The organism is Staphylococcus sp. HGB0015 (assembly GCF_000411275.1).
Lineage (GTDB): Bacteria > Bacillota > Bacilli > Staphylococcales > Staphylococcaceae > Staphylococcus > Staphylococcus schleiferi.
In genome coordinates, this window is sequence record NZ_KE150418.1 from 464,869 (window position 1) to 580,211 (window position 115,343).

The following is a 115,343-nucleotide window of genomic DNA, read 5'->3' on the forward strand; positions in this document are numbered from 1 at the left end:
CAATGCCACTTTTCAATAGTGAAATTGCTTAAATAGATTGCGTACCGAGTCGAGACTCCCGAGGCATAGAGCCGAAACCGAAAATCCATTTTGGCTTCTTATGAGCTACAATAAAAGCCAAAATTAGTTGAGGTAAGGCGCCTGGGAAAGCGAGACTCGAAGAAGCAATCGGAAGTTTGCGACTTAATTATTATAGACACATAACCACCATATAAAGTGTACAGCCCTTCTTTTTTATACATAGACCATATATAGCATTGGTTGAGATATATTCAAAGGTCTTCGGTAGTATCGAGTTGCTACTCAAAGTGAAGTGTCTGTCATTAACATGTGTAAGGTGGAAAGTCGGAATATCAAGAAGGAGACTCAATCAAAAGGCAAATAAAATAAGGGACCCCAGATGTGAGATGAAGCACATCTGGGGTATAAAGGTTTTAAGATTTTAAGATGATTTTTAATTATCTAGAGTTGTAAAAATGATACTAGATGTTTCGAGACTATTGATATATACGAAAGGGAGTGTATCGATATACCAACAATCCGCGCTACTATAGAATCAAGTTGTAATTATTTGGAGGTGTTACGCTTATAGGGGTATGGCGTAACGACCATCGTGTATCACTATGCTAAGGGCTATTTGACATAATGATACATGTGCTCTTAGTGACATTATCATATTGTCGGTAGAATCACATGTACTAGAGGGATGACATGCGATTTTGTTATGACAATTCACTAGGAGTTCATACCTGTTGTTTAATCTTACTTTAGCTATGGAGGATAAACATTTCTGTTGTAACAATCCGCCATCTGTTAATGGCCTAAAATTGTTCAACTTGGCTTTTACTTGTTAAGGGAATATTAATTCTTGCCTACTGTTGTCCTTTAAGGAATGACTGATATGTGTATGATTTTGACCCTTTGCTGAAGTGACCTATACGATAGAAAAATAAATCATGTCGAATTTGTAAGTCATGTTTAAAAATGGCTTCAAATTGAATTGTGTGCACACAATCATTGTCATTACGACGACAAATTTAGATTTCTATAGCAATCGAGATAACTACCAACATAAAATATGAAAGTATGAATATCTCAATTGTCATGTTCAAAAGATGCACGTGACTTCATTAATTTATTCAAAACGTTCATACGGTCATCACAGAGTACGCATGAGACCATGCCTTTGAGACCAGATGAATCATTGTAAAAAAATGATAAGTGGACATTCACTTGTTATTCACGTATATCAATTTGAACACTTTTAAGATAGCATATAATTTTAGCTTTGTAAATCAAAAAGTTAGGCAAACCTAAAAATATTTATGAATGATGCTATTTTATAGGGTTTATTAGTATTTTAGAGAAATAAAATAGTGCCATTTTTAGCAATAAATTTATATGAAATTCGAAGCGTATTATTGTGAGAAAGTAATCTATTAATATAAGAAGTAAAATATTTAAAAGCCTGATCGTGACGTGTAATGACTGATAGAGTGTTCTTTTGAAAAAGTCTTTGATCATTACATTTAACGGTGAGGTTTATTTTTTCTGTCGTATAAAATATTTTGTCATAAGATAAACTCAATCGATAAGATAAATCAAAAATAAAAGAGTTAAACATGATTGAGTAGATGTATTTGCCTGGCAAGTAAAGGGGAAAATGCGGTATTTACGCCACTTATAACCTTCATCATCTTATATTTTGTTTCATTCTTATATATATAAATAATTGGAAAATATATAAGAAATGACTGTTAATAATTATTTAAGAATTATTAATACCTAGTTTATGTCAATCAACAATCACGTTATTTACAATGATACATGTAATATCAATTTAGAAAGAAGGAATTATTTATGAATATAAAAATGGCTTTAGTTTCAGGTGCATTAGCGACAACATTTTTATTAGGTGCTTGTGGCAATGACAACATGGACAAAAAAGAAGACAACAAAGCTGAGACATCTATGCAAGATAAAAATGTAGATAACTCAAAAGTAATGAAATCAGGTACTTTTAAAGGTGAAAACAACGAAACAGTTAAAGGTAAAGCTGAAATCAAAGACGGTAAGTTAATGTTAACAGACTACGAATCATCAAAAGGTCCAGACTTACACGTTTACTTAACTAAAGGTAACGACATCAAAAAAGGTGAAAAATTAGACGAAGTTAAGTATGACGAGTCTACACAAACTTTTGACCTTAAAGGTGTTAAAGCAGAAGACTACGATACAGTGACTATCTACTGTGACAAAGCACACGTTATCTTCGGTTCTGCAAAACTTAAATAATCATCAAGACAAACATCAAGTAATCAACAAGAAACAACATCAATAAGAAAGGAGTGAAGATATGTCGATAGCTTATAAAGTCTTAATTCTCCTTATTCGTTTAGGCTCAGGTTTTTATATACTGATGCAAGGCTTTGAAAAGTTAACAGGTGGATTTGCAATTGACGGGCTTGTGTCAGTCATTCGTGACAACCAAGATTCCCCCCAATGGTTTAAGACATTTTTCGAGTTCGGTGTTGCAAATCATTTAGAACTTTTCAAGTGGATGGTACAACTTGGTGAGATTGCCATTGGTTTAGGTCTCATTTTAGGTGTGTTATCTTACACTGCGAGTTTCTTTGGCGTGTTCATTATGTTAAATTATATTTTAGCTGATATGATTTTTACTTACCCAGTGCAACTTTTATTCTTTGTCATTTTATTAATGAATAAAGAAACATTAGCGGCAATTAGTTTAAATCATTTCATCAAACGTAAAAATATAAGGAATGATGAAAATGGCGCACATACTCATAGTTGATGACGAGCAAGACATCAGAGAAATCTGTAAAACTTATTTCGAATATGAAGGCTATCACGTTTCAACCGCATCTAATGGCGTAGAAGCAATGGAATTGTTGGATACCCATGTGGATGTCATGGTAATTGATATCATGATGCCCGAGATGAATGGTTACGAAGTTGTACGTGAAATGAAGAATAAAGGACTCGACATCCCATATATTTATCTAACTGCTAAAACGAGCGAACATGACACCATCTTCGGTTTAATGTTGGGGGCTGATGACTATGTCAAAAAACCATTCAGTCCACGTGAATTAGTCATACGTGTTAAAAATCTTCTGCACCGTGTCAACGTCACAAGTCCTTCCACACAAGACACGATTCGCTGTGGAAAACTCGTATTAAATAATTTAACTAAAACCGTAGAATTAGAGGGAGAACTTATCCCATTCCGCATCAAAGAGTTCGAATTGTTATGGCATTTTGCAAATAATGAATCAGTCGCATTGTCCAAGACAGATTTGTTAGAACAAGTTTGGGGTTATGAGTATTATGAAGATATGAACACGCTTAATGTTCATGTCCATCGTATTCGCGAAAAACTAGAAAAATATGGCTATGACGACTATATTATCGCAACGGTATGGGGTCTAGGCTATAAGTTTCAGAGGCAGATTTAAATGACGATACGTAAACAATTAATCTATTCGTTTATCGTTACGATTATTACAACGACATTTTTATTTTATACATTATACAAACTGATGTGGTTTGACGGACCACTTACAATTCTTTTGACATTGTGTTCATTCCTTTCCGGTATGATGACACTAATTATCGGTATCTTTTTTACAGTTCCCATGATAAAAAAGATTGAAAAGTTGAATGAAAAAACACAGAAAATCGCAAAAGGCCAATTTGAAACGGAGAAACTCAAAATTAATGCCCCTAAAGAAATAAAAGAATTGAGTGAATCCTTTGATCAAATGGTCGATAAAATTCAAGAGCAAATGAATTTAATTAAAGAAGAGCAAGAAGAAAAAATGAATATGGTGCAAAATCTCGCACACGACTTAAAAACGCCCTTAGCGAGTATTAAATCCTATTCAGAGGGATTACGAGATGGCATTATTCATAGTGAATCAGATACACAAAAGGCCTACAGTATCTTAATTAATCAGTCAGATCGACTATCAAGAATGTTCGATGATATCACAGACGTCATCACCGTTAACTACCAAGAAAATGAACTGACGCAAATTCACATTGATCAACTATTAATCCCTATTTTTGAAGTCTACTCACAACGATTACAACATGAACAAAGAGAACTAGACATAAAAATAGCAGAAAATATCAAACCTTTCACACAAGATCAGCGCGCAATAGAACGCATCATCATGAATTTCATCGACAACGCGCTTAAATTTTCAGAACACGGTTCGCCCTTAGCCGTAGAGGTCTTTGAAGTAGATGATGAAATCGCAATTTCGATTTCTGACTCAGGTATTGGTATTCCAGAATCAGATATTAAAAATATATTTGAAAGAACTTTCAGAGTCGAAAGTTCAAGACACAAAGATACAGGTGGTTCCGGACTTGGCTTGTACATCGCTCAAACATTGGCGCATCAAATCGGTGGTCATATAGAAGTTGAGAGTACGTATGGTCAAGGAACGACAATCACTTTACGCTTCCCTCCACAAGATAGATTATAATTTCTCAATAACAATATTTCTCTAACCTTCCATAAATTTATAAATAGATAAAACGCTAGGATCCTCCACAAGTCCTAGCGTTTTTTATGATGTTCAACACTTTAAGCACTTTCCCCAATCAAAAAGAAAAGATGAAACGTGATATAAACGTGCAGCCTTACAAAGAATTTAGGCATTTACTTCAAATTTCCAATCCAATCTAACGCAATATTTTGTTCACATAATGTTTGAAAAGAAATGACAAATTCGTAAATCTGTCAGTTATCATTTGAAAAACACTATATATGGTGTTTATGATTATTTATAGATACTATATATAGAAAAGAGTGATATTTTGACACAACTGGAAAAAGAACTTACTGGTTTAATGACAAAAGATCCTACAATAGTAAATGAAAATGCAAACAAGGATAGTGAAACGTTTTCAACAATGCGTGATTTGACTGCAGGGGTAGTCTCAAAATCGTACGCTTTAGATTATTTACTGCCAAAACACGTGGCAGAGGCACATCGAAAAGGGGAAATACACTTTCATGATTTAGATTATCACCCATTTCAGCCGTTAACAAATTGTTGTTTAATCGATGCTAAAGGGATGTTGGCGCAAGGCTTTCAAATTGGCAATGCTCAAGTCACATCTCCTAAATCGATACAAACAGCAGCGGCACAACTCGTTCAAATTATTGCGAATGTATCGAGCAGCCAATACGGGGGTTGCACAATTGATCGAGTAGATGAATTATTAAGTACATATGCGAAATATAACGAACAAAAACATCGTGATATTGCGCAACAATTTGTAGACGAAGCGCATATTGAAACTTATGTCGATCAACGTGTGACACAAGATATTAGTGATGCGATTGAAAGTCTAGAATATGAAATCAATACATTATATACATCTAACGGACAGACCCCTTTTGTGACTTTAGGCTTTGGCCTTGGTACGGACGAACTCAGTCGCAAAGTCCAAACAGCAATTTTAAAAACACGGATTAAAGGGTTAGGTAAAGATCTAATCACAGCCATCTTCCCAAAACTCGTCTTTTCAATAAAAAAAGGAACGAATTTGGCACCATCAGATCCAAACTATGATATTAAGCAACTAGCTTTAAAATGCTCTATGAAACGCATGTATCCAGATATTTTAAATTACGATAAAACGGTAGAGTTGCTTGGTGATTTTAAAGCACCTATGGGTTGTCGCTCATTTTTACCGGCTTGGCAAAATGAAAATGGTGAATATGAAAATAGTGGCCGCTGTAATTTAGGTGTCGTCACTTTAAATGTGCCACGTATTGCGATTGAATCAGAAGGCGATATTGAACGTTTTTGGATTTTATTTGATGAACGGATGCAAGTGCTACATGATGCATTGGCTTATCGTATTGAACGTGTGAAAGAAGCCGTGCCAAATAATGCGCCAATTTTATACAAACGCGGTGCTTTTAAATATCGTCTTGATGAAAACGATTCAGTGGATGCTTTGTTTAATAAGCAACGTGCGACTGTCTCTATGGGATACATTGGACTTTATGAAGCAGCAACAGTGTTCTTTGGACCTAACTGGGAAACTAACGCAAATGCGAAAGCTTTTACACTTGAAATTTTAAAACGGATGCAAGCATATCAATATAGTTGGACTGAAATGCATGACATTTGGTTTAGTATTTATAGCACACCAAGTGAGTCTTTGACAGATCGCTTTTGCCGTTTAGACTACGAGGCGTTTGGTTCGATTCCTGATATTACAGATAAAGGTTATTATCAAAACTCATTTCATTATGATGTGCGGAAAGACGTGACACCGTTCGAAAAATTAGATTTTGAAAAAGATTATCCGCATTTTGCAAGCGGTGGCTATATTCATTATTGTGAATATCCTAAATTAGACCATAATGTGAAAGCGCTTGAAGCGGTGTGGGATTATTCATATGATCGCGTGAGCTATTTAGGTACAAATATCCCAATCGATCGTTGTTATGACTGTGGTTTCGAGGGAGACTTTGAAACAACTGAAAAAGGTTATAGTTGCCCACATTGCGGAAACCATAACCCTGAAACGGTTGATGTTGTTAAACGGACATGCGGTTATTTAGGTAACCCTGTACAACGACCAATGATTGAAGGGCGTCATAAAGAAATGTGCGCGCGCGTGAAACATATGAAAGCGAATCCCTCATGATTGCACAAAAAATAAAAAAAGGTGCAGGTTATATTGCTAAAATCGAATACCAAAGCTTCGTCGATGGAGAAGGTGTACGTTGTAGTGTCTATGTTTCAGGTTGCCCGTTTTTATGCGAAGGTTGTTACAATGTGGCAGCCCAAAATTTTCGATATGGTGAACGGGCAACGGAAACATTGATATCGGAAGTGTTAGATGCGTGTGCGCCGGAATATATTTCAGGATTAAGCATTTTAGGGGGCGAACCTTTTTGTAATTTAGATATCGTTATCCCATTAGTACGTGCTTTTCGAAAACGCTACGGTAGCCGGAAATCAATTTGGGTTTGGACAGGCTTTTTATTTGAGTACTTATGGTTTGCACATGATGAACGGACTGCGTTATTAAAACAGATTGATGTCATTGTAGACGGGATGTTCATTCAAAAATTATATCAACCTAATTTGCCCTATAAAGGGTCATTAAATCAACGTGTCATTGACGTCCATCAATTTATTAAAACCGAGATGATTAGTCAGTCGATTTACATCGAATAAACGGACTGCGTGTTGATACTCACAAATGTGATTTTTTCAAATTTTTGCAATTTGTAAGAAAATTCGGATTTGTATATTGACATCGTTAAGGATGTTAGATAGACTTGTTGTATCATTAAAAGCCAATAAAACACCCGCACGGTTATTGTATTGGCCGTTCTATTTGCGCGATACATCTTGCATTTTAACAATTGAATCATACTTATCAAGATTGGTGGAGGGACAGGCCCTTTGAAACCAGGCAACCTATTCAGTTAGGTGCTAATTCCTGCAGGTGATTTAACCTGAGAGATAAGTCTTCTAGTAAAAGTCTATCTTTATCAGGTAGGCTTTTATTTTTTTATTAATAGGGGGAATGTCAAATGACAAGTGATTTTAAATTTGAAACGTTGCAATTGCACTCAGGACAAGAAGTCGATGAAAGTAGCCATTCACGTGCTTTACCGATCTATCAAACAACATCTTTTACTTTTGATGATACGGCACATGCGGCGAATTTATTCGGCTTAGATGAACTTGGGAATATTTATACACGCCTGATGAATCCTACGACGAACGTACTTGAAACACGTGTGGCTGAACTTGAAGGGGGTGTCGCTGGTGTAGCGGTTGCTTCAGGTATGGCAGCTATCACATATGCGATTCAAGCTGTTGCACAGAAAGGCGATCATATCGTAGCCAGTTCTACATTATATGGTGGGACACATACACTTTTCACACATACGTTACCTAAATATGGGATTGATGTCACAATAGTAGATACGAAAGATGTCAGCAATATAGAAAATGCGCTTCAAGAGAATACGAAGGCATTATTTGTAGAAACGATTGGGAATCCAGAAGGTAATGTCGAGGATTTCGATGCACTTGCAGCAATTACAAAAGCGCAAGGTATACCACTTATTGTTGATAATACATTTGCGACACCTTATCTTTTACGTCCGATTGAATATGGCGCGAATATTGTTGTTCACTCTGCGACCAAATTTATTGGTGGGCACGGAACATCGATGGGTGGTGTCATTGTTGATGCAGGTAACTTTAACTGGGATAATGGCAAGTTTCCAGGATTAAGTGAACCCGATCCATCTTATCACGGTTTAGTGTTCAGTGAAAAATTTGGAGAAGCCGCACTTGCTTTTAAAATTCGTACAACAATTTTAAGAGATACAGGGGCAGCGATTTCACCATTCAATGCATTTTTACTAACGCAAGGCTTAGAGACACTTTCATTACGATTAGAACGACATGTCGAAAATGCTGAAAAAGTTGCACAATGTCTTGAAAAGCATGATAAAGTCGCATGGGTTAAATATGCGGGTTTACCGACGAGTGAATATTACGCGTTAAAAGAGAAGTATTTACCAAAAGGTGCAAGTTCCATCTTTACCTTTGGTGTCAAAGGCGGATACGAAGCAGGTAAAAAGTTTATTGAAGGCTTAGAATTATTTTCTTTATTAGCGAATGTAGGAGATGCAAAGTCACTTGTCATTCACCCTGCATCAACGACACATCAACAATTGACAGAAGCAGAGCAAAAAGCAGCAGGTATTGCCCCTGAGACGATTCGTCTTTCGATAGGCCTTGAGCATATTGATGATATTATTGCAGATTTGGAAAAAGGCTTTGCCAAAATTTAATTTTTAAGCGTCACACAAAATGAAAATAAAGGGAAATTCATGATCCGGTAGATTGACATGAACGCTTTTAAAGCGTAAGCCACCATGTGAAGGAAGTGATTATTCTACCGGTCATTGTTTTACCTTTCACTTATTAAAAAGTACCCCATGAATATACATCATCGTCTTATCAAGAGAGATGGAGGGACTGGCCCGATGAAATCTCGGCAACAGGATGCATTCACTGTGCCAATTCCAGTAGCGCAATTGCTAGAAGATAAGTCAACTACAGCTATGCCTTATCTTCCTATTTTTTAGGAGGTAATGTTCATGACACGAAAACAAATTCATTTTAACGGATTCGTCCAAAACTCTCCCTCTCCCCATGCTTCAGGTTTATGGAAACATCCAAAAGATAAAGGAGCGACACACCACAATTTAAAATATTGGACGGATATTGCTCAAACTTTAGAACGTGGTTTATTTGATGGTATCTTTATTGCTGATGTTTTGGGCACTTATAGTGTTTACAACCAATCCCATGACGCCGCAGTGAAACATGCAGTTCAACTCCCCGCACACGATCCTATTCCGCTCGTTTCCGCCATTGCAGCAGTAACTGAGCATATTGGTATTGCACCTACTGTCTCAACTACTTATGCACAGCCATATAAGTTGGCACGTCAATTATCTACACTCGATCATCTAACAAATGGTCGATTAGGTTGGAATGTTGTGACGTCTTATTTAGAAAGTGAAGCAGTAAACTTAGGTTTAAAAGAGCGCTTACCTAAAGCGTTACGTTACAACCGTGCAGACGAATTTTTGCAAGTGAGCTATCAGCTGTGGGAAGACAGTTGGGAGGATGATGCAGTGGTTAAAGCGCGAGAGACAGATACGTATGCGGATCCTTCTAAAGTTCATGCGATTCACCATAAAGGTACATTTTTCGATATACCCGGACCGCATCTTGTAGAGCCTTCCCCTCAAAGAACACCTGTTTTATTTCAAGCAGGTGCTTCCGAAAAAGGTAAAACATTTGCTGCAAAGCATGCTGAGGCTGTGTTTACAAAACATACCTCTATTGAATCGTTGCGAACATATGTCACAGACATTCGGACAAGGGCACAACAATTTGGCCGTAATGGAGAAGATATACTTGTTTTTCCAATGGTTTTGCCTATTATCGGTAAAACTGAAGCAGAGGCTTATGAAAAATATGAAGCGCTTCAAAATGAAGTCAGCTATGAAGGTTCAGTCGCGTTGTTAAGCGGACATACAGGTATTGATTTTTCTCAATATGATCCAGATGAATATATCGAAAATATCGAGACCGAAGCGATGCAAGGCAATCTCAATTTATATACAAAAGATCCACATCGAAAATGGACATTGCGAGAAGCGGTGAAAAATCACGGGCTAGGTAATGGGACGGCTAAATTCATCGGCACACCCTCACAAATTGCTGATCAATTGGAATTATGGGCGAATGAAGGTGGTGCGGACGGTTTTAATATTGCACAAGCTTATTCTCCAGGTACATTTGAAGAATTTGTGGACTTAATCATTCCTGAATTACAAAAAAGAGGCATATATCGTACAGAATATGAAGGTAAAACTTTACGTGAAAATATGTTTGGCAAAGGCCATACGAAAGTGAAACCAACACATCCAGCACGAAATAAAAAAGCCAATTTAGTAGAGATATAGGGGGATGATTATGAATGACGTTAAAGTGTATACATGGATAGGCTTTATTGTTTTTATGGCGCTTATGATTACGGTAGGTTTTGTCAGTTCTAGAAAGATGAACACTATTTCAGATTTTGCGACTGGCTTCGGAAGGATTGGCCCCCGTACGCTAGGGTTGTCTTTTGCGGCAACGTATTTAAGTGCTGCAACCTTTCTAGGTTATCCAGGATGGTCGTATGCGTGGGGACTCAATAATTTATGGTTGTTTTTAGCGATGTTTATCGGTGGCCCTACAGGTGTTTTAATGGTCGCTAAAAGAGTCAGATCATTAAACACAAAGCAGCAATCCCTCTCACTACCAGATTGGTTGGGCGATTTTTATGACAGTCCTATTTTACGCGTTGGTACGGCTTTGATTTTATTATTTAATATTTTCTATATCGCAAGTCAGCTTGTAGCAGGTGCTTTGATTTTCAAACATTTACTCGGTATGAGTTACTTTTCAAGTTTGATTGTGATCACAGTCATTGTTGTCCTTTATGTTTACGTAGGTGGTGCACTTGCAGATATTTATACCGATGCCCTACAAGTCATCATTATGGCAGTCGCTGGACTCGCCATTTTTATCTCTGGCATTGTGCTGTTTTGGAAAGGGAGCATTCATGAGACGTTTTCAGGAATTGCGCAAAACTTAGATCATCAAAATCATCACTTAGTCCAAGTTTTTAATCCTGAATCCATTCACTTTCATTCTTTTACAATGATTATCGGTGCGATTATTATTCAATGGGCTTTTGCGTCAGCGCCGCACTTATTTAATAAAATTTTAGGTCTAAAAAGTGAAAAAGATTTAGGACGCATGGTACGTACTTATATCATTGTGATGGCTTTATGTTTGCTTGTTCTTTTTGGCGGCATTTATAGTCGCGTAGCATTAGGTGGGCAAGTCGCCAGTTCAGACTTAGCCTTACTACAATATATAGAATGGGCGTTTCCTGCTGCCATAGTTGCTTTATTCGGTGTCGTTATACTGGCAGCAGCTATGTCAACGACAGATGGCTTATTTGTGTCCATTTCTACAGTGTTTGCGAATGATTTATTTTTAAAACTGATTGTCAAACAGAAGTGGGTAAATATTGAAGGAGAGAAAGCCAATCGAATTGCTTTTCGTATTAGTCGTGTTTCTGTACCGATTGTGGGGCTTTTATCATTTTTGTTAGTTTTGAAACCACCGCTCTATATGAGTGACCTCATGTGGATTGGGATTTCCGGTATTGCAGCCGGTACAATGGGTCCTATTTTACATGCGGTATATGCGAAACGAAAAGCACCTGCCCGCGCAGCAGAACTTTCGATGGTTGTAGGTTTAGTGTCCTATCTTATCGTTTATTTTGGCGGTTTGATTCCAAGTACAATGTCTGCCGGTGCTGTTGCTACTGTTTTGGGCATACTGACGATTACTGTCACTTCCTCTATCATGCATTATCGAGCGCGCCAAATCTCTGTAGATAAGGGGGAAGCATAATGTTTGTAAATGAAATGTTATCCATTTGGCTTTATGGTTTTATAGGAACATTTGTAGGACTACTTCTCGCATTAAAATGGGGTTACTCAAATCATGATGAAAAGGAGAATGATAATGCCAATCATTAAAATAGATCTCATCAAAGGAAAAGACGAAGCTTATATTAAGGAAGTTTTAGATATCTCATATGAAGTGATGCTAGAAGCCTTTCATGCCCCAGTGGGTGATCGCTATCAAATTGTGACGCAACATGAAGCGTATGAGATGCAAATTTTAGATACAGGCTTAGGCGTAGAACGGACGACAGATGTGTTAGTTTTTACGCTTATCACGCGTCCAAGAACGGAAGAACAAAAAACGATTTTTTATCGCAAGTTGGTAGAATCATTACATCAAAAATTAGGTATTCGAAAAGAAGATGTACTCATCAGCCTTGTAGAAAATACAGATGCGAATTGGAGCTTTTTCAATGGGGAGGCGCAATTCTTGAATGGAGATTTATAATATGAAAACAAAAATATCACCTGAAATTTCTCTGCTCTCTTTAGCTGTATTGATTGAAAAAAGAGCGGAGTGGGAAGCATATGAACCGGTCAATACTGCAGCTTATATGATTAAGCAAGAAAAATTAGCAGCTTACAACCAAGCGATCGCTAAATGTCAAAAAACACATCCAGACAACACATAGTGATAAACGGTAAAATCTGATGATGAGAAAAAGATTTTGCCGTTCTTTTTTTGTGCTTATCACTGCCAGAAGGCGTTCTAATATCAAACAGCGCAATTGTTAAGCAACTCATTAAGTGTATCGAGAAATGTTCGTTATAATGGTGAAAAAAGACGAAAGATGTGTTCAAAATGAAAAAGATAATGATAGTGAATACGAGTTATGATCAATTTGACGGCTTTGATTTACCAACAGGTTTATGGTTGAGCGAGCTGGTGCATTTTTATGATGTATTCCATAATAATCCGAATTATCAATTGGATATATACAATATCAATGGAGGCGAAACGCCACTAGATCCTGTGAGTATGAATAAAGTGACGTTAGATCGTTTGACTAAAAAATATTATGAAGATGAAAGTTTTATGCAGAAATTACATCATTCGCCATCCATCGATGAAGCTGATGTTACACAGTATGATGCGATTTATTTTACCGGTGGCCATGGTGTCATGTATGACTTCCGAGGACATGATACGATTGCTCATGCGGTAAACGACATTTACGATCGTGGGGGTATTATTTCTTCAGTTTGTCACGGTGCGAGTGCTTTACTTGAAGTTAAGCGTCCGAACAATCATTTTCTTATCGAAGGGCAACAGTTGACAGGTTTCTCAAATCGAGAAGAAGGTTTAGCACGCCGTAAAAAACAAGTACCATATCAGTTAGAAACTGCATTAAAAGAAAAAGGCGCACTTTATCAAAAAAGCTTAATCCCATTAAAAAGTTTTGTCGTTGAAGCGGAACAATTAATTACAGGACAAAATCCAGCTTCAGCACGAGCTGTAGGGGAAGCGGTCAAACTTAGACTTGATGCAAAATGAAAGCAAGATAGAGAGAATCAGACATAAAGTGTAAGGTGAATAGAGTAGAGACGGTACAGGAGATCAAAATGATTTCTGTTCCATCTCTTTTTTATGATTTTGTCAAAAAGCAATGTCATCCTATACAGTAATGATCAAAGTGAAGCATTTCGGCGCATGAAAAGTAACAGATTTTGCAATTTGTCATTTTTAGAAAATAATGATTTTAAAAATGCATATTGCGCTTATGAAATGTTTAGCGTATAATTTTAAATCGAAATCATTACTATTTTTAGGAGGAGACCACATCATGAAAAAAAGTTTCAAGTTATTAGCGACAGTGGTATTGTCGGGTTCTGTGTTAGCGGCTTGTGGTCAAGGTGACGATAAAGCATCATCAAACGACCAATTAAAAGTAACAACAACGGTTTTCCCATTGCAATCGTTTGTTAAGCAAATTGGTGGTAAACATGTTCAAGTAGATTCTATTTATCCGAAAGGGACGGATTTACATAGCTTTGAACCATCACAAAAAGATATTATAGATGCAAGTAAATCGGATCTATTTATTTATACGGGCGATGATTTAGATCCAGTATCTAAAAAAATAGCTGGGGCAATTAAAAAAGATGATCACAAACTTTCATTAGAGGATCATTTAGATAGAGCAACTTTATTAACGGATCAACATGAACACGGGGAACATGATGAGCATGAGCATGGTGATCACGATGAACATGGTGAAGAAGGACACGACCATGAACATGGTGAAGAACATCATCATCATGGTGGCTATGACCCACACGTATGGTTAGATCCACAATTAGATAAAAAATTCGTATCTGCAATTCGTGATGATTTAGTAAAACGCGACCCAGATCATAAAGACGAATATAAGAAAAATGCGGATAAATTATTAAAAGATTTAGATGGCATTGATCAAGATATGAAAGACATTACAAAAGACCGTCAAGGTAATGCGGTATTCATTTCACATGAATCTTTAGGTTATTTAGCGGATCGTTACGGTTTTGTACAAAAAGGGGTTGAAGGTTTAAATGCTGAAGACCCATCACAAAAAGAATTAACTGAAATCGTTGATGAAATTAATGATACAGGTGCGAAATACATTCTTTATGAAGAAAATATTTCACATAAAGTGACAGATACAATTCGCAAAGAAACAAATGCGAAAACGTTGAAATTCAACAACATGGAATCTGTGACAGATGATCAATCGAAAGATGCGACATATCAATCATTAATGAAAGAAAACGTGAAAAACCTTGAAAAAGCGTTGAATGAAAAAATTAAAGTTAAAGATGATAAAGCAGCAAATAAACATACAAAAGCAATCCAAGATGGTTACTTCAAAGACAGCCAAGTGAAAGACCGTGAACTTTCTGATTATGAAGGTAACTGGCAATCTGTTTATCCTTTATTAAAAGATGGTACTTTAGATGAAGTCTTCAAACATAAAGCTGAAGATAAAGGCGATAAATCTGCGAAAGAATACAAATCATATTATGAAAAAGGTTACAAAACAGATATAGAAAAAATTAAAATCTCAGGTGATCAAATCACTTTCACTAAAAACGGTAAGTCAATGACTGGCACATACCGTTATGATGGTAAAGACATTTTAGATTACAAAGGTGGTAACCGTGGCGTACGTTATACTTTCAAACTTGAAGGTGAAGCGTCTAAAGATTTACCAAAATATGTACAATTTAGTGACCACAATATTGCACCTAAAAAATCTGAACACTTCCATATTTTCATGGGCAATGATCGTGACAAAGTCTTAAAAGAGCTAGATAACTGGCCAACATATTACCCAGCTAAATTGTCAAAAGAAGAAGTAAAAGATGAAATGTTAGAACACTAAAATAGTCATACAAACATACAACGCCTATCAGAGCGCACATTTAAATTGTGCCCTCCTGATAGGCGTTTTTTCGTGATATAAAAAAGTGGAAACACAATTGATTTGAAAAATTGTGTTTCCACGCGATTTGCATTTATAAATTAAATGCGATTCGGTTTAATTTTGTTAACGTTTTACGCTTGTACTTTGTTAACTGAAGCATCGTAAATTGAATCGATTGTTTGGCCTAATAAGCGGTCAAATTCTTCGTCAGATTGGCTTACACGTAAATCGTTAATTAATGCACGAGAGAAGCTCGCAATTAAGCCGTTATTTGTTTTTAAGAATTCATTTGCTTTTTCAAGGCTGTAGCCTCCTGATAAAGCAACCACACGAACAACGTTAGGGTGGTTAATCAATGATTCATATTGGTTCGCACGTGTTGGAATTGTTAATTTTAACATCACGTAATCATCTGAAGCTAAAGCATCTAAATGTTTTTGAATTAATTCTGTTAAGTAAGCTTCGATTTCAGCTTTGTTTTCTGCATCGATGTTCACTTCAGGTTCGATAATAGGTACAAGACCTTTATTGATAATTTGTTGTGCAACTTCAAATTGTTGCTTAATTACTGCGTCGATACCTTCTTTGTTGAATTCTAAGATATTTGAACGCATTTTTGTACCAAAGATTTTATGGTCGTTTGCACGATCTAATAATTGATCAAGTTCAGGCATAGGTTTCATTAATTGAACACCATTTTCAACATCTGCTAAACCTTTGTCAATTTTAAGGAATGGTACAATTCCTTTATCAGCAAGGTAGTCACCTGTATGTTTACCTTTAACTTCACGGTCCATTGTTTGTTCAAATAAGATTGCACCAATGACTTTATCTGAAGTAAATGATGGTGATGTTACGATACGTGTACGCATCTCGTGAACCAATTTAAACATTTCGTCATCATTGTTATATTGGTCTTCGCCAACACCATAACCGCGCAATGCTTTAGGGGTACTACCACCGCTTTGGTCTAGTGCTGCAATGAAACCTTTACCATTTTTCATTTTTTCTAGTTGTTCTTGATTCATACTTCCTTTCACTCCTCGTAACGTGATAATTACACCCTTAGTATGACGAATTTATTAAATAGTTTCAAATAAAAAGATAGCGGTTATTATTTAAAAACCGCTTAAAGTTAGCAGTAATTCAGTAATATTAAGGATTTTTGAGGTTTTGATTTTTAGGTTGACCTAAAAATTAAACTACATCAGTAGTGTGCTAAATGAACACGAAATGTATAAAATGACATCTTAAGCCTGTAAAGTTGTTGCTTGTCATAATAAAACGTTTAAAAGAAATGTATTACAAAAGTGATGTACCTCTATTGATAAATTTAATTGAATGATTATTTTATGAACTTTAAGTAGAAGGAAAAGTGAAATACATTAGAATCTCAGGTTGGAAGTGCGATTAATTTGTGGTATAATAATTATACTTAAAAGTGAAAGAGGTGATATGAATGAGTAAATTGGTAAAAGGTTTAATGTCAACTGCTGCAGTAGCTGTTCTTTTATCTGCTGTTGGTAGCTCATCTGATGCACACGCACTTACTCAAAAAGAATATCAACACTTAGCATCACAATACGCAAACTATTCAAACAATTAATGCGTTCAATACCGATTCGTTTTTGAGTTTTCCCAGTTGTAATCATGGGAGGCACTTTCGCTGAATACATGTTGATGTATTTAGTGGGAGTGCTTTTTATTTTAGCTTCTATATAAAGGGAATTTATAGGCCAAAAGTCATACTGCTAATCATTATTAGTAACAGTATGACTTTTCTTTTAAAAGGCGGTCATTGACATTAAAATTCTTAAGCAAGTACCTCATCAAATGATATTTAATGGGTGAGTATTTTCAATTTTATAATCTGATTATGCACTCGCTATTTTCCAATATGTCCTTGCTTCACTTACGTTCCACAAATCATCAATAGAAAATATACGCTATAATGACAAATGCCTAATAAACAATGGCTCAGCAGCAGGACAGATCATTGTATATCCATCCAAATTTTGAAGTTGGGCGTCAGCATTTGAAACTTTAAAGCTAAGAACCTTGCCTACAAGTTCATGATATTCCGAAACGAAATAGGCACTGAAACCCGGTGGATGAATACCAGTAAAATCATGAGGTGTATAAAGAATCAAAATTGTACCTTTAATTTGTCGCACTGCACGTTCAGTTTGAGGTATATGAAAGGGGCGCTTGAGCGTGTGAGGTGAATGATTTTTAGAATAAACACTTAAGTGAATATAATTAAAATCGCCTGTGAGTTTAGTCATTGAGAAAAGCTGCGTGTTGATTAGCCTTTCCTTGATATGTTGAAAAATATCAACATGTTCCACTTGTTTAACTACGAAGTCATGCTGGGGTCTAAATTGAACAACAGCGCCATACGGCACTTTCTCTTGACCATTTAATCCGTGATGTTCTCCATATTGATTCATATGAACGGGTTGCCCATCAATAATTACAAAATCACCATCAGTATGGTTCAATGTACCAAATCCATAATCACCGTAACGTAATAACTCAGCGATTGTCACTTCGCTTTCATGATGTCCCTCTAATAAGGTTTTAATCGTGCCCACTTGATGTATGTAGTGACGATATTCTTTCATTTAAATCAACCCCTTTGAAGTTGGCGTCCAAAACGCTAAAGATGTAATCATTTTGATCGAATGTGCTTAGTGGTATTCATCTATCATCAAAAACAGCAAAGCAAAATGAAAATAAAATAGAGTTATAAATAAACATTGTTGCTTGCTATATAAAATTATAGAGTGGCTCTGTTAAAAAAGCAATATAATTATGTAAAAATATTTATCTTAATTCATCTTGTTCATATGGATTATATATAAAGTTTGAGTCTATATGTAAAAATATGATATGAATATGTCTTTTTTAATATGAGTGAAAGAAATGAAGGTGTCTTATTTTTAAGTATAATAATGAAGGATGATACGTATAAATAAAGTCATATTATAAAAAAGGAGCGCTAGGACGATTTTCTATTAAAAATCATCTTAGCGCTATTTATTTTGAAATATATCCTGGCTTCTTAAGTGAATGCGTGTACGTGTATATGAAGCAACTGTTAAATCATTAAAGCGTCAGTATTTATTGAACCCATTTCATTTCTAATTGATGGATTAAGTGCGTCAACATATCATTATTCGGTGTTGGAATACCTAGTTCGCGACCATATTGACTGATTTGTCCATTAAGATAATCAACTTCAGTATAGCGACGATTATATAAGTCTTGATGCATTGAAGGATAATGGAGACCTTGTGTTTCTTTTGGATAAGAGTCTTCAATTTTTTGTAAAAGCAATTGTGGGTCTAATTCAACGCCTCGACCATGAGCCACAGCAACGATTTCATCAATAATGGGTTGAATCATTTCACGTGAATGAACATAACTGCCAAATTCATAAATGGTTTTGTTAAGGATAGTGCACAGTGGATTTACAACACTGTTGACAGTCGCTTTACTCCAAATGGATTTAAACACATTATCACTGATTGTAGCGTTAAGTTGTGCATCATTGAAAATTTGATGAATCACTTCTGTACGGTGATCAGCTTGGCCATCTGCACGTTGAAACTCAATACTCCCTGTGCCTTCTAACAGTAATTTTCCAGGACCACGCATGCCAGCAGTCCACATGGTCACGGCAAGGAATATTTGAGTTTGTGGCACAATTTTAGAAAATCGTTCATCATGTCCAAGACCATTCATCATAGTAAGTAAAGCAGTATCAGAGTGAAGGGCATTTCGATCGTATAACGTTTGAAGCATTTCTTCTGATTTCATAGATTTCGTTAAGATAATGACTAAGTCATATGCCTCATTTACATTTTGAGGTAATAGGGCAGGAATTTGAATCGTATAGGTATCTGTTTCTGTTTCGATTTCAAGGCCGTGTTCATTTATTTGATTCACATGTTCTTCCCATGTATCAATCAGTGTCACATCATATCCAGCCTTCTTAATTTGGCTCCCAATACGACCTCCCATTGCACCTGCACCCGCGATAGCGATTTTATTCATAATGACTCCCCCCCTTGTAAGCGTTTAATTTATAAATAAGTGTAAAATTCAAAAGAAACGATGTCAATTATCTTTCTATAAAAGTTACTTAAAAATTTAATAGTAAACTTCTTATTTCATGCAAGGATAAATTAATGTGCTAATAATACAAGATTGAATAAAGTAGACGATATTTACCTTTAATTGTCATAAATAAAATGCTTTTCCAAATATTAAAGTCTTTAGTTCAGTTTTTGGGATAAAACGATAATTTCTAGGATATTAAGCGCTTTCAGTTGATGCTATAGTGAATTTAAAGTGAACACAAGAGGTGAAGGGCATGAACTTTTTTGATATTAAAAAGATTCCTAACAAAGGCATACCGTTATCTATGCAACGAAAATTATGGTTACGTAACTTTTTACAAGCCTTTTTCGTCGTATTTCTCGCATATATGGCCATGTACTTAATTCGAAACAACTTTAAAGCAGCTCAACCTTTATTAAAAGAAGAAATCGGGTTGTCTACATTAGAATTAGGTTATATTGGATTAGCATTTAGTATTACTTATGGCCTAGGGAAAACACTATTAGGTTACTTTGTTGATGGACGTAACACGAAAAAAATTATTTCATTTTTATTAATCCTTTCTGCGATAACTGTATTAATTATGGGCTTCGTGTTAAGTTATTTTGGTTCAGTTTTAGGTTTATTTATTGTACTTTGGGGACTAAACGGTATTTTTCAATCCGTCGGTGGACCTGCAAGTTACTCAACGATTTCTAGATGGGCACCGCGAACTAAACGAGGGCGTTATCTCGGTTTTTGGAATACGTCACATAATATCGGTGGTGCAATAGCAGGGGCGCTTGCACTATGGGGCGCAAATATGTTTTTCCATGGTAGCGTTGTGGGGATGTTTATTTTCCCAGCTGTTATAGCGTTAATTATTGGTGTTGTCACATTATTTATCGGTAAAGATGATCCAGAAGAATTAGGATGGAATCGTGCAGAAGAAATTTGGGAAGAACCTGTAGATCAAGAAAATATTGACGCACAAAGTATGACAAAATGGGAAATTTTCAAAAAGTATATCTTGAAAAATCCGGTTATCTGGATTTTATGTGTATCTAATGTGTTTGTGTATATTGTGCGTATCGGTATTGATAACTGGGCACCACTTTATGTTTCTGAACAATTACATTTCGGAAAAGAAGACGCAGTTAACACGATATTCTATTTTGAAATGGGTGCGCTTGTCGCAAGTTTATTATGGGGATACATCTCTGACTTGTTAAAAGGTCGTCGTGCTATCGTCGCAATTGGCTGTATGTTCTTAATTACGTTCGTGGTCTTATTCTATACGAATGCAACAAGTGTAACGATGGTTAACGTGTCACTCTTTGCATTAGGCGCATTGATTTTCGGTCCACAGTTGTTAATCGGTGTATCGTTAACAGGATTTGTTCCTAAAAATGCGATTAGTGTAGCAAATGGAATGACGGGATCCTTTGCATATTTATTTGGCGATTCTATGGCTAAAGTAGGTTTAGCTGCCATTGCTGACCCGGAAAGAAACGGTTTAAATGTCTTTGGCTATACGTTAAGTGGATGGACAGACGTATTTATCGTATTCTACGCTGCATTATTTATCGGTATTATACTCCTTGGTATTGTCGCATATTTTGAAGAAAAGAAAATTAGAAGCTTACATTTATAAATGAGATTAATAGAGGCAACTCGATCCCAGTAAAAGCTGAATTTGGCTTTCTACACTTCGAGTTGCCTTTTCTTTTTTTATGAACGAATACTTTTACTGTTGTTTCGCATATTCGCTCGGTGTCATATTTAAGTACTTTTTAAAGTGATAACTGAATGTTTTATACTCTGAAAAACCAACTTTGTCTGCAATTTCATAATGTTTATTTTGACTTTGTAATAGTGAAAGTGATTGATAAATTCGATATCGATTTAAATAATCAAGAATTGTAATACCCACATGTTCTTTAAATGTACGCATCAAATAAGATTCGCTTACAGGTAAGGGAGCGATTAGGTCAGAAACGTGACATTTTTGATGAAAACGCTGTTGTATTTGTTGAATCATCACATTGACATAATAATCACCATATTCAACTTTCATCAATGGTTGAAAAACTTCTAATTGTGCAGCAGGGTGTACAGGTTGGAATGCTGTTGCCCATTGCGCTAATAATTGAGTTAATTGTGAAGTGTCGATAGGCTTTAATAAATAATCTAAGACATGGTGTTGAATGCCAGCTTTCATATATTCAAAATCATCATAACTCGATAAAATAATCTTCTTGCAATCATAATCTTTAATCGCATCTAACAATTTTACACCGTCCATGCGTGGCATCCGAATGTCGGTAATCACTAATTCGGGTTGATATTCACGAATCAGTGATAACCCTTCGATGCCATCTTTCGCTAGTAACACATGTGAAAAATGATATTCATTCCACGGAATGGCTTGTTTCAGCCCTTCTCTTATGATTCGTTCATCGTCACAAATCACGACTTTATACATGAGATGACGCCTCCCTTGGTAGTTGATAAGCGATGAGGGTGCCTTGATAAGGTGTTGAAAAAATACGTAATCGCGCTTGTTCTCCGTAACGAATACGTGCTTTATGATTTAAATGATTTAAGCCTAAATGTTCAGTATCAAACACGCTTTCATTCAGTGAATGTCTTACTTCCTTGCATTTTTCTTTAGACATTCCTTGTCCATTATCAGAAACAAAGACACGGAGTGCGTGCTTGCTTTCAGTGATGCGAATACGTATCAAAAGTTTATCATCCGTACGGCCGTGTTTGATGGCATTTTCAACTAAAGGCTGAATCATCATTTTACCGATTTGTGCAGTATATAAATCACTTTGAATTTCGTATTCTAAGTGAATCATATGATCAAAACGCACATTCTGAATTGCGACGTATTGTTGAATATAATCAAGTTCATCTTTGATTTGGACGTGATTAGATTTAACGCGTAACGTATAGCGGAGCATTTGGGATAATTGCTGCACCACTTGTTGTGCGAGTTGAGGGGATAGGGTAATCAAATATTGAATTGTTTGCATCGTATTGAATAGAAAATGCGGTTGGAACTGGCGCTCTATTTCTTTTAATTGAATTTCACGTAAACGTTGTTCCGTATTTTCGATAGAGTGTATCAATTTTTCATTTGATTCGAACAAATCATAAATATAGGTATTGATTTCCTCGAGCTCACTCGGCTGTGCTAAAGGTTGGTAGCGACCGAGATGACGATTTTTCGCATAGTAAATCCGTTGAATAATTGCTTCAATATCTTGGGTTTGCCTTTTCGCCATGTTATGTGCATTAAACAGTCCGAATAAGATAAACAAAATTAGCACAAGTCCCATAATAATGAGCAGTATGATCCCATCCTCTAAGGTGTCATGGATATTTTTAAATTGAATCAATCGATCGCCGTTTTGATTGATTTTGACTGCATCCGATATAAAACCAAATTGAGGAGGTTGCCATTTATCATCGAGACGAAAGTGTTCAGAATTTGTAAATAAAATGTTGTCAAAACGATCCACGATGACTGTAGATTGGCCAGAATCTTTTAAAATTTCATCGATACGTGGCGTTTGTGCCAAGTATATTTGGATAGATGCAGGACCATTTTTAAATGTAACGTTATATGTGTTAAGCAGATAAAGTGTATTGAGTCGTTGATCTTCATAATTGTTTGTCGTTACCTGCTGATGATGTTGTGTCACAACAAAATAAAGTGTTCCGGGTTGTTCATGAATCATTTTAAATAACATCCGGTTCAATGCCGTCAAATCTTGCGAATCAGTCGTGTTGAGCTCTTTAAATGTTGTCTTCAATTTTGAAATATCTAATTCTGTCTGTTGAGAAGCTTGAACAATAGCGTGCTGTGTTTGATTAACGTGCTGTTGTACCGTACGATGCTCCACCCAAATATAAAGCGTATAGAAACTAATTATGCCAATGAGCATCACTAAAAAGACGGGCATGACCGTTGAGAGAAAGAAAGAGCGACGTAATTGTTGACGGTAAGGTTTGTAAGTTTTCATTTTAAACGCTCCAAAAAAGCTTGATGTGTGTCATGGGGCAATTCGGATTCAGAAATAGCAGGGATATCTTTAAGTTTTAATGTGCCTGTTTCCGAAACTTCTGCCACGTCTTTGCGAATCGGTTTGACACCAAATTCTTGCGCTAAACGGGTTTGAACTGCACGACCCGTTAAATATTTGACGAGTGCTTCTCTTTTTGGATTTGGGTGCGCATTATGAACGAGTGCGATGCCATCTATATTAATTACAGTCCCCTCAGTAGGATAGACTAATTTTAAGGGATAACCTTTTTTCATCCATCTACGTGCATCCAGTTCATAGCTTAAGCCTGCATCATAACGCCCCGTCGCAACCTGTTCTACGACTTGAGAAGACTTTTCCAATTGCACGGCATGGTGCTGAAACTGCTTAATTATTTGCGTATTATGATGTAAGTGATATAAAGTACGCATATGTTGGTAACCTGTCGTAGTCGTGTAAGGGTTAGAATAAGCAACACGTTCATTTAGTGCAGGTCGCAATAAATCTTCATAACCTCTGACCGGAATCGACCCTATTAAATCTTTATTGACAACAATCACCGTAGGCATCAACATAAAAGGTGTAACTAAATGATTTTTGGATTGAAAATCATGGAATTTGTCTACATCAAACACTTGGTAGGGGACAAAATCATCTGAATGATCAATGGTTTCACTTAATACGCCACCCACAAACACATCCCCTCGTGCTTCTAATGGCGTTCGATGAATATCTGAAAGTAACACTTGTGTTGAACCTTCAATAAGATTTACTTTCACATCATACTGCTGTTCAAAATCTTTCAAAAGTGGCCGAATTAAATCCTGTGGGTAGGGTGAATAAACAGTGAGTGCATCTTGAAATCGTGAAGGGTCTTGTTGACAACCAAAAAGCAAAAGTAACGCAAAGCAACATATCCATTTTTTCATCATGAGACGTTCTTCCTTATATATGTATTAAAACTATTTTAACGATTTTTAATAAGATTGTAGAGCGTTATGTTAAATACGTATAATTAAATAACCATATGATTTGATTGTTTTAAAGGATAATGTTGTAATTAAAATAATTGATTTTAATTTGACTTTATAGAAAAGAGGTGCAAAATATGTCTGAAAAACAAACAGGTTCTATTACAGGTCGTGTCACTGATAGTACAAAAAGCACAATTAAAGGCACAGTAAAGGATGAAACTAAAAAATAGAGGAATTCGATTTAATGAATAAGGTAGCTTTTTAGCTAGGGCTAAGTGCTATCTTATTTTACTTTATTTGAGATGTAAATAGTTATTGTTGTATGTATCTCTTTAAAAAAGTGATAAGAAAAACTATTGGATTTACTTCTATTTTCTCATTGGGACAAAGAATACTTGAATTGTATACCAATCAAAATGTGAGTGATGTTATAATTAAAAGTAGCACATAGAGACGCACACTAATTATTGTGTTTTTTAAAATCTGCATATTTGTTTTATAACGGTGCGAGTAGGGAATGAGCAATAAAGCTCAATTGATTAACGATGCGATAATCAACTGCTATAAGTATATCGTAAAGCTAAACAGTAGAGTAAAAGGGAGAAAAGGACAGTCAATAGCAACTTAAATGATGCATGATATGCGCCATGTTAATCGTGTTATATGCATACTACTCATTATTATTAGAGTCCAATTCAACTTAAAACAATCGGATGTATCAGATTGCTTCCTGTTCATGACTTTAAGGAATAAATAGATAATGCATATTTTAATAAAACTTAAATTAATTGAAAATTCAAAAAATAAAAACTAGTGCTAAAGATATTATTTTGAAGATTAGGGGTGTACTAAATGAAAAAAGTTTTTATGATTGTCCATGAATTGGATGTTAATAAAGGCGGTATGACGACTGCCATGTTAACAAGGAGTAAAGTTTTCTATGACAACAAAATTGCTGGTAACATTGTTACATTTGATTACAAATTTGACTATCCAGAAATTATTCAAGCATTAAAAAAATCCAGGAAGATGGATGAGAGAACTGAAATGTTGAATCCTTTTGACTTCTATAAAGCTAAAGCAGATCAATCAAAAAACAAAAGAAATCCAACGTTATATAAGGCTATAGACCAGTTATTAAAAGGAACAGTTGAGATAAAAGAAAGTCAATCTGTTTCTAGATATTTCAATCAAAAAACTGGCGAATACGTGTCTTATAAAAAATCTTTTGAGAATACAAGCTTCTTAGATATTTTTGAAAACAATAAAAGGATTAAAAGAATTTATTATCGTGAAGAAAAGATTCAAAAAATTGATGTGTTTAATCACGAAAATAAATTAATAGCTGAGCAATTTTTTGATAGTAAGTGCTATCTCTATTTATATAGACAAATCAATGCCAAAAATGGTAGCGTCGGTCAAACATATTTGATCAATGAGAAAAAGCAATTTAAAAATAATGTAGGATTTTGTACATATTTTTTAGATGAATTAGTTAAAGATGATAAGAAGAATATTATGATTTGTGATGGGCCAGGTAGTTTTCCAAAAATGCTAGCGACTCGTCATAAAGCTGCAAAGAAATTTGCTGTAATTCATATTAATCATCACAAGAATTTTGATAATAGTGGTGCAGTTAAGGAAAAAGAAGATTATATATTGAAAAATGCACAAAAAATTGCTGGTGTTATTTGTCTCACTGAAGCGCAAAATAGAGATATTATCAAGGAATACCAAATTGATAACGTTTCTGTCATTAGTAATTTTATTAACATCACAGACCAAATCCCTGAAACTACACATCGAAAAGTGGTTGGACATATTTCCAGACTAGTACCACAAAAAGGTTTACCATACTTAATAGAAGTAGCAAAAGAAGTTGTGGAAAAGGATAATGAAATAGAATTTCACATCTATGGTGATGGAGAAGAGAAAAATAAATTAGAACGTTTAATAAGAGAAAATGAGCTTGAGAAAAATGTTAAATTATTAGGCTATACCGATAATGCAACTGATAAAATTAAAGACTTTGGTTGTGTCGTATCTACATCTCAATTTGAAGGGCAAGGTCTTAGCATTATTGAAGCGATGTTACTAGAAAAACCTGTGATTGCATTTGATATTAAATATGGACCTTCAGACTTTATCAGACACGAAGAAAATGGTTACTTAATCGAAAATCAAAATATATCTGGTATGGCTGATAAGATTTTAAAAGTTATCAATGATGAAGCTTTAGCTAAGCAGTACGGAAAAGAAAGTAGAAAAACAATTATCGAATTATATCATTCTGAAAAATTAATGGAAAAATGGGATAGACTTTTTAATGGGAAAGTCTTAGCGTAGAAAGGAAGTTTATTATGACTGTAAAAAAAGCGATTATTCCAGCGGCGGGGTTAGGTACACGTTTTTTACCTGCGACTAAAGCAATGCCGAAAGAAATGTTACCGATATTAGATAAGCCAACAATTCAATATATTGTTGAAGAAGCGGTACGTGCTGGCATTGAAGATATTATTATCGTGACAGGGAAACATAAACGTGCGATTGAAGATCATTTTGATCACCAAGTGGAATTGGAAAATAACTTAGCTGAAAAAGGTAAAGATGCGTTATTGGAAAAAGTGCGTCATTCTACAAATTTAGCGAACATGTTTTATGTACGCCAAAAAGAGCAAAAAGGTTTAGGTCATGCAATTTGGACAGCCAAACAATTTATTGGAAACGAACCTTTTGCCGTATTATTAGGTGACGATATTGTTGAATCTGACACACCTGCGATTCAGCAATTGATTGAAGAGTATGACCGCACGGGTAAATCTGTCATTGGTGTTCAAGAAGTACCGGAACAAGAAACGCACCGCTATGGGATTGTTGATCCAAAATCAAAAGACAATCGCTTATATGAAGTGACAAAATTTGTGGAAAAACCAGCGCCAGGTACAGCACCATCAAATTTAGCGATTATGGGAAGATATGTGCTAACACCAGACATTTTTGATTATCTTGAAAATCAAGAAAAAGGTGCAGGTGGAGAGATTCAATTAACAGATGCGATTGAGCGTTTGAATCAATCTGAACAAGTTTTTGCCTATGATTTTGAAGGGGAACGTTTTGATGTCGGTGAAAAAATTGGCTTTGTCAAAACGACGATTCAGTACGCTTTGAAAGATGAGGAAATGTCAGAAGAAATTCGTCAGTTTATCCAAACTTTGAAGTAGAACATCTCTATTACAACGTAAATGATACAATAAATGAGAGAACGTGAACGACGTTATCGACTTGATACCGTTGTTTGTGTTCTCTTTTTATTTTTTCAATTGTTACAATTTAGCCATTTATCGCTTTATTTATATATTAAACTGCTCATTTAAATATGCTAAAATATTCACATGAAAATTTAGAAAAGAGGAAGAAAAAGAATGCTTCTTTTTGCGATAGAAATATTGATTATGATACTCGCAATTGTTTTGGGTCTACGAACAGCAGGCGCATTGGGTTGTGGGATTTTTGCACTTTTTGCCCAATTAATTATGATTTTTGGGTTTGGTTTACCTCCTGGTTCTGCCCCTGTTACGGCTGTGCTGATTATTTTATCTATTGGAATTGCAGGCGGTACACTTCAAGCAACAGGTGGGATTGATTATTTAGTTCAACTTGCTTCAAAAATGATTGAACGTTTTCCAAAATCAATTATCTTTATCGCACCGATGATTGTTTTTGTATTTGTGTTTGGTATTGGGACAACTAATATTGCGTTATCTTTAGAACCAATTATCGCTAAAACCGCATTGAAAGCGCGTATCCAGCCTAAAAAGGCACTTACCGCTTCCGTACTAACAGCAAATATTGCTTTATTATGTAGTCCAGCGGCTTCAGCAACTGCCTATATGATTTCAGAGTTTGCAGGTCTAGGGATTACAATGGGGCAATACCTCTCCATCGTTTTACCTACGGCGTTAATCAGTATGTTGATTCTCAGCTGTTTTAATACATTTGTAGGTCGAACAAAAATAAGTGAAGCGCAAGCGCAAACGATGTTACAACAAATGATTATTGAAGATAAACAAGAGGTTAAGACTTTTGATAAACGCGTTAAATGGGGTGTTTTTACATTTATATTAGCAGTCATCTGTATTTTAACTTTCGGTATTTTTCCGAAAATCGGACCTACATTCCATGTAGACGGTAAAACGGTTCATTTACAAATGACCGATCTTGTCCAACTATTTATGTATACGAGTGCAATGATTAATCTTCTTTTAGTGAAAGTTCAGCCGAATCAGATTTTAACCACACATATTGCACAAGCAGCCATTGGTGCAATTTTTGCGGTGTTAGGGCCAGGTTGGCTAGGGGCTACCATTTTTAGTGCACATGCTAATCGAGAAATGATGGAAAATGGTATCGGAAGCCTCGTTTCACAAGCACCTTGGCTCATGATTATACTTGTCGCTTTAGTGGCGATGATTGTGATTTCTCAATCTGCGACCGCATCTATTGTCGTGCCAATCGTGTTGAGTCTCGGCATACCACCGACTTTCTTTATTGCAATTGCACAGACATTAAACGTGAACTTCGTTATTCCTGCACAACCAACGATTTTATTTGCTGTCGATGTTGACGAAACACGGACAACGAAAGTAACGAGTTTCTTAATTCCTGGTTTCTTTTTAATTACGACGACGGTCATTGTCGGTCTGACAATCCGATCATTATTAGGAATGTAAAAATAGGCTGGTTTAGTTTTTTCGAATCATAGCCATCAACTTATAGATGAAGTAAGGCAGAATACGTAGATTTTACGTGTTCAGGTCTTACTTCTTTTTTGGGAAGCATAATCACTGATTGTGGCATCATAGCGCAATGTAATGGATGAGAGAATTATGATATTTTTAATAATGCTTCTGTCTATAAATCGAAAAAGGGGATTCAATTTGAAAGCGCAGTTAACGAAAGTTCAAAAATTATCATTTGGAATAGGTGCCGTCGGTAAAGATGCTGTATTTAATTTAGTCAGTATTTACTTTATGTTTTATGTGACGGATATTATCAAACTATCCCCCGTTTTTGTGGGGTTTCTTTTTTTTATTGCAAGAATATGGGATGCCGTCAATGATCCGTTTATGGGGATGATGGTCGATCGAACACAGCATCGTTTTGGCAAGTTTAAAATATGGCTAGGGATAGGGACAGTGACAAATGCACTAATCACACTCTTGTTATTTACGAACTTTGAATTTCCTCAACCCATGATGTATGTTTATGTGTCAGTGATGTATGTATTATGGGGAATGACTTATACGATGATGGATATTCCTTATTGGGCGTGGCTGCCGAATTTGACACAAGATTCAAGAGAACGTGAGACAATGTCTGTGATTCCACGCTTTTTTGCGAGTTTAGCTGCTTTTATTGTTGGAACATGGGGGTTGTATTTGATTGACCGTTTGAGTCACATTTTAGGTCATGGAGATCTTTCAGTTGGTATGTTTATTGTGGCGCTTTTATGTAGTGTGCTTTTTGTAGTGACAATTGGAGTGACGCTCATAGGTGTTCCAGAAAATCAGTCAGTTAAAGTTCAGCCTATCCCTCGATTACGTCTTAAAGAAATCAAACAAATGCTTTTTCGTCATCATGCTTTATTAGCTATGATGGGATTACTCTTGTCTTTTAATTTAGGCATGCAGTTGCTTAATGGCACACTTATTTATTATTTCAAGTATGTCATCAATATTGAACAATATTTTGCATATTTTAACAGTATGCTATTTGTCGAAATGCTTGCGCTATTATTTTTGCCTTTTTGGATACGACATGTAGGACGTCAAAATGCGTTTAATAGCGCGATGTTATTCATCATTAGTGGTCTTGCTTTGATGTTATATTCTGGTTTTGTAGCACCGCATCAATTGGGATGGGTTTTATTTGGAGGAATGGTTCTTAGAATCGGTACGGGATTCATGCTAGGTATGGTGACAATTATGCTTGCGGATGTAATTGATGATGGGGAAATGCAATTTGGACGACGCCACGACAGTTTAAATACTGCGATGTATACTTTCATGACTAAAGCGGCACATGCGTTATCGGGTCTCATGATTGGTGCTGGCATGTCGCTATTTCATTTTATTCCAAATCAGCATCAGCGCATTGAAACGCAAATGGGGATACGTGTGTTGGGATTGATTTTGCCAATACTATGCATTGTAATCAGTACTTTTTTATATCATCAGATGTACCCTTTAAAAGAGAGTAGTAAGATTAAAAGAGGGCGGACATCCTCATAAATGTGATAGAACAACTTTAAGCAATGCTGTATTCATTCTTATTTTATACAGTTCCTATCCTCAAAGATAACAAGGATTGCGCAGCGCAAGATAACAGCGCATACGCAATCCCGGTCTCTACCATCCTTTTAATGATTTAAAAGCTTTTTTGTAACCTAAAATAAATCATATCTCAGGCATGTCGTTTTATTGAGAATATATTTGATCATCAATATATTTAGACTTTTTTAGCAAGCTCTGTAATGTATTTAAAGAATGCATCATGTTCAACATGATTGATCACTTGAATGAGACGTCCATTTTGATCGTCTAAATAAGTTCGACCTTGGCTAGGTCCTTTTGTATAAACGGAAGCTTTTACTTCCTCTTTTTTGACCAGTGAAGGTTGACCCACATAAGCTGTCGTCAAGACATCCCATAAAAAATAAGTCGAATTCGTTTGAAAATGTGTTAAAGGTGGCACAGCTGCATAGCTGACGCCTAGGAAGTCAACACCCGGATAGTGGCGTTCGTCTGCCCACATTTGACGGATATTAAGCGTTAATGGCACTTGGTTTGTACTTTCAAGTGCGACCATATCGATTGGAATCGTGCTATCAAAAACAGTTTTTACTGCTTCTGGATCCCAAAATGCATTCCATTCTGCCGTTCCATCATGTTCAGGTTCTTCCACATTACCGCGTTCTAAAAATGTACCGCCCATCCAAACGAGACGTTCAATTTTTTCAGTAATATGAGGAGCGACTTGTAATGCTTTCGCTAAATCCGTTAAAGGTCCTGTAAATAATAACGTCACGGATGTCTCAGAAGTTTCAAGACGATCGATGATATCTTGATATGCAGGAACCGTTCTTAACTGTGATTGTACAGGGACCCGTTCATTTAAGATAGGCAAGGCATCCATGAAAAAGGCATGCATACGCCAGTCTTTTGGAAATGGATTTTTACCTCGTTCTTCTGAAGCGGCGACATCTAGAGGATAACGAGAAAAACGATTAATAATTTTACGAGAAGCGCTCTCTGCAGGCTCAACATAGCTATCTGCGCCAATCGCACTGACTCCAATTAACTGAATATCCTCCATCTGTAAAAGTAAAAACAGTGAAATGAGGTCATCTACACCGCCATCATGGTTAAAGTAAACGTGCTTCATAAATTTCTCCTTATATTGAAGTTGTTGTATAAATACGACTTATACTATGTTCAATGTACAACGCGTGCCGTGGAATGACAAGTGATGGGATACTTTTTGTGTTGGAAGTCAGAAGAGATAGTGGGAGACTGACATAAAAAAGAGCCCAAAAAAGTAGCAAGATGTTACTTCGGGCTCGTTTGCATGTTATAGCGAGTTAAAAAATGTGAGATGTTTAAAGCGAAATCATTTAAAACGTAGTGCCACTTTGGCGTTCATCCGTTAGGTAGATCCATTGAACGATGTCTTGGAAAATGAGGTCATTATAGCTAGATTCATTAAAAATTTCATGTTGTAAGTCTGAATAAATACGTATTGCTTTATGTTGTGAAGCAATTTCGTCATAAAATTGTAATGAATCTTTTGGATTAACGATAGGGTCTGCTTGACCGTGTAAAACCAAAACATCATCTACAAATGCATCTGGGTTTTCTTTCAGTTCGAGAATACCATCTACAATGGCATAAGTAAGGCCCATCGAGATTTCATTTGGAACGAGTGCATCGTGGATATAATCTCTAACCACATTGAGGTCAGAGCAAATGCCTTCTGATAAAACGTTAGTAAAATACGTGTCTGGTGGTGTTTGTCTGTCGCCGTATGCTTCTGCAAAGAAACGATTGTTATCTCTAGTGACACCGCCAGAAGTTATCATACCATTCACGCGTCCAGGGTAGCGTGTACCATAAAAGGCAACGTTGTAACCACCCATGCTGTGACCGATTAAGTATATTTTATTACCGAAGTTGTCTTTAACATATTGAACAACTGCATCTAAGTCTTCTATAATTTGATCTTTATGATCATAGTGTGTTTTTTTACCTTCAGAGCGTCCATGTCCACGTTGATCATAACGAATAACATTGATAGAATTTGAAACTAAAAAGTCAGTAATTTTATCATAACGGTCTAAATGTTCAGCTAAGCCGTGAACAATAATGACATTAATTTGTTCATCAAGCGTTTCATCATCTGGTAGTTCAAAATCAAAAAGTCTTTCTGCGCGTGTGATTTTAGCATAAAGCTTTGTCCCATCTTTAGACGGAATATAATCAATATAGCTCATTATAAAACCTCCTTTGATGATTTCTTTTAGTTTATCCCAAATGAATTGAAAATGGAAAAATTTTCGCCATGTTTTGTTTGATTTAATTTATTCATTGCTCAGTTAAATGCTTAAAACTAATAATTGCGTTATAATGATGACATTCAAAAATAGATAAGGGGGAGCCACCATTGCAACTCATATTTGATCCGAATGTCAACATGATATACAGAATTGTATCAGGTATTTTTTTTCTGATAAATGTTGTTTTAGCATTGTTTATTATCTTTTTGGAACGGGATCGGCGTGAAGCAACAGCGACATGGGCTTGGCTGTTGTTACTATTTATTATGCCGATATTCGGTTTCTTGCTGTATTTGTTTTTCGGTCGAGCGGTAAGATTGAAAAGCTCGCGTCATGAACAAGGAAAAGAAATCGAGGATGCGCGAACGCGTGTCAAAAATCAAAAGCAACAATTCATTGATCGCACCTTTAAAACAGAAAATCCTGTTGTAGAAAAGCAATCTGATTTAGTGGAAATGATGTTGACACGTGAAGTGAGTTTTTTGAGTGAAAATAACCATGTGAAGACATTTACTGATGGACATGCACTTTTTGAAAAGATGAAGCAAGATTTAAAAGCAGCCAAAACCTATATACACATGGAATTCTATATTTTGAATCTAGATGGTCTTGGTAAGTCTGTTCTTGAAATATTAAAAGATAAAGCGAAGGAAGGGCTTGAAGTTAAACTTCTCTATGATGCGGTAGGTTCAAAACAGTTAAGAAAATCAAAATTAAAAGATTTAACTGAAGCGGGTGTAGAGGTTGAAGCGTTTTTCCACGCGAAAATTATTCCTTTCGTTAACTTTCGTGTCAATAATCGGAATCACCGCAAAAACGTAGTCATCGATGGCGATATCGGTTATGTGGGGGGCTTTAATGTAGGGGATGAATATTTAGGTTTAGATGAAAAGATGGGTTACTGGCGTGATACGCATCTACGCATACAAGGTGATGGTGTGGACGCGTTACAACTTGGTTTCATTCACGATTGGAACTCACAAATTGCTGATGAATATCAACTTGATTATAGTGAACGTTATTTCCCAGAAAATGCGCGTAAAGATGGCCAAGTTGCTATGCAATTAGGTCTGAGTGGACCGAACAGAGATTGGCCACAACTCGAATTTGCGTATTTAAAAATGATTATGAATGCGAAATCAACTATTTATATGCAGTCGCCTTACTTTGTCCCTGATGTGGGCTTCGTCAATGCTTTGAGAATTGCTGCAAAATCAGGTGTCGATATTCATCTAATGATTCCGAATAAACCAGACCAACCTTTCGTTCATTGGGCGACATTGACAACGGTCGCATTGTTAATGTATGAAGGTGTCAATGTCTATACGTACGAAAATGGTTTTATTCATTCCAAAATGATGGTTATCGATGGAGAAGTGGCGTCAGTCGGCTCTGCTAATATGGATGCGCGAAGCTTTAAATTGAACTTTGAAGTGAACGCGTTGATTTACAATCAAGATATTGCTGAATCATTGATTTCTGCATTTAAAGAAGATTTAAAAGTCTCTAAACAATTAACACCTGAACGGTATGAAAACCGGTCAAATTGGGTTAAATTTAAACAATCGATTGCTAAATTAGTCTCACCGATTTTATAATTTGAGCTTTGTTTATAAACCAATCGGTGTAACGAAATGCATACTAGAAACAGCAATTTTTCTAAGATGAATTGTCATATTACATTTTTAGTGTTACGATAAATTTGCAAAACTTAAATATGAACTTGCTAGGGGTGCTTTAATGAGCTGAAAGAGGTGCAAGCCTCAACCCTTTGAACCTGATCTAGATTATACTAGCGTAGGGAAGCAAACGAAATGATTTAAAAGATAAAGTGGTTTTTTGAAACGCTGTCTATTTTGGTTTAGTCTTTCATAATGAAACGAGCCATCTCAGGACGCCTGCCACTTCATAATATATTCGTTTCTTTAATGCGCACTCAGCTTTTCTAGAGTGCGCATTTTCTTTGGTTTTCAGTTGAATTAAAGGCCTCGAGCATGAATTAGGAGGCAAAGGGAATGAAACAAGAACAAATTGAATTGAAGAAAAATTTTCCGGCAAGTCAGCGTATTTACAAGGAAGGTGTCGACCCTGATATCCACGTCCCCTTCCGTAAAATTCAGTTATCTGACACAATCATGGACACGGAAGTACTTCATAATGATCCAATCGTGGTGTATGATACAGCAGGCCCTTACCATGACGATCATTACGAAGTCGATGTTACGAAAGGAATTCCTGCATTGCGTGACAACTGGATTGAAGCGCGTCATGATGTTGAACATTATCAAGGACGTCGTGTGCAATCGATTGATAATGGTTTTAAGTCAGCGTCGCATCAAAATTTAGTGACACATCCTTTTCAATATCAACCTAGAAGAGCCAAAGCAGGCCATCAAGTTACCCAAATGCATTATGCTAAAAAAGGGATAATTACGAAAGAGATGAAATTTGTTGCTTGTCGTGAAAATGTCAGTCCAGAATTTGTAAGAGATGAAATTGCTAAAGGGCGGGCGATTATCCCAAATAATGTTAATCATCCAGAGTCTGAACCGATGATTATTGGTAAAAATTTCCAAGTTAAAATTAATGCCAACATAGGGAACTCTGCAGTATCTTCTTCTATTGAAGCAGAAATTGAAAAGCTCGTGTGGGCAACACATTGGGGTGCAGATACGATTATGGATTTATCGACAGGTAAAAATATTCATGCAACACGTGAATATTTGATTCGTAACTCTCCGGTGCCGGTTGGAACAGTGCCGATTTATCAAGCGTTAGAAAAGGTAAATGGCATTGCAGAAGATTTAACGTGGGAAGTGTATCGAGATACTTTAATTGAGCAAGCTGAACAAGGTGTAGACTACTTTACGATTCACGCAGGTGTATTATTACGTTATATCCCATTAACTGTAAATCGTTTAACGGGAATCGTTTCTCGTGGAGGCTCAATTATGGCACAATGGTGTCTCGCACATCATGAAGAAAGCTTTTTATATACACATTTTGATGAGATTTGTCAGATTTTAAACCAATACGATATCGCTGTTTCTTTAGGGGATGGCTTAAGACCAGGCTCTATTTATGATGCGAACGATGAAAGTCAAATCGCGGAATTAAAGACGCTAGGTGAATTGACTGAAATCGCTTGGGCACACGATGTCCAAGTGATGATTGAAGGACCGGGACATATCCCGATGCATAAAATTAGAGAGAACCAAGAGCTCGCTGATTTTTACTGTAAAGAAGCACCGTTTTATACTTTAGGACCTCTTACCACTGATATTGCGCTTGCATATGATCATATCACTTCTGCAATTGGGGCAGCACAAATTGCGAGTCATGGAACAGCCATGTTATGTTACGTGACGCCAAAAGAACATTTGGGATTGCCTAATAAAGAAGATGTACGTGAAGGTGTAGTGACGTATAAAATTGCAGCACATGCCGCAGACCTCGCAAAAGGCTTGCCGGGCGCTACAGAACGTGACGATGCAATCAGTAAAGCGCGATTCGAATTCCGATGGATTGACCAATTCAATTTGTCTTTAGATCCTGAACGTGCGAGAGCCTATCATGATGAAACATTGCCAGCAGAATCAGCTAAAGTCGCACACTTCTGTAGTATGTGTGGGCCAAAATTCTGTTCAATGCGTATTTCACACAATATTCGAGACGCACATAAGGATCAATTAGAGGGCATGCAAGAAAAAGCAAAAGAATTTAAAGCACAAGGTAGCCGGATTTATCATTAAACATGAATGACATGTGGCACGTATGATGAAATAATAAAATGGACTGAGCCATCTATCTGATGTCTATGTCCTATTATAAGCAATAGAGGTCGATGATTGGGTGACGATTGAGTTAAATGTCATGTGCCATCATCGTTGCCTCTATTGCTATTTTTGTGCGTAACATCAGTATTTATTAAGACGTTATATTTTAAGCCGAAAATAACCCTCTAATAAATATAATCATTAAAAGTTTATTTGATAATAATGGGAAAAACTTTTAATTTTGTTTAGTTCGTTGTATTATTTTATTATTATAAAATAAGAATTGAAGTGATGAAGATATGGAAAGAACGAAAGGTATTAAAGCTGCTCTTCCTTATTTTGTGGTGATTCTGCTTTTACATATTATAGGTGTTGTTTTTCTAATGATTGGCGGAGCGAGTCATCCGCTCATCATTGGAATGGGCGTGGTCGCTTATACATTAGGATTGAGACATGCATTTGATGCGGATCATATTGCTGCAATCGATAATACGGTACGTAAACTTTTAGAACAACAGCGTAATTCTATGGGGGTAGGTTTTTATTTTTCACTCGGACATTCAACTGTGGTCTTTTTAATGGCAGTTATGTTAGGGTTAGCCGTTCATTGGGCGCAAAGCCATTTAGCAGGTTTTCAATCAACAGGTGGATTAATCGGTACATTGGTTTCTGGATTTTTCTTATTATTAATTGGGCTTTTAAACTTAGTTATACTGATTCAGTTAATACAATTATCCCGAAAATTGAAATATGAAGAAATTGGTGAAAGCCAAATCAATGAATTGATTGAATCAAGAGGCTTAATCATGCGCTTTGTAGGACCACTTTTTCAATTCATTAATCAAAGTTGGCATGTTTTTCCTTTAGGATTCTTATTTGGTTTAGGATTCGACACAGCAAGTGAAGTCTCCTTACTGGCGTTATCAGCGGGGGCGTCACAACATACAGTGCCATTTTTAGGTATCATTGCTTTGCCGATCTTATTTGCATCAGGCATGAGTTTACTCGATACACTAGATGGTGTATTCATGACAAATGCCTATCATTGGGCATTTGAGCGTCCTGCTAGAAAGCTGTTTTACAATATGACGATGACCGCTATTTCAGTCATTGCTGCAATTGTTATAGGTGGTATTGAAATTATTCAGCTTATTGGCGAAAAACAACATTGGGACCATGGCTTTTTAGGGTGGTTGACACAATTAGATTTTGGATGGTTAGGCTATATTTTAGTCATCGTGCTCATACTGTCATGGCTTATTGCACTACTCGTCTGGAAAGTGGGCCATTTTGAGGAAAAATGGGGAGCATAACGATCATAAAAAAGAGGGAGCAAGCTGTCGTCTCAAAGATTAAGACGACAGCTTGCTCCCTTTTTAGTGTTCAAAAGTAAAATGGAATATGAAAAGCTTAACGGCATCGTTCATAGTCTTGAACGCATGAAAACTTATTTTCTTAATGAAGCTTCAATCGTTGTATTACGTCCTGCACGTGCACCAATAATCATAACAGCGATGGCAGTTAACAGTAGAATCAATAATGAGAATACCCAGTGGCCTGTCACATCATGTAAGATTCCGAAAAATAGCGGTCCAATACATGCAAAGAGATAGCCGACTGCTTGAGACATCCCTGCTAGTTTATCTGCTGTAAGGCCACTTTCAGTTCTTAAACTAAAGAACGTATTGACAAGTCCAAATGCGATACCTAACGCTATCCCAATAATAATGAGCGATATAAGGGCAAGATGAGGTGAAAATATTAAGATTAAGATTCCTATTGTAAATAGTGCCCCTGTAAATGCAGTCGGAATCACTTGTGAACGAAGTTTTGTGGCATATAAAGGTGTCACGAAAGTCAACGGAATGATTGCCAGTTGTAAAATAGATAAATAGAGCCCAGCATAAGTCACTGGAATGTCATAGGATAATAAGAATTCTGGTAACCAGTTGATTAAAGAATAGAAAATTAAGGATTGCCCTCCCATTAGTAATGTAATCTGCCATGCAAGAGGGGATTTCCAAACGTTAACGGCATCTGTTGTATCCACGGTCACTTGTTGTTCATGATTACGAAGTTGGAAAGTCCAAACGATAAGAGCAATTAAAGTCACGACACCGATGAGACCTAATGCAATATTATAGTTAAATGATTTAAGTAAAGGTGCTGCGCCATATGATGAAAGTGCACCAAAAATATTCATGACAACGGTATAATACGCGGTCATAATACCGATACGCATTGGGAATTTTGATTTGATTATACCGGGCGCTAAGACATTACCAAATGCAATGCCGACACCGATTAAAATAGTACCGATATATAATAAGCTGACATTGGTCACACTGCGTATAACAACGCCTATTAAAATTAATGCAATGGCAAAGAACAATGAACGTTCCATACCGAAGCGGTGACTGACTTTAGCGACAAGAGATGAAATAATCGCAAATGCGAGTAATGGAATGATAGAAATGAAACTGACTTCTGTATTTGTTAAATTTAATGTATCTTTAATGGTTGGTAAGACTACACCTACTGAGGTGATAGGGGCACGTAAATTTGCTGCAATCAGCATGATGCCAATAAAAAGCAACCAATTGATTCGATTCGATTGTTGTTCCATCGTGTAAACGCCTGCCTTTTTTGATATAATTAACGAAACGTTCTATATAAAGAACACAACATATCGTACATAATGTTCAATATATTGTAAATAGAAGGGGCTTAAAAAATGGAGAATATTAATTCTGTTGTTGCTGAGAACCTCCAGCACTATAGACAAATCCACCGTTTGAGTTTAGATAAAGTAGCTCAAATGACGGGGATAAGTAAAACGATGATTAGCCAAATTGAAAAAGGAACAGGGAATCCAAGTATCAATACTTTGTGGAAGCTTGCGAATGGATTGCATATTCCTTTGACGTCTTTAATCAGTCAAGATAATAAACATATTCAGATTATTGATAAAGCAGATATTAAACCGATTTACAATGAGGATCACTCTGTCGTGGTTTATCCTTATTTTCCATATGATCACGCACATGCATTTGAAATGTTTTGTATGCGAATCGAAGCGGGAGGCGTTTTAGAGTCTGAGGCGCATCAAGACGGCGCGAAAGAATTTATCATCGTCAATGAAGGTACGCTAACACTAACTGTAGGTGCGACACATTATGAAATTCAGGCTGCACAAGCGATTAGTTTTAATGCGAATACTAATCATGTTTATGAGAATAAAACAGACGCACAATTAAGAGTTACGGCGACAATACAATATTAATAGAGGGCGGTTAGCCTATCTGGCAGTGTCCGGGTAGACTGACCTGGCAAAGATAAGTTGGATGCAAAGCTTGATATGAGCACATGTACAACATAGATATCTGCAGCTAACCATTTGATGTAAAATCTTTTCTTTGATCAAAATGAGACTAAGATCTTGTCTTATCATTTTGTGACGATAGCTTACAATAATTTACAAAAGCATCATAAAGCAGTGTAATAAGTTGAATATTGAAGAAATAGACTGTTAAACTTGATGAGTATGAAAGTTTTAACAATATAGGAATCAAAGGTGAAGATATGGAACAATGGGTTGTTGATGTGATGGGCCATTATGGCTACATAGGAATCTTTTTATTAATATTTGTGGAGTATATTATCCATCCTTTCCCATCAGAGGTTGTTTTAACTTTTGCTGGTTTTATGACGACAAAGTCAAGTTTAAGTTTTGGAGTGGTATGTGCGGTAGCTGTCGTCGCGGCGACAGCGGGTTCGGTTGTCTTATATTATCTTGGAATATGGATTGGTGAAGAAAGATTATACCGCTGGATTGATCGATACGGTAAATATGTAAGGATTAAACGCAAAGATTTAGATAAAACCATCCATTGGTTTGATCGATATGGACGTTGGGCCATCTTCTTTGGACGATTCGTCCCGATTTTAAGAACTTTGATTTCAATCCCTGCTGGTATTACACGTATGAATTTACCGATTTTTATTATTTTCACAGCACTTGGGACAGGTGTGTGGAATATATTTCTGATCTTTTTAGGATCAGCACTAGGTGATCATATGGAACAAGTGCTACAGTATGTCGGTTTTTATTCGAAGGCACTTATTGCAATTCTTGTTATCCTGGCCCTTATTGTGATTTATCGTTGGTGGAGACGTGCCAAAAGAGAAAATGGATAGTATATATCGCGTAGACATATGATGGTGGCTGTTTCTATAAGTGGAAGTTTAGTTCTTGTTGCCAATATTGAAAAGTGACAGCTCTTGTTGTACTTTTTCGACAAAGCGATATGATATGAAAATGAAATAAAAATGCGTTAAGTTGATTTGTATTGAAAAAGTCAGCTTAGCGCTTTTTTATTTTGGAGTGAATAGTTCAATTGCTTTTTGAGAAACTGATATATGCTTATTTTACATTTGAATCTCGATTTTCTCTTTGTCTGTAGGATTTTAAATGAGGTTTAATGCACCTTTTGATATTTCTATTTTCAAAAAATAATAGAAACTGCTGTTTTAAGCTTTTGAAAATCAAATAAAAGGGGTGATGCACGCGTTTTTAGTAAGAACGTAAACTTTAGATTTTAACGCTATTCAATTTAAGTAGAAGCTGTATTCACAACGTTTATTATGCCAAACTATGAATTTAATCATCATGATAGAAAGATTATTTTCACTTGAGAAAGGGTAACATAGAAAAAATATAAAGGGTCAAATGCCATAGCGATATATTAAGCAATTATTATACGGATAATGTAAAAGGTGAAACGTGTTACTTTTCATTTTATGTTAAAGCATATATAATAATGTTATCAATTTAGGTAATCCTAAATTATTTTTTAAATAGAAAATGATTTAAAGGTAAGCCGCTCGAAAAGGGATGAGTCAAATGCGTAAGAGCTTAGAAGAAATTAACGGTACAGTTGTGTTTGATAACCAAGCTGCAAAATGGAAAAAAACATTAATGTATTTAGGACCAGGGGCGCTTGTCGCAGTGGGGTATATGGATCCCGGTAACTGGATTACGTCAATGGCAGGAGGGGCACAGTACGGCTACATCCTCCTGTCTGTTATTTTAATTTCAAGTTTAGCCGCAATGTTATTGCAAAGTATGTGTGCACGACTCGGTATTGCAAGTGGGATGGATCTTGCACAAGTGACACGTGACATGACAAATAAAAAAGTAGCTGTCATTTTATGGATTATTACAGAAATGGCAATTATGGCCACTGATATCGCAGAAGTCATAGGGAGTGCCATAGCATTGAACTTACTCTTCCATATTCCTTTATGGCTTGGGGTAACGATTACTGTTTTTGATGTTTTGCTACTATTATTGATTATTAAGTTCGGTTTTAGAAAAATAGAGGCTATTGTTACGGTGCTTGTGTTGACTGTTTTTATCATCTTTGTGTTTGAAGTTTATTTATCAAATCCTTCATGGCCACGCGTCTTAAGTGGCTTTGTCCCACAAAGCGGTGTGGTCACACAACCCGGTGCCTTATATATCGCACTCGGTATTATCGGTGCAACGATTATGCCGCATAACCTTTATTTGCATTCATCAATCGTACAATCACGTGCATATGGACGGGATTCAGTTGAAGAGAAAAAAGATGCGATTAAATATGCAACGATTGATTCGAATTTACAACTTTCGCTTGCATTTTTAGTCAATTGTTTACTTTTAATATTAGGTGCTGCCTTATTTTTTGGCAGTGGTAAAGCATTAGGTGGATTTTATGATTTACACCATGCATTATTAACTTCACATGTCTCTGTCGCTTTTGGTGGTGCTGTGATGAGTACATTGTTTGCAGTCGCTTTATTAGCTTCAGGACAAAATTCTACCATTACAGGGACTTTGTCAGGACAAATTGTAATGGAAGGTTTTGTGAATTTACGCTTTCCACAGTGGGTTCGACGTCTTATCACACGTGGTTTAGCAGTTATCCCGGTGTTCATTTGCTTATGGCTTTATGGCTCTAATCCATCAACAATTGAAAATTTACTGATTTTTACCCAAGTATTTTTGAGTATTGCATTGCCATTAAGTATTATTCCGTTAACGATCGCGACGAATAACCCCAAAATTATGGGTGAGGCATTCACTAATAAACGTTGGGTCAATATCATCGCTTGGACACTGGCAATATTTTTAACAATCTTAAACTTTTATCTCATTATTGAAACGTTTAAATCGCTTTAATTAGAATCAGTTAAAGCCATTTTTATTAAAAGAGATACGGAATTTAAAAAAGACATGCAATATTAAAATGATATTTCGGCGTGTGTCTTATCATTTTAAACCTTCAGAGGTTGAGACAATGGAAAGTCTCAGCCTCTTTTTTATGCTGAAATACCGCTTCTTACATCCTGATAAATGGCAGAGAAGGCAAAGAAATGAAAATAAATATTTATTCATTTGAATGTTATAAAAATACATAATTAGAAACGTTAAATTAATTCTTAACAATTTTAATGTACTTTATAAAGGCGTTTTGACAATATTTATAATCTCTGAAAGTTATATATATTCAAATTGAGCAACTTATGATTATGTATGATATTTGCATTAACTATTATTTTTAGATAACCTATTTCTTGTATAAAAAACGTTTAGACATCGCAGATTGGACAACAAAGGGATTAAAAATTAAATAAGGGGTGCTTTAAAGTGCATAAAAAATATAAGCTAATGGACTGGGTTGTTTTTATTGGGACAGCAATTGTATTATTAATGGCTGTTATCCCGATGATGGTCTTCCCAGAACAGAGTCGTTCAGTTGTTGTTGCGATGAATAATTTCGTCACTTCAAAACTTGGGGCGATTTATCTCGTATTGGGGTTAGCGATTTTTTGTTTTGTTTTATACATAGCATTTGGAAAATATGGGTCAGTGACTTTAGGTCGTGCGAGTGATAAACCCGAATTTAGTGACTTTGCATGGGCATCCATGTTATTTTGTGCCGGCATTGGCTCAGATATATTATATTGGGGTGTCATCGAGTGGGCATATTATTATCAAGGCCCGCCTCATGGTGCAAAACCTTTATCTGACGAAGCACTTAACTTTGCGACGATGTATGGTATGTTTCATTGGGGACCGATTGCATGGGCGATATATGTACTTCCTGCCTTACCAATTGGATATCTCGTATTTGTGAAAAAGCAACCTGTTTTTAAAATCAGTCAAGCTTGTCGACCAATATTGAAAGGTCAGACAGACAAATTTTTAGGAAAACTTGTTGATATTTTATTCATCTTTGGTCTTATTGGAGGAACAGCAACATCACTGGCTTTAGGGGTCCCTATGATTTCAGCCGGTCTTGAAAAGCTATTTGGTATAGATGGTACAAGTATGGTCGTGAAGAGTATCGTGCTCTTATGTATTACAATTGTATTTGCATATAGTTCATACCAAGGTTTGAAAAAGGGCATTCAAGTTTTAAGTGACTTGAACGTATGGCTTTCCTTCATTTTACTTGGCTTTATTTTTATCGTTGGTCCAACGATCTTTATTATGGAAACAACGGTTACTGGCTTCGGTAATATGTTGAAAAACTTCTTCCAAATGGCCACTTGGTTGGAGCCGTTCGGTGGCATTGGCGGACGTGAGGAAACAAAATTCCCACAACAATGGACGATTTTCTATTGGTCATGGTGGATTGTTTACGCACCATTTATCGGTCTGTTTATTGCGCGAATCTCAAAAGGTCGTACTTTAAAAGAAGTAATATTAGGAACGATTGTTTACGGTACATTTGGTTGTGTGCTGTTCTTCGGTATTTTTGGTAACTATGCTGTTTATTTACAAATTTCAGGTCAATTTGATGTGATTCATTACTTAAATGCACATGGCACGGAGGCAACGATTATTGAAGTGATTAGTCATTTACCGTTCCCACAAATTGTTATTGGCTTGTTCATTATTTCAGCCTTTTTATTCTTGGTGACAACCTTTGACTCTGCGTCGTATATTGTTGCAGCGGCAACACAAAAGCGTGTTAAAGGAGAACCAATTAAAGCCAATCGATTATTTTGGGCGTTTGCTTTATGCTTACTTCCATTCTCGTTAATGCTTGTCGGTGGTGAAAAGGCACTTGAAATACTACAAACCGCATCTATTGTTGCGGGTGTACCTTTAATTGTCATATTTATCATTATTATGATTTCGTTTATGATGATTCTCGCAGGAGATCGGATTGCGCTACAATCACGTGCTGATCGTTTTAAACGTATTGAACGCCGATCGTTGAGGATTTTAAGAGTTGGCGAAGATGAAGAGGATGACAATCTATAAAAATAGAAAAAGCTTTATGGTGTCTTAACGGACGCCATAAAGCTTTTTTGATGAGGTATCCAACTTTGTTATTGAAATAAAATTTATTTTTTTATGTCTTTAGCTTCAGGAATAGGGAAGTGTTCAAATATTTCTCCCGATTTTAATGCATCACTAATGGATTCTAACCAATAGTAATAAATACGAGAATGTTCTAAATGGGCTTTTATTTCTATCGCTTCTTCTCTCGTTGCTTCATCCACATCTTCAGCTGCAATAATCTTATCAATCATCGCTTCTGATTCTCTGAGTGCAGCCATATTGATTGAAATTTCACGGTTCCATTTTCTAGTGAAAAAGTTACAGAAAAACTCAAAGAAGTCTTTTTCAGCTTCAAAATGTTGTTTACGACTGCCTCGAGTTAAGCGTTGCTTAACAATGTCATATTCTTGCAATTTCTTAACGCCCGCACTCATGCTTGGCTTACTCATTTGTAATTCTTGACGCATTTCATCCAATGTCATGCTGTCTTTGAATAACATAATGCCGTAGAGGTTTCCGACACTACGATTAATCCCATATAAATCCATTGTTTCAGCGATTGAATTAATAACAATATCTTTCGCGACTTCGAGTTGTGCTTCGTGTGATTTTGGTCGTGCCACGATATCTCACCTCCCTAAAAATTAACTCGTTAATAGCGTTAACGCTCTAAATTTTAATCTTTAATTAAATATAAATCAAATGTTCATTAATAATTTAACGGTTTTTTTGGCACACTGCAAATCCAAGCAATGTCGATTGACATGGCACTTTTTCTTGTGATAAAGTTAAATTTGTGAAATTCGTTAAATAAAAACTTAACAAACTTAACGGAGGTATATGCATGGAATTTGTAAACCAATTATCTCGTCGTCAATATATTGATGGGGAATGGGTAGAAAGCAGCAATCAAGCGACACGTCAAATTCTCAATCCTTATAACCAAGAAGTGATTATAGAAGTAGCAGAAGGTACGAATGAAGATGTAGAACGTGCAATTCTAGCAGCAAGACGTTCATTTGATGAAGGTGTGTATGCACTTGAAACAGCTGAGAACAAAGGTAAGAAGGTTCGTGCAATTGCGGACCAAATCAAAGCGCACCGTGAAGAATTGGCACATTTAGAAACTTTAGATACAGGTAAAACTTTAGAAGAATCTCTTGCAGATATGGATGATATACACAATGTATTTATGTATTTTGCAGGTTTAGCAGATAAAGACGGGGGCGAATTAATTAATTCACCTATCCCAAATACAGAAAGTAAAATCGTTAAAGAGCCAATCGGTGTTGTCACTCAGATTACACCTTGGAACTATCCGCTATTACAAGCTTCATGGAAAATTGCGCCAGCACTTGCAACAGGTTGTTCTATTGTCATGAAGCCAAGTGAAATTACACCTTTAACAACCATTCGCGTATTTGAGCTTATGGAAGAGGTCGGTTTTCCTAAAGGCGTTATTAATTTAGTTTTAGGCGCAGGCTCTGAGATTGGTGACGTCATGTCTACGCACCCTGAAGTGGATTTAGTGTCATTTACAGGCGGTATCCAAACAGGTAAACGTATTATGAAACAAGCCGCAGAGCATGTTACGAATATTGCGCTTGAACTTGGTGGTAAAAACCCAAATGTTATTTTTGAAGATGCTGATTTTGATTTAGCTGTTGATCAAGCATTAAATGGTGGCTTTTTCCATGCAGGTCAAGTATGTTCAGCGGGTTCTCGTATTATCGTTCATCATTCTATTAAAGATAAATTTGAAAAAGCATTAATTGAGCGTGTTCAAAATATCAAATTAGGTAATGGATTTGATGAAGATACAGAAATGGGACCACTTATTTCTGAACAACATCGTGACAAAGTTGAAAAATATATGACTATTGCGCAAGAAGAAGGCGCAAAAATTGCTATCGGTGGTAAGCGACCATCTAGAGAAGATTTAAAAAATGGTTATTTCTTTGAGCCGACAATCATCACAAACTGTGACACGTCTATGCGTATCGTTCAAGAAGAAGTGTTTGGTCCTGTTGTAACGATTGAAGGTTTTGACACAGAAGAAGAAGCTATCAAATTAGCTAATGACTCTATCTATGGTCTTGCAGGCGGTGTCTTTACGAAAGATATCGGAAAAGCACAACGTGTTGCATCAAAAATGAGAATGGGTACAGTCTGGATCAATGATTTCCATCCTTATTTTGCACAAGCACCATGGGGTGGTTATAAACAATCAGGTATCGGTCGCGAACTTGGACATCACGGTTTAGAAGAATATCTAGAAACAAAACACATCTTAATGAATACAAGCCCTGAGCCAGTTCACTGGTTTGGCCAGTCAGAATCATAAATTGAACCATTGAATGAGCGTTTGTCATTTTATATGACAGACTTCTTTCAAAGTAAAAAGGTGTGAAAGATTGACGTAAAAGCAACGATAAGCGCTAAACGTTTCTTTCACATCTGTACATAGTTTGAAATAGCGCGTCAGTATACAACTACGAGGAGGATTTTTGTTATGAGTAAAGCGTACGACAAAATGTATGATTATATCATTATCGGTGGTGGGAGTGCTGGATCTGTATTAGGTGCTCGCCTCAGTGAAGATAAAGACAAAAAAGTCTTAGTACTTGAAGCAGGACGCAGTGATTACCCTTGGGATTTGTTAATTCAAATGCCAGCTGCTTTAATGTATCCATCAGGTAACCGCCTTTACGATTGGAAATATGAAACAGATGGCGAACCGCATATGGGCGGACGTAAAGTTTTCCATACACGTGGTAAAGTGTTAGGTGGATCAAGTTCAATCAATGGGATGATTTATCAACGTGGTAACCCACTAGACTATGAAAAATGGGGTAAACCTGAAGGCATGGATACTTGGGATTATGCTCACTGTTTACCTTACTTCAAACGTTTAGAAACGACTTTTGGTGCAGAAGCAGATGATCCAATACGTGGTTTAAATGGACCTATCAAATTACGTCGTGGTCCTGCTGATAACCCGTTATTCCACGCATTTTTCGATGCAGCTGTCGAAGCGGGTTATAAAAAGACGAAAGATGTGAATGGTTTCCGTCAAGAAGGATTTGGACCATTTGATAGTCAAATCCATAATGGCCGCCGTGTTTCTGCTTCACGTGCTTATTTACGTCCAGCAATGAAACGCCAAAACCTAACAGTAAAAACACGTGCATTTGTTGAAAAACTTCATTTTGATGGCAATACCGTTACAGGTGTGACTTATAAACGAAATGGTCGTTTACACAAAGTGCTCGCAAAAGAAGTTATCTTATCTGGTGGCGCATTTAACACACCACAATTGCTACAATTGTCAGGTATCGGTGATTCTGAACATTTACGTTCATTAGGTATCGAACCTCGTATTCACTTACCGGGTGTCGGTGAAAACTTTGAAGACCACTTAGAAGTGTATATTCAACATACTTGTAAAGAGCCTGTCTCATTACAACCTAGCTTAAATATTTTCAAAATGCCATTTATTGGTTTGGAATGGTTAACACGTCGTACAGGTGCAGCATCAAGTAACCACTTTGAAGGTGGTGGATTCGTTCGCTCAAATAATGATGTGAAATATCCAAACTTAATGTTCCATTTCTTACCACTTGCAGTACGCTATGATGGACAAAAAGCAGATACAGCACATGGTTACCAAGTTCATGTTGGACCAATGTATTCAAATTCAAGAGGTAGCTTGAAAATCACATCAACGAACCCATATGTTAAACCAAAATTTGTATTTAACTATTTATCTACAGAGGAAGATAAACGCGAATGGGTTGAAGCTATCCGCGTCGCACGTAACATTTTAAAACAACCTGCACTTGACCCTTATAATGGTGGAGAAATTTCACCAGGACCTTCTGTTCAAACAGATGAAGAAATTTTAGATTGGGTGCGTCGAGACGCTGAAACAGCATTACACCCATCTTGTAGTGCAAAAATGGGTCCTGCTTCAGACCCAATGGCAGTCGTAGATCCATTAACAATGAAAGTACACGGCATGGAAAACTTACGTGTAGTAGACGCGTCAGTGATGCCAACAACAACAAATGGTAATATTCACGCACCTGTATTAATGCTTGCTGAAAAAGCAGCAGATATTATTCGTGGTATTCAACCACTTGAGCCTGAACATGTTGATTATTATATTCATGGTAAACATGATGAAAATGCAGGCGCTATCGATTAAGCTAAAAGTAAACTTAAATACGAGATGATTGAAGTTTACGTCTAATTTAAAACAACCCTTTCCGAGTTTAATGTGATACAAGGAGAGGGTTGTTTTTAAGTTTGAAATCATAATGCTTGTTTTTATGACGGATCATGTCAAAGGCTTCACCATTTTTCAATCTTTTGACGTTCACCTTTAAAATTATTTTGAATACGGTGCCTTTTTTGTAACTCGTCTTCTATTGTATTGAAAGTGATATTTTGTGATTCGAGTAAAACAAACAGATGATAAAGTAAATCAGCACTTTCAGAAATGACTTCAGAAGTGTTTTGTTTCATGGCAGCAATCACGACTTCGAAAGCTTCTTCGCCCAACTTTTTACTGATTTTTTCAATGCCTTCATTGAGAAGGTATTGCGTATAAGAGTTGGAATCATCTGCTTTCAACCGTTGGCGAATGGTACTTTCAAGTTGTTGAAGTTGAAAAGAGGGAGTCGTATTGAAACAACTTTGTGCACCAGTATGACAAGTCGGTCCCATCGGTTCCACAAGCAACAATAACGTATCTTGATCGCAATCTAAATGCATCTCTTTGACTTGTTGTATATTGCCGGATGATTCTCCTTTTTTCCAAAGTCGCTGCTTTGATCTTGAGTAAAACCATGTGACTTGTTCTTGCACTGTTCTATGAAAAGCTTCTTCGTTCATATAGCCCAACATGAGCACTTGTTGGGTCTTGCTATCTTGCAAAATGACCGGAAGTAGGCCTTTTGAAAAATCGGGTTTTAAGTCCATCTTACAGGGACACCTCCTTGATTCAGTTCACGCTTGATTGCTGCCACGGTTGTTTCTTTATCGTGTAAAATGCTTGCCGCTAATCCAGCAGAGACAGGAGTTTGTGTGAATAATTCTGTGAAGTGTTGTGCGTGACCACCACCGCCTGAAGCGATAATGGGGATATTGACTAATTTAGAAATTTGATTCAGATGTGTAATATCGAAGCCTTGTTTCATTCCATCATGTGCCATACTTGTGATGAGAAGCTCTCCAGCACCTAATGCCTCTACTTGCCGAACCCAATCGTAGACGTGAACGGGCGTTTGTCGCTTACCTCCATGGGTACAACAATAATAATCATTCGTACTTTGATCGTATAGACTATCGATTGCGATACATATACACTGTTTTCCAAACTTTTGACTCGCTTGCTGTATGAAATCAGGATTTTTGAGTGCTGCTGAATTAAGGGACACTTTATCTGCACCATGTCTTAAAAGTTGAGATATCTCGTCCAAAGATTTAATGCCACCACCCACCGTTAAGGGGATAAAAAGCTGGGAGGCAGTTTGTTGGATGATATCGAGTGTGAGTGCGTGCCCCTGTTCTGTTTTTGAAATATCTAAAAAGACAAGCTCGTCCGCGCCAGCTTGATTATAATATAGCGCAAGGTCTACCGGATGACCGATGTCTCTGAGACCTTTAAACTGTATCCCTTTGACAACACGACCGTCTTTAACATCTAAGCAAGGAATAATTCTTTTTTTAATCAAGTTAATCCCTCCCAAAATGAGGCTTGATTCGCTGCTTTACCGACGATTGCTGCTGAAACACCGAGCACATCTAACTGCTGTAAGTCTGCTTGATGTCGAATGCCTCCCGAAGCAATAATCGGTAATGTACTATTCTTAGCGAGTTGAGCTGTTGTATCAAAATTAGGACCACTCATTTTTCCGTCCTTCGTGATGTCGGTATAGATGATGCCATTTAAAGGAAGGTGTTGGATTTGGGAGACATAATCAAAGACATCGAGGACAGTTTCTTCCGTCCACCCATTAATTTGAATCGCAGTTTGCTTTGCATCGACAGATACCAATATTTTCCCGGGAAATAAATGACTCATTTCAGTCAGCCAGGCTTGATCTATTATGGCTTGAGTGCCGACAATGCAGTAATCCACACCGGATGATAAATAGGCTTGAATCGTCTCTTTGTTACGAATACCGCCGCCCACTTCAATCGGTTTTTGACTCATTTGAACTAACTGTTGAATCGCGTCCATCTCGATAGAGCGTTGTGATTTGGCACCTATTAAATCGACGATGTGAATACGATCAACGCTATCGAACTGACTGTAAAATTCGATACTTTTCTCAGCACTGCGCATCATAACTTCAGTTGTTTGATAGTCTCCCTCTGTGAGGCGTACACTTTTACCTCCTATTAAATCAATCGCAGGCCAAAGTTTAATCATGTTGCCAACCTCCTTTTAACGCTTGTTCTAAAATCTGTAAACCGTAATCGCCACTTTTTTCTGGATGAAATTGAATACCAATACAATCATCTTGTTGAACGATGCCCGGAATAGACGTGCCATAGTCACTATAGGCGATGACTGCAGGTGACATTGGCGCTTGATAAGTATGGACATAATAGACATCTTTGTTTAACGCGGGGATTTCACTTTTTAACTGATTCCAACCAAGATGTGGCACTGTATAGGGGGTCTGAATTTCGTGAATTTTCCCTTTGATTAAATCAAGTCCGGACACATGGCCTTCATCGCTATAAGAGTACAGAAGTTGCATACCTAAACAAATACCGATAATGGGTTGCTGGTGTTGTCTCAATACATCGTATAGACCGTATTGATGAATGGCTTGCATTGCGTCTTTGAAATGGCCCACGCCTGGCAGAATCAAGACGTCTGCATGTTCTATCCTTTCTGGTTCGCGCGTTACGATAGACGGATAACCAAGATGGTTCACTGCGCGTTGCACATTAAAAATGTTGCCAAGTCCATAGTCTACGATTGCAATCATCATTCAATCACACCTTTAGATGAAGGGATACGTCGGTCTTCTGAATCGCGTAGCGCTTGTTTTAAAGCATGCGCAAATGCTTTGAAAATGGCTTCAATTTCGTGGTGCGTATTTCCTTGATGAAGTAAGTCGATGTGAACCGTTAAATAGGCATTAAACACTAAAGCTCTAAAAAATTCTTTGACGAGTTCTGTATCAAACTGGCCCACTTTTTCCTTGCTGAAGTCCGCTTGAAAGTTGAGGTAAGGGCGGCCGCTAATATCGACAACAGCACGTGCTAATGTTTCGTCCATTGGAATATATTGGGTACCATAACGGGTGTAATGAACTTTATCTTTAATCAACTGTCGTAACAGTTGTCCAAGAACGATACCGATATCTTCAGTCGTATGATGATCATCGACCCACGTATCACCTTCAACGTCAATTTGTAACGCTAAGCCACTATGAAAGCTCCATAATGTGAGCATATGGTCTAAAAATCCGACACCAGTATGAATTTGACTCTCTTTTTTCGATACACTGAGTTTAATGTCAATTTTAGTTTCTGTCGTTTCGCGGCGAATTTGATATGTCATTGCTGTTCACTCCATTCTTTCACGACTTGTTCAAATTGATTTAACTGTGGATAATCAATGATGGAATAACGTACGCATTCAGCTAACATTTTTTCATCTTTCGAATGATAAAAGCGTGGTAGAAAGCCACGTGCTTTAACGTAATGGCCGAGTGATAAGGCTTGAGAGCCTGATGTTAAAACAAAATTAGTATCACTTGGAAAGATATGCATATGGGAACTGGCATATTTCATCATGATTTCTTTTAAGCGCTGACTCAATTGTCGTTGGTATTGGACGAACACTTTTGTTTGTTCCATATGTTCAAATAGATAAATACCGATAGATAGCGTGAATGCACTTAAAGGATAAGGGTGTTCAATTTGGCGTATAGTTGAAATGGTTTTTTCTGTACTGATTAAGACACCGAGTCGTAACCCCGCCATAGCAAAAGCTTTGGAAAGTGTACGAATGATTAGGATATGATCTTCCAGTTCGATTTGTAATGGTGTTGAAAAGTCAACATAGGCTTCATCAATGATTAAATAGCCTTCTATCGTTTTCATTTGTTTTGCGATAGTGATTAACTCATTTTCAGTAAAACGGTGTCCCGTTGGATTGTGTGGATTACTGAGAATGAAAAAACGAGGTTGTACTTCATCGATGCGACCAAGTATCGTTTCAAGTGAAAATGTTAAATCAGGTGAGGCATCAACAAAACGAATTTGACGCTTCACCTGCCGTGCATAATCTTGATACATAAAAAAATCGGGATTGAGCGTTAAACAGGGACCTTCTGGCATAATAAGCATCAATTTTTGTATTAATTCGTCAGAACCATTTCCACAGCATAGTTGTTGACTGCTGAATTGCTGGCCATAATAATTCGCATAAGCTTGGCGAAAGCGGTCATAATCAGTATCTGGATATAAATGGTAATCACAATTTTTGATAAGATTCATTAATGTTTCATCATTAAGCGGCTTTATCGGGCTTTCATTCTTATTCATGCGAATCATTGTGTGTCACCTCTATTTCGAATTTCTAGTGATTTTTTATGATTGATTAATTGTTCGTCATCCGCTATTCGAGCGGCATCAGCATAGGTGTGTTGGTACGTTGAAGCATTCAGATGAATGACCGTATGTTTAGTTAAAAAATCGTTCACAGACAGTCCGTGTTGAAAGCGTGCTGTTCGTTGTGTAGGCAGCACGTGACTCGGCCCAGCGATATAGTCTCCAATGGCTTCTGGTGCATAGCGCCCTATAAACAAGCTCCCTACATAATGGATGAAAGGGATGTATCGTTCTGGATACGCAGTTTGAACTGAAGCATGTTCAGGTGCAATGGCATTCATAACTTTACAATTATCATTAAAATCTAAAGTGTGAATTAAGTAGTGATGATGCTTTAAACTTTCTGCTAATATTTCTGAGCGCTGTGCATTTTTAAGTTCAGATTGGATACGCTGTTCAAGCGCCTTAAGGACGGATTTATCGTTTGAAAGGACATAAGTTCTTGCCATTTCATCATGCTCATCTTGGGCGAAAACATCATAGACAATGGCCTCCATATCGCTATGGGTATCTATAATAAGTGCAATCTCACTCGGTCCTGCAATTTGATCGATGCCTACTTCTCCGTACAAATATTTTTTCGCATACGCCACATATTGATTGCCTGGACCAACGATTTTATCTACTTTAGGGATAGTTTCTGTGCCATAGGCTAATGCTGCGATACTTTGGGCGCCACCGACTTGATACACGCGATCGACACCGGCAATTGCACAAGCAGCAAGAACACTTTGGGCAATGCCATTGGTTTGGGGTGGTGTGACAACAATGATATTTTTAACATTTGCCACTTTCGCGAGTGTCGCGGTCATTAAGACAGTAGATGGATAACTTGCTTTACCTCCCGGCACATATATCCCTACACTTTCGATAGGATAATAGACTTCGTAGAGTTCTTGTGTTGTATTTTGTTGTTGATATTTAATTTGTTGCTGATAATGTTCGATTCTTTGATGACTATGTTGGAGTGCTGCTTTTAATTCAGGCTCCAAATTTGTCAAAGCTTGTTCCAGCTCTGAACGAGGTATCTCTAGTGATTGCACTTGTACGTGATCAAATTGCTTGTTGTAGTCGAATAATGCACGGTCACCTTCATTTTTGACACGTTCACAGATGGCGGCCACCTGCTCGTGAAGGTTTTGGTTAAACTGTGCTTCAGATTGTAATTGCTGTAAAAATGTTGTGCTGTTAATCATCAATGAGTGACACCCCTAACATTTGAATAAATGCATCAATTTCTGATGCGGCAGTGAAAAAACTTTGACGGTTTGTAATTAATTGCGCTTGTATACTGGAAATCTGTTCCTTTTCGACAAGGCCATTAGAGCGAAGTGTACTACCGGTTTGTACGATATCAACGATGCCATCAACCATGCCAATGACACAAGCTAACTCAATAGAGCCCGAAAGTTCGATTAACTCAATGTCACGACCTGTGGATTTAAAATAATCGCGGGCTGTTTTCGGATAAGAAGTTGCGATTTTGTGATATGCTTCTGTCGTTTCAAAAGCAGCGACAGAAAAATGACATTGTCCAAAAGGGAGGGCAATAAGTTGATTAACGTCATATTTCTGCTCGTTTAAAATATCACTTCCTGTAATACCGATGTCCGCAATCCCTTGTTCTACATATATAGGAACGTCATTTCCTTTAACGAAAAGAAAACGAAAATTTTCAGTTTTGATTTGAAGTTGACGGGATTGCGACTGAAGCTGTGAAGCCAATTCAATCTGCCCCTGTTGTTCTAAGTAGGCAATCAAACTTTTCAGTAAACGTCCTTTTGCCAATGCAATAGTTAACACAATAGTCACTCCTTCTCGTTATAATGTGAGTCCTAAACCAAATCCTTCTAAAGTATCTTTGTAATAACCGCCTGTTAAAGTCAGATTGCTTTTTTTCAGATGTGCATGAATAAAGGCGCCTTTATAATACGACCGCGGAGGTTGGGGTGTCATATCGAGATGGATAGGGGTGATACCTAACGATTTGAAATAGGTATGCCAACGATTCAAACTCCGCAAAATATAGTGATCGCTTGGGAATAAGCTGTTCAGTAAACTGAGTTGTTGATGTGTCGGTGTTAACAACAATTGAACAATGGGATGACTGAGCCCTAAAGCAGATTTCAATTCAGAAATATTGCGCTGTGCAATCCATGTCAATAGTTGTGTGTCGTGTTGCACATCGCTTAATAATAAATCCGTTAATTGGTAATGACCGATTACGACATATTGAATTTGATCTTCTAAGCATTGTTCAATGTACAACTTAAATGTTTCAAACGTCTCGTGAATCTCTTGAATACTCGGTTGATAATATTCTAGGCCTAGTTGTGTACAGACGTGCTGATTTCGGACAATTGAACCAGCATATGCAACTGCGCGATGTTGTAAAGGATAGTCTTGGTAATAGCGCACCAGTTGATCTGTAAAATCATTGCGCAAAGCATAAAGCTGTGAACCAGATTGCCAAACACTTCTTTCAGACATTTGTTTAAGATCATCAGAAGAGAGTGTTTCCCAAACTAATGTTTCGATAAAAGGTGTGTCTATGAGCTCGAAGTTACGAGATTCAGCAATATTTAAAAACTGAAGCTCTTTTTCTTTGTCTAAAATTAAAGGATGCATCATCATATCGCCTCGATTTCGTTCTCTACCGAGTTAAAGTGTTTTGAGAGAATATGAGTATGTTAGCATATGAATATTCAGATTTCAACAAAAAATTCTGAAAAATAAAGAATAGATATTCTGTATAGGTTTTTACGGTGGGAGAACTAGGAAATAAAGCAATGTGAAAAAAAGACAACTGAAATGTACACGAGAATGGTGTGCAATACTAAATGCTTAGCAATTTTATCTGATATAAAACAATCGTATTTTGAGCGACCAAATTGTATAATTAAGTAAGATATTAAAAATATATACGATGAGGGAGCATGTTATATGAAATTTGAAAAATATATCGATCATACGTTGTTAAAACCAGAATCAACACGTCAACAAATTGATCAAATCATTGAAGAGGCCAAAACGTATCACTTTAAATCGGTTTGTGTCAATCCGACGCATGTTCAATACGCTGCCGAACGTCTTGCAGATAGTGACGTGCTTGTGTGTACGGTGATTGGTTTTCCATTGGGTGCATCAACGACAGAAACGAAAGCTTTCGAAACAGAAGATGCTTTACGTAAAGGTGCAGATGAAATCGATATGGTTATCAACATTGGCGCTTTAAAAGATGGACGTTACGCTGATGTACAACAAGATATTGAAGCTGTAGTCAAAGCGGCTCAAGGCCATGCGGTTAAAGTCATTATTGAAACGGTTTTACTGACAGATGAAGAAAAAGTGAAAGCCTCTGAATTAGCACAAGCAGCAGGTGCACATTTTGTGAAAACATCCACTGGCTTTGCGGGTGGTGGTGCCACACCTGAAGATGTGAAATTAATGAAAGAGACTGTCGGGGATGCATTAGAAGTGAAAGCCTCCGGCGGTGTGCGTAGCTTAGAAGATTTTAACGCAATGGTTGAAGCGGGTGCCACACGTGTGGGCGCAAGTGCAGGTGTTCAAATCATGCAAGGATTAGAATCCGACGCAGACTATTAAACGATAACAATATTAAATTAATCAATGTAGGAGTGGTTAGCCATACCTATTTTAGAGTCCTTTCGGTCTATAGGTTCATTATCTAGGAACACCCAAGAATATCCAAATCAAATTTAAATTAGAAAACTAAAACTTATTATACGAACTTATTATACGAGGAGTGATTTATATGACAGCACCATTTCAACGTGTACATTTGATTGTCATGGATTCTGTTGGGATAGGAGAGGCCCCAGATGCGAAAGATTTTAACGATGAAGGGTCCCACACACTGAAACATACGTTAGAAGGATTTGACCAAAAATTACCGTATCTCGAACAATTAGGTTTGGGTAATATTGATGCCTTACCTGTCCTAGGGGCAGTTGCACATCCCAAAGCGTATTATACGAAATTAAGCGAAGCTTCAGTCGGTAAAGATACGATGACAGGTCATTGGGAAATGATGGGCTTGAATATCATGCAGCCGTTCAAAGTGTATCCAAACGGTTTTCCACAAGAATTAATTGATGAAATCGAACGAATCACGGGACGTAAAGTCGTTGTGAATCGACCGGCTTCAGGTACACAAGTGATTGATGAGTGGGGCGAACATCAAACGAAAACAGGCGATCTGATTGTATACACATCCGCAGACCCTGTGCTTCAAATTGCCGCACATGAAGAGATTATTCCACTTGAAGAACTCTATGACATTTGTGAAAAAGTACGTGAATTAACAAAAGACCCGAAATATTTAGTCGGTCGCGTGATTGCACGTCCATATGTTGGTGAACCGGGACACTTCACAAGAACAAGTAATCGTCATGACTATGCCTTAAAACCTTTTGGCCCAACAGTGATGAACACACTTAAAGATCATGATTACGATGTCATTGCCATCGGTAAAATTAATGATATTTTCGATGGCGAAGGTGTTACAGAAGCCGTACGTACGAAAAGTAACATGGACGGGATGGACCAACTGATGCAAATCGTACAAAAAGACTTTAAAGGTTTAAGTTTCTTAAACTTAGTCGATTTTGATGCATTGTATGGGCATCGTCGTGATAAACCCGGTTACGCGCAAGCCTTGAAAGACTTTGACAATCGTTTACCGGAATTAATGGCTGCGATGCGTGAAGATGATTTACTCATCATTACAGCTGACCACGGCAATGATCCAACGGCAGAAGGCACAGATCACACACGTGAATACATTCCAGTGTTGATGTACAGTCCGAAATTTAAAGAAGGTCAAGCGCTCGATACGGATACAACATTTAGTTCAATTGGGGCAACCATTGCAGATAACTTTGGCGTACCGCTTCCAGAATTCGGTCGCAGTTATCTTCAAGATTTAAAATAACTGAGATAAGTTATATCAAACGATTTTAACTTAAGGACGGGGTTAGAAATGACATTTCCAACCCTGTCTTTTAATGTTTTTAAGTATAGGTGTGATTATATCAGTTTGTTTAGTAACTAAAAAATATCATAAAAACGACTAATTTTTTATACAAGCAAATATTAAAGTCAAAAGTCCAATCAATAATCTAACTATTAAAGCAAAGGCTTGAATGCTATACATAAGGTGAATTTACAACTGATTACTGCTGTAAAATAGGCCACTTCTTTGAATTTCATCCAATTGCACACGTCATTTCTATTTATTATGTTAAAATATAATAAATTAATAATCAGTTGAAAAAGGAGAAATATTCAGTGTTTAATTTGACGATATTACTATTGGAACGTGTGGGTCTCATTATTATCCTTGCCTATATTTTAATGAATTCCAGTTACTTTAAAAACACGATGCAGCAACGACAAATGTGGCCCTCAAAATGGCAACTCTGCTTGATATTTAGCCTTTTTGCGCTGATGTCTAACTTTACAGGGATTGTCATTCGCAATGGTGACATCCTATCTGGAAGTATCTATTTTCATTTAGATGATGATGTATCGTTAGCCAATACACGTGTTTTAACAATTGGGGTTGCTGGATTAGTGGGAGGTCCATTTGTTGGAGTATTCGTAGGGATTTTTTCAGGGCTCTTCCGGTTATATATGGGAGGCGCTGAAGCCTATACGTATTTAATTTCCTCATTATTTATCGGTTTGATTTCGGGTTATTTTGGTCAGCAAGCACGTCAAAAAAATCAATATCCTTCAATAGGAAAAAGTGCATTAATCGGGGCGACAATGGAGATTGTCCAAATGATTTGTATTTTTTCGTTTGCGCAAGATAAACATTATGCGATTGATTTGATTTCGTTAATTGCATTACCAATGATTATTGTTAATAGTGCAGGGACTGCTATTTTTATGTCTATTATTAGTTCCACATTAAAGCAAGAAGAGCAAATGAGAGCTGTACAAACGCATGACGTGTTGCAATTAACCAATCAGACGTTGCCTTACTTCAAAGAAGGGCTGAATGAAGATTCTGCCAAGCATGTGGCAATGATTATTAAAGAGTTGATGAAAGTTTCTGCCGTAGCGATTACAAATCGACATGATATTTTAGCGCATGTGGGTGCTGGGAGTGATCATCACATTCCGAAAAAAGAAATTATAACGGATTTATCAAAAGAAGTTTTACAAACAGGGCAGCTTAAAGAAGTTCATACGAAAGGTGAAATCGGATGTACACACCCGCATTGTCCATTACACGCTGCCATTGTGATTCCTTTGAAGATGCATGGCAAAGTGACGGGAACTTTAAAAATGTATTTTACGAATCCGAACAATCTTACTTTCGTAGAACGTCAATTGGCGGAAGGGTTAGCTGAAATATTTAGTAGTCAAATCGAATTGGGTGAGGCTGAAATGCAGAGTAAATTATTGAAAGATGCAGAGATTAAATCATTACAAGCACAAGTCAATCCGCATTTCTTTTTTAATGCGATGAACACGATTTCTGCACTTGTTCGAATCGATAGTGAAAAGGCGAGAGAGCTCTTATTAGAACTGAGTCATTTCTTCCGTTCAAATTTACAAGGCTCTCGCCAAAATACAATTACTTTAGAAAAAGAGCTAAGCCAAGTGTCTGCTTATCTATCATTAGAACAAGCGCGTTTCCCAGGCAGATTTGATGTGACTTTTGATGTTCCAGAGGATGTGACACAAGCCCTTGTCCCTCCATTTTTAATTCAAATTTTAGTTGAGAATGCGGTAAAACATGCTTTTCCAAAGCGAAAGAAAGACAATCGTATTCGAGTTGTTGCACGGGTTGAAAATCAACAACAATTAGTGATATCGGTTTGTGATAATGGGCAAGGTATTCCGAAAGAAAAATTATCTTTACTAGGTCAAACTGCCGTTGAATCAGAATCGGGCACAGGCAGTGCTTTAGAAAATTTAAATTTAAGATTAAAAGGTTTATTCAGTAATGATGCAGTTTTACATTTTGATACAAGTCACACAGGAACGACGGTATGGTGTACGCTGCCTTATCAACAAAAGGAGGGATAAAGCATGAGGGCGTTAATAGTTGATGATGAACCTCTTGCGCGTAATGAGTTAATCTATTTATTAAATCGTATCGGTGGCTTCGACGTTTTGAATGAAGCAGAGAATGTGAGTGAAACGATCGAGGCATTGTTAGTAGACGACTACGACCTTGTTTTTTTAGATATTAACTTAATGGATGAAAATGGCATTGAGCTAGGACGTAAAATTCAAAAAATGAAGTCCCCACCTGCGATTGTGTTTGCCACGGCACATGACCAATTTGCTGTTCAAGCCTTTGAATTAAATGCGACAGATTATATTATGAAGCCATTCGAACAAAGCCGCGTCGAGCAAGCCGTTCAAAAAGTTCAGGCGCAACTTAAAAAAAGCAAAGCGGCACAGGACATGCCTCCTGTTACGAATGTGGAAACACTTTTGCCGATTGAGATTGATGACCGTATCCATATGCTGAATCTTTCTGATGTAATCGGTATTTCAGTTAATAAAGGACTCACTACGATTCATACGACACAAGGTACGTTTGAAACAACAGAGCCTTTAAGCGCATATGAAAAAAAGTTGAATACACCGCAGTTTATTAGAATTCATCGTGCAAATATTATTAATCGACAGCACATTCAAGCTATAGAACATTGGTTTAATTCGACCTATATGGTCACTTTGACAAATGATGTGAAAATGCAAGTGAGTCGTTCCTATATGAAAAGTTTTAAGCAAGTGATGGGTCTCACATCATAAACCAATGATTAATAAGTTTAGAAAATGAAAAAGACACTCAAAATTTTGATGGAATGGAGTGACCCCCAAAAGTTAGACCTAAAATCTAACATTTAGGGTGCACATCAGAATTATGAATTTTGAGTGTCTTTTTTGTGTTTATCTCACATAACAAATGGTGACAAAGCAAAGATTGATTTGATTTTGTTCTACCATCTCGGCAAGTAGGATTTCGTGGTACGAGCGCTTGATATAAAGGCTTCTGAAGCGTAGGTAGCACTTGTTAGTAGAATGATTTAACTATTTTTGTAGATTGAAAAAGAAGATAGAATAGCGTCACGCTGACATTTAAAAGATGTTTTATATTTAATTGAGAAAAATATGTAATGTGTGAAAAAATGCACATAATGCATTTCACCCCCTTATTTTTGCATTTCAGCGTGAAAACGCAGTGAACCTTTCTTTTCATACTATAATGAAGTCAATCAGAAGCACACAGGAGGCCGTGAAGATGGAACAAAAAGTTGAAAAAACGTATAGCTTTTTGCATCAAGTTTTAGTGATTTCGTTAGTGTTATTTGTTTCAAGTATCATTGAATCGTTTATGCCGATTCCAATGCCAGCATCAGTAATAGGACTTGTTTTACTGTTTATCTTATTATGCACAGGTGTTGTGAAATTGGGACAAGTTGAAAAAGTAGGGACAGCATTAACGAATAACATCGGATTTTTATTCGTACCAGCGGGGATTTCAGTCGTTAATTCATTAGGGATTATTAGTGCAAGCCCAATTTTGATTATTGGTCTCATTATTATCTCTACAGTGCTGTTGCTTGTATGTACAGGTTTTGCATCACAAATTATTATGCGTGTAACGACTAAAAATAACGCACAAAAACCAGAAAAAGCACAATCAGAAATGAAAGGAGCACACTCACATGGTTGATCATTTAGGTATTAATACCCCATATTTTGGTATCTTGTTATCCGTCATTCCATTCTTAATTGCAACATATTTATTTAAAAAAACAAATGGTTTCTTCTTATTTGCACCATTATTTGTTGCAATGGTTGTAGGTGTGGCATTCCTACACTTTACAGGCATTCCATATGAAAAATATAAAATAGGTGGCGATGTGATTAATTTCTTCCTTGCACCTGCAACAATTTCATTCGCGATACCTTTATATAAAAAGCGTGATGTGCTCTTAAAACACTGGCACCGTATTATAGGTGGTATAGGAATTGGTACGGTCGTCGCATTAGTAGGTATTTTCTTTGTTGCCAAAGCGTTACAGTTTGGTAATGACATCATTGCATCAATGCTTCCGCAAGCAGCAACGACTGCAATTGCATTACCTGTTTCTGAAGGAATTCATGGTATTAAAGAACTTACATCTTTAGCTGTTATACTGAATGCAGTTATTATCTATGCTTTAGGAAATAAATTATTAAAATGGTTCCACATCGATAATAAAATTGCACGTGGTTTAGCATTAGGTACAAGTGGCCACACTTTAGGTGTAGCTGCAGCGAAAGAACTTGGCGAAGTTGAAGAGTCAATGGCGAGCATCGCGATTGTACTCGTAGGGGTTATTGTTGTTGCGGTAGTCCCAGTTTTAACAGCAATATTCTTCTAATATACAATTGTAAAATAAAGTCGTAGGGATGTTTAAAAGGGGTAGTGTCGTTTTCTAAGAGGTGGCTTAGATGACGGTGCTACTCTTTTTTTGCATCAATTGCTGTTGAATAATCGTTTGACGTGAACGTTTTCATTGTAGAAAGTTATAATAGAAGAAAAGATGAGAGCAGGTGACAACATGAAAAAGTTAATTCAAGAAAAGACACAGTTTTTAAACGACATGTTAGATGGCTTGAAGTATACGAACCCTAATATTGATGTCATAGCAGAAACGGTTGTCGTTCGGAAAGACAAAAAAACATCTGGCGTTGCGTTAGTATCAGGGGGTGGCAGTGGTCACGAACCTGCACATGCTGGCTATGTTGCAGAGGGCATGTTAGATGCAGCAGTATGCGGTGAGGTTTTTACATCTCCAACTCCGGATAAAGTATTAGAGGCAATCAAAGCAGTAGATAATGGTGATGGCGTTTTATTAATTGTTAAAAATTATGCAGGAGATGTCATGAACTTTGAGATGGCACAAGATATGGCAGCGATGGAAGGCATTAACGTCGAAATGGTCATTGTCAAAGATGACATTGCCATTGATGATGCGGACAAAAGAAGAGGCGTTGCCGGCACCGTATGGGTACATAAATATGCGGGCTATTTAGCTGAACAAGGTACACATCTTAAAGCACTCAAAACAAAAATTGAACAGTTTCTTGAAGGCGTTCGCTCTATTGGTATGGCAATCATGCCACCTGCAGTACCGACTACAGGCAAATATGGTTTTGATATTGGCGAAGATGAGATGGAAATCGGAATCGGTATTCACGGTGAACGAGGATTAGAACGAACTCAAATAGAACCGATTGCCCAAATTGTTCAACGCTTAACCACAAAACTAGAACAAGAAGTCGACAGTGATGCATTGATTGTCATGATTAATGGCATGGGCGGTACACCGCTTTCTGAACTCAATATCGTCACAAAATACGTAGCGCAGCAATTAGAAAAAGAAGGTAAAGTTGTCAAAGGATGGTTCGTTGGGGACTATATGACTTCATTAGATATGCAAGGTTTTTCACTCACATTTGCGCCATATGATGCCCATGTTTTAGCAGCACTTAATGCGCCTACAACAAGTCGAAATTTTAATTCATAGGAGGATGTAACAATGGATGTGACAATTTTAAAGGAACGTTTATTAGCTCTAAAAGATATCTTTGAAAGAGAAGAAGCCCATTTAACTGATCTCGATCGTGCTATTGGCGATGGAGACCATGGCGTCAATATGAGACGTGGCTTTGAGGCACTACCTGCACAGCTTGATGATCAGTCTATTGCGACATTACTCAAATCGACAGGGATGACATTAATGTCTAAAGTCGGTGGCGCTTCAGGTCCTTTATATGGTTTTAGTTTTGTCAAAATGTCACAAGTTGCTAAAGATGACATTGACCATGATAATCTAATCGCAATATTAAAGGCATTTGAAGATGCAGTTGCACAACGCGGCAAAGTAACGCGAGAAGAAAAAACGATGTATGATGTCATTTCACGCGCGCGAGAAGCGGTGGAAAATGGTGAGCGTGTAGATTTAGAAAAATTACAAGCATTAGCAGATGCGACTCGTGATATAGAAGCCACTAAAGGGCGTGCATCTTACTTTAAAAAAGAGAGTTTAGGCTATGTAGATCCAGGTGCACAAAGTAGCGTATATATTTTAAATGCATTAATAGGAGATGAAAAGAAATGACAAGTATCGTACTCATTAGTCACAGTGAAAAAATTGCAGAAGGTACAAAAGATTTACTAGAACAAATGGCACAAGGTGTGAGTGTTATTGCCGTGGGTGGTAATGATGGTGAAATAGGGACTTCGTTTGAAACAATCTCAGAGGTATTGAATGATTTAGAAGAAGATGCGATTTGTTTCTTTGAAATTGGGTCTTCAGAAATGAATTTAGATATGGCTATTGAAATGTATGTAGGGCATTACCGAATTGAGAAAGTCGATGCGCCTATTGTAGAAGGCAGTTTTATCGCAAGTGTGTCATTATCAACTGGACAATCTATGGACGAGGCCATCGCTTCTGTCAGAGATACATTTTAACTTGAAATAAAAAAGGATGAAACAATGATAATCCAGAAAAGGTTTATTGTTTCATCCTTTATTTTATATGTTAGTTAATTTTTTTTACAACTTCTGATTTTAAGCCCATTTGACCAAAACCGGGGATTTTACAGTCAATATCATGACCATCTTCTGGGGCGACGAGTTTAATATTTTTAACTTTTGTACCTTGTTTGATGACGCCTGATGTGCCTTTAATTTTTAAATCACGGATAACTGAAACCGTGTCACCGTCTTTTAGTTCGTTGCCATTTGCATCACGAATGATTTCTACGGCAGCCGCTTCTTCAACTGCATTTTTTGTCCATTCAAACGCACACATCGGACAAACATAAGCAGCCCCATCTTCATAAGTATATTCTGAATCACATTGTGGACAGTTTGGAATTGCGGTTGTCATTTTCTAATCACTACTTTCCTCAAGTTATACTTATAATCTAGCATATTCAGGATGAAAAGTATGTAACAAATTGAAGATAGTGTTACGATAAGCATAACAAAAAAATTGAGCACATTTAAAATCTATTCATTGAGAGGAAGCGAGATGGTAAGATGTCAAATTTAGAAGTCAAAAATCCTTCTACAGGTGAAGTCATTGCAACTTATCTTTATACTGACGAGCAAGCCATTCATTCTAAAATTGAGCGAGCACATCAAGCATTTTTATCGTGGCGTGATGTCGATGCCCATGAACGTTCACGTTTATTATGGGCTTGGTCGGCTTTAATTAAAGACAATCGTGAAGCCTTAGCCCGATTAATTACATTAGAAGGGGGCAAACCTTACGCAGAAGCACTCGGAGAAGTAGATTACGCAGTCTCTTATGTCGATTGGTATGCTGAAGAAGCTAAAAGAACATATGGCAGAACAGTGCCCGCGAATACCCCAGATAAAAAGATTATCATTGATAAGTTTCCAGTAGGGGTGGTCGCAGCAATTACACCATGGAACTTTCCAGCGGCGATGATTACTAGAAAAATGGCACCTGCACTCGCAGCAGGCTGTACAATTGTTTGTAAACCTGCCACTGAGACCCCAATGACGACGATTCGATTAGTTGAACTTGCCCATGAAGCGGGCATACCTGAAGACGCAATTTCATATGTCTTAGCAAGCGGTAAAACAGCAGGCGAAATCTTTACGACACATCCCGATGTCCAAAAGGTTACATTTACAGGTTCAACACCCGTAGGTAAAAAATTAATTGAACAATCTGCCAGTACAGTTAAAAATGTCACAATGGAACTCGGAGGCCTTGCTCCGCTCATTGTACATAAAGATGCTGATATTGACCAAGCGGTTGCGCAAACAATTGCGACTAAATTTAGAAATGCAGGTCAAACTTGTATTTGCGCAAATCGTATTTATGTTCACCACGCGATCGCTGATGAATATGAGCGACAGTTAATTGAACAAGTCCATGCGCTTAAAGTGGGAGATGGCATGGCAGAAGATGTTAAAGTTGGACCGCTCATTAATGAAAAGGCAGTTGAAAAAGTGATTGATCACTTACAAGATGCTAAACAACATGGCGGACAACTATCTAGAAGCTGGGATGAAGTGAAATTAGGCGGTAATTTCATTAATCCAGTCGTTGTCACACAAGCCAACCAAGAGATGAAATGTATGCATGAAGAAACGTTTGGTCCAGTGGCGCCAGTTATGCGTTATGAGGATTTAGACGAAGCCATTCGAATGGCTAATGATACAGAATTTGGACTCGCTGCTTATTTCTTCACGAATGATTATCGTACAGGTTTATATATTTATAATCATTTAGATTACGGTGTGATTGGATGGAATGATGGTGGACCTTCAGCAGCTCATGCCCCCTTTGGTGGCATGAAAGAAAGTGGCTACGGCCGTGAAGGTGGCATTGAAGGCATAGAACCCTATTTAGAAACTAAATATTTATCTATCAAAGTAGACGACCCGTCTTAAAATGCGTAAAAAATAGGTCAATGTAAAAGGTAATATAAAAAATGGGAGAGGGACTGTGAGATGATTCGCAATCCGCTCTCCTTTTCATTTGTTACACAGGGTGTTTACTAGAATGGGGATGTTCTATGATGTGATGTTCATCACAACTTCAAATCCATTTTGATATGAAATGAAGACGTGAAATCTGGATTATAGTTGATATTGATAATCGTTATCAAATATAATAGGGGTGTCAGAAGATAATCAAAGTTTGAGTGCGATAGATGATGTTTGACGCGTCTTGGACAATTGATTAAAACTAAAGTGGTTTTTGCCCATGCGTATCAGGAATAAGGAGTTGGAAGTATGATGTTTATGGCAGAAAATAAATTGACATTAACAAAAGGAACAGCGCAGGAAACGATGCAACGTTTTCATCAACGTCAAGGCATTGAAACGATTGATGGCTTTATAGAAATGTATGTGACACAAACGAATGATTTAGAAGAATTTGATGAAGTAAAAATTTTAACCATTTGGCAATCAGAGCAAGCATTTAAAAATTGGCTTTCTTCAGATGTTTTTAAAGCCTCACATAAAAACGTGAGAAGTCATCGAGAGGACACAGAAAGTCCAATCATTAAAAACAAAGTCTCTACGTATACAATCGACTATCATTACAAAAAATAATGCATGGTGTATCGACAAATTGAATACAAATCCTTTCACGGTTTTGGACGCGCGTATCACGTCCAAAGCCTTTTTTTATGGTTTTAAGGTGTTCGCTTACTCTAAAGGATAAGAAATGATTTATAATTGATATGAAAGATTTGAGGTGTAGAGATGAAAACATATATAGAAGCAGATGGCCGCAAAGTGAAGAAATTATATCTTTCTCTAAATGGACATCGCCAAGGCGTTATTATTGAAACAAAGGATGAACAAAATCCAATTTTATTAGTCGTGCATGGGGGACCAGGTTTTCCACTTTATCCATTTTTTCGCGCACACCATATTGATTTGACGGATCAGTATACGGTCGTATATTGGGATCAGAGCGGGACGGGGATGTCGTATACACGTCAAATAGTAGGGATGTGCGACCTCATTGATGATTTATATCAACTTATCCAATTTTTACGTTTACATTTTCATCAAGATAAAGTGTTTTTAATGTGTCACTCGTTTGGAACCATTATCGGTACCCATGTAGCGCACCGTTATCCAGAAGTGATTGCAGCTTATATTGGTATGGGGCAACTGGGAAATGTTTTTCATAATGAACAGCTTATACTTGATCATTTACGCTTTTTAGCTCATGAAGAAAACAATCAAAATGCGGTTAAACGGTTAAACCGTGTACACCTCACGCGTCAGTTTAATACAAATCGCTACTATGGTCGCGTACGCCAACGTTACACAGAGCGTTATAAAGTTGGGTTTTCAAGTCATGGCTATTCGTTATGGCGTATGTTTAAAGTGATGATGTCGACACCTTACTATAAATTAATAGAGCGGATTAACATTGTGAGAGGGAGTCTCTCAACATTTGAGCACTTAACGAATGAGATGGCCAATGTCGATTTAAATGATATTGCCCAGGAAATAACAGTGCCTTTTTACGTTTTGCAAGGTGTCCATGATTTGCAAACGACGTATGAAGATAGTAAAGCCTTTTTTGATCGTGTGGCTTCAAAAGATAAGCATTTCTATGCCTTTCAAGATACGGCACATGCACCTTTTATAGACGAACCTCAAAAAATGCTCGCAATTATGCATAAGATTGTTGACCATGACGTAAGGTCATCGTGTACAACGTAAATAAGGAGGTGAGATCAATGTCCCATTATTCGACAGGTGAGCTTGCTGAAAAGTTCAATATTTCAAAGCGAACGTTACAATATTATGATCGACAAAAGTTATTAAAGCCAGCCTTTGTTAAAGATAATCAATATCGTATTTATACTGATCGTGAAGCGGAACAATTGAACCTGATTTTAATGATGAAGTCTTTAGGTTTAAGTTTGGCTGAAATCCGAAAATTGATTCATGCAGAGGGCACACTTAAGACGGTTCGTTCAATTTTAGAACAAAAAATAAGTGCATCAGAAGAAATGATTCAGCAACAACAACTTCAATTAAAGCAGATGAAAACAATTCAAAAAATGATTGCTACGTCATCAACAGCACCTGTGCATACACTATCGGACATTGAGAAAATAATGAAAAATCAACCTTATTTATCTCAGTTAACACAAAAAACGATGGTCCTGGGTACTACAGCATCATTCGCTAATGTCATTGGAATCAGTCTTAGTTTGAAAAGCCAAACCGCGTGGCCAACAGCTATAGCATTGACTTATAGTGCTATTGTTGCGTACCGTATGACAGTCGATTATTATGGCAAGGTAAAATATCAATGTCCAAACTGTCAGACAACGTTCAAACCTGACTTATGGACTTGGGCGTTTGCAAGCCATACATCAACAACACGGAAATTCGAATGTCCCCATTGTCATTTTAATGGATACTGTACTGAAGTTTATGATGAAAGTTAAGCATGCAAATCCCACATGGAACAGAATCCGATTTTTTAAATGCGCATTGTTAAATTGAACAAAAATTTGAAGGGATCACGGTGGTAGGGAAGATTGTTTTTGATGAAAGCTTGATTTAAAGCAATGCATCAAATCTGTCATTTGCTACCACTTTTCTTATGATGTGTTTTTTATGGGTTCAAAAATCGCTTTATATATAAGACTTTATCAGACATACTATGTTGTAAGCGCTTAAAATATTCGTTGAAATACAATCAGCAAGGGGATAATATGGAGGTGTATTTGAATTTTAGAAAGAGGAAGTGTTAGGCGTGAACATACTTGCAATCACATCTTGTCCCAATGGTATTGCACATACATATATGGCACAAGAAAAGTTAGAACAAGCTGCAAAAAAGCTAGGTGTCAGCATTAAAGTTGAGACACAAGGCGGTATCGGGGTCGAAAATGAATTGACAGCAGAAGAGATTGAAAAAGCAGACGGTATTATTATTGCATCAGATCGACAAGTTGACTTATCACGTTTTGATGGAAAACCTTTAATTAGAGAAAGCGTCCGTGCAGGAATTCATCAACCAGAAGCTCTGATACAACGCGTTATTGATGGACATGTGCCAATCTATCAAGGTGATAAAATGAATGCATCTTCTGAAGGTGTTTCAGAGAACAATACGTCTACGAAGCATCAGGGTGTTCAAGCAGTCTATCAGCACCTTATGAATGGTGTTTCTTTCATGGTCCCATTTATTGTAGTAGGGGGATTGTTGATTGCCATTGCCTTATCATTAGGAGGCGAAAAGACCGCAACACATGGTTTAGTAATTCCGGATGACTCGTTTTGGAAGCCTTTTTAAAAAATAGGGGCATTGTCTTTTAGTTTTATGGTTCCTATCTTAGCTGGGTATATCGCGATGAGTATAGCTGATAAACCAGGACTCGTTCCAGGTATGATTGGAGGCGCGATAGCGGCGGATGGAAGTTTTTATGGCAGTGATGCAGGTGCAGGCTTTTTAGGAGGAATTGTCGCAGGATTTTTAGCGGGCTATATCGCTAAGTGGATTAAAAATGTAAAAGTTCCTAAAGCTATGGCGCCGATTATGCCTATTATTGTGATTCCAATCATTGCTTCTGTTCTGGTAGGCGTAATCTTTATATTTGTGATTGGTGCACCTATTGCCAGTGTGTTCAGCGCTTTGACAGTTTGGTTAAAAGGCATGCAAGGCGCAAATATCGTCATTTTAGCGATGATTATTGGTGCCATGATTGCTTTTGATATGGGAGGCCCAGTGAATAAAGTGGCATTTTTATTTGGTTCTGCTTTAATTGCTGAAGGTAACTATAGTGTAATGGGAATGGTTGCTGTTGCAGTTTGTACACCGCCGATTGGACTCGGACTCGCAACATTTATCAAAAAGAGTAAATTCAATCAAAATGAAATTGAAATGGGTAAAGCCTCCTTTACGATGGGCTTGTTTGGTATTACAGAAGGGGCCATCCCATTTGCTGCACAAGATCCATTACGCGTCATACCTGCAAACATGATAGGGGCTATGATTGCTTCAGTGATTGCGGCGCTGGGTCATGTCGGGGATCGTGTTGCACATGGTGGACCTATTGTTGCAGTTTTAGGCGGCATTGATCACATCCTTATGTTTGCGATTGCGGTCATAGTCGGAAGTTTCGTGACGATGGCAGTCGTGTTAATTTTAAGAAAAAAACCTGTTGCACGTCGGAGTAGTAACGAACAAGTAGATCAAATGCCAAACGAACGCACAAAGGAAATGCGCGATGATACGCATGTAGCGGTGTCACCCGTAGAGGCTAAAGATGAGAGTGCTCAAGTTGACGAACTGTTTGATGCGAATGTGATTTTAAACATCAATCAGTCAATCTCACGAGATCATGCGATTGATATATTGGTTGATGCGTTGCAAAAGGCTGGCTATGTTAATGATGAAGTCGTACTCAAAAAAGCTATTTTAGCTAGAGAAGCAGAGGCAACGACTGCGCTCGGAATGAACATTGCGATGCCCCATGCAAAAACAGATGCGATTCGTCAGCCTGTTGTCGCTGTGTTAAAAAATGATACAGGTGTAGAATGGGAGAGTTTAGATGGTACATGGCCACAATTAATCTTTTTAATTGCAGTGCCACTGCATAGTCATGACACACACTTGAAAGTACTCCAACAATTATCAAAAGCATTAATGCAAGATGACAAATGAGTGCAATTGTTGAATGCTTCAGATCCTAAAGCATTATATAGTGATATACAAAGGTTAATTTAAGTGCTTGTTAAAGAATCTTTGAAAAAAATAGTTTAAAAGCAACTGAGGGTCCAAATAGGTGGCCATGAGTTGCTTTTTGTTATTATGTAAAAATTTTAAATTTTATTATAGATATAAATAGTAAGCAATTCTAATTTATTTCTTTGATAATGAAGCGAATATTAAAGGTTTTTCATTCATTATGAACTAGATTTTCACAATTACATTTTGTTTCATACATTTTTAGATAATAAATATTTAAAAATTTCAACGAAGGGTCTATAATAGTAACATGAAAAAGAAAGGAAGGATGACATGACTCAGTCAAAATCAACGCGACATGTCAATGTGCGCCATCATTTATTAAAAACTGGTACCGCGCTTTGTTTAGTAGGATCATTATTCTATTATCCAATCAGTGCAACCTCCCCTTCTTATGCACATGCATCAACTCAGTCAGACGATGATATTCAACGATTACTTGACGATGCAGAACATCAAATTAATAAAATGGATTCATTGAATACAGATTATAAAAATGATTTCTTAGAACTTCTACGCGCAAATGATGATTCTCAACAAAGTATTAACAAAATCATTGAAGAAGCTGAAGCAGCAAATAAAAAAGCGAAAGATGCAGAGACGAAGGATGACGTTAGACCGCAACTAGACAGTATCGATCAAAGAATCAAACAGTTAAAAAAAGAAGTTGACAGACATCAACAGGCAACACCTCAAGCCAAAAATAGAACAGATGCCCCTCAACCATCGCATACGAATACATCGGATGATGATGATTTGTCGAAATTGATAGATACAATCAATGATTTATCGAAAAAAGAGACAGAACAACCAAAGTCTGAGCCTGAACAAAATAATGATGGTACACAAGGCCAATCGCAAAGTGATAACCGTCCAAAACAGAGTGATGAAACACCCAAAAATGATGCCACTTCTGACGATCAACCCGATACAAACAATGACATTGCTGAAGAAATGCGCAAACATTTGAGTGGTACAAAAGACCAACTTCATCAAATGGATCGTGATTTAACAGCAGATAGAAACACATTGCACCAAAAGTTAAATCAACGCGATGAGGCGTTAAAAGATTTGCTTAATGATCGAGACAGCGTTGTATCACAAATTGATGATATGGCTTCAAAATCGGTTGCTGATCAATCTGAAGATTACTTAGCGCAAAAACGTCAACATTTAAATGAGCTTCAAAATAAAATTGGTAGCCGCTCAGACCTCTCACCTAAGCAACAACAAAAGTTGCATGAAAGTGCGAAGACTGTTGCATCACAATTGAACCAACAAAATGATGAAATATTATCTCGTTTAAAAGCAGCCAATGATAAACAAGCTGCGGTTAAGTCGATATTAAGTGACTTATATAATGATAAACAAGCAGCAGCAATCGCAAAGCAGATTCATACACATGGTCAAAACAATCAACAAATTGCCGACCAATTGCAACGAGCGATTGATGATTTGAAACAAACACATAGTGATACGTTGTTGTTAGGTATGTTGGATAACACAGCGCACACTAAAGATTTGGTGACAACTTTATTAAGTACGCGTTTTGATGAACAAAAAGCGAAACAATTAGCTCAAAAAATCATGGAAGGGCATCCTTCAAATCAAGAAATTTTGAGTAGACTCAAAAAGTATTATAAATCCAATGGTAAAGCAACGAGCGATGATATTTTAAATGCGCTATTAAAACAAGCGCATAATAAAAAAGACGCGATTGAAGCTATTTTGGATGGTCGTTTAAATCCAGATAATGCGTCATTAATTGCACAACGTATTTCAAAGGATATTCATAATACAAAAGATTTACTAAAATTAATTCATGGCGAGTTGGATGCACAAGCAAATCGCTTACTCACACTACAAAAACAAATCAAAGATGTTAGAAATGATTTCCGTACTAATATTAATGACATTTTATCGCCATTACGCCATTTGCCAACTTTAGATTTAACAAATCAACGTCATCGTTTATTGTTACCATCTGAAAGTACAAATGATAAATTAAGAAAACTACTGAACCAAAGACCTTCTGGTGGCCTAGGTGGATTATTCCAACATGATTTTGCACCGAAACCAACCATTGATCCGTACCAAAAAGTAAATAAACTCGCAACAGGTGACAACTTCTTAGATAACTTATTTGATGAAAATGGTAATTTTAAATTACCAGACTCAGGTCAAATGACTAAAAATGCAGCATTACCAATTGGTATTATTGTCGTCATTTTAGGTATCGGTTTATTAATTAAATATTTGAAAAAACGTAAACAATAAAATAACCGAAGATAAAAAGAACAGCAACACGCACTGTCAAATCAGTTTGTGTTGCTGTTCTTTTTTGTATATCAAGTTGTAATGAATAAAGGTTATTCGTTTGAAGTGCCACCTTTAATATAGTCTAAAGAGTCAGCATCTTCTTTATCGATTGTACGATAAGAAATGACACCTAGCCCTTTGACGTTAGATTCAGAGACAACGATAGAACCATCTTTATTTACCTTTTCAACAAAAGCAACGTGACCGTAGTAACGGTCCGCACCTAATTGACCAGGTTTGAAGACAACAGCAGTGTGTGCTTCAGGTTCACTTGAAACAGAGAAGCCTTTCGTTAATGCTGAGTAAGTCCAGTCACTCGCATTACCCATATCTCCTGCGATATCCTTATCAAATTGTGCCATTCGAGAGTATACATACCAAGTACATTGACCTTGAGGGTATGGTGAAGCACTTGCCGCTCTGAATGGTTTAAAGTCACCACTTACGGCTTCGCTATTTTGTTTCATTGTATCTTCGTCTAATAATGAACCCATTTTTTTATGATCGAAGCGTGTTAAATCATAAGTTTTAATCAATGATTTTAATTTTTCGTCGTACTGTGGATCCGTTGCATATGTACCGACAAGCTCTGAAGCAGCTGTACGATAGCTGGAGCTTTCACTTTTCCATGTTCCTTTATAAATAGAAGGATTGCCATCAATACCATTTTTAATTAAATCTGCATAATCGTTTAACGAAGCTTTACGATCTGGGTATTTTCTAAAATCTGCATGAATTTGATACATTGAGTGTCCGTCAGATTCTAATGTGTTAAAACCTACAGATTCTCCTTTATAGCTCCCTTTCATACCGAAAAGGTTGAAATTCGGTTCGCGTGATAATGTACTTCGACCCGAATCAGATTCCAAAATCGCTTGCGCAATCATAATCGAAGCATAAATATCTTCTTTTTGACCGATGTCATGTGCATCTTTGGCAATATCATTGATAAATTTACGCGTCGATTCTGTTGGTACAACGCGAAATGTATCGGATGAAGATGAAGCATCATTACGACTTGGCATTTGTTCAAATAACGTTGTTTGACGTAAATGACTATTTTGAGGCAAATCTTTAAATGTTTGCGCAGGTGCTTGTTCACGTGAATGTTTCAATGCATCGGGTTCAGGGATTTGCTCATCATGACCGTTTGAATTTTTATGTTTCTGTTTCTGATAATTTTGATGTGTTTTTGTTGCGTTATCACTGTATTCATCTAAAAGTGAATCAATCATATCATCATTTTTACTTTTTGATGTTGAAGCACTGCTTTGCTCTTGATCTTGCTTGTCTTCTGAATTTGATTGTTGCGCATCTGTTTGATTGTCATCTTTATTTGAAGTTGTGTCATGTGCACTTGAATGGTCTGTTTCTGAAGATGACTGTGAATCATTCATCTGCGGTTGTTCACTGTCTTGATCATCAGATTGTGAAGGGTTATTGTTCTCATCTTTTGTAACTGAATCATCTTTTGCAGTTGAATCGTCTTCAGAAGCGGATGTGTCTTGGTCATCACGAGATGCTTCTGAGTCAGAAGATGACTGTTGATCATTTGTAGTATGATGAGTGCCTTTTAAAATATCGTTAAGCGCATCGAAAAAGTCACGATCTTCAGGTTGAGTAGCACTTTGTTCATTATTTGAAGTGTTCTCAGCAGGTGATGCTTCGGATGAAGATGAAGCGTCACTTGACTGCGGTTCGTTTATGAAGTGACTGTTTTGTGCATCGTCACTTTGATTATTGAAAGAATGGTGGAATAGGTCGCTAAACCAGTCATTACTTTTCTTATACGTTGGCCAATTCCCAATCGAAGAAAAACTTGATTGAGATGGATAATCAAAAGTATGCGTACTATGGTTGGAACGCTTTTCTTTTGTCTTTTTATCTTGTTTTGAGTCATCTGATTTTTCAGAGGAACTCTCTTTTGAACTGTCATCATGATTGCGATCTTGTGATGTTTCTTGTTCATCATCTACATCTGAAATTTTATCTTTTACAGTTTCTGTCGCTTTAGGTGAGGCAGCATGTGCCAAGTTTGATGTGACAGGGGGAAAGATAAGGGCTGTGGTCAATAAACCTGTGAAAATAAATTTACTTTTCAAAGCGTTACTCCTTTTCTCTATATAGTTTTTGTCTTGCAATCAAAAAGGGAGACTCATATCCTAGAAATGTAAGTCATATTTTTGGTTACGAAACGACTCAGTTTGTATAAAAAGTGATATATGAAAGACATGATAAATGCTATACAAACTAAGGATGAACTTGTTATACTATGGTGTGTCTTTGTAACTTGTTGACATATGTTAACTTTAATTTGAAACAACAAATAAATAAATATTGCACATACTTATATTACATGAATCATCATGATTTATAAAGTGTTTGAGTAGATATTGAGGTGAGGAAATGAAGAACGCCATCAAATTATTTCTGATGGACATTAAGAAGATTGCCAAGACCCCTGGTGCAATCATCATTATCTTAGGATTAGCGATTTTACCATCCTTTTATGCTTGGTTTAACTTGGAAGCAACATGGGATCCTTATTCAAATACAAACCACATTAAAGTTGCTGTTGTAAATGAAGACAAGGGTGATACGGTACGTAATAAAAAATTGAATGTTGGTAATCGCCTTGAGGATACTTTGAAAAAAGATACCCATTTTGATTGGCAATTTGTAAGTCGTGAAAAAGCAGATCATGATTTACGCATGGGTAAATATTACGCAGCGCTCTATATTCCAGAAGGATTTACACATCAAATTACAGGTACTTTACGTAAAGACCCACAACAAGCAAAAGTGGAATATAAAGTGAACCAAAAGCTCAACGCCATTGCGCCTAAAATGACTGACGCAGGTTCGAGCGAGATCGTGAAAAAAGCCAATCAGAAATTTAATGAAACCGTAACGAAAGTATTGCTTAAAGAAGCAGATCGTTTAGGGATTAAACTTGAAGATGAGCTTCCAGCATATAAAAAAGTTCGTGATGGAATTTATGCTGCAAATAACGCATTACCTAAAATTGAACGCTTCCGTGAAGGTTTGATTTACTTAAATGAACATCAAGATCAGCTTGATCAATACGCAGATAAATTCAGAGAGTTAGATCGCTATAAAGACGATGCGGTCAATGCAACTGAGCGACTCAACCAGTTGAATGCAAGTATTCCTGCAATCAATGAGCGTGCAAAATTAGTGGTTGCATTAGATAATTCACTCCCTGAAATTGAACGTATTTTACAAGCTGCAAGCCAAGTGCCAAACCGTTTTCCAACAATTAACAAAGGGGTGGACATAGCGATTGGTGGCACAGATAAAGCATTGAAAGACCTCAACTCAGCACAACAGTTGTTACCTTCTATCGAGCAACGCATTCGAGCTTATGGAGAAGTTGTTAACAACGCAAGTCAAGCGAATGATCAATTAGCGAATGACGTTTCTCGTGCACAAAATCAACAAGGTCAGCAAGCAAATGTTCAAACAGCGCCACAAAGTACGCATCAGTCTCATTATCAGACAAGCCAAGTAAGTACGGCGAATGACGCGAGTGGTCAACCATTACCAAATGGACAAGTAATATCGAATGATGATGCAGCATCTTTAGAGTCTGCCTATTCAAAATCATTGCAAGATGTCAATTCAGCAGCAGCTTCGCAATTAAAAGCGACTCAAGATGATTTGGATGCTGCTAAAAATATGGGCTATGGTATTATCAGCTCAAATGACGCTTCACAATTTAAAGAACCGTTATCTCATCTTATTGCGCGTATGAACCATGCGAATAAAACAATTAGAGATTATCGCGACTTTTTATCTGATGTTGAACGTACAGAAGGCGTTAATTTGAGTGAAGCCCAAGCACAATTGAAAACAGCGCAGGATGATATTAAAGAAGCAACGAAACGCTTGAACAAGTTAAACGATGCTATTGCAGCAGGTAATTCTGGTAAAGCAGAAGCGATGGATATCATCAAACGTGTAGATCATATTCAAAAACAAATTAAAGCAGCGCAAACGATGTTGAAAAACGATGTTGCGAATAAGTTATTGGATGTTTCACACGCTTTAGGTAAAGCACTAGACAAAGGTGCAGTGACATTGAATGTTGCACAAGAAAAACTTCAAAAGGTGCAATCGATTATACGTAGCGGCCAAACGATATTATCAGATGCCAATGAGCGTTTGAAACGTTTGAGTGATACGTTACCTGCTGTTGAAGCAGAGTACATTCGTGCAATGTCAGCAGCGCAAGCTTACTTCCCAGAATTTAAGAAAAAAGTTCACAATGCGTCTGATTTTGTAAAAAATGATTTACCTGCCCTTGAAAACAAAATTTCTGAAACGACACAAACAGTTAATGAAAATTTACCAACAGCATTCGCAAAATACGACCGTTTACGTCAAATTCTTGATGCAAACCAACCGAAAGCGAAAGAAGCGCTAAGCAATCTTGCGGACTTTGCTAAAAATGATTTTCCAAGTGTTGAAAAAGACTTGAAAAAAGCGAATAAAATATTTAAGCAATTAGATAGAGACAATACGATTGAAGAGTTGATTGATTTATTGCGTAATGACCTCAAAAAACAAGCGGGCGTCATTTCAAATCCAATCGATTTACAAAAAGAAAATGTGTTCCCAGTTAAAGATTACGGTTCAGCAAGTACACCATTCTATACAGCACTCTCTATTTGGGTAGGTGCACTGTTGCTTGTCAGCTTGCTTACAACACATAATAAGCATCCTGAATTGAAGCCATATTTAACAATACGTGAGACTTATTTAGGTAAAATGGGACTATTTGTCGTTATGAACATGATTCAAGCGCTTATTGTTTCAATAGGGGACATCGTTATTCTGAAAGCATCGGTTGAGTCAGTATGGCTCTTTATTACCATTTGTTTATATTCAGCCATCATATTCTCGGTTATTGTTTATACATTGGTTTCTGTATTAGGTAACCCGGGTAAAGCGCTGGCTATCGTATTATTAGTATTACAAATTGCCGGCGGCGGTGGGACGTTCCCAATTGAGGTTACACCTCAGTTTTTCCAAACAATCCACCCGTACTTACCGTTCTCATATAGTATTGATGCATTGAGAGAAGCAGTAGGTGGCCCTGTACCACAAATTTTAGTTTTTAAATTAACAATGCTCACAGCCTTTGGTGTCGGCTTCTTCCTTGTAGGTCTCATTGGTAAACCTTATTTAGATCCTTTAGCACAAGGACTTGCAGATAAAGCTGATAAGAGTAACATATTGGAATAATATTTTAAACGTATTTTTCGTTTGAGTTTAAAAATCAAAAGTGAATCAAAATAAAAGGTGTAAGTCATAGCGCAAAAATTGCATTGCGCCAAGTGGCTTACACCTTTTTGTATTCAAATATCTAAACGAATTGTAAGGAATTTCGTCATGCATCCAATGCTTACGAAAGTCATTTTTAACTAAATGGAGTCAAAGATTGTGACGATAATTTGAAGTGATTGGCAGAGCGAACTTTTTAGTATATAATACATATCGAATTACTAAGAAATAAAAAGGAGATTGCTATGGAATTCATGGACGTGTTTGAAAAATGGGCAGAAAGATATGATGATACGGTATTTAATACGAGCAAAGAAAACGAATATAAAGATGTCTTTGAAGGTTATTCAAAGATGTTAGACCAAATTGCACAATTATCAACAGGTGAAGTATTAGAAATTGGTGCAGGAACAGGGAATTTAACCCAACATTTAATCAATCAAGGCTTAGACGTGACGGCAATTGACCCATCAGAAGATATGAGAGCCATTGCCAACCAAAAAGAAGGTATCCATGTGATAGAAGGTCACTTTTTAAAAATTCCAGTAGAGAAAAAATTCGATACCATCGTGTCGAGTTTTGCCTTTCATCATTTAGATCATCAAGGCAAACAAGAAGCACTGAATTATATGAAACAATTTTTAAAACCAAATGGCCATATCGTTTTTATTGATACGTTATTTGAATCGGAAATGAATAAAAACCAAATCATTCAATACTACACAGATAAAATGTATGTCAATTTAGTCGAGGACTTACAAACCGAATACTATCCATTTAAAGATGAACTTGAAAAGATTGTAGAAGCGGCAAATGGCACTGCAGAATTTGAACAACAAAATCGTTTTGCTTGGTTGATTCATATGAAATTTGAGCATTAAAGTGAAAACAAAGGTGGCGTGAATGCGATGGCATACCATATTTATCATGTGGAAGTAAATGAAGTTTATCCCTATTATATGCGTAAAATGAATAAAGTAGGGAGTACGTATCAAGATGTTAATGAAATCATTTGTTGGCTCACAGGTTATTCTCAAGATATGCTTGAATCAAATTTAAAAAATGGAACGACATTTGAGATGTTTTTTAAGCAAGCGCCACACCTGAATCCACAGCGTAAAAAAATAAAAGGGATAATTTGTGGTGAACGGATTGAAGAAATGGAACCGTCACTCATGAAAGAAATTCGGTATTTAGACAAAATGATTGATGAGCGGTCACGTGGACGTTCAATGAAGCAAATTTTTCGGGAAGGTTAAATCTAATGACAATAGAATAATGAGACAAAAGGTTACGGGTGATGTTTCTGAGTCACTTAGGATAGCGTCTGGCTAAGATGTATGGATTTACATTGAAGGTCAGGCGCTTTTTATTGGCGTCTGATGCTTAGAGAGAAGTAACTAAATAAAAAAGGCGCCTCTTGACTTGAGCGCAAGAGGCGTTGTTAGAGGTGATACATTCCATATAAAGTGAATGTGAGGTCTTCATTTAGCTTTGTCCAAATTGCAAATAAATTGCAATCGCTCGTTTAATAACAGCTAAATTCAATTGACCGAGACATGAAGCTTCACGAAAGCATGCTAATATTTCATCGGACGTATGAAGCTCCTTAGGAAATCTAGCATCTGCATGCATATGTCTCGCCAAATCACCTAATGGGGTATCATCACCAATGTAAATCTGCATATATTCATAAAAGCTCAAGTATTTAATCACCTCATTTACGAGCTAAAAAGTATTATAACATAAAGGGCGAGTCTGAAGTAAAAAATATATTCTTGAGGTCATCATCGGGTCTGTTAACGGCGAATCCTCTTATCATTGAGCTCAAGTGAATCATTCATTGCGTTAGTGATTTATGTTATATTTTATGTATCAATGATATTTTTTATAAGTGGGGGAGCAAAATGATTCAAGCAGAACAAATACTAGATAAAATGAAAAACCAAAAAATTAATTATGATAAAGTTTTACGAAAAATGATCATGAACTGGGAAAGAGAAAACGAGCGCCCATCGATACTACTGCATAGTTGTTGTGCGCCATGTAGTACCTATACACTTGAGTTTTTGACTGAACATGCAGACGTTGCAATTTACTTTGCGAATCCTAATATTCATCCTAAAAATGAGTATCTTCGTCGTGCGCGTGTACAAGAAAAATTTGTCAATGACTTTAATGAACGTACAGGCAGTCATGTAAAATATATCGAAGCGCCATATGAACCACACGAATTTATGAAAATGGCTAAATCTCGTGGGCTAACTGAAGAACCTGAAGGCGGCGCACGTTGTTCAGCATGTTTTGGTATGCGCCTTGAGATGGTTGCTGAAGCTGCAGTTGAAATGGGATACGATTACTTTGGTAGTGCAATCACATTGTCACCAAAGAAAAATGCACAATTGATTAATGAAATCGGCTTAGATGTACAACAAATCTATGATGTAAAATATTTACCGAGCGACTTCAAAAAAAATAAAGGATATGAGCGTTCTATTACGATGTGTCAAGATTATGATATTTTCCGCCAATGTTACTGCGGTTGTGTTTTTGCTGCTCAACAACAAGGTATCGACTTTAAGACAATTAACCAACAAGCGAAACGCTTTTTAGATCATTTGGACCAACAAAAACAAACAGTTCCTGAAAGCTAATTTGGTGCTTAAATATTTTTTTGATATAATATCATAGTTAATTATTTTATTCTTATATAGAGAAAGAAGGCATTTAACTATGAAATATCAGCGTTCAGTGGCATTATTTACGACGGCCTCATTATTGCTCGCAAGTTGCGGAACTTCTTCGCATTCTAAAGAGAAGATATTGGATATTGAGCTCCCTTTGAAAACAACTTCAATTGCTCCCTATGAAACGGACGTTCCTGTGCGCGTAGGTGCGGCAGAAACACTATTTAAGGTTTCAAAAAATGGTGAAATTCAACCTTGGTTAGCACAATCGTATCATTACAATTCGTCAGACCAGTTAGAAATTAAACTTAAAGATCATATCCATTTCCAAAATGGGGTCCCACTGACGGGTGAAAAAGTTAAAAAAAGTCTAGAAATAGCATTGAAAAAGAGTCCTTTTGTTAAATCTACACTACCCATCAAAAATATTAAGGCTCAAGGCCAAAAAGTAACGATTACAACAAAATCATCCTATCCTGAACTCGCCTCTGAATTAGCTAATCCTTATGTGGCGATTTTTGACGTGGATGCTAAAACAGATTTAAATACACATCCTGTAGGAACGGGGCCTTATCAAATCAAAAGTTATCAACGTTCACAAAAAATGAGCCTAGACCGAAATTCAAAATATTGGCATGGACAACCCAAACTTGATGGTGTGAATGTCACTTACCAAGAAGATGGAAATGCGCGTGTCAGTCATCTAGAATCTGGACAAGCTGATTTAATCACCGATGTCCCTGTGAATCGTATTCAGCAATTAGCCAAGTCGGAACAAACAAAAATAGCGCGTGTATCAGGTTATCGAACACAGATGGTCGTTTATAATCAAGAAAGTGAAAAGATGACGCGCCCTGTCCGCCAAGCGCTAGATGCGGTCATTGATAGAAAAGGTATTGCAGAGAAAATTTCGAAAGGCTTTGCCCAGCCAGCTACAGGTCCTTTTAATGATCATCTTGATTTTATTAAGCATCAAGCAGTGAAAAAACAGAATATACAAGATGCAAGGGCAATAATGGAAAAAGAAGGTTATAATGATGCCCGCCCTTTAAAAATTCAACTAATTACATATGAAGGTCGTCCAGAATTACCTAAAATGGCACAAGTCATTCAGTCGGATGCCAAAAAAGCCCATATCGATATAGATATCCGAACAGTTGATGATATTGAAGGTTATTTAGCAGATCGTTCCCAGTGGGATGCAACAATGTACAGCTTTGGAACGATTCCGCGTGGGGATACAGGTTACTTCTTCAATCAAGCCTACCATCAAGATGGTTCGGTCAATAAAGGGGCCTATAAAAACTCAAAAGTGACGGCAATGATTGAACAATTAAATCATACGGTCAATCAAGGCGAACGTGAGAAACTATCTAATGACATTATTGAAACAGCCGCACGAGATATACCAGCAAGTTATATTACTTACAATGATATGGTTGATGGTCTTAACCGAAATGTGAGTCACTTTAAAGCAACACCAGAAGGCATCTATTTAGTTGATGAAAAGATTGATATGACAAATGCGCATTAAAAGATTTGTTCGCTTAATCGTTAAAATGATCAGTGTACTGTGGATTTTATCAACGATTACTTTTATTTTAATGAAGTTGACACCAGGCGATCCAGTGGTTCATATGCTTCATGTTGGAGAAGCGAATGTGTCACAGTCGACTATCAATGCCACGCGCCAAGCGTATGGTTTAAATGATCAATGGTTTATACAATATGGACGATGGTTGGTAAACGTGATTCATTTTGATTTTGGTGTGAGTTATCAAACGCATGAACCCGTGCTCAAAGCGCTTATATTTCATGCGCAACCTACAATATTGATTGCCATATTGACGATAATGGTCGTCATGATGACGGCATTACCTCTTGGGATATGGGCTGGGCGTCATCCAAATAGTAAAATGGATCGATTGATTCGTACCGCGACATCAATGACAGTGAGTCTTCCGTCGTTCTTTTTAGGTATTGTTCTCATTCATATCTTTGCAGTCCGTTTAAATATTTTACCTGCATCTGGGTATGCTTCGCCGCTTCACTTGGTGTTACCCGTAATGGCAATGAGTATTGGAATGAGCGCCTATTATATTCGTTTGATGAGATCTACAGTGATGAACTTGTATCAAAGTCGAGAAGTTGCCGCTTCACGTTTACGCGGTATGTCTGAACGGTACATATTCTTTACAGATATATTGAAACCTGCACTGGTACCTGTTGTAACCATATTAGGCTTATCTATAGGAAGTTTAATAGGAGGGACAGTAGTGATAGAGCACGTATTTAGCATTCCGGGGTTAGGACAATTTTTAGTGGATAGTGTGCGTGCGAGAGACTATCCCGTCATTCAAGGTATAGTTTTAATGATGGGTGTGATTGTAGTCTTGGCGAATATGTTAAGCGACATGCTGATTTTGTTTTTAGATCCAAAGCAACGTTTACAATATCAAAAGACAGAGTCTCTACGATTAGAAACAGCTGAATATGAGGTGTCTTCACAATGATAAAGCAGCGACGTCAGTTACCTTTCATTGTGTGGATATGTATCGGTTATTTATGTTTACTCATTGTTGCTCAAGTGATTGTTTCGAAACAGGCTGCCTTTGATGTGAAACTAGATGAAAGTCTTTTACCTATCAGTGCAGCACACTGGTTAGGCACAGATGATTATGGCCGGGATTTGTTAGCAAGTCTTGTGATAGGCGCTCGGTACACGTTGTTAATTAGCTTGTTAACACTGTTATTAACGATACTGGTGGGTGTGCCAATAGGGATGCTCGCAGGCTATTTCAAAGGAAAATTAGACCAAATAATCATGCGTATCATTGATATTGGTTTAAGTATTCCTGAATTTGTATTAGTGATTGCAATGGCCAGTCTGTTGAAACCAAGCATTTGGAATATTGTATTCGCCATGATTTTGTTAAGATGGATGACTTATGCGCGCTTATCACGGACCATCGTTAAAAGTGTAAGCGGCAAGGATTATATTAGGATGGCAAAATTTTATAAAGTGCCTACGCCCATCATTATATGGCGACATTGTTTGCCACACGTGTTGCCTTCGATTTTAGTAGTGGCTACTGTTGATTTTGGTAAAATTATTCTATATATCTCGGCACTTTCATTTCTTGGATTAGGAGCGCAACCGCCTTTACCTGAATGGGGCGCCATGCTGAATGCAGGTCGTGATTTTATGACTTCAGCTCCCCTTTTATTGTTTGCACCCGCGGTGATGATTACGGTTACGATTTTAATTTTCCAGCTGACAGGTGATGCCTTACGTGACTATTTTACAAGAAAGGAGCGTCACGTTAATGGATAAATTACTTGAAATTCGTGATTGGACGATTCATGATGCAGAAAAAACGATTGTTCAAAATGTCGACTTCACGCTTTATACTTCACAAGTGAATCTATTAATTGGCGAGAGTGGTGCTGGCAAAAGCATGCTTATTAAAAGTTTGCTCGGTGTCTTGCCAGAGCGATGTCGTGTTTCTTATAATGCATTTTTATATCGAAACGTATCTGAACGCACACTCAAACCCTACTTAGGGCGACATATTGGCTATATTTCACAAGACTATACGCATAGTTTTAATGATCACATGCCCATCAAGAAACAACTCATTGGCATTTATCGTCAACACTATCAAGTTTCACATGAAACGGCTGAAGCCCATGTTCAAGCAGCTTTAGGGTGGGTAGGACTCGAAGCAATAGATTTGTCAAAGCGCTACCGATTTATGTTATCGGGAGGACAACTGGAGCGTGTCTTAATTGCGAGTGTCATGATGCTAAAGCCTTCACTTATTATAGCGGATGAACCGACAGCGGCATTAGATGTCGTTACAGGACATCAAATTATGACCTTACTTTGTGATTTAGCGCAATCACATCAAGTCACTTTATTGATTGTGACGCACAACTTAGCCCATGTTTCACGTTTTAGTGATTATATTTACGTCTTGAAACAGGGGCAACTCATCGACAAAGGGACATGGTCGCATTTTAATTCGGCGACTGTACATCCTTATAGTGCGAAACTTTTAAGCTATCGTCATCCGTTACAGAAGGGACGAGTTGAATGATTCAATTAGAGCATATCAACGTTAAATATCAAAAACAGCAAGCACTGAAAGATGTTTCATTAAAAATTGAAGCCCATGAAAAAGTAGGGATTCTAGGTGAAAGTGGTTCGGGGAAGTCAACTTTAGCCAGTGTTATGTTAGGAGAAGTCGTACCACAAAGCGGTCAAGTCATTTCAACTTTTCAACATGTCTTACCTATATATCAACATGCCGTACATGCATTTAATCCGAAATTGTCGATTGAAGCTTCTATGAATGAAGCGTGTCATTACAATCAAAAGCAACGCGAGTTTTATTGTCACTATCGTGATGAACTCATGCAGCAAATGCAGTTATCTGAAACATTATTAAAGCGCTATCCGGCTGAACTAAGCGGAGGGCAACTTCAACGATTTAATGTGATACGGACGTTAATGCTTCAGCCTGAGTTATTAATTTGTGATGAAGTCACTGCCCATTTGGATGTCGTTGCTGAAGATAAAATGGCACAACAATTAAATGCACATGCGAAGCGGACACAAAAAGCAATGGTGATTATTTCACATGACATCGCTTTTTTGCAAAAAATTGTTTCACGCATTATCGTATTAAAAGCGGGAGAAATTGTAGACGCTTTTCCAATAGAAAATTTATTTCATGAAGAACGCGCACCTTATACAAAATCTTTATTAGCCCTATATCAGTAATCACTGCGTATATCCTTGTTATTTTAAATCGAAAAATTTCATATTATAAAAAGCCCTTGTTCACATCGTTTGTTTCGTGAACAAGGGCTTTCGTTTACTGTTTGTGTGTCTGTTGAATGGTTTCGTAAATCATATCACCAATATATTGAGCAGCACGTCCATTTTCGATCGCACAGAAGCGGTTATAAAAAGCATTGATTTGCTTATCATACGTTTGTGCAACATGATCAATATTTTTAAGACCTTCGATTAAATCGCCAGGTTCAGTATGGATAGGACCAGGCAAGTCTTTATGGTAATCAATATAAAAACCACGGAGATTTTTATCATACTTTTCAATGTCATAAGCAAAGAAAAATTGTGGGCGTTTCAAGATACCATAGTCAAACATTACGGATGAATAATCAGTAATTAAACAATCACTAATTAAGTAAAGTCTTGAAATGTCGTTGTAGTTTGATACATCAATAGCAAAGTCTTCATAGCCATTTAAATCCAGTGCATTGGCGATTAAATAATGCATACGCAATAAGATAACATAATCGTCGCCGAGTTCTCTTTGTAAACGCGGTAAATCAATTTTGAGTTCAAAAGTGTACTTACCTTTTTTAATATACTCATCATCACGCCATGTTGGGGCATACATGATGATTTTTTTACCTTCTGGAATGTTTAATTCTTCTTTAATTTCTTTTTGTAGCGCTACATCGTCAGCGCGATTCACTAAAATATCATTACGTGGGTAGCCGATTTCTAATATTTTTTCAGGTGGCATCCAAAAAGCGGTACGGAATATTTCCGAAGAGTAGCGGTTAGGTGAAACTAAATAATCCCAACGTGATGCTTCCTTATGGAAATTCCGTTTATACAGTGCTGTCGTTGTACCAGGCATTCGGACCACTTTCATATCATTCGCAAGTCGTTTAAGTGGTGTTCCGTGCCAAGTTTGGATATAGACTTGGTTTGGTTTTTTATTTAAAAAGAGTGGCACCCGTGCATTAGATACCCAAAACTTAGCATCTGAATAAGCTTGATAGTATGCTTTTGAATTTTTCTTAACTTTTTGTGCATTTCCAGGGACTTGATTGACTTCTGGGTCACTGAATACCCACTTATAATTAAGTTCTGGATAGTGATCACGCATATATTCATAAATATATTTAGGACTATCACTGTAGTTTTTTCCGCCAAATGATTCAAAAACAACTGTTTTCTCATCTACATTTTCAACTTTATCAGTCAAAAAGTATTCAGAGCGTTCTTTGTTTTTTTGCCGTAATACAATACGCTTCATATGACGCGTAATAAAACGTAGTCGGTTAATTTTTGCAGCTGTTTGTGGCTTTTTAAACGCTAATGCTAACATTTCGAAAAAGAACAGTATCTTTTTCTCAGATAAAATAGCACCATTTAAATGACGTGCCACTTGCGCCAATGTATCTTGATGCGCATTGTAGCGCTCAGATGTTTCTTGTAAATTAGGTGAGAACTCATTATGAAGTTTGTTGAGCATCCGTTGCTTAATAAAAGCACGTGTATCTTTGTTTTTGATACGACTTAGTGCATCGACAAAGCTTTTTGCGTAATCCTCAAAGAGAAAGTCAAAATCCTGCTCAGATAAAGTATTCGTTTCAAATGGGTCATAGACTTCGCCTTTGAAATAGAATGGGAAGTCTGTAATTCGGACGAAATGCTCGGCATATTGGATGTATTCAAGAATAAAAGACCAGTCTGCATAGACTTGTAGTGCATCATTAAATTGGATGTTATGTCCTTTAACAATAGCTGTTTTAAAAATAATATTACAAACCGTATTTTTTCTTAAGAAAGAATTAGGGTTTTGCTTTGTATCTAAGTATTTAATTTGAACACGATCTTGATTGACATATTGTGGCATATTTAATGTAAACTCATGGACAGGTGCAATTAAACCATCATAACTTTTCAGATGTTTTAAATAAAAATTAACTGCATATGTAGCAAGTTTATCGTCGGCATCTACAAACATAAAATAAGGTGTTTCAACTGCATTGATTCCTATATTACGCGCATATGCATGCCCATGATTTTTTTCTAATTTAATATATTTTACTTCTTTATCATAGTCTTCTAAAGCATTGTTTAATAATGATTCACTATTGTCTGTTGCACCATCATTAACGAGAATTAAATCAAAATTTTGATTGCGTTGACGTTTAAGATAACTGATGCAATCCGAGATATATTCTTCTGAGTTGTAAAAAGGCACTATTATCGATAGCGCGTTCATAAGAATCATCCTTTCAGAATTCAATTTAACATTTGGTATTATAACATTAAAATGTAATATAAAATAGCAAAGACAATAATAGTTAGAAACAATTTTCAAAAAATATAGAACTTTAGATATTTAAAAGAAAATTTCGTGTTTTATGATATAATGACAAATTCATACATGTTTAATGAATTAAGAATAAGGGTTTACTGCATAATAACATCTTTTAAGTATTATATGAGGGGGATATATTTATGGGGGAATTAGTTTCAATTGTTATATCTGTATATAACAAGGCAGAATTTATTGAGAAATGTTTAGACTCTCTTGTTCGTTTGGATTTTAAAAAAGATGAAATGGAAGTTATTGTTGTAGATGATTGTTCTACTGATAATTCAGTGGAATTAATTAAAAAGTATGTTGAGCGTTACCACTTTATACATTTAATTGAGTTAGACACGAATTCGGGAGGACCGTCAGAACCAAGAAATATAGGCATCAAAGCAGCAAACGGAAAATACATTGCTATTTTGGATGCGGATGATTGGTTAGATGACAAAGGTTTTCCTTCATTAGTAAAAAGTTTAGATGAAAATCATGATGATATTGGATTTGGACAAATATATAAGCACACAAACAACAAAGTTCAAAAAGTTGCTTTATTTGCTTCATATAAAGAAGATCAACACTTAGTACCTTATAGTATAGAAAAGATTTTTCGTTCAGTGGGTCCTCCAGGTAAGGTTTTTAAGAAATCACTCGTTATAGACCATAATATTGAATTTAAACATAGAAAATATGGAGAAGATAAATTATTTTTCTCTGAATTAATCAGTAAGGCGCAAACCGCAACAATGACGCCTGTAGGGGTATACCATACAAATCGCTATCAAGAGAACGTATCATTAGTGAAACAAACATCTGTGTATGAGAAAGCTGTAATCAATTTGGAAATATTAAAAGAAGTCGTAAATTTAGATATCCCTAAAGCAGCTTTAAAAGCAATATGCGCGCGTTTCGTAGAATTGGATTTTATGCGCCGAATGTTTCATACAAAGACATTCGTAAAATCATTATCTCGAAAAGATTATTATCAAATATTTGATGAAGCGGTATCGATAATTGAACAAAAAGGGTTCACTATTCCGCAATTGTTGACGATGGATGTTTACCGTATGCTTTACGATGCATATAAAACGTACGATAAAGAGATTTTTGAGCAATTGTTAGAAACGCTCGTACACCAATCAAGTCAATCGTTATTTATAGAAAATGGACAGGTCTACCAAGCGTTATATGTCAATCAGCATCACTTTAAAAATTTACCGATCGAATGTTATCCAGTCTATTTGGGAACTCGAAGAATCAATGGGGAAGATTATGAATGGATTCATTTGTTGCGTGGAGAAAAAGTTGAAATTAAAGACGTTTTAGCCGTAGAAATTAATAATGCAGCTCATGCAAAATCATTAAATTTTCAATTGGATAATGATGTAATAGCAATAAAGACAAAAGATTTAGCAAGTATGGCTAGCTACAATATTAACCTTAAGATTAAATTTAATGGATATGAAGAGACGCTTGTAAATGCTTCCTATCCAACACATCAACAAGACAGGGTCATGAAGCGTCAAAATTTTAAAGTAGAATTTCAGAATAAAAAAGGTGCTTCTAGCAGTTCAAATAGCTATTTTAAAGAGAATCCTAAGCGCGTTGTGACAATTAAAAAAATTAAGCGGTATGAAGATAAAGATTTTAAAAAGCCAATTAGTGATGTCGAACCCGGAACAGCATTTTATATTAGCAAGATTGTGGCTTCATCAAATGATACACCTCGACTTCAAACTGTAGAAGGGGAGTTGATTACGGCTAATCAAAAATTTGTAGAACAACTCAATAAAATTGATGAGCAGTATTATACTGAGGTCCCTAAAACTGTTGAAATTATTAAAGCATGTTATTTATATGATTCAAGATCATTTAAAAAAGAGCCGATCGATAGTTTAAAGCCTGGCGATACTTTAACAATCGAACAAATCATTTATACTGCAAATCAAACACCGCGGTTAAAAACAACTACGGGTGCATATTTAACAGCGAACAAGCAATTTGTAAAAGCAATCTCTTAAACACAAAAATAGTTGAATTAAAAGAACAGCACTAGCAATGTATAGTTGGTGCTGTTCTTTTAGGTATGGACATCTTTTTCGTTAAGTGTTGCTTCGCTTCGATTTAATGAATTTCATCATGAATGGATAACATAGTGAAAGGAGCGTCATAAGTGTTAATACAATCGCAATCGGAGAGCCAAAGAAAATGTCGCTTAAATGATTTTGACTCGTGATTAAACTTTTGCGGAAATTTTGTTCCATATCTGAACCGATGATAGCAGCTAAAATTAATGGAGAAATTGGAAAATCGAGCAATTTCAACAATAAACCGACGACGCCAAAAATCAAAAGGATGTAAAAATCAATGACGCTGTAACTTAACGTATAAGTGCCTAAAAAGGCGAGAACCAAGATGATAGGATACAAAGTTTTTGGAGGTGTCTTTAAAATTTTCAACAATAAACCGATAAGTGCGATATTCAAAATCACTAAAAAGATGTTACCGATAAACATACTATTAACTAATGTCCAAATCATTTCAGGCTGTTTTTCAAATAATAGAGGTCCAGGTTGCAAACCTAACATAACAACAGCCCCCAGGATGACAGCTGTCGTACCTGAACCAGGCACACCCATCGTTAGTAATGGAATAAGTGAGCCAACAGAAGCAGCATTGTTTGAAGCTTCAGGCGCAGCGACACCTTCGATAGCGCCTTTACCGAATTTTTTACTGTTTTTAGAAATTTGTTTTTCAGTGGCGTAACTTAATAGGGATGCGACAGATCCACCTGCCCCGGGTAATACACCAATGAGAAATCCAATAGGGCTTTGACGTAACATCGTCCAACGCGTGCGCTTCCAATCTTCTTTAGTCAATTTCATTGAACCGAGGTCAGCTTTAGGCGGTTCTAACGTATCTAAGTGCATGTAATTATAGAAGACTTCTGCAACTGCATAAACACCGATAATGATAACAAGAAAATCAACACCTTCACTTAAATGTGTGATATCAAATGTGAAGCGATACACACTTGTTTGTAAATCAACACCGATTGTGCTCATCATTAAGCCGATAGACATTGCGATGAAGCCTTTTACCATTTTGCCAAGTGATAGCGTTACAATCATAGATAAGGTAAATAAAAAGAGCACAAAATACTCTCTTGGACCAAAATTGAGTGCAAAGTTAGATAAAGGCTTTGCAAGTAGTATAAAACCAATGACAGAAGTCAAACCGCCAATTAAAGAAGCCACAGCTGAAATTGTTAAAGCTTTACCGGCTTGGTGATTTTGTGTCATAGGATAGCCATCGAATGTAGCAGCAATTGCTGATCCGTCGCCCGGTGTGTTGAGTAATATCGAACTTCTCGAACCACCGTACATCGCGCCATAATAGATTGAAATCATCAAAATAAGTGCACTCACAGGATTCATCCCAAACGTGACTGGAATAAGAACGGCAACTGCAGTGGCTGGGCCAAGTCCGGGTAACATACCGACAACAGTACCTAAGAATCCACCAACAACAATCCATAATAAGTTCATAGGTTGGAAGGCGGTTGTTAATCCTTCCCAAAAACTATTTAAATCTATTCCCATTGAAAACCCTCCTTTATGGTAAGCTGACGTCTAACAGGTGTGAGAAGGTATACCATGCCACCCCAGAAAAGACAATTGCGACTACTAAATTTTTTAGCCAATGCTTAAATCCGTTGATTAGGAACATGACTGCAGCTAAAAAGAGTATGGTTGAAATTAAAAAGCCCACACGTTCAAAAATAAGTGTATAAATCAAAATAAATAAACAAGTTAAACCGATTCTTTTTATGACTAAGGGCGTCCAAAGTTGTTTGAATGCTTCAAAAGAAACTGCTTTGTCACTATACATTTGAAAGAAATAGATGATACTTGAACTAATGAGTAAAATTGAAATCAAAACTGGAAAATATTTTGGGCTTTGTGGATCTCCAATTCTAGAAATAGGGAGATGAAGCTAAAGTATCAAATAGATAATGCCTATCATAAGACAGACGAGAGGTGGAATGAATTTTGCCATATTTTAAACCCCCTTTGTTTAAAATCCAGCATCTTGAATCAGTTGCTGATATTTTTTCTGTTGTGCATTTAAAAAGGCTTCTGTTTCATAACTGTCTTTATAAAATGCATCCCAATCTTTGTTTTGTCGTATTTTTTTCCACTGGTCAGATTGAACGACTTTTTTCATAGTCTTATTCCAATAGGCACGTTCTGTTTTGGACATATTTTTAGGTCCCATGACACCACGCCAGTGTGGAAAAACAATATTTAAACCTTGTTCTTTCCAGGTTGGCACATCTTCTAATCCTTGTATTCGTTTATCTGATGTAGTAGCAAGGACTTTGAGTTTTCCGGCTTGGTGTTGTGTTTTTACTTCAGAGACTGCAGTGGAAGCAACATCAACATGTCCCCCTAAAAGCGCTGTTTCTAAATCACCGCCACTTTTATAAACAAGGAAATCTAACTTTTTTACATCGACACCGTAAGCTTTTGCAGCCTGTACAAATGCGAGGTGGTCATTATTTCCTAATCCAGGTGCAACACCAATTGTTAACGATTTCGGATTCTTTTTTAATTTTTCCATGACTTCTTTTCCTGATTTGAGATGAGAATGATTAGAAGCGGATAGACTAATCCATTCTGTCGCCAAAATAGCGATAGGTGTAAAGTCGCGTTGACTTAAATCACTTAATCCTAATTCATGGTTAGACAGTAATAAGCTGGAGTTGATAGCAATGGAAGAAGCAGGGCGTTCTGTTAGATATTGCCATCCTACTTCACCACCACCGCCAGGCTTGTTAATGACAGTGATATTTTGATCAGTTAAATTTTGATCTTGCATGATTTTCTGTATGGCACGGGCAGTTGCATCCCAACCGCCTCCTGGTGAAGCGGGTGCAATAATTTCAATTGTACGATTTGGAAATGTCTTACTTTTCGACTGCTCATGGTGATCACGGCTACATGCTGTGAGAATAAAAACGACGATAATTAAAAGTGTCACGAAATTACGCATAACCACATACCCCCTTTATTTGTGACAGTTTTAATTTTATCATAATATTCAGAAAAATATGAGGCTATTTTAGTGCTACATGACTGTCCATAAACAAAAATGAGGAGGCTGTGACATCAATCCCAAAATAAATAGCGCTAAGATGAATTTGAATAGAAAATCATCTTAGCGCTTCTTTTTTTATAATAAAATTTTGCTTACTAAGGGGACAGCATTAGACTAGAATCTTCTGTCCCAATACAAGCGTGTTCATGAAGACAAGGTTAACAAAGATTTTATGTCTTGAAGTCTCCTCGAATCTTCATTGTGTAACATAGATAATATGTTTTCAACCTAAACCCATTTTACAACTTCTGATTGGGTTTGACGTGTTTTTTCACGTTTTGGGTCTTCTTCTCGATAACCAAATGCGACCATTACAGATGGCGCAAAGTTTTCATCATCAATGATGCCTTTTTCGCTTAATAATTCAGCCACTTCATCATATTGAAAACCTTCAATTGGACATGAATCAATACCTAGGAATGCAGCAGACGTCATCATGTTGCCGAGTGCAATATACGTTTGTTTACTTGCCCAATCCCACAATGCACGCTCACTTTCATAAAGATTTAAGTTTTTATCTTGGAATGAAGTCGTTTTTTCACTCATTTGTTGGATCATCGTTTCATCCATGTGTTTGACATCACGTAATAAATGTTGAACGTAATTGTTTTCTGGACGGACATTTTTACGTGCTAAAATAACAACAAAATGACTCGCTGTATCTAATTGGCCTTGTGCACCCCAACTCATAGGCTTAAGTGCAGCACGAATGGCTGGATCTTGAATAACGACAAATTGCCAAGGTTCAAAACCAAGCGAACTTGGCGATAATCGACCTGTTTCAAGAATGGTATTAAAATCTGCTTCTGATATTTTTTTGCTTGCATCAAAACGTTTTGTCGCAAATCTGTAATTAAATGTATCTAGCAACAATTGACGTCGATCTTCCATAGTATTGCAACTCCTTTGTGCATAATTTCATATTATTTAGTATAACGAAGCATATACGGACATTAAAATATTTTGTTTTAACAGGGGGCTCATCAGGGAAATTAATAAAATGAAAAATATTTAAGCCAGATGTGCGTCGTAACCTATAATCGTATTTTCAATCTGGTAAGGCACCATGATAATTTGGCAATAGTTTCAAGGCCATTAACGTGCACAAATGTTGCGAATAGCGAAGTCGTTACGTTGTGATTGTTTAAATGAAAAAGTGCTCATTTAGAAAGGATTGAGGTTTTATGTTGGAACAATGGTATCGTGAATTGCCACTTCAAGATATTCAAAATATTACCGCTGTGAGTGGTGGCGATGTCAATCAAGCTTATCGTGTAGAAACAAGCAATGAAACATATTTTTTGTTAGTGCAACAAAATAGAGCGGCCTCATTTTATGATGCAGAAGTGGCAGGTTTAAAAGCTTTTGAGGAAGCGGGGGTGACGGCACCTGTCGTCATTGATCAAGGTCGAATTGACCAAGATGCCTACTTGTTATTAAGCTATTTGGAAGAAGGGCAAAGTGGCAGTCAACACGAATTAGGACAACTTGTCGCAAAACTACACCATACCCACGAGCCACAAGGAAGATTTGGGTATCCTTTGCCTTTTGAAGGTGGGGATGTTCAATTTAATAACGAATGGACAAAGACATGGTCAGAACTATTTATTAACCAACGTATGAATCCTTTAGCGAAAACGATTCGGAATCGTGGATTATGGACGGAAAGTGATGATGCTTTATTTGAAGAGGTCCGGAAGATTATGATCACGTCTTTAAAGCAACATGATAGTGAACCTTCACTCTTGCATGGCGATTTATGGGCTGGTAATTATATGTTTTTAACAGATGGTCGTCCAGCGTTATTTGATCCTGCACCATTATACGGGGATCGAGAGTTTGATTTAGGTGCTACAAAAGTTTTCGGAGGCTTTGATGATGCTTTTTATCATGCCTATAATGAAGCTTATCCATTAAGTGAGGGTGCGAATTTACGTATCCAATTTTATGAACTTTATTTATTGATGGTGCATTTAGTCAAATTTGGCGCTATGTATGCGCAAAGTGTCAGACGTACAATGAATAATATTGTCGATTCAGCAGCTTAATGCACAACCGTTTGTTAATATAGGTGACAGGCTGTGGCATCAATTCCTAAATAAAAAGCGCCCAGATGACTTTCAACAGTAAATCGTCTGAGCGCTTCCTTTTTATGATAAAAGTTCGTATTGTATGACGTCACTTTTTGAGGGGACAGCCTCAGCTTATAGTCTTCGGCTCGTCCTGTTCTCTTTTACATTTTTCAATTAAGCAAGGCCAGAGAAGACGAACAACACAATGAATACAGCAAGTGCCCCTATCCATGACCATTTTTGACTGATACGAAAAGAAGAGTGGAGCATAATACCAAAGAACCAAGCTGTAATTATATTTCTTAGGCTGATAGCGCCTAACCATTTATTTTTAGGTGCGAAGATGTTTAACGAATCAATACTAACGATGCTTGGATCGATATGGAAAAGCCACTGGATGAAAAGAACAACACAACTTACAGAAGCCATAATAATCGAGTAACGTAATAATGATGCAAAAACAACTTTAGCTGAGACGTTTGATTTAAAAATCTTTGTTATTACCCAAGTGATTAAGAAGAATATCGCTAATAAAAACCAAGAGACAATAAAAGTCCCAATCACACTTGCCACTCTCGTTATTGACAACGCTTGCTCAGCTTCAGTCGGCGAAAGCCCCACCTGATTGATGAGCACATCATTAAAGTCTATGAGTAAGGTGGTTAATAAACTCATTAAACAAGCGAGAATAGTAAAAACCAGAATTTTAACCAGAACTTTAGGTTGATGCCTCTCTTTAACAAAAGATTCAATATGTAATAGTTTTGAGTAATTCATGAATTGCCTCCCTAAATTATATTTATATTAGATTGTATCATTAAAATTTATAATTTTATACTTTATATTGTAGTTTTCTCATATGTTATGGCATATTTTAGAATTTTTAACTTTTAATAGTATATTTTACCTTGCAATGTGATAATATAATATTAACTTTTTAGAGGAGGATTTAAAGTTGGTCAAAACGAAGCTCCCTTTATTCTAACATTTTGAAAACTTACGGGATTATCCAACGTGGAAAGTCAAGTCGTTTTTACTTATTTTGATTACTGTTATTTATTCTTTAATATTAAAATATGACACAGATAATACCGAGTTGTTAGAAGGCTTTGGCTATTCTAAACAAGATATAGAAGAAATTCATCAAATTCATTGGCTAACCGATGTTTCAAGCAGTCTGATGGGTGGCGTGATTAGCTTTCTATTTACATTTGTTGTTTTTATGATGATTTCGAAATTTCTAAATTCAGATGTGACACCTAAGACGATATTATCAGCCTCTCTAAGCCATTCGCTTATTGTGACAACTGTTTCATTGGTTGTTATTGTGATTCAACTTGCATTACATTTACCTGCACCAGCTTACATTATTACAAGTTTGAATATCTTTCTTCCAGGTAACACCTACCTCGCTGCTTTTGATGTGCAGACGATATTTAAAGGGTATGTGACATTTATCGTCTATTATGCGACGAGCCGCTTATCATTACGTGCTTCCTTAATTTTAGGCTTATTAACAATTGTACTCATTGTCTTGCTAGCATTAGGCTCGGCTTTCTTAGAAGATACGATTTTGAGCTTGGCTGCTGAATTATAAAACAATTATTAAATATTTTGAATACATAAAATATGGAGTCCTTTTTAATGTTATAATACAGAAAAATACAAATTATAACATTAAGGAGGATTTTTAATTTTGAAGAAGAGGACATTAATCGCATTGTCAATCATTGGCATTATCTTTTTGACAGGAATTGCTTTTCTCGTTAAAAACTTTAGTCATATCGGTGGAGGCAATGATGGCGAAGGATACAATACATATACAGTAAAAAGCGAAAAACCAATTCGTATTTCTGGGAAAGTCTCTCCAGAAACAATTAAAACATACTTAAACAATGCGCAACTCGGAACATTTCTAAGTACACAAGTTGAAGACGGTCAAAGTGTATCTCAAGGCACACCGCTGATTAACTATGATATTGATGGGGCACAACGTCAAAAATTGAATGATCAACTTTTAAAAGCACAACAAAGTGGTGATCAACAAGCGATTAATACGGCTTGGAAGCAACTTAATCGATATGACGGTCAAGTAAATAATAGTATCAATGCGACATTTGATGGCACAATTTCATTAATCAATCGACAACAAGTGGGTGAAGGCGAGCCTATCCTTAAACTGATTTCGAAAGAGCCAATTATTCAAACGACAGTTTCTGAATTTGATTTGGATAAAATTAAAGTTGGCGACATGGTTAATATTGAAGTCACAAGTTCTGGTCAAAAAGGTAAAGGTAAAATTAAAAGCATCGCACAACTTCCAACAAGTTATGATCAAGATAAAGGACAACAAAGTGAAGCGACAGCTGGAAGTCTAGATGAAAATGCACATGGAGATGCGCAAACATTAACGACTAATAATCCAGTCGATGCACATCCATCAGGTCAAAATGATAAAGAAACTTCAAAATATAAAATCATCATTGGGGACCTTGATTTTAAAGTTAAAACAGGATTCTCCGTTGAAGCAAATATTCCTTTAGATACGCTTAAAATACCTAAATCTGTTTTAACTAAAGATAACCATGTATATAAAGTGGATAAAAATAATATTGCACATCGTACAAAAATTAAGTATGACGAAAAAAATGGTGATTTCATTGTGACGCAAGGTATTGAAAAGGGTGAACATTTAATACAAAATCCAGACTCAAAAATTAAAGATGGGGAGAAAGTAGAGGTGGCCAAATGATTGAGCTTAAAAAGATCAATCGTCACTTCAAAAATGGGAATACGCATAATCATATTTTAAAAGATATCGATTTAAAAATTAATGAAGGCGAATTTGTCGCTATCATGGGGCCTTCTGGTTCAGGTAAAAGTACCTTGATTAATATACTTGGTTTTATTGATCGCGGTTATGAAGGAGAATACTTATTTGATGGCGAAAATTATCAAAAACGTTCTGATAATGAGTTGGCTGCTATTCGAAATCGAACTGTTGGATTTGTCTTTCAAAATTTTAAGTTGATTCAAAACAATACGATACTAGAAAATGTTAGTATTCCGTTGCTTTACGCAGGTCTTCGTGCTTCTGAACGTAATGACCGTGTAATTGAGATGTTGCATCGAGTTGGTTTATTCGAGAAAGAAAACTTGGTGCCCAACAAGCTTTCAGGCGGACAACAACAACGTGTTGCGATTGCGAGAGCCATAGTAAATCAACCGAAGTTTATCATTGCTGACGAGCCAACGGGAGCGCTTGATTCAAAAACTTCAAAAGACATTATGGCATTGTTTTTACAACTCAATAAAGAACAAGGGACCACAATGATTGTGGTGACGCATGATCCTAAAGTAGCTGAACAAGCGGACCGTGTGATTCATATTCTCGATGGTCGTGTTCAAAAAGAAGAGGTGTTGAAACGATGACCTATTTCGGTAATATTATACACGTTGCATTGAAGTCAATTATGAAAAACAAGCGCCGTAATATTTTTACTATGATTGGGATTATTATAGGTATAGCTGCTGTTATTACCATTATGTCTTTAGGGAATGGTTTTAAAAAGACAGCAAACGAGCAGTTTAGTGATGCGGGGGCTGCAAAAGATACAGCATTAGTGAGCTTTACGCCTGACGACTTTGAACCGATTAAAGACGCTCCTTTTACTGAAACGGAAATTGATATTGCGCGCCAAGTGAAAGGTGTTCAAGATGCTAGTATTAAAGAAGATGAAAGCTCAGGTTTAATATCTGAAGCTAAAACGGTTAATAAGAAAACAGATATTGCAGTCGTTAAAAGTGAATCGGTGTCAGGTGTTTCTGATGGAAAAGGCTTTACAAAAGGTGATAATGCTTTAAAACAACGTGTTGCTGTCATCTCTTCAGAAGTAGCTGACACACTTTTTAAAGGTAACGTGAAAGGCAAAACCATTTATATAGATGATATGGGATTTGAAGTCGTAGGTGTGAAGGATAAAGCACAGCTCTCAGATGCTGTTCAAATCCCTACAAAGACAGTTGAAACTTATTTACCTCATCTAAAATCTGCGTTTCCGCAACTTGTGTTAAAAGTTGGAGAAGATGCGAATAAAAAAGAAATTGCAACACGCGTGGCTGATCAACTGAACAAAAAGGGTGCAGCTATTGATCAAGGTCAATATGTATACTCAGATACTGAAGAATTAATGAAAGGGATTGGCAAAATATTTGATTCAATCACTTACTTTGTTGCTGCTGTCGCAGGGATTTCACTATTTATAGCAGGTATTGGCGTGATGAATGTGATGTACATCTCTGTAACAGAACGGACAGAGGAGATTGCAATTCGACGTGCATTTGGTGCAAAAGGCCGTGATATAGAATTACAATTTTTAATTGAAAGTGTCATTCTATGTCTGATTGGCGGTATCATTGGTTTAATCATTGGAATATTGATTGCAGAGTTAGTCGATGCCGTTACACCGGAATATATACAAAGTGCAGTCAGCTTCGGTTCCATCGTACTTGCGGTAGGAGTATCCACATTAATTGGTATTGTGTTTGGTTGGATTCCTGCAAGAGCTGCAGCTAAAAAAGAATTAATTGATATTATCAAATAAATTTCACGGTTTCATTAAAAAGATGACTAGGGTTATGCAGTGCTTAAAAAGGAGCGCATGTGTGGTCCTAGTCATTTCAATGTTTTTGCACTTTTATAAGATATTGGTTTCTTATGTCCGCATGATAATATAGAGCTCAGATGATTCAAGCGTATCTCACACAAAAAAACGGTCGATGTGTAGTCACACCAACCGTAAAAACCCTAGCGCTTCATTTTGAGATTAGAATTTAAAGACGTTTCTTAATACTTTAAATAAAGAAAGTAATAACTCTAACGGTGTTCCACTCACTATGCATCGCCTCCTTGTTATTTTACAACTTCTTCTGTTTTAACTAAATCATCTGCAAGTTTAAGCCAGAAATTTTGAAGTTGTTCTTGTGTATGATTCGTATCGTTCGTATCTTGACCGACAAAGTCGACATGATCCCAACCTTCAAGGACTGGTGTCACTTGCCAAATGCCTTTTTGGATTTGGTCTGTAGCGTTTGTCCATGCTTGGTTATATGGATGTTGAGAAGAAACAACAGAGACAAGACCATCATTGACACGCCAATCTTTTTCAGGAGCTTTACCGATAACGTTAGCCGTTAAAGCAAATGTTAAAAATAGATCGCGATTTGCTTTTTGTTTACCTGATAGCGTTGCGTGTGTCGCTTCTCCTGTATAAGTTTTATAAACTATATTTGGATTGAGTGAAGTATGTTTATTGATTTCACTTGCACCTTCACGTGTTAAATCATAAAAACCAGTATCTTTTGTTTTCCACAGTTTATTATTATTTTTGATGCGTTCAGTATAGGCTTTATCTGTTTCGCCAGGTTTACGTTTAAGTCCCCATTGGTTAAGACCAAAGTCGACACGCGCATCATTTTTAGCTAATGCAGCTGCGAAATCAAATACAAATTGTCTTACGATAGGCTCATTACCGAGTGAGTCCGCTGCGTGTGTTCCGTTATGAGGCGTACCTAAAGTCGTAATTGAAGCAACCATGTTATCGTGTCCACCTTCAAATAAAGGCGAGATTGTGCCACCATGTTTTTTATGGTATTCAATTTCTTCTTGACTACCGTTACGGAGTAATTCTTCTAACACACGAATCGTTTGACCACCCATACTATGACCTACAAGATGGATCTTTTTGCCAGGTTCCCAATCTTTATAAATACCTTCATACGTATTACCGTAACGGGCATGTCCATATTTTGCTGCATGCGCTGCACCGTAATCAACACGACCACCTTTTATGTAGTAATACAGTTCTACAGCGCGGTCATAGTTACTACCAAATGCGCTGACACTTGCTTCATAAGTGTTGTAGCCATTTTCTTCTAAATATTGACGAATATTGAGCTTTTCTCCACCCCAATAATGTGAGAGGACAGTAGGATTTTTATCATCCACAAAGCCGTTAAAGCCATGAACTAAAACAATTGGTTCTTGGTTTTTATAATAGTTTTGTTTCGCTTTTTGACTGGGTTGTTCATTTAACTTTTCAGCTTGACGTTGACGACTTTGCGTTTGAGTTGTCGCTTTCTCTTGTTCTTTTGTAGAAGTTAAATCCGTTTTGACAGGCTGTCCGACATGGGGTTTCGTCCATTCATTTGATTTGAGTGTTTGAGGCGCGGCCGTTTTCTCATCTTTTACAGCGTAAGTTGCAGATGATGTAGGTTGAACGGTCTGCTTGCTTTCTGTTTGTTTTTCATCTGATGGTGTCGTTGAAGGTGTATTTTCATTTGATGCTTTTTGAGTAGGTGCTTTGACAGGAGAATTCAAAGGTTGTTGAGACACTTGAGGTGTTTTGACATGATTTTCAGTTTGTGTAGCATGCGTCAATGGTGCAGGTGCTGTCGTGTCATGGTTAGATGCATGTTCTTTTTGATTGTTTTGAGCCGTTGCGTTTTCGTCGGTTTGCGTTTGAGCGTTATATTTCTCGGTTGTACTTCGTTCACTTTGTGCTTGAGATACATCGTTATTTGATTGTGTTTCTGTATCTTTTAAAGATTTTTGTGATTCTTCATCAGAAGCTTGCTGTTGTTTTTCTAATTGGGTATGTGCCTGATGAGAAGCGTCACTTGGTTCTTGACCCCCGTATGTAGATTCAGCTGAAACAGGCGTTTGTAATAGCCCGATGAAAAAGAAAGAAGCAATAACAGCTGATGATGCCCCGATTTTAAATTTACGAATGCTGTAGACATGTTTTTGTTTCATTTTTTCCCACCTCATTTGAATATTGTTTGTAAAAGTTAGCCAAAGTTAAATAAAGATATTGATCAGTATGCGAGGTAACCACTCAAGTAATTGCGCTAAATAAACCGACATATAAACGCCTCCTTATAATTTTTCTTTTTGAAAGGGTTTTCAAAAAGGATATATAAATAATACATTAAGTTCAAATAATTGTCAAATTTTTTTAATTAAGTACCTTGAAATATTTGTTGTTTTAAAAATAGATGTTTTTTAAAGAATATATTTCTAAAGCATGTTTGTAGTTGTTGGCACAGTGGTATGTTAGAATAGAATGAACTGGAGGCTTATATTATGAAACAATGTTATAAATTGTCTGCATACATTTTTGGCGGTATTGCAGTAGCAGTGCTAGCAGGTGTGGCATACTTGTCATACCAACAATATCAGCAAGATGAAGAAATAATGAATGACAATTTCAAAGCTTAGTCGAAAAAATTGAGGTGAATGCGGTGAGACCGTATTCACCTCGTGTCGTTTATGGGCAATGAGAAAAATTATCAAGGAGGGATATGATGTCAAGAGGAAACTATTTTCATCACGTGGAGCATAGAAAAAAACAGACGCATTCCAAAATGACTTTGTGGTTGTCACTCATTATTACGCTCTTTTTTACAGTTGTTGAATTTTCTGGAGGGATTATTTCCAACTCGCTAGCGTTATTATCAGATTCGTTCCATATGTTAAGCGATGTCTTTGCACTTGCTTTATCGATGCTTGCTGTCTATTTTGCGAGTCGAAAACCTACTGCACGATATACATTTGGGTATTTGCGTTTCGAAATTCTCGCTGCTTTTTTAAATGGTTTGGCATTGGCAGTGATTTCGGCATGGATTTTTTATGAAGCGATTGTCCGTATTATTTTTCCAAAGCCTGTAGAAAGTGGTTTAATGCTTGTCATTGCTACAATTGGCTTAATTGTAAATATAGTACTAACCATCATTTTAGTGCGGTCATTGAAGAGCGAAAATAATATTAATATCCAAAGTGCGCTGTGGCATTTTATGGGAGACTTGTTAAATTCAATCGGTGTCATTGTTGCAGTTGTATTAATCTACTTTACAGGTATTCAGTTAATTGACCCCATTTTGAGTATGGTGATTGCGTTGGTGATTTTGCGTGGCGGGTATAAAATCATGCATAATGCCTGGTTGATTTTAATGGAATCTGTACCAGAACATTTAGATACCGATGAAATTATGGAAACGATGAAATCTGTTAATCAAGTGTTAGACGTCCATGAGTTCCATTTATGGTCAATTACGACAGAGCATTATTCACTCAGTGCTCACGTCGTTTTGGATAGTCGAAGTAGTGTGGATGCGTATCAAACAATTAATAAGCTTGAAACATTGTTGAAAGAAAAATATGGTTTGGCACATACGACACTGCAAATTGAACATTTAGTGATCAATCATTTAGATGAAGCTTACTTTGAAGAAGTGAAAAATGAATAGATATCGCGTTTAATTTAACATAACTAGAGAAATGTATTTGATTTTAAAAGCGTCAATACGAGCATGCTGAGTTTTTAACTTAGATGCGGCGATTGACGCTTTTTTTATGAGGAGGTTTTAATTCGATTTGGAGGAGGTGTTTGACCAGCAAGTAACAGTGTCCACGTCACTAAAATAAATGGGAATGTTAACGCAGGAAGTCCGATAGGTTCAAAGAATGTTGCAGTGGCTGCATACATCATCGGTGTCATTATAACTGCCAATAAAAAGACAAGTATGGGATGAAAATGGCTTTTTGAACGGAATGTAACACCAACTGCAATGACGGTTAGCATTAAGTTGAAGCCAAACAGACCTTCATTAAGACTACCGATATCTGCGCCCATAAAGAACTCAAGAAGTAAACCTAATAAATTCGCTATGAGGAGATAGAGACCAGCACGTCGAGAAGCAATCCAACAAGCAATGACAATTAAAAGCCCACTTAACACATGTTCAATAAGGAAAATTTGACTGACATTGTTAAAAAAAGCAAACACTGGATGGAAAGGTGTATTTAAATCAATGTGAATGTGAGAGGTTAATGGTAAGACCGCTACATTCGTTTGGATAAACTTAAACTGTTGAGACATTAATAAAACGAGCCATGTTAGAACGACAAATGGCGTTGTCAGCTCTGGCAAATGTAAAGGCTTTAAGAAGTTTTTAATTGCTTGAGCAATTGGCATTGCAAGTAAAATACAAATTAAAATAATCATCACGTTTTGCCAAGACCATACTAAAAAAAGTGTTAAATCAATAGCAATTAATACAGGATTAAAACCAGCCAGGCCTGCTTGGATTTCCGATTCGGTATAATTAAAAAAACGGGCGGTTAATAAACTGAGCAAGCTACCGACCATTGCGGCGAATCCAATTTTCCAATTGCCAATCCATAACGCAATTAAAATAATGAGACCTGTCCAAGTATTTTCTAAGAGCACGACTTGGGAGATGTTTTTGAAAAAAGTATGTATCCATGTTGGCATGTTTTTTCACGCCTTTCTCTCTCGTGATATTGTTTCAGAATATGCTTTAACTTTACCACTTTAACAGCGTATATAACCACTATATTACGATAATATTAAAAGTAATGAAAGAAATGTATTATAGAATAAAATATAGTTGAAAGCTTTTATAAAATAGCATTATCGTTTGAAAGTGATTTTCGAAGAATCTATAATGAGAGGCGTAATCACTTATTTTTACATTGTTAAGGAGTGGACTGACATGTATTTTACACAACGAGAGCAAGACAAGTTGATGATTGTCGTCGCAGCAGATTTAGCGCGTAGACGAAAAGAACGAGGGCTAAAATTAAATCATCCTGAAGCAGTTGCCTTAATTAGTTATGAAATCTTAGAAGGGGCGAGAGATGGCAAGTCTGTCGCCGAATTAATGAGTTATGGAAGAGAAATTTTAACAAAAGATGATGTCATGGAGGGTGTTGATGCAATGGTGACTGACATTGAAATAGAAGCCACATTTCCTGATGGCACAAAGTTGGTAACCATTCATCATCCCATTGTATAGGAGGAATAAACATGAAACCTGGTGAAATCATTGTTAAAAAGTCAGAAATTACAATCAATAAAGGCAGAGAAACGACAAAACTCAATGTAAAAAATACGGGTGATCGTCCTATTCAAGTCGGTTCACATTTTCACTTTTATGAAGTGAACCCCGCACTCGCGTTTGATCGTGACGATGCTTACGGAAAACATTTAGATATTCCTGCAGGGGCTGCTGTGCGTTTTGAACCTGGAGATGAAAAGACAATTTACCTTGTACGTTACGCTGGACGTCAACATATTTATGGTTTTCATGGTCTTGTCGATGGCCCGATTGATAGATCAAAGGTGACACCACCAAATGTCGAAGAGGGAAGTGAAGACAAATGAGTTTTAAAATGACAGATGCGCAATATACCAGTTTATATGGGCCGACAGTAGGAGATTCGATTCGTCTTGCAGATACAGATTTATTTGCGAAAGTAGAAAAAGATTATGCCAATTATGGTGATGAAGTCACTTTTGGTGGTGGCAAGTCCATTCGTGATGGTATGGGTCAAAATCCAAATGCTACAAGAGCACATCCACAAGTTGCAGATCTTGTCATTTCCAATGCGGTGGTCATTGATTATAACAAAGTGATTAAATGTGATATTGGTGTGAAAGATGGTCGTATTATGAAGTTAGGTAAAGCGGGTAATCCAGACATTATGGATGACGTTGATATCATTATTAGCGCTTCAACAGATGTCATCGCAGCAGAAGGTCGCATTGTAACTACAGGCGGAATTGATACGCATGTGCACTTTATTAGCCCTGAACAAGCAGAGGTTGCATTAGAAAGTGGCATTACGACGCACATTGGTGGTGGTACAGGAACTTCAGAAGGCACCAATGCTACAACAGTTTCACCAGGTGCTTGGTATATCCATCGAATGCTTCAAGCAGCAGAAGGTTTACCACTGAATATCGGTTTTACTGGGAAAGGCCAAGCGGTAAACCATGAAGCACTAGAAGAACAAATACGTGCTGGGGTCATTGGCTTGAAAGTTCATGAAGACTGGGGTGCCACACCGTCTGCATTGCGACATGCATTAGAAGTTGCAGACGAATATGATATTCAAATTGCGTTACATGCCGATACACTAAATGAAGCAGGATTCATGGAAGATACGATGAAAGCTATCGGTGATAAAGTCCTCCACATGTATCATACTGAAGGTGCGGGAGGCGGACATGCGCCTGATTTGATAAAGTCAGCATCTTATCCGAATATTTTGCCGTCTTCTACAAATCCAACCTTACCGTACACACATAATACGATTGATGAGCACTTGGGCATGGTAAGGATTACACATCATCTCAATGCTTCAATTCCTGAAGATGTGGCTTTTGCTGACTCTCGAATTCGTAAAGAAACCATTGCTGCAGAAGATGTCTTACAGGATATGGGCGTTTTTAGTATGGTGAGTTCCGACTCCCAAGCAATGGGCCGTGTGGGCGAGGTCATCATACGCACATGGCAAGTGGCGCACAGAATGAAGCAGCAAAGAGGCCCGCTTGAAGGCGATGGAGAACACAATGATAACCGCCGAATCCAACGTTATATTGCCAAATATACGATAAATCCTGCGATAACACATGGGATTTCTGATTATGTGGGTTCAGTAGATGAAGGAAAGCTTGCTGATTTAGTGATATGGGATCCGCGTTTCTTCGGCGTCAAACCAGAAATGGTCATTAAAGGCGGCATGATTCATGTCGCCGCAAATGGAGATGCGAATGGATCCATTCCAACAGCTGAACCGGTAAAATATCGTCGTATGTATGGTCAATATGGCAGTAATATACAAAATACAGCAATCACCTTTGTTTCTCAAGCGGCATATCACGATGATATTCGCAGTCAGCTCGATTTAAAACGACAGGTCAAACCTGTACATAACATACGAAATCTTTCTAAAAAAGATATGATTAATAATAACGCGATGCCACGAATTGATGTCGATCCACAAACGTACGAAGTCTTTGTAGATGGCAATAAAATTACAAGTGAAGCGGCCACAGAACTTCCGTTGGCACAACGTTACTTTTTATTTTAACTAATTTATATTAGGTCGGGCTGAAGACCAAACTCAAAATAATAAGTGCTAAGATGATTTTTAATAGATCACCGTCTTAGCGCTTCTTTTTTATTATAAAACTTCATTATGACTTCGCTTTTCGAGGAGACAGGCCCATCTTGTAGACTTCGACTAACCCTGTTCCCTCACCTATTTCGTCATAAATACTTCTAACGCTACCAAAGTGAGATTTGCAGTGAGACTAACAAACGTTTCACTGCTTTTTTATATTGAAAAAAAGACTTTAAGATTATCAAAAAATTTAAGAAACCCTCCATCATCTTAAGTATAAATCTACGTTTTGAATGCTGGCTAACTAAAGTATAGATTGTCAAAATGAGTTGCTTTAATATAAAAAAATTATTTTTTTATAAAAGTCTATTAGTTATATATTAATATATTAGATTTTTATGATGGATATTCCTATAGATGATTTTGCAATATATTTTTAATAATGTATAATGTGTTATAAACGCGTGTATAGCGTCTAAAATAAGGATTTTAAAAATTCTAATAGTTTTTATATGAAAGCGTTTTAATAATAAATATACTTTTACTAATACTATGATAATCATTGAATAAATTTTAAGGTAGGGAGTAGATGTTTAAATGATTTATGCAGGAATATTAGCTGGTGGAATAGGGTCAAGAATGGGAAATGTTCCTTTGCCTAAACAATTTTTAGATTTAGATGGTAAACCTATTCTTATTCATACAGTAGAAAAGTTTCTATTAACATCAATGTTTGATGAGATTTTTATTGCAACACCACAAAAATGGATTTCACATACTAAAGATATACTTAAAAAACATCATATTGATGATGAGAGAATCAAAGTTATTGAAGGCGGTTCAGATCGTAATGAAACGATTATGAACATTATAAAGACGATAGAAGCAGAAAAAAGTATTACAGATGAAGATGTCATTGTGACACACGATGCTGTAAGACCATTTTTAACACACCGAATTATTAAAGAAAATATAGAAGGTGTACTTAAATATGGCGCAGTGGATACAGTTATACCTGCCACAGATACTATCATTACGTCAAATGATGGCGATTCAATCAATACAATACCTATTAGAAATGAAATGTATCAAGGACAAACACCACAGTCATTCAATATTAATTTATTGAAAAATAGCTACAACGATTTATCTAGTGAAGATAAAAAAATATTAACAGATGCGTGTAAGATACTCGTAGTGAACAATAAGAAAGTTAAATTAGTCATGGGTGAACTTTATAATATTAAAATTACGACACCTTATGATCTTAAAGTCGCAAATTCAATCATCAAAGGTGGGATGCTAAATGATTAACCAAGTATACCAACTTGTAGCGCCTAGACAATTTGAAGTGACATATAATAATGAAAACATTAAAAGTGACAAAGTAGTTGTACGTCCTTTATATTTATCTATTTGTGCAGCTGATCAAAGATATTACACAGGAAGCAGAAATGAAAAGGTATTAAAGAAGAAACTTCCAATGTCTTTGATACATGAAGGTGTAGGTGAAGTCGTATACGACAGTAAAGGCATCTATAAAATTGGAACTAAAGTCATCATGGTTCCTAATACGCCGATTGAAAAAGATGAAGTAATTGCTGAAAACTATTTACCTAGTAGTAAATTTAGATCGAGTGGTTTTGATGGTTTCATGCAAGATTATATATTTATGGATCATGACCGAGTCGTGGAAATTGATAAAAGTATTGAGGATTTAAGTACAATTGCTTACTCAGAACTCGTCAGTGTAAGTTGGCACGCAATACAGAGATTTTCACGAAAATCACATGCTTACAAAAGTAGTTTTGGTATATGGGGCGATGGCAACTTAGGTTATATAACAGCTGTTTTACTTCACAAGCTCTATCCCGAAGCTAAGTTATACGTTTTCGGTAAGACTGATTATAAGTTAAGTCATTTTTCATTCGTTGACCAAGTGTACCATATAGATGAAATACCAAGTGATTTAACATTTGATCATGCTTTTGAGTGTGTAGGTGGCAAAGGGAGTCAATCTGCAGTTGAGCAAATCATTGATTTAATTTCTCCAGAGGGCACAATCAGTTTATTAGGTGTTAGTGAGTATTCCATAGAAGTAAATACGCGACTAGTGCTAGAGAAAGGTTTAACAATGTTCGGAAGCAGTAGAAGCGGTGCACAAGATTTTAAAGATATTGCGGAATTATATAAAAATAATCCAGATGTAGTTGAAAAGTTATCTTTATTAAAAGGTAATGAATTTGATGTGAAGACCATTAATGATGTCGTGGATGCATTCGAAAAAGACTTAGCGACTTCATGGGGCAAGACAGTAATTAAGTGGACGTTGTAATCGTATAGAGGAGTGAAAAAAGGGTTTGAGTAATTATAAATTAAAAGTAGATAACATCTATTGGGAACGAGTTCAACTATTTATTGAAGGGCACGCTGAAAATTACGAAATTAAAAGCAAAAATGTTGTATTAAGAAATTTTACGGAAACGACTGAAGTAAAAGCTAATGGTGTAGAAATAGATGGGAATAAATTTAAAATCCGTTTTAATATAGCTATCTTAGATAATGGTAATTACTTACCAGCAGACCAATATTTATTAATTTTTAAAGATGACTTTGAATACATTGTTCATATCAATGAAAAACTTTTAGAGCCTGAAAATTATAATTTAGAAGAAGATGAATTAGAGACATACAATTCATTGGAAACAACAAATGACAAGAATAATTTCTTGCTCAATCATTATAAGTATGAATTCAAAAAAGGCGGTACCTCTCAGAAAACGACTTACATTGTATCTCCTAAAATGTCGAAAGAGGTCAATGAATTTGTTCTAGACATCAAATTTAACAAACCTATTCCTCCTAAAAGTAAATTAGCCACAAAAATAAGCGAATATAAAAAGAGCTATAATAAAAAATCATATAATGTGCGTCAATTTTTATTCAAAGCGATTTTTAACGTGACTAAATTTTTCCATTTAAAAAAGGGAAATACAGTTTTGTTCACATCAGACTCTAGATCAAACATGTCAGGAAATTTCAAATTTATTTATGATGAAATGTTGAGACGTAAATTAGATGAAAAGTATGATATTCACTACATATTTAAACCACACATTTCTATGAGAAGAAGTTATGTTGATAAATTTAGACTGCCATATTTACTAGGGAAAGCAGATTACATTTTTGTTGACGACTTTCACCCTTTAATTTACACGGTTAATTTTAGAAAGACTCAAGAAATTATTCAACTTTGGCATGCTGTAGGTGCTTTCAAAACTGTAGGGTTTAGTCGTGCGGGTAAAAGAGGTGGACCATTCTTTGATTCACCAAATCATAGAAACTATACAAAAGCATATGTTGCTTCTGAAAATGACATATTATACTATGGAGAAGCATTCGGAATAAAAGAACAAAATGTCATTCCAACTGGAGTGCCTAGAACTGATATTTTCTTCGACGAGCAGTATAAAGAAAAAGTAGTTGCTAAAATGAAAGAAGATTTACCAATGATAAAAGGTAAGAAGGTTATTTTGTTTGCGCCTACTTTTAGAGGGAATGGTCACGCAACTGCCCACTATCCTTTCTTTAAAATTGATTTTTCAAGATTTGCACGTTACTGTCGTGAAAATAATGCGGTCGTATTATTTAAAATGCATCCATTTGTAAAGAATAGATTAAATATACCTAAAGAATATAAGCAATACTTTTTAGATGTATCGCAAATTAGAGAAGTCAACGATATTCTATTTATCACAGATATTCTGATTAGTGATTATTCTTCACTTGTATATGAATTTGCATTATTTAAGCGACCTATGTTATTTTACGCGTTTGATTTAGAAGACTATATTACATCAAGAGACTTTTATGAGCCTTATGAATCTTTCGTTCCAGGAAAAATTGTAGAGTCTTTTGATGAATTAATTACTGCATTAGAAAATGAAGATTTTGAAATCGAAAAGGTTGCACCTTTCTTAGATAAGCATTTTAAATTCCAGGATGGAAGATCAAGTGAAAGAGTCGTAAGAGATCTTTTTGGGGCGTAATTAATTCTGCAGTAAAAAAGTTACTCGCTTTAGAAGAAATAGGAATAATTTAATAAGAATTAAATTACTAAGAAAAGCAGTAAAGAAGCGAAATACAATAAGCTTCTTTACTGTTAATTTTTAATCTTTAAGTTACTTCATGAAGATAACTAGAGGACAATTTCAGTGACTGTCCCTTTTTATTTGATAACGGCTCTAAATGATAGAGAATGAGATGTCGATTCTTTGTATTTGTATGGTGATATTTTTGATTTTTAAAAATTAAGTCTTTAAAATATATAAAATGAGTTTAAATTTGAACAGAGTAGGGTATATTTTTTAATCCTTTTGTTAAGTGAAGGATTATCTATTGGCAGTCAAAGCGATCTGAGCCATGGAATACATATACAAAAGAGAACTGAAAACAACGCAATAAATTGATATTTGTGCAAATTATCGTATATTTTTCATTTTTTGTGATAATTCTCCAAATTGAAAACAGACCAAACCATTTGAATCTTTAAAATGCTTGTATGAACTTTCTATACATGGTAAATTATTTAGGCTATAAATTTTCAGAAAAATAATGATTGATTATAAAGAAATAGAGGTGTTGAGCGTGATATTGTCAGATAATGATATAAAGGAATATCTAAAACGCAAAATGCTTAAAATCGAACCATTAGTAGAAGAACATATTGAACCCGCTTCTGTTGACCTCACGTTAGGGCAACATTTTTTAAAGCCACTCCCACCTAAAGAGGGTGTGCAGCGGATGAGCGAGCCGATTGATTACGAAACGATCAATCAGTCGCATGTCGTTGTTCCTGCACATGCATTTATTTTAGCGACAACGGAAGAATACATTACTTTGCCAGAACAATTAACTGGCTTTATAGAAGGTAGAAGCTCAATTGGTCGTGCAGGTCTCTTTATTCAAAACGCAGGATGGGTCGACCCAGGATTTGAAGGAAAGATTACGCTAGAATTATATAATGCGAATGATTTCCCTTTAGAAATTGAGCAAGGTCAAAGAATCTGTCAAATTGTTTTAGCTGAAACGAAAACGAAACCCCAAGTTGTTTATCATGGTAAGTATCAAGGTCAGCAAACCACAACGGGAAGTCGAGTATTCCGTGATTGGATGAAAGATGGGGGGATTTAGATGGATATTGTCATATTATCAGGTTTTTTAGGTGGCGGAAAAACATCGACGCTCAATTATTTAGTCCAAGATGCTCTTGACAATCATTTGAAACCGGCTGTGATTATGAATGATTTTGGTGCAAGAAGTGTGGACGAACATCTTGTTACAGAAGATGTTCAAATGGAAGTCCTCGTCAATGGTTGTATTTGTTGTGAGTTGAAGGAAGATGTATCGCAACAATTACACGAGCTGTATCTATCGTACCAACCTGATATTGTCTTAGTTGAATGTAGTGGAGTGGCACACCCTATCGGGGTCTTTGATGCATGTATGACCCCTGTGCTTGCGCCTTATATTGAAGATATTACGATGTTAGGTCTCGTTGACGTAGCAGCCTATTATGAGAAAAAAGAATTGCCAGAGTCCGTGCATCATTTAATATTTGAACAGTTTCGCTACTGCAGTCACTTGATTTTAAATAAAATCGATTTATTAAATAACGAGGCCTTGTTATCTGTGGTGGATGAGATTCAGCAAACATATCCGAATATTCCTTATATTTTAACAAGTTACGGAGAGCTGACTTTAAACGAAGTCCAACATCAATCACAGTGTCAAGTCAATGAGCGCTCTAGTGTGCATCATCATGGGCAATTATCACACTTGATGTACGAATTCGATGCGCCTGTCCAACAAACAGCTTTAATTGAAGGGCTACAAGGTTTAGAAGATATCTATCGCATAAAAGGGTTTGTATATCTTAAAGATTGTGAGAATCCTTGTGTTGTTCAATATACACTTGGAAACTTAGAAATCAAGCCGTGTCCGATTCCGATGAAGCCATATTTAATTGTGGTGGGCCATAATTTGGACTATCAAGAAATTACCGATACGTTTGATGTAATGGAGCTCGCATCTTAAAAATGAATAGATGAACGCAAGCATAATGTGAACGTCGAGATCTTATCGGCTACTCGCATTGTGCTTTTTTAATTTGAATTTCGATTGATTAGATTATTCGTCTTATTTGAGAAAGCGTTATCATAATGATAGAATAAATGTGATAGAAGTATTTATTTCTCAGTTATATTGTTTGTTATTTAATATATTGGGGAATGCTAATAA

General features: G+C 36.7%; 98 protein-coding genes, 1 pseudogene and 3 riboswitches. Of the genes and pseudogenes, 69 read left to right on the plus strand and 30 right to left on the minus strand.

Features of this window, described 5'->3' with window-relative positions; translation table 11 throughout:
* Window positions 1-1,860 precede the first annotated feature (1,860 nt).
* From HMPREF1208_RS08690 to adcA, 14 genes are all read left to right on the plus strand, one after another.
* Entirely contained in the window at window positions 1,861-2,295 is a 435-nt protein-coding gene (locus HMPREF1208_RS08690) for a DM13 domain-containing protein (RefSeq protein ID WP_016425999.1), read from the plus strand.
* A 61-nt stretch (window positions 2,296-2,356) separates the two neighbouring features.
* On the plus strand, window positions 2,357-2,815 hold the full coding sequence (locus HMPREF1208_RS08695; RefSeq protein WP_016426000.1) for a DoxX family membrane protein: 459 nt from the start codon (window positions 2,357-2,359) through the stop codon (window positions 2,813-2,815).
* Window positions 2,793-3,479 (plus strand): response regulator transcription factor, encoded by a 687-nt coding sequence (locus HMPREF1208_RS08700; protein ID WP_016426001.1) that lies wholly within the window; start codon window positions 2,793-2,795, stop codon window positions 3,477-3,479. The genes HMPREF1208_RS08695 and HMPREF1208_RS08700 overlap by 23 nt, the downstream gene beginning before the upstream one ends.
* Entirely contained in the window at window positions 3,480-4,517 is a 1,038-nt protein-coding gene (locus HMPREF1208_RS08705; protein ID WP_016426002.1) for a sensor histidine kinase, read from the plus strand.
* A gap of 334 nt (window positions 4,518-4,851) precedes the next feature.
* The gene (nrdD, locus tag HMPREF1208_RS08710) at window positions 4,852-6,702 is read left to right on the plus strand and encodes an anaerobic ribonucleoside-triphosphate reductase (RefSeq protein ID WP_016426003.1); all 1,851 of its coding nucleotides are present in this window, start codon (window positions 4,852-4,854) and stop codon (window positions 6,700-6,702) included.
* Window positions 6,699-7,238 carry an anaerobic ribonucleoside-triphosphate reductase activating protein gene (gene nrdG, locus HMPREF1208_RS08715; RefSeq protein WP_016426004.1) on the plus strand — a complete coding sequence of 180 codons (540 nt, stop codon included), beginning with the start codon at window positions 6,699-6,701 and terminating at the stop codon, window positions 7,236-7,238. The genes nrdD and nrdG overlap by 4 nt, the downstream gene beginning before the upstream one ends.
* A 199-nt stretch (window positions 7,239-7,437) precedes the next feature.
* Window positions 7,438-7,536, plus strand: a riboswitch (SAM riboswitch).
* Between the two features lie 64 nt (window positions 7,537-7,600).
* On the plus strand, window positions 7,601-8,878 hold the full coding sequence (locus HMPREF1208_RS08720) for an O-acetylhomoserine aminocarboxypropyltransferase/cysteine synthase family protein (protein ID WP_016426005.1): 1,278 nt from the start codon (window positions 7,601-7,603) through the stop codon (window positions 8,876-8,878).
* Between the two features lie 163 nt (window positions 8,879-9,041).
* Window positions 9,042-9,141: riboswitch (SAM riboswitch) on the plus strand.
* Between the two features lie 46 nt (window positions 9,142-9,187).
* Window positions 9,188-10,567: an LLM class flavin-dependent oxidoreductase gene (locus HMPREF1208_RS08725; RefSeq protein ID WP_016426007.1), complete on the plus strand. Its 1,380-nt coding sequence runs from the start codon at window positions 9,188-9,190 to the stop codon at window positions 10,565-10,567.
* Window positions 10,568-10,577: 10 nt separating this feature from the next.
* Window positions 10,578-12,074: a sodium:solute symporter family protein gene (locus tag HMPREF1208_RS08730; protein ID WP_016426008.1), complete on the plus strand. Its 1,497-nt coding sequence runs from the start codon at window positions 10,578-10,580 to the stop codon at window positions 12,072-12,074.
* Window positions 12,074-12,202, plus strand: a complete 129-nt coding sequence (locus tag HMPREF1208_RS12530; RefSeq protein ID WP_016426009.1) for a hypothetical protein — start codon at window positions 12,074-12,076, stop codon at window positions 12,200-12,202. The genes HMPREF1208_RS08730 and HMPREF1208_RS12530 overlap by 1 nt, the downstream gene beginning before the upstream one ends.
* Window positions 12,189-12,578: a tautomerase family protein gene (locus HMPREF1208_RS08735; RefSeq protein ID WP_016426010.1), complete on the plus strand. Its 390-nt coding sequence runs from the start codon at window positions 12,189-12,191 to the stop codon at window positions 12,576-12,578. The genes HMPREF1208_RS12530 and HMPREF1208_RS08735 overlap by 14 nt, the downstream gene beginning before the upstream one ends.
* Window position 12,579: 1 nt before the next feature.
* Entirely contained in the window at window positions 12,580-12,762 is a 183-nt protein-coding gene (locus tag HMPREF1208_RS08740) for a hypothetical protein (protein ID WP_154840317.1), read from the plus strand.
* Between the two features lie 170 nt (window positions 12,763-12,932).
* Window positions 12,933-13,625, plus strand: a complete 693-nt coding sequence (locus tag HMPREF1208_RS08745) for a type 1 glutamine amidotransferase domain-containing protein (RefSeq protein ID WP_016426012.1) — start codon at window positions 12,933-12,935, stop codon at window positions 13,623-13,625.
* A gap of 289 nt (window positions 13,626-13,914) precedes the next feature.
* Window positions 13,915-15,492 (plus strand): zinc ABC transporter substrate-binding lipoprotein AdcA, encoded by a 1,578-nt coding sequence (adcA, locus tag HMPREF1208_RS08750; protein ID WP_016426013.1) that lies wholly within the window; start codon window positions 13,915-13,917, stop codon window positions 15,490-15,492.
* A 173-nt stretch (window positions 15,493-15,665) separates the two neighbouring features.
* On the opposite strand, the gene HMPREF1208_RS08755 is transcribed toward adcA, so the two are convergent.
* Entirely contained in the window at window positions 15,666-16,562 is an 897-nt protein-coding gene (locus HMPREF1208_RS08755) for a fructose bisphosphate aldolase (protein ID WP_016426014.1), read from the minus strand.
* Between the two features lie 431 nt (window positions 16,563-16,993).
* On the opposite strand from HMPREF1208_RS08755, the gene HMPREF1208_RS12130 reads away from it, so the two are divergent.
* Complete coding sequence (locus tag HMPREF1208_RS12130; protein WP_016426015.1) at window positions 16,994-17,140, plus strand: hypothetical protein; 147 nt, start codon at window positions 16,994-16,996, stop codon at window positions 17,138-17,140.
* 340 nt (window positions 17,141-17,480) lie between these two features.
* Here the strand turns inward: HMPREF1208_RS12130 and HMPREF1208_RS08760 are convergent, their stop codons facing one another.
* Both HMPREF1208_RS08760 and HMPREF1208_RS08765 read right to left on the minus strand, forming a co-directional pair.
* Window positions 17,481-18,158: an acetolactate decarboxylase gene (locus HMPREF1208_RS08760; RefSeq protein ID WP_016426016.1), complete on the minus strand. Its 678-nt coding sequence runs from the start codon at window positions 18,156-18,158 to the stop codon at window positions 17,481-17,483.
* A gap of 499 nt (window positions 18,159-18,657) precedes the next feature.
* Window positions 18,658-19,593 (minus strand): ketopantoate reductase family protein, encoded by a 936-nt coding sequence (locus tag HMPREF1208_RS08765; RefSeq protein WP_016426017.1) that lies wholly within the window; start codon window positions 19,591-19,593, stop codon window positions 18,658-18,660.
* 319 nt (window positions 19,594-19,912) lie between these two features.
* Here HMPREF1208_RS08765 and uhpT point away from each other — a divergent pair, with 319 nt between their 5' ends.
* Window positions 19,913-21,292 (plus strand): hexose-6-phosphate:phosphate antiporter, encoded by a 1,380-nt coding sequence (uhpT, locus tag HMPREF1208_RS08770; RefSeq protein ID WP_016426018.1) that lies wholly within the window; start codon window positions 19,913-19,915, stop codon window positions 21,290-21,292.
* Window positions 21,293-21,385: 93 nt separating this feature from the next.
* On the opposite strand, the gene HMPREF1208_RS08775 is transcribed toward uhpT, so the two are convergent.
* Genes HMPREF1208_RS08775 through HMPREF1208_RS08785 form a run of 3 tightly spaced genes read right to left on the minus strand, consistent with a single transcriptional unit; the run spans window position 21,386 to window position 24,622 of the window.
* Complete coding sequence (locus tag HMPREF1208_RS08775; RefSeq protein ID WP_016426019.1) at window positions 21,386-22,123, minus strand: response regulator transcription factor; 738 nt, start codon at window positions 22,121-22,123, stop codon at window positions 21,386-21,388.
* On the minus strand, window positions 22,116-23,672 hold the full coding sequence (locus HMPREF1208_RS08780) for a sensor histidine kinase (protein ID WP_016426020.1): 1,557 nt from the start codon (window positions 23,670-23,672) through the stop codon (window positions 22,116-22,118). Before HMPREF1208_RS08780 ends, HMPREF1208_RS08775 begins: the two co-directional genes overlap by 8 nt.
* Window positions 23,669-24,622 (minus strand): extracellular solute-binding protein, encoded by a 954-nt coding sequence (locus HMPREF1208_RS08785; protein WP_037559561.1) that lies wholly within the window; start codon window positions 24,620-24,622, stop codon window positions 23,669-23,671. The genes HMPREF1208_RS08780 and HMPREF1208_RS08785 overlap by 4 nt, the downstream gene beginning before the upstream one ends.
* Window positions 24,623-25,519: 897 nt before the next feature.
* Between HMPREF1208_RS08785 and HMPREF1208_RS08790 the strand changes: the two genes are divergently transcribed.
* The 4 genes from HMPREF1208_RS08790 (at window position 25,520) to melB (ending at window position 30,957) form a co-directional block, all read left to right on the plus strand.
* Window positions 25,520-27,013 (plus strand): glycosyltransferase, encoded by a 1,494-nt coding sequence (locus HMPREF1208_RS08790; RefSeq protein WP_016426023.1) that lies wholly within the window; start codon window positions 25,520-25,522, stop codon window positions 27,011-27,013.
* Window positions 27,014-27,027: 14 nt separating this feature from the next.
* Window positions 27,028-27,888 (plus strand): UTP--glucose-1-phosphate uridylyltransferase GalU, encoded by an 861-nt coding sequence (galU, locus tag HMPREF1208_RS08795; protein WP_016426024.1) that lies wholly within the window; start codon window positions 27,028-27,030, stop codon window positions 27,886-27,888.
* Between the two features lie 201 nt (window positions 27,889-28,089).
* Entirely contained in the window at window positions 28,090-29,397 is a 1,308-nt protein-coding gene (locus HMPREF1208_RS08800; protein ID WP_016426025.1) for an anaerobic C4-dicarboxylate transporter family protein, read from the plus strand.
* Window positions 29,398-29,604: 207 nt separating this feature from the next.
* On the plus strand, window positions 29,605-30,957 hold the full coding sequence (gene melB / locus HMPREF1208_RS08805) for a melibiose:sodium transporter MelB (protein WP_016426026.1): 1,353 nt from the start codon (window positions 29,605-29,607) through the stop codon (window positions 30,955-30,957).
* A gap of 217 nt (window positions 30,958-31,174) precedes the next feature.
* Here the strand turns inward: melB and HMPREF1208_RS08810 are convergent, their stop codons facing one another.
* Both HMPREF1208_RS08810 and HMPREF1208_RS08815 read right to left on the minus strand, forming a co-directional pair.
* Window positions 31,175-32,110 (minus strand): nucleoside hydrolase, encoded by a 936-nt coding sequence (locus HMPREF1208_RS08810; RefSeq protein ID WP_016426027.1) that lies wholly within the window; start codon window positions 32,108-32,110, stop codon window positions 31,175-31,177.
* Between the two features lie 229 nt (window positions 32,111-32,339).
* A complete protein-coding gene (locus HMPREF1208_RS08815) occupies window positions 32,340-33,215 on the minus strand; it encodes an alpha/beta hydrolase (protein WP_016426028.1) in 876 nt (291 codons plus the stop codon).
* A 170-nt stretch (window positions 33,216-33,385) separates the two neighbouring features.
* Between HMPREF1208_RS08815 and cls the strand changes: the two genes are divergently transcribed.
* The 3 genes from cls (at window position 33,386) to HMPREF1208_RS08830 (ending at window position 38,367) form a co-directional block, all read left to right on the plus strand.
* Window positions 33,386-34,876 carry a cardiolipin synthase gene (gene cls / locus HMPREF1208_RS08820; RefSeq protein ID WP_016426029.1) on the plus strand — a complete coding sequence of 497 codons (1,491 nt, stop codon included), beginning with the start codon at window positions 33,386-33,388 and terminating at the stop codon, window positions 34,874-34,876.
* A gap of 120 nt (window positions 34,877-34,996) precedes the next feature.
* Window positions 34,997-35,099: riboswitch (TPP riboswitch) on the plus strand.
* Window positions 35,100-35,293: 194 nt separating this feature from the next.
* Entirely contained in the window at window positions 35,294-37,030 is a 1,737-nt protein-coding gene (gene thiC / locus HMPREF1208_RS08825; RefSeq protein ID WP_016426030.1) for a phosphomethylpyrimidine synthase ThiC, read from the plus strand.
* Between the two features lie 323 nt (window positions 37,031-37,353).
* A complete protein-coding gene (locus tag HMPREF1208_RS08830; RefSeq protein ID WP_016426031.1) occupies window positions 37,354-38,367 on the plus strand; it encodes a HoxN/HupN/NixA family nickel/cobalt transporter in 1,014 nt (337 codons plus the stop codon).
* Window positions 38,368-38,501: 134 nt separating this feature from the next.
* Here the strand turns inward: HMPREF1208_RS08830 and HMPREF1208_RS08835 are convergent, their stop codons facing one another.
* Window positions 38,502-39,680: a CynX/NimT family MFS transporter gene (locus HMPREF1208_RS08835; protein ID WP_016426032.1), complete on the minus strand. Its 1,179-nt coding sequence runs from the start codon at window positions 39,678-39,680 to the stop codon at window positions 38,502-38,504.
* A 108-nt stretch (window positions 39,681-39,788) separates the two neighbouring features.
* Here HMPREF1208_RS08835 and HMPREF1208_RS08840 point away from each other — a divergent pair, with 108 nt between their 5' ends.
* The 4 genes from HMPREF1208_RS08840 (at window position 39,789) to HMPREF1208_RS08855 (ending at window position 45,371) form a co-directional block, all read left to right on the plus strand.
* A complete protein-coding gene (locus HMPREF1208_RS08840) occupies window positions 39,789-40,337 on the plus strand; it encodes a helix-turn-helix domain-containing protein (RefSeq protein WP_016426033.1) in 549 nt (182 codons plus the stop codon).
* A 299-nt stretch (window positions 40,338-40,636) separates the two neighbouring features.
* Window positions 40,637-41,251 (plus strand): DedA family protein, encoded by a 615-nt coding sequence (locus HMPREF1208_RS08845; RefSeq protein ID WP_016426034.1) that lies wholly within the window; start codon window positions 40,637-40,639, stop codon window positions 41,249-41,251.
* 706 nt (window positions 41,252-41,957) lie between these two features.
* Window positions 41,958-43,277 (plus strand): Nramp family divalent metal transporter, encoded by a 1,320-nt coding sequence (locus tag HMPREF1208_RS08850; RefSeq protein ID WP_016426035.1) that lies wholly within the window; start codon window positions 41,958-41,960, stop codon window positions 43,275-43,277.
* Window positions 43,278-43,766: 489 nt separating this feature from the next.
* The gene (locus tag HMPREF1208_RS08855) at window positions 43,767-45,371 is read left to right on the plus strand and encodes a BCCT family transporter (RefSeq protein ID WP_037559562.1); all 1,605 of its coding nucleotides are present in this window, start codon (window positions 43,767-43,769) and stop codon (window positions 45,369-45,371) included.
* Window positions 45,372-45,454: 83 nt separating this feature from the next.
* Here HMPREF1208_RS08855 and cudC read toward each other — a convergent pair whose 3' ends face one another.
* On the minus strand, window positions 45,455-46,015 hold the full coding sequence (gene cudC, locus HMPREF1208_RS08860; protein WP_016426037.1) for a choline uptake/conversion transcriptional regulator CudC: 561 nt from the start codon (window positions 46,013-46,015) through the stop codon (window positions 45,455-45,457).
* Between the two features lie 221 nt (window positions 46,016-46,236).
* On the opposite strand from cudC, the gene betB reads away from it, so the two are divergent.
* The gene (gene betB, locus HMPREF1208_RS08865; RefSeq protein WP_016426038.1) at window positions 46,237-47,736 is read left to right on the plus strand and encodes a betaine-aldehyde dehydrogenase; all 1,500 of its coding nucleotides are present in this window, start codon (window positions 46,237-46,239) and stop codon (window positions 47,734-47,736) included.
* A 168-nt stretch (window positions 47,737-47,904) separates the two neighbouring features.
* Window positions 47,905-49,599 (plus strand): choline dehydrogenase, encoded by a 1,695-nt coding sequence (gene betA, locus HMPREF1208_RS08870; RefSeq protein WP_016426039.1) that lies wholly within the window; start codon window positions 47,905-47,907, stop codon window positions 49,597-49,599.
* A 146-nt stretch (window positions 49,600-49,745) separates the two neighbouring features.
* On the opposite strand, the gene hisIE is transcribed toward betA, so the two are convergent.
* The 9 genes from hisIE to HMPREF1208_RS08915 are packed head-to-tail and all read right to left on the minus strand — an operon-like array spanning window position 49,746 to window position 56,663.
* Window positions 49,746-50,375: a bifunctional phosphoribosyl-AMP cyclohydrolase/phosphoribosyl-ATP diphosphatase HisIE gene (gene hisIE / locus HMPREF1208_RS08875; protein WP_016426040.1), complete on the minus strand. Its 630-nt coding sequence runs from the start codon at window positions 50,373-50,375 to the stop codon at window positions 49,746-49,748.
* Complete coding sequence (hisF, locus tag HMPREF1208_RS08880; RefSeq protein WP_016426041.1) at window positions 50,366-51,130, minus strand: imidazole glycerol phosphate synthase subunit HisF; 765 nt, start codon at window positions 51,128-51,130, stop codon at window positions 50,366-50,368. Before hisF ends, hisIE begins: the two co-directional genes overlap by 10 nt.
* Entirely contained in the window at window positions 51,127-51,831 is a 705-nt protein-coding gene (gene hisA / locus HMPREF1208_RS08885) for a 1-(5-phosphoribosyl)-5-((5-phosphoribosylamino)methylideneamino)imidazole-4-carboxamide isomerase (protein WP_016426042.1), read from the minus strand. Before hisA ends, hisF begins: the two co-directional genes overlap by 4 nt.
* Window positions 51,824-52,399 carry an imidazole glycerol phosphate synthase subunit HisH gene (hisH, locus tag HMPREF1208_RS08890; RefSeq protein ID WP_037559564.1) on the minus strand — a complete coding sequence of 192 codons (576 nt, stop codon included), beginning with the start codon at window positions 52,397-52,399 and terminating at the stop codon, window positions 51,824-51,826. Before hisH ends, hisA begins: the two co-directional genes overlap by 8 nt.
* Window positions 52,399-52,977, minus strand: coding sequence for an imidazoleglycerol-phosphate dehydratase HisB (gene hisB / locus HMPREF1208_RS08895; protein WP_016426044.1), 579 nt, complete (start codon window positions 52,975-52,977; stop codon window positions 52,399-52,401). Before hisB ends, hisH begins: the two co-directional genes overlap by 1 nt.
* Complete coding sequence (locus tag HMPREF1208_RS08900; protein ID WP_016426045.1) at window positions 52,974-53,975, minus strand: pyridoxal phosphate-dependent aminotransferase; 1,002 nt, start codon at window positions 53,973-53,975, stop codon at window positions 52,974-52,976. The genes hisB and HMPREF1208_RS08900 overlap by 4 nt, the downstream gene beginning before the upstream one ends.
* Complete coding sequence (gene hisD, locus HMPREF1208_RS08905) at window positions 53,972-55,231, minus strand: histidinol dehydrogenase (protein ID WP_037559434.1); 1,260 nt, start codon at window positions 55,229-55,231, stop codon at window positions 53,972-53,974. Before hisD ends, HMPREF1208_RS08900 begins: the two co-directional genes overlap by 4 nt.
* On the minus strand, window positions 55,221-55,835 hold the full coding sequence (gene hisG, locus HMPREF1208_RS08910) for an ATP phosphoribosyltransferase (protein WP_016426047.1): 615 nt from the start codon (window positions 55,833-55,835) through the stop codon (window positions 55,221-55,223). The genes hisD and hisG overlap by 11 nt, the downstream gene beginning before the upstream one ends.
* An 18-nt stretch (window positions 55,836-55,853) precedes the next feature.
* On the minus strand, window positions 55,854-56,663 hold the full coding sequence (locus HMPREF1208_RS08915; protein WP_016426048.1) for an ATP phosphoribosyltransferase regulatory subunit: 810 nt from the start codon (window positions 56,661-56,663) through the stop codon (window positions 55,854-55,856).
* A 312-nt stretch (window positions 56,664-56,975) separates the two neighbouring features.
* Here HMPREF1208_RS08915 and deoC point away from each other — a divergent pair, with 312 nt between their 5' ends.
* From deoC to dhaM, 9 genes are all read left to right on the plus strand, one after another.
* Window positions 56,976-57,638: a deoxyribose-phosphate aldolase gene (deoC, locus tag HMPREF1208_RS08920; RefSeq protein WP_016426049.1), complete on the plus strand. Its 663-nt coding sequence runs from the start codon at window positions 56,976-56,978 to the stop codon at window positions 57,636-57,638.
* 169 nt (window positions 57,639-57,807) lie between these two features.
* Window positions 57,808-58,986 (plus strand): phosphopentomutase, encoded by a 1,179-nt coding sequence (gene deoB, locus HMPREF1208_RS08925; RefSeq protein WP_016426050.1) that lies wholly within the window; start codon window positions 57,808-57,810, stop codon window positions 58,984-58,986.
* A 356-nt stretch (window positions 58,987-59,342) separates the two neighbouring features.
* Window positions 59,343-61,094 (plus strand): sensor histidine kinase, encoded by a 1,752-nt coding sequence (locus HMPREF1208_RS08930; protein WP_016426051.1) that lies wholly within the window; start codon window positions 59,343-59,345, stop codon window positions 61,092-61,094.
* A 3-nt stretch (window positions 61,095-61,097) separates the two neighbouring features.
* Complete coding sequence (locus HMPREF1208_RS08935; protein ID WP_016426052.1) at window positions 61,098-61,832, plus strand: response regulator transcription factor LytR; 735 nt, start codon at window positions 61,098-61,100, stop codon at window positions 61,830-61,832.
* 484 nt (window positions 61,833-62,316) lie between these two features.
* A complete protein-coding gene (gene lrgA, locus HMPREF1208_RS08940) occupies window positions 62,317-62,757 on the plus strand; it encodes an antiholin-like murein hydrolase modulator LrgA (RefSeq protein WP_371317747.1) in 441 nt (146 codons plus the stop codon).
* Window positions 62,750-63,451 carry an antiholin-like protein LrgB gene (lrgB, locus tag HMPREF1208_RS08945; protein WP_016426054.1) on the plus strand — a complete coding sequence of 234 codons (702 nt, stop codon included), beginning with the start codon at window positions 62,750-62,752 and terminating at the stop codon, window positions 63,449-63,451. The genes lrgA and lrgB overlap by 8 nt, the downstream gene beginning before the upstream one ends.
* Window positions 63,452-63,631: 180 nt before the next feature.
* Window positions 63,632-64,600, plus strand: a complete 969-nt coding sequence (gene dhaK / locus HMPREF1208_RS08950; RefSeq protein ID WP_016426055.1) for a dihydroxyacetone kinase subunit DhaK — start codon at window positions 63,632-63,634, stop codon at window positions 64,598-64,600.
* A 12-nt stretch (window positions 64,601-64,612) separates the two neighbouring features.
* The gene (gene dhaL, locus HMPREF1208_RS08955) at window positions 64,613-65,194 is read left to right on the plus strand and encodes a dihydroxyacetone kinase subunit DhaL (protein WP_016426056.1); all 582 of its coding nucleotides are present in this window, start codon (window positions 64,613-64,615) and stop codon (window positions 65,192-65,194) included.
* A complete protein-coding gene (gene dhaM / locus HMPREF1208_RS08960) occupies window positions 65,191-65,550 on the plus strand; it encodes a dihydroxyacetone kinase phosphoryl donor subunit DhaM (protein ID WP_016426057.1) in 360 nt (119 codons plus the stop codon). The genes dhaL and dhaM overlap by 4 nt, the downstream gene beginning before the upstream one ends.
* 70 nt (window positions 65,551-65,620) lie before the next feature.
* Here the strand turns inward: dhaM and HMPREF1208_RS08965 are convergent, their stop codons facing one another.
* On the minus strand, window positions 65,621-65,971 hold the full coding sequence (locus HMPREF1208_RS08965) for a zinc ribbon domain-containing protein YjdM (RefSeq protein ID WP_016426058.1): 351 nt from the start codon (window positions 65,969-65,971) through the stop codon (window positions 65,621-65,623).
* Window positions 65,972-66,123: 152 nt separating this feature from the next.
* Here HMPREF1208_RS08965 and HMPREF1208_RS08970 point away from each other — a divergent pair, with 152 nt between their 5' ends.
* From HMPREF1208_RS08970 to HMPREF1208_RS08995, 6 genes and pseudogenes are all read left to right on the plus strand, one after another.
* Complete coding sequence (locus tag HMPREF1208_RS08970; protein ID WP_016426059.1) at window positions 66,124-67,512, plus strand: NAD-dependent succinate-semialdehyde dehydrogenase; 1,389 nt, start codon at window positions 66,124-66,126, stop codon at window positions 67,510-67,512.
* 348 nt (window positions 67,513-67,860) lie between these two features.
* A complete protein-coding gene (locus tag HMPREF1208_RS08975; RefSeq protein WP_037559566.1) occupies window positions 67,861-68,181 on the plus strand; it encodes an antibiotic biosynthesis monooxygenase in 321 nt (106 codons plus the stop codon).
* Window positions 68,182-68,334: 153 nt separating this feature from the next.
* Entirely contained in the window at window positions 68,335-69,312 is a 978-nt protein-coding gene (locus HMPREF1208_RS08980; protein ID WP_016426061.1) for an alpha/beta fold hydrolase, read from the plus strand.
* Between the two features lie 17 nt (window positions 69,313-69,329).
* Complete coding sequence (locus HMPREF1208_RS08985; protein ID WP_016426062.1) at window positions 69,330-70,049, plus strand: MerR family transcriptional regulator; 720 nt, start codon at window positions 69,330-69,332, stop codon at window positions 70,047-70,049.
* 311 nt (window positions 70,050-70,360) lie between these two features.
* Window positions 70,361-72,274 (plus strand): annotated as a pseudogene (locus HMPREF1208_RS08990) (fructose-specific PTS transporter subunit EIIC).
* Window positions 72,275-72,631: 357 nt separating this feature from the next.
* The gene (locus tag HMPREF1208_RS08995; RefSeq protein ID WP_016426065.1) at window positions 72,632-74,635 is read left to right on the plus strand and encodes a hypothetical protein; all 2,004 of its coding nucleotides are present in this window, start codon (window positions 72,632-72,634) and stop codon (window positions 74,633-74,635) included.
* 92 nt (window positions 74,636-74,727) lie between these two features.
* Here HMPREF1208_RS08995 and HMPREF1208_RS09000 read toward each other — a convergent pair whose 3' ends face one another.
* Window positions 74,728-76,779, minus strand: coding sequence for an amidase domain-containing protein (locus tag HMPREF1208_RS09000; protein WP_016426066.1), 2,052 nt, complete (start codon window positions 76,777-76,779; stop codon window positions 74,728-74,730).
* A gap of 304 nt (window positions 76,780-77,083) precedes the next feature.
* Here HMPREF1208_RS09000 and HMPREF1208_RS09005 point away from each other — a divergent pair, with 304 nt between their 5' ends.
* The 3 genes from HMPREF1208_RS09005 to HMPREF1208_RS09015 all read left to right on the plus strand — a co-directional run bounded on the left by HMPREF1208_RS09005 (window position 77,084) and on the right by HMPREF1208_RS09015 (window position 81,243).
* Window positions 77,084-79,945, plus strand: coding sequence for a YhgE/Pip domain-containing protein (locus HMPREF1208_RS09005; RefSeq protein WP_016426067.1), 2,862 nt, complete (start codon window positions 77,084-77,086; stop codon window positions 79,943-79,945).
* A 284-nt stretch (window positions 79,946-80,229) separates the two neighbouring features.
* Window positions 80,230-80,865 carry a class I SAM-dependent methyltransferase gene (locus HMPREF1208_RS09010; protein WP_016426068.1) on the plus strand — a complete coding sequence of 212 codons (636 nt, stop codon included), beginning with the start codon at window positions 80,230-80,232 and terminating at the stop codon, window positions 80,863-80,865.
* Window positions 80,866-80,892: 27 nt separating this feature from the next.
* Entirely contained in the window at window positions 80,893-81,243 is a 351-nt protein-coding gene (locus tag HMPREF1208_RS09015; protein WP_016426069.1) for a DUF2200 family protein, read from the plus strand.
* Window positions 81,244-81,472: 229 nt separating this feature from the next.
* Here HMPREF1208_RS09015 and HMPREF1208_RS09020 read toward each other — a convergent pair whose 3' ends face one another.
* Window positions 81,473-81,688 carry a YozE family protein gene (locus tag HMPREF1208_RS09020; RefSeq protein WP_016426070.1) on the minus strand — a complete coding sequence of 72 codons (216 nt, stop codon included), beginning with the start codon at window positions 81,686-81,688 and terminating at the stop codon, window positions 81,473-81,475.
* Between the two features lie 203 nt (window positions 81,689-81,891).
* Here HMPREF1208_RS09020 and HMPREF1208_RS09025 point away from each other — a divergent pair, with 203 nt between their 5' ends.
* The 6 genes from HMPREF1208_RS09025 (at window position 81,892) to HMPREF1208_RS09050 (ending at window position 87,457) form a co-directional block, all read left to right on the plus strand.
* The gene (locus tag HMPREF1208_RS09025; RefSeq protein ID WP_016426071.1) at window positions 81,892-82,638 is read left to right on the plus strand and encodes an epoxyqueuosine reductase QueH; all 747 of its coding nucleotides are present in this window, start codon (window positions 81,892-81,894) and stop codon (window positions 82,636-82,638) included.
* 79 nt (window positions 82,639-82,717) lie between these two features.
* Window positions 82,718-84,205 carry a nickel ABC transporter substrate-binding protein gene (gene nikA, locus HMPREF1208_RS09030; RefSeq protein WP_016426072.1) on the plus strand — a complete coding sequence of 496 codons (1,488 nt, stop codon included), beginning with the start codon at window positions 82,718-82,720 and terminating at the stop codon, window positions 84,203-84,205.
* Window positions 84,195-85,184, plus strand: a complete 990-nt coding sequence (gene nikB, locus HMPREF1208_RS09035) for a nickel ABC transporter permease (RefSeq protein WP_016426073.1) — start codon at window positions 84,195-84,197, stop codon at window positions 85,182-85,184. Before nikA ends, nikB begins: the two co-directional genes overlap by 11 nt.
* A complete protein-coding gene (gene nikC, locus HMPREF1208_RS09040; RefSeq protein WP_016426074.1) occupies window positions 85,181-86,005 on the plus strand; it encodes a nickel transporter permease in 825 nt (274 codons plus the stop codon). Before nikB ends, nikC begins: the two co-directional genes overlap by 4 nt.
* Window positions 85,998-86,771 carry an ATP-binding cassette domain-containing protein gene (locus tag HMPREF1208_RS09045; RefSeq protein ID WP_016426075.1) on the plus strand — a complete coding sequence of 258 codons (774 nt, stop codon included), beginning with the start codon at window positions 85,998-86,000 and terminating at the stop codon, window positions 86,769-86,771. Before nikC ends, HMPREF1208_RS09045 begins: the two co-directional genes overlap by 8 nt.
* A complete protein-coding gene (locus tag HMPREF1208_RS09050) occupies window positions 86,768-87,457 on the plus strand; it encodes an ATP-binding cassette domain-containing protein (protein WP_016426076.1) in 690 nt (229 codons plus the stop codon). Before HMPREF1208_RS09045 ends, HMPREF1208_RS09050 begins: the two co-directional genes overlap by 4 nt.
* A 94-nt stretch (window positions 87,458-87,551) precedes the next feature.
* On the opposite strand, the gene HMPREF1208_RS11915 is transcribed toward HMPREF1208_RS09050, so the two are convergent.
* Entirely contained in the window at window positions 87,552-89,726 is a 2,175-nt protein-coding gene (locus HMPREF1208_RS11915) for a bifunctional glycosyltransferase/CDP-glycerol:glycerophosphate glycerophosphotransferase (protein WP_016426077.1), read from the minus strand.
* Window positions 89,727-89,965: 239 nt separating this feature from the next.
* Here HMPREF1208_RS11915 and HMPREF1208_RS09060 point away from each other — a divergent pair, with 239 nt between their 5' ends.
* Window positions 89,966-91,840 (plus strand): glycosyltransferase family 2 protein, encoded by a 1,875-nt coding sequence (locus HMPREF1208_RS09060; RefSeq protein ID WP_016426078.1) that lies wholly within the window; start codon window positions 89,966-89,968, stop codon window positions 91,838-91,840.
* Window positions 91,841-91,921: 81 nt separating this feature from the next.
* Here the strand turns inward: HMPREF1208_RS09060 and HMPREF1208_RS09065 are convergent, their stop codons facing one another.
* From HMPREF1208_RS09065 to HMPREF1208_RS09080, 4 genes are all read right to left on the minus strand, one after another.
* The gene (locus HMPREF1208_RS09065) at window positions 91,922-93,421 is read right to left on the minus strand and encodes a tripartite tricarboxylate transporter permease (protein WP_016426079.1); all 1,500 of its coding nucleotides are present in this window, start codon (window positions 93,419-93,421) and stop codon (window positions 91,922-91,924) included.
* A 13-nt stretch (window positions 93,422-93,434) separates the two neighbouring features.
* Window positions 93,435-93,803, minus strand: coding sequence for a tripartite tricarboxylate transporter TctB family protein (locus HMPREF1208_RS09070; protein ID WP_316251766.1), 369 nt, complete (start codon window positions 93,801-93,803; stop codon window positions 93,435-93,437).
* Window positions 93,804-93,896: 93 nt separating this feature from the next.
* The gene (locus tag HMPREF1208_RS09075) at window positions 93,897-94,874 is read right to left on the minus strand and encodes a tripartite tricarboxylate transporter substrate binding protein (protein ID WP_016426080.1); all 978 of its coding nucleotides are present in this window, start codon (window positions 94,872-94,874) and stop codon (window positions 93,897-93,899) included.
* A gap of 333 nt (window positions 94,875-95,207) precedes the next feature.
* Window positions 95,208-95,870, minus strand: coding sequence for an NAD(P)H-dependent oxidoreductase (locus tag HMPREF1208_RS09080; RefSeq protein WP_016426081.1), 663 nt, complete (start codon window positions 95,868-95,870; stop codon window positions 95,208-95,210).
* 293 nt (window positions 95,871-96,163) lie between these two features.
* On the opposite strand from HMPREF1208_RS09080, the gene HMPREF1208_RS09085 reads away from it, so the two are divergent.
* On the plus strand, window positions 96,164-97,027 hold the full coding sequence (locus HMPREF1208_RS09085) for a fructosamine kinase family protein (RefSeq protein ID WP_016426082.1): 864 nt from the start codon (window positions 96,164-96,166) through the stop codon (window positions 97,025-97,027).
* Window positions 97,028-97,225: 198 nt separating this feature from the next.
* On the opposite strand, the gene HMPREF1208_RS09090 is transcribed toward HMPREF1208_RS09085, so the two are convergent.
* Entirely contained in the window at window positions 97,226-97,828 is a 603-nt protein-coding gene (locus tag HMPREF1208_RS09090) for a hypothetical protein (protein WP_016426083.1), read from the minus strand.
* 265 nt (window positions 97,829-98,093) lie between these two features.
* Between HMPREF1208_RS09090 and HMPREF1208_RS09095 the strand changes: the two genes are divergently transcribed.
* The 4 genes from HMPREF1208_RS09095 (at window position 98,094) to HMPREF1208_RS09110 (ending at window position 101,655) form a co-directional block, all read left to right on the plus strand.
* Window positions 98,094-98,648: a hypothetical protein gene (locus HMPREF1208_RS09095; RefSeq protein ID WP_016426084.1), complete on the plus strand. Its 555-nt coding sequence runs from the start codon at window positions 98,094-98,096 to the stop codon at window positions 98,646-98,648.
* 99 nt (window positions 98,649-98,747) lie between these two features.
* Complete coding sequence (locus tag HMPREF1208_RS09100) at window positions 98,748-99,803, plus strand: efflux RND transporter periplasmic adaptor subunit (protein ID WP_016426085.1); 1,056 nt, start codon at window positions 98,748-98,750, stop codon at window positions 99,801-99,803.
* Window positions 99,800-100,483, plus strand: a complete 684-nt coding sequence (locus HMPREF1208_RS09105) for an ABC transporter ATP-binding protein (protein ID WP_016426086.1) — start codon at window positions 99,800-99,802, stop codon at window positions 100,481-100,483. The genes HMPREF1208_RS09100 and HMPREF1208_RS09105 overlap by 4 nt, the downstream gene beginning before the upstream one ends.
* Complete coding sequence (locus HMPREF1208_RS09110; protein ID WP_016426087.1) at window positions 100,480-101,655, plus strand: ABC transporter permease; 1,176 nt, start codon at window positions 100,480-100,482, stop codon at window positions 101,653-101,655. The genes HMPREF1208_RS09105 and HMPREF1208_RS09110 overlap by 4 nt, the downstream gene beginning before the upstream one ends.
* Before the next feature lie 308 nt (window positions 101,656-101,963).
* Here the strand turns inward: HMPREF1208_RS09110 and lip are convergent, their stop codons facing one another.
* Complete coding sequence (lip, locus tag HMPREF1208_RS09115) at window positions 101,964-103,865, minus strand: YSIRK-targeted triacylglycerol lipase (protein ID WP_016426088.1); 1,902 nt, start codon at window positions 103,863-103,865, stop codon at window positions 101,964-101,966.
* A gap of 330 nt (window positions 103,866-104,195) precedes the next feature.
* Here lip and HMPREF1208_RS12535 point away from each other — a divergent pair, with 330 nt between their 5' ends.
* Both HMPREF1208_RS12535 and HMPREF1208_RS09120 read left to right on the plus strand, forming a co-directional pair.
* Entirely contained in the window at window positions 104,196-104,330 is a 135-nt protein-coding gene (locus HMPREF1208_RS12535) for a hypothetical protein (protein WP_016426089.1), read from the plus strand.
* Between the two features lie 86 nt (window positions 104,331-104,416).
* Complete coding sequence (locus HMPREF1208_RS09120) at window positions 104,417-105,358, plus strand: cation diffusion facilitator family transporter (protein ID WP_016426090.1); 942 nt, start codon at window positions 104,417-104,419, stop codon at window positions 105,356-105,358.
* Between the two features lie 104 nt (window positions 105,359-105,462).
* Here the strand turns inward: HMPREF1208_RS09120 and yut are convergent, their stop codons facing one another.
* The gene (gene yut / locus HMPREF1208_RS09125) at window positions 105,463-106,386 is read right to left on the minus strand and encodes an urea transporter (protein ID WP_016426091.1); all 924 of its coding nucleotides are present in this window, start codon (window positions 106,384-106,386) and stop codon (window positions 105,463-105,465) included.
* A gap of 241 nt (window positions 106,387-106,627) precedes the next feature.
* Between yut and HMPREF1208_RS09130 the strand changes: the two genes are divergently transcribed.
* From HMPREF1208_RS09130 to HMPREF1208_RS09165, 8 genes are all read left to right on the plus strand, one after another.
* Complete coding sequence (locus HMPREF1208_RS09130; RefSeq protein ID WP_016426092.1) at window positions 106,628-106,930, plus strand: urease subunit gamma; 303 nt, start codon at window positions 106,628-106,630, stop codon at window positions 106,928-106,930.
* 11 nt (window positions 106,931-106,941) lie between these two features.
* Entirely contained in the window at window positions 106,942-107,298 is a 357-nt protein-coding gene (gene ureB / locus HMPREF1208_RS09135; protein WP_016426093.1) for an urease subunit beta, read from the plus strand.
* Window positions 107,295-109,010 (plus strand): urease subunit alpha, encoded by a 1,716-nt coding sequence (ureC, locus tag HMPREF1208_RS09140; RefSeq protein WP_016426094.1) that lies wholly within the window; start codon window positions 107,295-107,297, stop codon window positions 109,008-109,010. The genes ureB and ureC overlap by 4 nt, the downstream gene beginning before the upstream one ends.
* A 630-nt stretch (window positions 109,011-109,640) precedes the next feature.
* On the plus strand, window positions 109,641-110,357 hold the full coding sequence (locus HMPREF1208_RS09145; protein ID WP_016426095.1) for a D-ribitol-5-phosphate cytidylyltransferase: 717 nt from the start codon (window positions 109,641-109,643) through the stop codon (window positions 110,355-110,357).
* The gene (locus HMPREF1208_RS09150; protein ID WP_016426096.1) at window positions 110,350-111,378 is read left to right on the plus strand and encodes a ribitol-5-phosphate dehydrogenase; all 1,029 of its coding nucleotides are present in this window, start codon (window positions 110,350-110,352) and stop codon (window positions 111,376-111,378) included. Before HMPREF1208_RS09145 ends, HMPREF1208_RS09150 begins: the two co-directional genes overlap by 8 nt.
* 25 nt (window positions 111,379-111,403) lie before the next feature.
* Complete coding sequence (tarL, locus tag HMPREF1208_RS09155; RefSeq protein ID WP_016426097.1) at window positions 111,404-113,092, plus strand: teichoic acid ribitol-phosphate polymerase TarL; 1,689 nt, start codon at window positions 111,404-111,406, stop codon at window positions 113,090-113,092.
* Between the two features lie 598 nt (window positions 113,093-113,690).
* Window positions 113,691-114,236: a dCTP deaminase gene (gene dcd, locus HMPREF1208_RS09160; protein ID WP_016426098.1), complete on the plus strand. Its 546-nt coding sequence runs from the start codon at window positions 113,691-113,693 to the stop codon at window positions 114,234-114,236.
* Window positions 114,237-115,139, plus strand: coding sequence for a CobW family GTP-binding protein (locus tag HMPREF1208_RS09165; protein ID WP_016426099.1), 903 nt, complete (start codon window positions 114,237-114,239; stop codon window positions 115,137-115,139).
* Window positions 115,140-115,343: the final 204 nt, after the last annotated feature.

What these genes read in the sequence shown, in the direction of transcription:
- HMPREF1208_RS09090 (WP_016426083.1), bottom strand. Translation starts at nt 97,828, where the DNA reads ATGAATTACTCAAAACTATTACATATTGAATCTTTTGTTAAAGAGAGG.
- thiC (WP_016426030.1), top strand. Translation starts at nt 35,294, where the DNA reads ATGAAACAAGAACAAATTGAATTGAAGAAAAATTTTCCGGCAAGTCAG.
- HMPREF1208_RS09060 (WP_016426078.1), top strand. Translation starts at nt 89,966, where the DNA reads ATGGGGGAATTAGTTTCAATTGTTATATCTGTATATAACAAGGCAGAA.
- HMPREF1208_RS08980 (WP_016426061.1), top strand. Translation starts at nt 68,335, where the DNA reads ATGAAAACATATATAGAAGCAGATGGCCGCAAAGTGAAGAAATTATAT.
- HMPREF1208_RS09085 (WP_016426082.1), top strand. Translation starts at nt 96,164, where the DNA reads ATGTTGGAACAATGGTATCGTGAATTGCCACTTCAAGATATTCAAAAT.
- HMPREF1208_RS08845 (WP_016426034.1), top strand. Translation starts at nt 40,637, where the DNA reads ATGGAACAATGGGTTGTTGATGTGATGGGCCATTATGGCTACATAGGA.
- nikA (WP_016426072.1), top strand. Translation starts at nt 82,718, where the DNA reads ATGAAATATCAGCGTTCAGTGGCATTATTTACGACGGCCTCATTATTG.
- HMPREF1208_RS09150 (WP_016426096.1), top strand. Translation starts at nt 110,350, where the DNA reads ATGATTAACCAAGTATACCAACTTGTAGCGCCTAGACAATTTGAAGTG.
- HMPREF1208_RS08765 (WP_016426017.1), bottom strand. Translation starts at nt 19,593, where the DNA reads ATGAATAAAATCGCTATCGCGGGTGCAGGTGCAATGGGAGGTCGTATT.
- HMPREF1208_RS08785 (WP_037559561.1), bottom strand. Translation starts at nt 24,622, where the DNA reads ATGAAAAAATGGATATGTTGCTTTGCGTTACTTTTGCTTTTTGGTTGT.
- HMPREF1208_RS09025 (WP_016426071.1), top strand. Translation starts at nt 81,892, where the DNA reads ATGATTCAAGCAGAACAAATACTAGATAAAATGAAAAACCAAAAAATT.
- deoC (WP_016426049.1), top strand. Translation starts at nt 56,976, where the DNA reads ATGAAATTTGAAAAATATATCGATCATACGTTGTTAAAACCAGAATCA.
- ureC (WP_016426094.1), top strand. Translation starts at nt 107,295, where the DNA reads ATGAGTTTTAAAATGACAGATGCGCAATATACCAGTTTATATGGGCCG.
- HMPREF1208_RS08720 (WP_016426005.1), top strand. Translation starts at nt 7,601, where the DNA reads ATGACAAGTGATTTTAAATTTGAAACGTTGCAATTGCACTCAGGACAA.
- HMPREF1208_RS08900 (WP_016426045.1), bottom strand. Translation starts at nt 53,975, where the DNA reads ATGATTCGCATGAATAAGAATGAAAGCCCGATAAAGCCGCTTAATGAT.
- HMPREF1208_RS08755 (WP_016426014.1), bottom strand. Translation starts at nt 16,562, where the DNA reads ATGAATCAAGAACAACTAGAAAAAATGAAAAATGGTAAAGGTTTCATT.
- HMPREF1208_RS08985 (WP_016426062.1), top strand. Translation starts at nt 69,330, where the DNA reads ATGTCCCATTATTCGACAGGTGAGCTTGCTGAAAAGTTCAATATTTCA.
- HMPREF1208_RS09010 (WP_016426068.1), top strand. Translation starts at nt 80,230, where the DNA reads ATGGAATTCATGGACGTGTTTGAAAAATGGGCAGAAAGATATGATGAT.
- HMPREF1208_RS12530 (WP_016426009.1), top strand. Translation starts at nt 12,074, where the DNA reads ATGTTTGTAAATGAAATGTTATCCATTTGGCTTTATGGTTTTATAGGA.
- HMPREF1208_RS09120 (WP_016426090.1), top strand. Translation starts at nt 104,417, where the DNA reads ATGTCAAGAGGAAACTATTTTCATCACGTGGAGCATAGAAAAAAACAG.
- HMPREF1208_RS09065 (WP_016426079.1), bottom strand. Translation starts at nt 93,421, where the DNA reads ATGGGAATAGATTTAAATAGTTTTTGGGAAGGATTAACAACCGCCTTC.
- HMPREF1208_RS08935 (WP_016426052.1), top strand. Translation starts at nt 61,098, where the DNA reads ATGAGGGCGTTAATAGTTGATGATGAACCTCTTGCGCGTAATGAGTTA.
- hisIE (WP_016426040.1), bottom strand. Translation starts at nt 50,375, where the DNA reads ATGGACTTAAAACCCGATTTTTCAAAAGGCCTACTTCCGGTCATTTTG.
- HMPREF1208_RS09050 (WP_016426076.1), top strand. Translation starts at nt 86,768, where the DNA reads ATGATTCAATTAGAGCATATCAACGTTAAATATCAAAAACAGCAAGCA.
- nikC (WP_016426074.1), top strand. Translation starts at nt 85,181, where the DNA reads ATGATAAAGCAGCGACGTCAGTTACCTTTCATTGTGTGGATATGTATC.
- HMPREF1208_RS08995 (WP_016426065.1), top strand. Translation starts at nt 72,632, where the DNA reads ATGACTCAGTCAAAATCAACGCGACATGTCAATGTGCGCCATCATTTA.
- HMPREF1208_RS08700 (WP_016426001.1), top strand. Translation starts at nt 2,793, where the DNA reads ATGGCGCACATACTCATAGTTGATGACGAGCAAGACATCAGAGAAATC.
- betB (WP_016426038.1), top strand. Translation starts at nt 46,237, where the DNA reads ATGGAATTTGTAAACCAATTATCTCGTCGTCAATATATTGATGGGGAA.
- HMPREF1208_RS08830 (WP_016426031.1), top strand. Translation starts at nt 37,354, where the DNA reads ATGGAAAGAACGAAAGGTATTAAAGCTGCTCTTCCTTATTTTGTGGTG.
- HMPREF1208_RS09075 (WP_016426080.1), bottom strand. Translation starts at nt 94,874, where the DNA reads ATGCGTAATTTCGTGACACTTTTAATTATCGTCGTTTTTATTCTCACA.
- HMPREF1208_RS09165 (WP_016426099.1), top strand. Translation starts at nt 114,237, where the DNA reads ATGGATATTGTCATATTATCAGGTTTTTTAGGTGGCGGAAAAACATCG.
- HMPREF1208_RS08855 (WP_037559562.1), top strand. Translation starts at nt 43,767, where the DNA reads ATGGACTGGGTTGTTTTTATTGGGACAGCAATTGTATTATTAATGGCT.
- HMPREF1208_RS08730 (WP_016426008.1), top strand. Translation starts at nt 10,578, where the DNA reads ATGAATGACGTTAAAGTGTATACATGGATAGGCTTTATTGTTTTTATG.
- HMPREF1208_RS08775 (WP_016426019.1), bottom strand. Translation starts at nt 22,123, where the DNA reads ATGTATAAAGTCGTGATTTGTGACGATGAACGAATCATAAGAGAAGGG.
- hisH (WP_037559564.1), bottom strand. Translation starts at nt 52,399, where the DNA reads ATGATTGCAATCGTAGACTATGGACTTGGCAACATTTTTAATGTGCAA.
- dhaM (WP_016426057.1), top strand. Translation starts at nt 65,191, where the DNA reads ATGACAAGTATCGTACTCATTAGTCACAGTGAAAAAATTGCAGAAGGT.
- HMPREF1208_RS08810 (WP_016426027.1), bottom strand. Translation starts at nt 32,110, where the DNA reads ATGAAGCACGTTTACTTTAACCATGATGGCGGTGTAGATGACCTCATT.
- HMPREF1208_RS08970 (WP_016426059.1), top strand. Translation starts at nt 66,124, where the DNA reads ATGTCAAATTTAGAAGTCAAAAATCCTTCTACAGGTGAAGTCATTGCA.
- HMPREF1208_RS08815 (WP_016426028.1), bottom strand. Translation starts at nt 33,215, where the DNA reads ATGAGCTATATTGATTATATTCCGTCTAAAGATGGGACAAAGCTTTAT.
- HMPREF1208_RS09110 (WP_016426087.1), top strand. Translation starts at nt 100,480, where the DNA reads ATGACCTATTTCGGTAATATTATACACGTTGCATTGAAGTCAATTATG.
- HMPREF1208_RS09005 (WP_016426067.1), top strand. Translation starts at nt 77,084, where the DNA reads ATGAAGAACGCCATCAAATTATTTCTGATGGACATTAAGAAGATTGCC.
- lrgB (WP_016426054.1), top strand. Translation starts at nt 62,750, where the DNA reads ATGGTTGATCATTTAGGTATTAATACCCCATATTTTGGTATCTTGTTA.
- deoB (WP_016426050.1), top strand. Translation starts at nt 57,808, where the DNA reads ATGACAGCACCATTTCAACGTGTACATTTGATTGTCATGGATTCTGTT.
- HMPREF1208_RS09105 (WP_016426086.1), top strand. Translation starts at nt 99,800, where the DNA reads ATGATTGAGCTTAAAAAGATCAATCGTCACTTCAAAAATGGGAATACG.
- galU (WP_016426024.1), top strand. Translation starts at nt 27,028, where the DNA reads ATGACTGTAAAAAAAGCGATTATTCCAGCGGCGGGGTTAGGTACACGT.
- hisB (WP_016426044.1), bottom strand. Translation starts at nt 52,977, where the DNA reads ATGACATATCAAATTCGCCGCGAAACGACAGAAACTAAAATTGACATT.
- HMPREF1208_RS11915 (WP_016426077.1), bottom strand. Translation starts at nt 89,726, where the DNA reads ATGAACGCGCTATCGATAATAGTGCCTTTTTACAACTCAGAAGAATAT.
- nikB (WP_016426073.1), top strand. Translation starts at nt 84,195, where the DNA reads ATGCGCATTAAAAGATTTGTTCGCTTAATCGTTAAAATGATCAGTGTA.
- HMPREF1208_RS09015 (WP_016426069.1), top strand. Translation starts at nt 80,893, where the DNA reads ATGGCATACCATATTTATCATGTGGAAGTAAATGAAGTTTATCCCTAT.
- dhaK (WP_016426055.1), top strand. Translation starts at nt 63,632, where the DNA reads ATGAAAAAGTTAATTCAAGAAAAGACACAGTTTTTAAACGACATGTTA.
- dhaL (WP_016426056.1), top strand. Translation starts at nt 64,613, where the DNA reads ATGGATGTGACAATTTTAAAGGAACGTTTATTAGCTCTAAAAGATATC.
- HMPREF1208_RS08915 (WP_016426048.1), bottom strand. Translation starts at nt 56,663, where the DNA reads ATGATGCATCCTTTAATTTTAGACAAAGAAAAAGAGCTTCAGTTTTTA.
- lip (WP_016426088.1), bottom strand. Translation starts at nt 103,865, where the DNA reads ATGAAACAAAAACATGTCTACAGCATTCGTAAATTTAAAATCGGGGCA.
- HMPREF1208_RS08695 (WP_016426000.1), top strand. Translation starts at nt 2,357, where the DNA reads ATGTCGATAGCTTATAAAGTCTTAATTCTCCTTATTCGTTTAGGCTCA.
- HMPREF1208_RS08780 (WP_016426020.1), bottom strand. Translation starts at nt 23,672, where the DNA reads ATGAAAACTTACAAACCTTACCGTCAACAATTACGTCGCTCTTTCTTT.
- HMPREF1208_RS08760 (WP_016426016.1), bottom strand. Translation starts at nt 18,158, where the DNA reads ATGAAAGAATATCGTCACTACATACATCAAGTGGGCACGATTAAAACC.
- HMPREF1208_RS08690 (WP_016425999.1), top strand. Translation starts at nt 1,861, where the DNA reads ATGAATATAAAAATGGCTTTAGTTTCAGGTGCATTAGCGACAACATTT.
- ureB (WP_016426093.1), top strand. Translation starts at nt 106,942, where the DNA reads ATGAAACCTGGTGAAATCATTGTTAAAAAGTCAGAAATTACAATCAAT.
- HMPREF1208_RS08745 (WP_016426012.1), top strand. Translation starts at nt 12,933, where the DNA reads ATGAAAAAGATAATGATAGTGAATACGAGTTATGATCAATTTGACGGC.
- HMPREF1208_RS09145 (WP_016426095.1), top strand. Translation starts at nt 109,641, where the DNA reads ATGATTTATGCAGGAATATTAGCTGGTGGAATAGGGTCAAGAATGGGA.
- HMPREF1208_RS08725 (WP_016426007.1), top strand. Translation starts at nt 9,188, where the DNA reads ATGACACGAAAACAAATTCATTTTAACGGATTCGTCCAAAACTCTCCC.
- HMPREF1208_RS09130 (WP_016426092.1), top strand. Translation starts at nt 106,628, where the DNA reads ATGTATTTTACACAACGAGAGCAAGACAAGTTGATGATTGTCGTCGCA.
- HMPREF1208_RS09045 (WP_016426075.1), top strand. Translation starts at nt 85,998, where the DNA reads ATGGATAAATTACTTGAAATTCGTGATTGGACGATTCATGATGCAGAA.
- HMPREF1208_RS12130 (WP_016426015.1), top strand. Translation starts at nt 16,994, where the DNA reads ATGAGTAAATTGGTAAAAGGTTTAATGTCAACTGCTGCAGTAGCTGTT.
- HMPREF1208_RS08965 (WP_016426058.1), bottom strand. Translation starts at nt 65,971, where the DNA reads ATGACAACCGCAATTCCAAACTGTCCACAATGTGATTCAGAATATACT.
- yut (WP_016426091.1), bottom strand. Translation starts at nt 106,386, where the DNA reads ATGCCAACATGGATACATACTTTTTTCAAAAACATCTCCCAAGTCGTG.
- HMPREF1208_RS08840 (WP_016426033.1), top strand. Translation starts at nt 39,789, where the DNA reads ATGGAGAATATTAATTCTGTTGTTGCTGAGAACCTCCAGCACTATAGA.
- HMPREF1208_RS08735 (WP_016426010.1), top strand. Translation starts at nt 12,189, where the DNA reads ATGCCAATCATTAAAATAGATCTCATCAAAGGAAAAGACGAAGCTTAT.
- nrdG (WP_016426004.1), top strand. Translation starts at nt 6,699, where the DNA reads ATGATTGCACAAAAAATAAAAAAAGGTGCAGGTTATATTGCTAAAATC.
- HMPREF1208_RS09080 (WP_016426081.1), bottom strand. Translation starts at nt 95,870, where the DNA reads ATGGAAGATCGACGTCAATTGTTGCTAGATACATTTAATTACAGATTT.
- HMPREF1208_RS08975 (WP_037559566.1), top strand. Translation starts at nt 67,861, where the DNA reads ATGTTTATGGCAGAAAATAAATTGACATTAACAAAAGGAACAGCGCAG.
- HMPREF1208_RS12535 (WP_016426089.1), top strand. Translation starts at nt 104,196, where the DNA reads ATGAAACAATGTTATAAATTGTCTGCATACATTTTTGGCGGTATTGCA.
- betA (WP_016426039.1), top strand. Translation starts at nt 47,905, where the DNA reads ATGAGTAAAGCGTACGACAAAATGTATGATTATATCATTATCGGTGGT.
- HMPREF1208_RS08790 (WP_016426023.1), top strand. Translation starts at nt 25,520, where the DNA reads ATGAAAAAAGTTTTTATGATTGTCCATGAATTGGATGTTAATAAAGGC.
- hisA (WP_016426042.1), bottom strand. Translation starts at nt 51,831, where the DNA reads ATGATTAAACTTTGGCCTGCGATTGATTTAATAGGAGGTAAAAGTGTA.
- HMPREF1208_RS08800 (WP_016426025.1), top strand. Translation starts at nt 28,090, where the DNA reads ATGCTTCTTTTTGCGATAGAAATATTGATTATGATACTCGCAATTGTT.
- HMPREF1208_RS08740 (WP_154840317.1), top strand. Translation starts at nt 12,580, where the DNA reads ATGAAAACAAAAATATCACCTGAAATTTCTCTGCTCTCTTTAGCTGTA.
- adcA (WP_016426013.1), top strand. Translation starts at nt 13,915, where the DNA reads ATGAAAAAAAGTTTCAAGTTATTAGCGACAGTGGTATTGTCGGGTTCT.
- HMPREF1208_RS08705 (WP_016426002.1), top strand. Translation starts at nt 3,480, where the DNA reads ATGACGATACGTAAACAATTAATCTATTCGTTTATCGTTACGATTATT.
- uhpT (WP_016426018.1), top strand. Translation starts at nt 19,913, where the DNA reads ATGAACTTTTTTGATATTAAAAAGATTCCTAACAAAGGCATACCGTTA.
- HMPREF1208_RS08835 (WP_016426032.1), bottom strand. Translation starts at nt 39,680, where the DNA reads ATGGAACAACAATCGAATCGAATCAATTGGTTGCTTTTTATTGGCATC.
- HMPREF1208_RS08850 (WP_016426035.1), top strand. Translation starts at nt 41,958, where the DNA reads ATGCGTAAGAGCTTAGAAGAAATTAACGGTACAGTTGTGTTTGATAAC.